This window comes from Streptomyces sp. NPDC093600 (assembly GCF_044764755.1).
GTDB lineage: Bacteria > Actinomycetota > Actinomycetes > Streptomycetales > Streptomycetaceae > Streptomyces.
This window is the reverse complement of record NZ_JBIWIU010000008.1, coordinates 1-110,443: the sequence shown is the minus strand read 5'-3', so window position 1 is coordinate 110,443 and position 110,443 is coordinate 1. Positions and strand designations below refer to the sequence as shown.

Genomic DNA, 110,443 nt, shown 5'->3' with positions numbered 1-110,443 from the left:
CGTCCGGCATCCCACGCATCGCCGTGTCCGGCTTGGCGCGGAAGTTCTGGATGATCAGCTCCTGGATGGAGTGGTAGGCGCGGGAGACCTTGCGCAGTGCGAAGAGGGACTCGGCGCGTTCCTCGTACGTCTCGCCGATGCCGATGAGCAGTCCGCTGGTGAAGGGCACGGAGGAGCGCCCGGCGTCCTCCAGGACCCGGAGCCGCACGGCCGGTTCCTTGTCGGGGGAGCCGTGGTGCGGGCCGCCGGGCTCGGACCACAGGCGGGTGGCGGTGGTCTCCAGCATCATCCCCATGGAGGGGGCGACGGGCTTGAGCCGCTGGAAGTCGGTCCAGGAGAGCACGCCCGGGTTGAGGTGGGGCAGCAGCCCGGTCTCCTCCAGAATGCGGATCGCCATGGCGCGTACGTAAGCGAGGGTGTCGTCGTAGCCGTGCGCGTCCAGCCACTCGCGCGCCTCGGGCCAGCGGTCCTCCGGCTTGTCCCCGAGGGTGATGAGGGCTTCCTTGCAGCCGAGTTCGGCGCCGCGGCGGGCGATGTCGAGGACCTCGTCGGGGGACATGAACATCCCGTGGCCGGCGGCGCGCAGCTTGCCGGGGACGGTGACGAAGGTGCAGTAGTGGCAACGGTCGCGGCAGAGCCGGGTGATCGGAATGAACACGCTCTTGGAGAAGGTGATGGTCCCCGGCCGCCCGGCGGCCGCGAGCCCGGCGTCCCGTACGCGCGCCGCGGAGGCGGCCAGGTCCTCCAGGTCGCCACCCCGGGCCTGGAGCAGCACGGCGGCCTCGGCGACGTCGAGCGCCACACCGTCCCGCGCCCGCCTGAGCGCGCGGCGCATGGCGTTCTCGGTGGGCCGCTCGGGCTGTTCCGCCTGGTGATCCGTCATGGACCGAGCATAAGAGTGGCCTCCGACGGCGGAACCCTCACCCGCGACCGGGGGCTCGGTGCTGGCCCGAGCATTCCGGGCGAGTCGATGTCAGAGGTACTGCGCGAAGTCGTCCAGGACCCCGAGAACCTTTCCCTCCTCCCCCGGCGGCAGCTGGAGCACCACCTCCTCGCAGCCCAGCTCCGCGTAGTGCGCCAGCTTCCCCGGGTTCGGCCGGACCGCGTACGGCACCACCTGGAGCGCCTCCGGGTCCCGGCCCGCCTTCTGCCAGGTTTCGCGCAGGAGCGGAACGGACTCCGACAGGCCGCGGCCGCCGATCGGCATCCAGCCGTCCGCGTACGCGGCGATCTGCGCGAAGAGCTTCGGTCCCGCCGCGCCGCCGAGGAGGGTGCGCGGGGCGCCGCCCGCCGGCTTGGGGTAGGCGTAGGAGGCGCGTACCGACAGCCCGAAGGCGCCCTCGTACGCCGTCGGCTCCGGCGCCCACAGCGCCCGCATCAGCCGCATGCGCTCCTGGGTGAGTTCGCGCCGCGTCGCCCACTCCACGCCGTGGTCGGCGGCCTCCTCCCGGTTCCAGCCGAAGCCGACGCCGAGGGTGAAGCGGCCGCCCGACAGATGGTCGAGCGTCGCGATCTGCTTGGCGAGTGCGATCGGGTCGTGCTGGGTGATCAACGTGATGCCCGTGCCCAGCCCGAGCCGCTCCGTGACGGCGGCGGCCTGGCCGAGGGCGACGAAGGGGTCGAGAGTACGGCCGTACTCCCGGGGCAGTTCGCCGCCCGCCGGGTACGGAGTCGTCCGCTCGACGGGGATGTGGGTGTGCTCGGGGAGGTAGAGCCCGGCGAAGCCGCGCCGCTCCAGCTCGCGCGCGAGCCGCACCGGGGAGATGGTCTCGTCGGTCAGGAAGATCGTGGTCGAGATCCGCATGCGGCCAAGGTAGGGCGCACGGAGCGGATTCACGAGAGCCGTTCCTCGCGGGGGACGCCTGCCGCCGCCGGGGAGTACGGAGGCCGCCGGGCTCAGCCCTGGTACTCGGTGAGGTCGATGGCGTACACGCGCAGCGGGACCCCGAAGACCGGGTGGTTGACGTCGCGCTCCGGGGTCATGCCGAGCTTGCGCATGATGTTCTCGGAGGCCGTGTTGCTGATGTGGGCGATGCCGACCACCCGGTCGAGGCCGCGGTCCTGGAGGGCGAACTCCAGCGCCGCGTGGGCGGCCTCGGAGGCGTACCCCTGCCCCCAGAACGGCCGTCCGAGCCGCCAGCCGATCTCGACGGCCGGGAGCACCTCGGGAAGGAACTCCGGCACGGACAGGCCCGCGAAGCCGATCAGCTCGCCGGAGGCGATGAGCTCGACGGCGAAGAGCCCGAAGCCCTCCTCGTCCCACTCCTCCTCCCACCGCTCGATGTCCTCGGCGGTCTCCTCCAGATCCCGGACGGAGCCGTCCCCGATCCAGCGCATGACCTCCGGATCCGCGTTGATCTCGGCCATCGGGACGAGGTCGTCGTCGGTCCAGCGGCGGAGGATGAGGCGGGGCGTACGGATCTCGGTCATGGGGCCCATCCTGCCGGAACCGGGCGGGCCGGGCCGCGTCAGGGGCGGCCTGGGTGTCCGGGGGCCGGTTCCCCGAGGGCAGGCGGCGGCGCTCCCGTGCCTGTGGAAATCCGCGGGCGCTCCGGCCCGGGCGGGTGTTTGGATGATCTCCATGCTGACGCGACTCGAGAGTTATTACGACGCCGTCCCGCGCTCCGCCGCCCGCGCCGAGGAGTTCGGGCCGCTGACCCTCTTCGTCCGGGAGGGGGAGGGCTGGCCGTACTACGCCCGGCCCGCGCTGGGGTACGGCGGGGAGGTGACGGTCGCCGACGTGGAACGGGTTCGGGCGCGGCAGCGGGAGCTGGGGGTGCCCGAGGCGTTCGAGTGGGTGGCGGAGACGACGCCGGGGCTGCGGGCCGCCGTCGAGGCGAGCGGGCTCCTGGTGCGCGAGCACCCGTTGATGGTGCTGGACGGCGAGGGTGCGGCGGCCGCGCCCGAAGGGGTCACCGTACGGATGGTCGGTGCCGACGATCCGGTGCTGCCGAGCGCGGCCGCCGCGCCGTACGCGGCCTTCGGCGTCGCGCCGCCGCCGGGCGCGGCCGCCCAGGTCGCCGCCCGGATCGCGGCGGGGCTCACGCACCTCGCCGCCGCTCTGGACGCGGACGGCACGGCGCTGTGCGCGGGTCAGCACCAGCCGGTCGGCGGGGTCTCGGAGGTCGTCGGCGTCGGCACGCTTCCGGCCGCGCGCCGCCGCGGTCTGGGCCTGGCGGTGACCGCCGCCCTGGTCGCGGACGCCCGGGCGCGGGGTGTGGAGACGGTCTTCCTGACGGCCACGGACGGTGACGTGGCCCGTCTGTACGGCCGGCTGGGCTTCCGTACGGCGGGGACGGCCCTGATCGCCGAACCCGCCTCCTGACCGGGCTGCCGAGAAGTCGGCGGAAATTTCCTCCGGACGTGTCACATCGGTGTGCCGCGCTCCGTCAATGCGGTGAGGCCGACGGAAACGGCCGCACCGACCGCTGAGGAGCGACCACCATGCAGCACGAACTCAAGGCACGGCTCACCAACCCCGCCGCTCTCCTGCCGGGGGCCCTGCCGGCCATCCAGGACCTGCTCAAGGTGACCCGTGAGGGAGGAGTCCCGGAGTCCACCCTGGAGCTGGTGCACCTGCGGGCCAGCCAGATCAACGGCTGCGGCTTCTGCGTCGACTTCGGGGTCAAGAGCGCGAGGAAGGCGGGCGTGAGCGACGCGCAGCTGTTCACGGTCGCCGCCTGGCGCGAGGCGCCGTACTTCTCCGCCGAGGAGCGGGCCGCCCTGGCGCTGGCGGAGGCGGCGACCCGGATCGCGGACACCTCGGACGCCGTGCCGGACCCGGTCTGGGACGAGGCCGCCGCGCACTACGACGAGAAGCAGCTCGCCGCGATCGTGCTGATGGTCGGGATCACCAACCTCTTCAACCGGGTCAACGTCACCACGCGCCAGCCCGCCGGCACCGTCACCTGGTAGCCCCGGCACCCCCTGGACGCACGAGAAGGTGGCGGGACCCCGTCCGGTCCCGCCACCTTCGTACAGGTGACTCAGATGTGATGGGTGCCGGTCAGTCGGCGACCACCAGCGAAGGCGTCTCCTTCGTCAGCACCTCGCCGCGGAAGAACGCCGGGCTCCTGCGCTGCATCACCAGCATGATCACCGCGCCGAGCAGCAGCAGTCCGACGCCGATGACGAAGACGGAGCCCATGCCGAGGACCGAGGAGCCGCTGCCGTAGGCCGGGTCCCACATGTCGTACAGCGTCTTGCCGAAGACGGCGGTCAGCATCAGGCCGCCGACGCCGGGGAAGACGCCCTTGACCATCAGGTTGGCGAACGAGCCGGTCAGCTCCTTGCGGAAGAACCAGACGCAGGCGAAGGCCGTGATCGAGTAGTAGAAGCAGATCATCAGGCCGAGGGCGTAGATCGTGTCGACCAGGACGTTCTCGCTGACCAGGCTCATCACCGCGTAGAAGACGCCCGTGGCGACACCCGCCCAGACGGTGGCGCGGCCCGGCGTCTTGAAGCGCGGGTTCACCCGGGCGAAGGCGGCGGGCAGCGCCTCGTACGTGCTCATGGCGAGCGCGGTACGGGCGACCGGGATGAAGGTGGTCTGGAGGCTGGCGGCTGCCGAGGCGAGGACGGCGACGAAGAGCAGGACGCCGAGGCCGGAGCCCATGATCGGGCCGGCGAGGACGGCGAAGACGTTGTCGGAGGTGTCCGGGTTGCCGAGTCCGGTGCCCTTCTCACCGATGCCCGCGTACATCTGCACGGCGATGGCGACCAGCAGGTAGGAGGCGACGATGACGACCATGGCGAGGAGCGCGGAGCGGCCGGGGGTGCGGGCGCTGCCGGTGCTCTCCTCGTTGATGGACAGGCAGGCGTCCCAGCCCCAGTAGATGAAGATCGACAGGGAGAGGCCGGCGGTGAAGGCCGAGAAGGACTCGACGCCGAAGGGGTTCAGCCAGGTGAGGGAGAAGTCGAGCGACCCGGCGACCTGGTCCGCCTTGCTGATCGCCATGAAGGCGAAGATCACGATGACGGTGAGCTGCAGGCCGACGAGGGCGTACTGGACCCACTTGGTGGCGGTGATGCCGCGGTAGCTGATCGCCGTGGCGATGCCGATGAAGACCAGCGTGGTGAGGATGTGGACGGCCTTGTTGCCGTCGAGGGCGGCGACGCTCTCGCTGCCGGTGACCTCGCCCGCGGTGAGCCAGAAGAAGGAGGTGGCGACGCCTGCGAGGTTGGACAGGACGACGATGGTGGCGACCAGCAGGCCCCAGCCGCACATCCAGCCGACCTTGGGACCGAAGGCCTTCACGGACCAGGTGAAGGAGGTGCCGCAGTCGGGGAGGGCCCGGTTCAGCTCGCGGTAGGCGAAGGCCACCAGGAGCATCGGGAGGAAGCCCGCGAGGAAGATCGCGGGCATCTGGAGTCCGACCTCGCCGACCGTGGGGCCGAGCGTGGAGGTCAGACAGTAGACGGGGGCGACGGTCGAGATGCCGATGACGGCGCCGCCCATCAGCCCGACGGAGTTCCCGCCGAGGCCCTTCGTGCGCACGCCGTGGGTGTCGCCGGGGGCGTCGACGCCCCTTACCGTGTCTCCGGCCATGGGCCGTGCATCCACCTGAGTCATGAACAGGACGTTAAGTGCTGCGGTTTCCACATCCGGAAGATCGAAATCCACTCAGCCCATCGATCTTTACCTTGCATTGCGTGGCACAAACCGGACAGCCACCAATGATTGAAAGATCGACCATTCGCCGCACCGACCGATTGGTTGGCGCTCCGGCGGATGTCCGATATGCGGGAACCGCAGCCGAGCCCGAAATGTCCGAATCCAAAATTTCCCGTGCTTGTTTTTCGGCCATCTCCCGGAGGACACCCGGAGGTCTCCCGAAGGGCCCGTCCGGTGATCAACCGGGCCAGACCACCGCCTGCGTCTCACTGTAGGCGTGCAGGGCGTACGAGCCGACGTCCCGCCCCACACCGCTCTTCTTGAACCCACCGAACGGCGCCTCCATGTTCCGCCCGACGGTGTTCACCCCGACCCCCCCGGCCCGCAGCCGCGCCGCGACCCGGAAGGCCCGGGCCACGTCCCCCGACCACACGTAGTCCAGGAGTCCGTAGTCGCTGTCGTTCGCCAGCGCGATCCCCTCCTCCTCGTCGTCGAAGGGGACGACCACGACGACCGGGCCGAAGATCTCCTCCCGTACGACCCGCATGTCGTTGGTGCACTCGGTGAGGAGCGTGGGGGCGACGTAGAAGCCCTTCGCGAGGTCCGGGCGCGCGCCGCCCGCCACCACCCGGGCGCCCTCCTTCCGCCCCAGCTCGACATACGCCTCCACCCGGTCGCGGTGGGCCGCCGAGATCACTGGGCCGACCACCGTGCCCGGCGCCGCCGGATCGCCGACCTTCATGTACGCGAGGTAGCCGGTGAGCTTCTCGATCAGCCGCCGGTGGATCCCGCGCTGCGCGAGCACCCGCGTGGGGGCCGTACAGATCTGACCGCTGTAGAAGGCGAAGGTGGTGCCGATCCCCGCCACCGCGGAGTCCAGGTCGGCGTCGTCGAAGACCAGCGCCGCGCCCTTCCCGCCCAGCTCCATCAGCTGCCGCTTCAGCTCGCGGCCGCAGACCGCGCCGATCGTCTGCCCGACGGCGGTCGAGCCGGTGAAGGAGACCATGTCGACGTCCGGCGAGTCGACGGCCGCCTCGCCGACGGCGGTGCTCGCGCCGGTGACGACGTTGACGACCCCGGCCGGGACCCCCGCCTCCGCCAGCGCCCGCGTCATCGCGTACACCGAGAGCGGGTCCTGCGGCGCGGGCTTCACCACGACCGTGTTCCCCATGGCGAGCGCCGGAGCGATCTTGCCCGCCGGATTGGCCCAGGGGTTGTTGTACGAGGTGATGCAGGTGACCACACCGACCGGGCGGCGCACGGCGACCGCGCCGAGGACGCCGGCCTTCCCCATCGGGCCCGCCTCGTTGATCTGCGGGGGCAGCGCCCGCTCGACCGGCTCCAGGGTGCCGCGCGCGTACCGCCGGAAGCGGGCGGCGCCGACGGCGACCTGCATCCCGCGCGCGGTGGCGGTCGTGGCCCCGGTCTCGGCCCGGGCGAGGGCCGCGTTCTCCTCGGCGTCGCGGGCCATCAGCTCCGCGGCCCGGTGGAGGATCGCCGCCCGCTCCTCCGGCCGCGTACGGGACCAGGTGGCGAAGGCGGCACGGGCCGCGGCGGCCGCCTCGTACACCTGGGCGCGGGAGGCCTCCGGCGCGAGGCCGACGACCTCCTCGGTGGCCGGGTTCACCACCTCGTAGTGCCCGCCGTCGGGCTCGACCCACTCCCCGCCGATGAACAGCCGCTCGGTCCTCACCGGGTGCTCACCGTCCTGGTGTCGCGCCCCGAGCGCAGCACCCGGCCCGGGATCGCGCCGGTCACCCGGTCGTCGCGGATCGTCTCCACGCCGTTGACGCGGACGGAGACGACGCCGATCGCGCGCGAGTCGAGCCGGGGGCTGTCCCCCGGCAGATCATGCACCAGGGTCGCCGGTCCCGCGTCGATCCGCCCGGGGTCGAAGAGGACCAGATCGGCGTGGAAGCCCTCCGCTATCCGCCCGCGCTCCCGGAGCCCGAAGAGCCGGGCCGGGTCGTCGGTGAGCATCCGCACCGCCTGTTCGAGGGGGACGAGCTTCCGGCCGCGCAGGCAGTCGCCGAGGAAGCGGGTGGTGTACGGCGCGCCGCACATGCGGTCCAGGTGCGCGCCGGCGTCGGAGCCGCCCAGCAGCACGTCCTCGTGCTCCCAGGTCTCGCGGCGCAGCGCCCAGGAGGCCGGGTCGTTGTCGGTGGGCATGGGCCACAGGACGGTCCGCAGATCGTCGTTGGCGCAGATCTCGACGAGGCACTGGAAGGGGTCCTGGCCGCGCTGGGCGGCGATGTCGCGGACGACCCGTCCGGTGAGCCCCCGGTTCTCCTCGGAGTACGTGTCGCCGATGACGTACCGGCCGAAGTCGGCCAGGCGCCGGAAGACGCCGGCCTCCTTGGAGTCGGCCCGGCGCAGCATCCCGGCCCGTACGTCCGGGTCGCGCAGCCGCGCGATCCGTTCGGGGACGGGCAGGGAGAGGACCTCTCCCCAGCCGGGGATGAGGTTGAGGGCGCAGAAGGTGCCGAGCGACATGTTCATCGGGGTCAGGATCGGCATGGTGAGGGCGACGATCCGGCCACCGGACTCGCGGGCGCGCGCGGAGGCGGCGAGCTGGCGCGGGACGCGTTCGGGGACGGTGGCGTCGATGGTGAGGACGTTCCAGTTGAGGGGCCGGCCGGCGGCGGCCGTCATCGCGACGAAGAGGTCGATCTCGGCGTCGGAGAACTGGTCGAGGCAGCCGGCGAGGATCGCCTCCAGCTGGGTGCCCTCGTGTGCGCCGACGGCCCGGGAGAGCGCGATCAGCTCGTGCGGGGTGGCGTGCCGGGAGGCGACGGGGGCGCCGTCGCCGTCGGAGTGGGTGGAGGACTGGGTGGTGGACAGGCCCCAGGCGCCGGCGTCCATCGCGTCGTGGAGCAGGCCGACCATCCGGCCCAGCTGCTCGGGGGTGGGCTGTCCGCCGACCGCCTCGGCCCCCATCACATGGCGGCGCAGGGCGCAGTGCCCCACCATGAAGCCGGCGTTGACGGCGATCCGCCCCTCCAGGGCGTCGAGGTACTCGCCGAAGGACGACCAGCTCCAGTCGACGCCCTCCTCCAGGGCCTTGAGGGACATGCCCTCCACCTTGGACATCATGCGGCGGGTGTAGTCGGCGTCCTCGGGCCGGCCGGGGTGGAGCGGCGCGAGGGTGAAGCCGCAGTTGCCGCCGGCGACGGTGGTGACGCCGTGGTTCATGGAGGGGGTGGCGAAGGGGTCCCAGAAGAGCTGGGCGTCGTAGTGGGTGTGGGGGTCGACGAATCCGGGGCTGAGGACGAGACCGGCGGCGTCCTCGCTCGTCCTGGCGGCCGCGCCGGGCTCGGGGAGGACGATCCGCCCGTCGCGTATCCCCACGTCGGCGGTGCGGGCGGGGGCGCCGGTGCCGTCCACGACGGTGGCGCCCTTGATCAGGTGATCCAGCATGACGGTCCTTTCTGCGCGCGGGCATGCCCCGGCCGGGGGCCGCGCGGGCATGCCCCGGCCGAGGGCGCGGTAGCCGGCCGCGGCTACGGCGTCCCCGGCCGGGGCCGGTGCGGGGCGGCGGTCCGGGAAGACGCCGCCCCTGTCAGGAGCCCGCCGCCTGGCGGAAGCGGGTGGTGCGGTGGACCGGGTCCGTGTCGATCTTCGGGATCACGTGCTCACCGATCAGCTTGATCGTGTTCATCGTGTCCTCGTACGAGACGCCGATCGGCAGCCCGAACGAGAGCTGGTCCGCCCCCGCCTGCTCCCAGCGCTTGCACTGCGCGAGGACCTCGGCCGGGTCGCCGCAGATCATCAGCTCCTCCTGGATGAGCAGCTCGATGATCTCGGCGCTGTACTCGGGGAGCAGCTCGGGCCACTCCGGGACGCCCTCGGGCCGGGGGAAGGTGTCGTGGTAGCGGAAGAGCAGCGACTGCAGGTAGTTGAGCCCGCCCCCGGCCGCGATCTCGACCGCCTTCTCGTGGGTCTCCGCGCAGATCGCGGTCGAGGTCACCATGACGTTGTCGTTGACGAAGTCCCCGACCGCCTTCGCCTCCTTGACCGCCGTCTTGTACGACTCGACGACCCACTCCATGTCGGAGACCTTCTGCACGCTGAAGCCGAGGACGCCCAGGCCCTTCCTGCCCGCCATGGCGTACGAGGACGGGGACCCGGCGGCGTACCACATCGCCGGGTGGGACTTGCCGTACGGCTTGGGCAGGACCTTGCGCGGCGGCAGCGACCAGTGCTTGCCCTGGAAGCCGGGGTACTCGTCCTGGAGCCACATCCTGGGGAACTCGGCGATCGTCTCCTCCCAGATCTCCTTGGTGTGGTTCATGTCGGTGATGCCCGGCATGAACCCGAGGATCTCGTGGGAGCCGGCCCCGCGCCCCGAGCCGAACTCGAAGCGTCCGCCGGAGAGGTGGTCGAGCATGGCGACCTTCTCGGCGACCTTGACCGGGTGGTTGACGGGGGCGAGCGGGTTGAAGATGCCGGAGCCGAGGTGGATGCGGTCGGTGGCGTGGGCGAGGTAGCCGAGGTAGACGTCGTTCGCCGAGAGGTGCGAGTACTCCTCCAGGAAGTGGTGCTCGGAGGCCCAGGCGTACTTGAACCCGGACCTGTCGGCCTGGATGACGTACTCGGTCTCCTCCATCAGCACCTTGTGCTCGGCCTCGGGATCGGTCTCGGCCCGCTTGCCGACGTATCCCTGTACGAAGATCCCGAATTCCAAGGGGGTTCACCGTCCTCGTCACTTCTGATGCTCCGTCAGATACTCGATGTGCCCGACTTTCGCACCGCCGCGCGGGGGCGTCAATAGCTGATGGAGCGTCAGAAGAGGCTGACTCCGGCCAGCCAGCCGCCGTCGATAACGAACGGCTGCCCGGTGATGTACGCGGAGTCGTCCCCGGTCAGGAAGAGCGCGAGCGCCGCCACCTCCTCGGGCCGCCCGATCCGGCCCAGCGGCACCAGCTTCCGGTACAGCTCGGCCGTGGCCGCCGGGTCGACGCCCTCCGGGTTGCTCATCGGGGTGTCGATCGCCCCCGGGCAGACCGCGTTGACGCGGATGCCCCTGGCCGCCAGCTCCAGGGCCGCGACCCGGGTGAGTCCGAGGACCGCGTGCTTGGTGGCGGCGTAGGCACCGACCCCCGCCATGCCCGTCAGGCCCGTGTACGAGGCCGTGTTGACGATCGTCCCGCCGCCCGCCGCCTCGATCTCCGGCGCGATCGTCCGTATGCCCAGGAAGCACCCGACCTGGTTGACCGAGACGATCGCCTGGAACTCGTCCAGCGGCGTGGAGACCAGCTCGTTGAAGCGGAGGATGCCGGCGTTGTTCACCAGCCCGTCGATCCGCCCGAACCGCTCCTGGGCGACGGCGACCGCGCCCGCCCAGTCCGCCTCCCTGGTCACGTCGAGGTGGACGTACGCCGCCCGCTCCTTCCCCAGCTCTGCGGCCAGCGCCTCGCCGGGATCGTCGCGTACGTCCCCGAGCACGACCCGGGCCCCCTCGGCGGCGAAGAGCCGCGCCTCCTGCTCGCCCTGACCGCGCGCCGCGCCCGTGATGACCACGACCCGCCCGTCCAGCTTGCCCATGTCCGTACTCCTCTCTAGAGGTGCGGAGCCACCTCGGCGGCGAAGGCCGCCATCTGGTCGGTGAGTTCGGTACGGCTCCGGGAGCGGAACCGGACCTGGATCTGGTGCACGCCCATCTCCTCGTAGGCACGCAGTGAGGCGGCGAGGGCCTGCGGCGCGCCGGTCAGCGTCCGCCGGCCGACCTCCCAGGCGGGGGTGCCGACGTAGAGCGGCTCGACGATCGCCCCGACGGTGAGCGGCTCCTCGATCCCCGCCCCGGCGCGCAGGTCCGTCAGCCGGGCGATCAAGGCGGGCAGCTTCTCGCGCGGATCACCCTGCGGCAGCCAGCCGTCGCCCCGCAGCGCCGCCCGGCGCACGGCGGCCGGCGAGGAGCCGCCGACCCACACCGGGACCCGCTCCTGGGCGGGCCGGGGCCGCTGCCCCAGCTCCTTGAACGCGAACCGCGCGCCGCTGAACTCGGGGTACTCCTCCGGTCCGAGCGCCGCCCGGAGCGCGTCGACCGTCTCGTCGAGGAGCGCACCGCGCCCGTCGAAGTCCGCACCGACCGCCTCGAACTCCTCCCGCACATGTCCGGCACCGACCCCGAGGACCAGCCGCCCGCCGGAGAGGTGGTCGAGGGTCGCGTACGCCTTGGCGCTCACCAGCGGGTGGCGCAGCCCGACCACGGCGACGTGGGAGAGCAGCCGGACCTGCTCGGTGGCGGCGGCGAGGAAGGAGAGGGTGGCGACCGGGTCGTACCAGACGGTGCTCATCGCCCCGGCGAGCCGGCGCGGGACGGCGACGTGGTCGCAGCAGGCGATGTAGTGGAACCCGGCGCGGTCGGCGGTGCGCGCGATCTCCAGCAGGTCGGCGGGCCCGGCGGCGGCCTCCCAGGGCTCGGCGTAGAGGGCGCTCTGCGACTGGACCGGGAGCTGTATGCCGTACACGACCATGGGAGACCTCACATCTGACGATCCATCAGGCAGCGTGAGGACCCATCGTCATCGCCGGCACCGCATCAGGCAAGGGCTTGGTCGACGTCGGCGGTCGCCCAGGAAATGTTGGTGGCGTATGATTCTTTGTACATAACCCACACGCAGGAGGCGCGGCATGGCTGTGACCCAGATCGACATAGACGATGACGCACTGCAGCGAGCCATGGCCCTGTCCAAGGCCCGGACCAAGAAGGAGGCGGTCAACCTGGCCCTCCGCTTCTATGCCGACCGGCAGGACCGGGCAGCGCGCATCAGCCGTCACTTCGAGCGTGCCCGCACGTGGGGAGCGATCGAGGACGCCGAGCGTCGGCATCAAGCCGAGAAGGACAGTCGGTGATCTATCTCCTCGACACGTCCGGTCTTGTCCGGCTGCTCAGTGACGCAAAGCTCCAGTCCGCGTGGTACGACGCCGTCGACGCCGAGGCGATCGCGTCCTGCTACCCCCAGCGCGCCGAGTTCCTCTACAGCGCTCGGAGCAGTCGCGAGTACGACGAGATCGCGGAGATGTTCAGCGATCTCTACCCCGACGTAGCGGTCCCGAAGAACGCGGGACGCTGGATCAGCTCCGTCCAGCACCGGATGGCGAGGGCCGGGGAACACAGGAGCGCCTCGGCCGTCGATCTGATCACCGCCGCCACAGCGGCCCATCACGGTCTGACCGTCCTTCACGACGACGTCGACTACCGCACCATCGCTCGGCACGCGGCCGACCTGAGCGAGCACAGCGTCCACGACGTCCGCTGATCGGTCAGGGCTGCCAGAGCCCCTCCGGCGTCAGGCCCAGCAGATCGATCGCGTTCCCCCGCACGATCCGCTCGACGACGTCCGGCGCCAGATGCCCCATCTGCGCCTCGCCGACCTCGCGGGACTTGGGCCAGGTGGAGTCCGAGTGCGGGTAGTCCGTCTCGTACAGGACGTTGCCCACCCCGATCGCGTCGAGGTTCCGCAGCCCGAAGGCGTCGTCGAAGAAGCAGCCGTACACATGCCCGGCGAACAGCTCCGACGGCGGGCGCAGCACCTTGTCGGCGACACCGCCCCAGCCGCGGTTCTCCTCCCACACCACGTCCGCGCGTTCCAGGATGTAGGGGATCCACCCGATCTGGCCCTCCGCGTACATCACCCTCAGGTTCGGGAAGCGCTCGAACTTGCCGCTCATCAGCCAGTCCACCATCGAGAAGCAGCAGTTGGCGAAGGTGATGGTGGAGCCGACGGCGGGCGGGGCGTCGGCGGAGGTCGACGGCATACGGCTGGAGGAGCCGATGTGCATGGCGATGACCGTGCCGGTCTCGTCACAGGCCCGCAGGAACGGGTCCCAGTGGTCGGTGTGCACCGACGGCAGGCCGAGGTGCGGCGGGATCTCGGAGAAGGCGACGGCGCGCACGCCCCGGGCGGCGTTGCGGCGGACCTCCGCGGCGGCGAGCTCGGCGTCCCAGAGGGGGATCAGCGTGAGGGGTATGAGCCGGCCGCGCGCCTCGGGGCCGCACCACTCCTCCACCATCCAGTCGTTGTAGGCCCGCACGCCGAGCAGACCGAGCTCGCGGTCGCCCGCCTCGGTGAAGGTCTGCCCGCAGAAGCGCGGGAAGGTGGGGAAGCAGAGCGCGGACTGGACGTGGTTCACGTCCATGTCGGCGAGCCGGTCGGGCACGGAGTAGGAGCCCGGGCGCATCTGCTCGTAGGTGATCACTTCGAGCCTGATCTCGTCGCGGTCGTAGCCGACGGCGGTGTCGAGCCGGGTCAGCGGACGGCGCAGATCCTCGTACACCCACCAGTCGCCGACCGGCCCGTCGTCGCCCCTGGCCCCCATGACCGGCGCGAATCTGCCACCGAGGAAGGTCATTTCCTTCAGCGGGGCGCGGACGATCCGCGGCCCGGTGTCGCGGTACCGGGACGGGAGCCGGTCCCGCCAGACGTGCGGGGGCTCCACGGTGTGGTCGTCCACCGAGATGATCTTCGGGAAGGTCTCCATGCGTTTCACGGTAGCGCTGAACTGACGGTCCGTCAGCTCTCGGGATACCCTGATCTGTGGCAGGACTTGTGCAGACAGTCACCCGATGCTGACGCGCCCCCTCCGGACAAGGCAGACTGTCTTGGGCGAAACCAGCGGTACGGCAGGGGGAGCTATGGACCGTGAGAACGGCCCGCGAGTTCCGGAGCAGCGGGCTCCGTCGACAGGTGGTCCCGACAGCGTCGGTCAGGACCTGCGCTTCGGCGTGCTCGGTCCGGTACGCGCCTGGCGGGCCGGAGAAGCCCTCCCCTCCGGCTCCCCGCAGCAGCGGGCGCTCCTCGCGGCGCTGCTGCTGCGCGACGGGCGCACGGCCACGGCCGCCGAGCTGATCGACGCCATCTGGGGCGACGAACCGCCCTCGCAGGCGCTGGCGGCGGTACGGACGTACGCCTCGCGGCTGCGCAAGATCCTGCCGCCCGGGGTCCTCGTCAGCGTGTCCGGCGGCTACGCCGTGCGCACCCACCACTCGGCCCTCGACCTGAACGTCGCCGCCGACCTGGCGGCCGAGGCGGAGAAGCTGCGGGCCGCCGGGGACCGCGGCGAGGCACGGGCCCGGATCAACAAGTCGCTCGGGCTGTGGGACGGCGAGGCGCTGGCCTCCGTACCGGGACCGTACGCCGAGACGCAGCGGGTCCGCCTGGAGGAGTGGCGCCTCCAACTGCTCGAAACCCGCCTGGACATGGACCTGGAGGCCGGCGCACACGCGGAGGCCGTCTCCGAGCTGACGGCGCTCACCGCCGCCCACCCGCTGCGGGAGCGGCTGCGCGAACTGCTGATGCTCGCCCTCTACCGCAGCGGGCGGCAGGCGGAGGCCCTGGCCGTGTACGCGGACACCCGCCGGCTCCTCGCCGACGAGCTGGGGGTCGACCCGTGCCCGGAGCTCGCCCGGCTCCAGCAGCGGATCCTCCGGGCGGACGCCGAACTGGCCCGCCCCGTCGAGGAACCCGCACCGGCCCTCGTCGTCTCCCGGCCCGCCCAGCTCCCCGCGACCGTCCCCGACTTCACCGGCCGCGCCGCCTTCGTACGGGAGCTGGGCGACCGGCTCGCGACCGCCGAGGGCTCCGTCATGGCGGTCTCGGCGCTCGCGGGCATCGGCGGTGTCGGCAAGACGACCCTGGCCGTGCACGTGGCGCACGAGGCCCGCCCGCACTTCCCGGACGGCCAGCTCTACGTCGACCTCCAGGGCGCGGGCGCGCGGGCCGCCGCCCCCGAGACGGTCCTCGGGTCGTTCCTGCGCGCCCTGGGCACCCCCGACTCCGCGATCCCCGACTCGCTGGACGACCGGGCGGCGCTGTACCGCTCGACGCTCGACGGCCGCAGGATCCTGGTGCTCCTCGACAACGCCCGGGACGCGGCCCAGATCCGTCCGCTGCTGCCGGGCACGGCGGGCTGCGCGGCACTGGTGACCAGCCGTATCCGGATGGTGGACCTGGCCGGGGCGCATCTGGTGGACCTGGACGTGATGTCCCCGGAGGAGGCGCTCCAGCTGTTCACCCGCATCGTCGGCGCGGAGCGGGTCTCGGCGGAGCGCGAGGCGGCCCTCGACGTGGTCGCCGCCTGCGGCTTCCTTCCCCTCGCGATCCGCATCGCGGCGTCCCGTCTGGCGGCCCGCCGCACCTGGACGGTCGCCGTCCTCGCGGCCAAGCTCGCCGACGAGCGCCGCCGTCTGGACGAGCTCCAGGCGGGCGACCTCGCGGTCAAGGCCACCTTCGAACTCGGCTACGGCCAGCTGGAACCGGCCCAGGCCCGCGCCTTCCGCCTCCTGGGCCTGGCCGACGGCCCCGACATCTCCCTCCCGGCGGCGGCGGCCGTCCTCGACCTTCCGGCCCAGGACACCGAGGACCTCCTGGAGGCCCTGGTGGACACCTCGCTCCTGGAGTCGGCCGCCCCCGGCCGCTACCGCTACCACGACCTGGTCCGGCTCTACGCGCGTGCGTGCGCGGAGCGGGACGAACAGCCCCCGGTCGAGCGGGAGCGGGCCCTGTCGCGCCTCCTCGACTTCTATCTGTCGACGGCCTCCCGGGTGTACGCCATCGAGCGGCCCGGCGACCGGCTGGTCGACCATCTGGAGCCGACGGAGTACGAGGGCCTGGCCTTCACCGACCGCCACGCGGCCCAGGACTGGCTGTACGCGGAGGCGAACTGCCTGCTGGGCTGCGTACGCCAGTCGGCGGGCGCGGGGACCCTGCGGCGGGCGGTCGACCTGCTGTGGGCGTCGCTGGACCTGGCGGAGTCGGGCGCGAACTCGAAGGAGTACGAGGCGGTGGCCGCGGGTCTGCGCGACGCGGCGGCCGCGGCGGGCGACACCCGGGCGGAGGGGCGGGCGGCCATCACGCTCGCGTACGTCCACCACGTCTCGGGCCGGTTCGACCAGGCCGACCAGGAGGCGCGGGAGGCGATGCGGCTCGCCGAGACCGTCGACGACCGGCTCCCGCAGTGCTGGGCGGCGAACACGCTGGGCGTGATGGCGGTCTACCGCAACCGCTACGCCGAGGGCGAGCAGTTCCTCAACCGCGCCATCGACGCCTTCCGCGAGTGCCAGGACGGGCCCGGCGAGGCGAGCGCCCTGTGCAACCTCTCCCGCATCCATCTCGTCACCGGACGGACGGCGAGCGCGGTCAGCCTGGCGCGGCAGGGCGCCGACATGTACGACCGGATGGGCCACGCCCTGAAGGGGGCGAACGGCCGCTACGCCATGGGCGTGGCCCTGACCCAGAGCGGTCAGCTCGGCGAGGCGTCCGAGAGCCTCGCCGCCGCCCTGGAGGTCTTCCGGGACAGCCGCCAGCGCCTCTGGGAGGGCATGACCCTCTTCCGGCTGGCGGAGGTCGAGGTGGCAGGCCGGCGGTTCGCCCAGGCGGCCTCGAACGCCGAGATGGCCCTGACCGTCCTGCGGGACGTGGGCGGCGACTGGCGACGCGGCAACGTGCTCACCGTCCTGGGCCGCGCGCTGCACGGCATAGGGCAGCTCGGCCGGGCCGAGGTCTGCTGGCGGGAGTCGTTGGCCATCCACGAGAGGCTGGGCTCCCCGGAGGCGGCGGAGGTCAGGTCGCTGCTGCAGCCGGCCGCCGCCGCCTGACCGTGTGCCCGACCGTGTGCCCGCGCCCCCGTACTGGGCGTTCATCGTTCGTTTATCGCGGCCCGGCATGCTCCTACTCATCGATCCGTCGCGTCGGGGGGCAGACGGGTCGCCGGTGAGGCCGTGGCCCCGACGCACTAGGGTGATCGGCCCTGCGCAGAGGCCCGTTCGGCAGTCCACGGGGGAGCAGCCGGACGGGTCTCGCCGACCCATCTGAATCGAAGCATCAACAGGAGTTGCGATGAGCGACGAGCAGATCGTCAAGCCGACGAACATCCACGTCACCGGCGGCGAGGCGACCGACATCGAGACGAAGAACATCCACGTCACGGGCGGTGAGGCCACCGACGCGATCGCCGACAAGATCGGCATCAAGAACATCCACGTGACGGGCGGCGGCGGCGAGGACGGCGGCACCGCGTCGACCGAGAACATCCACGTGACGACGGAGCCGGCCAAGTAGACCACTCCCCACGGGGCGCAGCCCCGGCGGCACCATCGGGGGAGTCGCCGGTGCTGTGGAAGTCCGGACCGCCGGAACGCGAACGCCCGGGGGACAGCCGACGGGTCTGGGGGGACCCGCCGGGCAGGGCGCGGCGCGAAAGCGACCGGACGCAAGAAGAAGGGGCCGGGCACCCGCCCGGCCCCTTCGCCGCGCGCGGGGCCTTGGTCCGCCTTACGAGGCGTCGAGGTCGATGACGAAGTCGACGACGGTCGTGTCACCCCGCCGCACGATGGGATGCGCGACCTCGACCACGCGCCCCGAATCCGCGATGTGCCGCCGTGTATAACGCAACACCGGCACACCGGAACCGATACGCAGCGCCGCCGCCTCGCCCTCGCTGGGCATGCCGCACGTGAACGACTCGGTGATGCGGGCGACCGTGATCCCGAGGCTGGCCAGCTGAGCCCGAGTTCCGCCCGGCCACGGCTCGTGGATGGGATCGGCGACCGGCGTTCCGGCGACGTCGCTCCACCGCACGTAACTGGTGCTCAGCTGCGTCGGCACGTCGTTGTCGTAGAAGACGAAGTGCCGCGCGAGGAGCCGTTCGCCCGCCTCACACTCGAACAACGCCGCCAGTTCCGTGTCCGCCTGGACCTTCTCGAAGCGCTTGTCGAGCCGGTACTCCGACCATCCGATGCCCTGATCCCGTGTGAACGGCGTGGACTTCGCTCCCGGAGCGGCTCGATAGCGATCCGCCGCCATCCGATGCACAGGCGGACGCGGGCGCACCCGGGTACCCGCTCGCGCGCGGCTTTCGATCACACCCTCGTTGCGCAGCAGCCCAAGCGCGTTGCGAACGGTGACCTCCGAGACGCCGTACTCCTCGCACAACGCGGGGAGGATCGGCAGCCGTTCACCAGGCCCGAACTCCCCAGAAGAGATACGACGCCGCAGGTCAGCGGCGATCCGCTGGTACTCGGGCTGTGCCACGCCACACCACCGTTCCGAACGAGCATCCCAATCTGCATACACATAATGTCCCGCCCGGCTTGACCGACGCCAACCGCGTCGGCATTCTGATTACAGATAACCGCTATCTGTAATCAGATAACGGCTGGGAGGTGCCATGCCCGCTTCGGGCTGTTCGTGGTCCAGATGCTTCGGGGCCGTGCCACAGGAGGCACGAAGCGTTCGGTGCTGGACGAGGAGCCACATACCGCAGGGCGACGCCCCGCTGGTGGCGCACGAGCTGTTCGTGGCGTGTCTCGGCACGCGACCGGCCTTCGTCGAGATGACGCTGTCGACGGCAGACCACCGCATCCGCATCACCGCCCGAGGCCCCGTCGAGCTTCCCGTCCGTTGCAGCCACGGCCCCGGGCTCGCCATCATCCGGGCCTTCAGCGCCACCAACGGCACGACCAGTGACGGCTGCGCGGTATGGGCGGAACTCGTCATCGGCAATTCGACTCCGGAAGAGGCCCGTTGAAATGCTTCCCACACTCGTCCGACTCGCGTCCCGAGTCCGCTCACTGGTGACGCCCACCGGTCGCCACCGTGCCGGCCTCACTCCCGTGCGCCCCGAACCGCCACCGCCACCGCCTCCCCCGACGCGCCCCGCCCCCAACGTCCGCGTCTGGCACGCCCCCATCGACGGCGCCGCCACCGCCCTCGTACGCCCCTATCTCCCCGCGTACGAGCGGGAGGAGGCTGTCCGGCAGCAGCGCCGGATCACTCTCCTCGCCGCCACGTACGGCATCGACCTCGACACCCGTGTCATCCACCCCTTGGAGACGGCATGAATCCGATCCGCTCCCCGCGTCTGCTCCCCTGGAGCGGTGCGGACGGCAAGCCCTGCTACCTGATCGGTGACGGCACGGGGCGTCTGTCCCGTCTGGCCGATCAGATCGAGACCGTTCAGCTCGGCCTCGCCCGCCAGATCCTGGAGCGGGCCCACGACACCCTGACCGGCGAGCGCCCGTCACCCGAGGAACTGCACGTCCTGGCCGGTCACCTCGTCGCCGCCCTGCGAGACGCCCTTCTCATCGCCGAGTGCCGCGACACCTCCGGCGTCGGCGAGACGCCATGAAGGCATGCGTCGGTGTACAGGGCCGCGCCCCGGGCCGCCACCTAAGCCGTCGCCCTCCTGCCCCCACCGGCCGGAGCCCCGCCCCTACCCGTCCCCCCTCGTCTGAGCCCGCAGGGCCCCCTTCACCACCTTGCCGCTCGCGTTCCTGGGCAGTTCCGGGACGAACTCGACCTCCCTCGGCACCTTGTAGTTCGCCATCTCACGCCGTGCCCAGGCGATCAGGTCGTCCGCCGTCACCCGCGCTCCCGGGCGGCGGACCGCGAACGCCTTGGCCACCTCGCCGAGGCGGGGGTCCGGGATGCCGATGACCGCCACGTCCGCGATGTCGGGGTGGAGGCCGAGGAGTCGCTCGATCTCCGCCGGGTAGGCGTTGAAGCCGCCGACGATGAACATGTCCTTGATCCGGTCGGTGATCCGCAGGTTGCCCGCCTCGTCCAGGACGCCCACGTCGCCGGTGTGGAGCCAGCCGTCCGGGTCGATGGCCCGGGCCGTCTCCTCGTCGTCCTCGAAGTAGCCGCGCATCACCTGGTGGCCGCGGACCAGGATCTCGCCCGACTCCGAGAGGCGGACCTCCGTGTCCGGGATCGGGCGGCCCGAGGTGGTCGCGATGACCTCGGCCGGGTCGCCGCGGCGGCACATGGTGACGATGCCGCTCGCCTCGGAGAGGCCGTACGCCGTCAGGACCGTGCCGACGCCCAGTTCGCCGCGGAGACGCTCGACCAGCCGGAGCGGGACCACCGCCGCGCCCGTCACCACGAGACGGAGCGCCGAGAGGTCGTACGAGCGGCGGGACGGGTGGTCCAGGAGCGACTGGAGCAGGGTGGGCGGGCCGGGGAGCACCGAGATCCGTTCGGCGGCGACGTTCGCGAGGACCGTGTCCACGTTGAAGACCGGCTGCGGGATCATGACCGCGCCCCGCATCAGGCAGGCGATGATCCCGGCCTTGTAGCCGAAGGTGTGGAAGAACGGGTTCACGATCAGATATCGGTCGCCCTCCCGCAGGCCGGCGAGGTCCGCCCAGACGCCGTAGCAGCGCAGGGTCTGCGCATGGGTGATCACCGCGCCCTTCGGGGCGCCCGTCGTCCCCGAGGTGAAGATGATGTCCGAGGCGGCCGAGGAGGCGATCGCGTCCGCCCGCCGCCGCACCTCGGACGACGGTACGCCGTCGCCCTCCGCCAGGAAGGACTTCCAGGTCAGATAGTCGTCCGGGGCGGTGTCGCCCAGGACCACCACCCTTTTCAGGTACGGGAGTTCCACGTCGGCCCGCCGCAGCGACGCGACGTAGGAGGTGCCCAGGAAGGTGCCGGTGACGAAGAGCAGCCTGGCCCGCGAGCGGGCGAGGACGTACGCCGCCTCGGTGCCCTTGAAGCGGGTGTTCAGCGGGACGAGCACAGCCCCCGCCGTCACCGCGCCGAGCGCCGAGACGATCCAGTCCAGGGTGTTCGGCGCCCAGACGGCGACCCGGTCGCCCGGCTCGACACCGGACGCCATGCAGGCCGCCGCCGCGCGTTCGACGCGGGCGCCCAACTCCTCGTACGAGACGCGGACACGGCCCTCGACGACCGCCTCCGCCGCGCCGTACCGATCGGCCGCCGAGCGCACCAGCCTCGGGATCGAGCCCCACTCCAGGTCGCCGCGCATCTCCCACCCTCCCGTGAGCTGACTATGCGTCAGATTAGCGGTAGCCTGACGCGCTGTCAGCAGCTCGGCAGTCGCTTGCGATCGGGGAGGTTGCAGTGCTCAAGGACGCCACCGCCATCGTCGGAATCGGGCAGACAGCGTTCGCCAGACAGCTCCCCGAGTCCGAGAAGACCCTCGCCTGCCGGGCGATCCTCGCCGCCCTCGACGACGCCGGCATCGCACCGGCCGAGGTCGACGCCTTCGCCTCGTACACCATGGAGGAGACCGACGAGGTAGAGATCGCCAAGTCCATCGGGGCCGGGGACGTCACCTTCTTCAGCAAGGTCGGCTTCGGCGGCGGCGGCTCGTGCGCCACCGTCGGCCACCTCGCCGCCGCCATAGCCACCGGTCAGGCCGGCGTCGGCGTCGCCTGGCGGTCGCGCAAGCGGGGCAGCGGACCGCGGCCGTGGAAGAACACCCGGGCGCAGCTCCCCACCCCCGGCCAGTGGACCCGGCCCTTCGGGCTGCTGCGCCCCGCCGACGAGATCGGCATGCTCGCCCGCCGCTACATGCACGAGTACGGCGCCACCCGTGACCACCTCTTCAACGTCGCCCTCGCCTGCCGCAACCGCGCCAACCAGAACCCCGCCGCGATCATGTACGAGCGGCCCCTCACCCGCGAGATGTACATGACCTCCCGCTGGATCAGCGAACCCCTCTGCCTCTTCGACAACTGCCTGGAGACCGACGGGGCCCTCGCCTGCGTCGTCGTCTCCGCCGAGCGGGCGCGCGACTGCCGGCGAAAGCCCGTCTACGTCCACTCCGTCGCCCAGGGCCTGCCCGCCCAGCACCACGGCATGGTCAACTACTGGAACGACGACCCGCTCTCCGGTCCCGCCTGGACCGCCGCCCGACACCTGTGGAAGCGGGCCGACTTCGGCCCCGAGGACATCGACGTCGCCCAGATCTACGACGCCTTCACCCCCCTCATCCCCCTCTCCCTGGAGGGTTACGGCTTCTGCGGGCGGGGCGAGGGAGCCGCGTTCACGGAGGGCGGGGCCCTGGAGACCGGCGGACGGCTGCCCCTCAACACGGGGGGCGGCGGCCTCTCCGAGGCGTACGTCCACGGCTTCAACCTCATCACCGAAGGCGTGAAGCAGCTCCGCGGCACCTCCACCGCCCAGGTCCCCGGCGCCGCCACCTGTCTGGTCACGGCCGGCGAAGGCGTCCCCACATCGGCTCTCCTGCTGAGGAGTTGATCCCCCGTGCTCACACCCGTCGTCGACGAGGACGGCGCCCCCTTCTGGGAGTACGCCGCCCGGGGCGAGCTCCGCGTCCAGGCCTGCGCGGCCCCGGACTGCGGCGAACCGCGCTTCCCGCCCCGGCCCTGCTGCCCGCACTGCCAGTCGTTCGACAGCGAGTGGCGCCGGATGTCGGGCCGCGGCCGGATCTGGTCGTACGTCCTGCCCCATCCGCCGCTGCTTCCCGACTACGCCGCCCAGGCCCCGTACAACGCCGTCGTCGTCGAGCTCGCCGAAGCGCCCCGCATCCGCCTCGTCGGCAATGTGGTCGCCGCCCCGGACGCCGCTCTCGACTCCGTCGACCCGGCGCGGCTGCGGATCGGGGCCCCGGTACGGGTCGCCTTCACCGACATCGACGGCATGGCCGTCCCGCGCTGGCTGCTTGAGCGCGGATGAGCGTCCGGGTCGAGACGGACGAGGAGTCCGGGGTCGCGGTCGTCACCCTCGACCGGCCCTCGAAGCACAACGCGCTGACGGTGGAGATGGCGGGCCGGCTCGGCGCCGTGTGGCGGGAGTTCCGGTACGCGGACGAGGTGCGGGCGATCGTCGTCACCGGCGCGGGCGGCAGGGCCTTCTGCACCGGCGTCGACCGTACGGCCGCCGCCGGGATCCCGCAGCCCTCCTCCCCGTACACGATCGACGACCCGCTGGTCGCCATCGGCCCGAAGGCCAACGACCTGTGGAAACCGGTGATCGCCGCCGTCGAGGGCATGGCCTGCGGCGGGGCGTTCTACCTCCTCGGCGAGGCGGAGTTCCTCATCGCCGGCGAAGGGGCGGTCTTCTTCGACCCGCACACGAGCTACGGCATGGTCAGCGCCTTCGAGACCGTCCACATGGCGCAGCGGATGCCGTACGGCGAGGTGGCGCGCATGGCGCTGATGGGCAGCGCCGAGCGGATCTCGGCCCGGCGGGCGTACGAGACGGGTCTGGTGTCCGAGGTGACGGAGCCCGGCGGCGCGCTGGACGCCGCCCGCCGGGCCGCCGCCGTCATCGCCTCGCATCCGACGGAGGCGGTGCAGGGCACGGTCCGCGCCCTGTGGTCGGCCAAGGAGGCCGCCCGCGCCCAGGCCCTCGCCCACGCGCCGCACCTCGTGGCGCTCGGGAACCTGCCCGCCGGGCGGCAGGCGGAGCTGTTCACCCGGAGGGCGGACGGTTTCCGGCTGCGGTGAGCATCAGGCCGCGCCCACGCGCCAGACCTCGCACTCCGGTCTCCGTGACCGTCGCGCGCGAGGTGAGCTCCAGCTCGCGGTGGTGTCCGCCTTGCGGGCGGGCCTGCCCTTGCGCTTCTTCCGGGCGGGCTCCACGCGGTGTCGACGACCACCACGTCGAACGCCGACGTGGTGCTGGACGTCGGCGTCACCGTCGGCTCCGAGGTGTACCCGCCGCCGGAGCCCGAGCCGCGTGGCGAGGCTCCCGCACTCGGCGTAGCGTCGAGACCGAGAGCCGGACCGAAGGAGGCCGAGCGATGGTCCGCAACGTCATCGGCTCCGTCCTGGCGCTCGCCGGAGCGACGGCCGCCGTCTGGAGCCCCTTCCGTGCCTGGTACGACGGCCGTCACGGCAGGCACTACCGCATCGAGGACCTCTTCGCCGGGATCACCGACGAGAGGGCCGAGGTCATCGGGTCGATCCTGCTGCCGTTCGCCTTCGCCGCCCTCCTCACGCTGATCGGCCTGGTGCTCCGCTCCCGTCTGCTGGTCGCGGTCGCCGGGGTGATCGTGCTCGGCTTCACCATCCTGTGGATGGTCCGGGTCGGGCAGGCCGAGAACGGCCTGACGGTCGGCGGCGAGCGGATGGGCCTCGACCACGGCGTCTTCTACGCCCTGGGAGGCGGGCTGCTGCTCCTGCTCGCCGCGGCGGTGATGTCGGGCCGCCACCGCGAGCACGCGGTGCGGGTCGACGGTCACGGACCCCCGCGCGAGGCCGGACCGGGTGACGCGCCCGTGTACCCCCATGACACGGGTGACAGGGGCGCACCGACCCGGACGATGGACGAGCCCCGCTGGGACGGGCGCGGCCAGGGCGAGAACCAGTGGGACCACGGCCGGGCCGGCGACCAGCCGTACCACCGGGACCACCCGGACCACCCGGACCGGTACGACGAACCACCGCCGCCGCAGCGCCCCTGAGCCCACACGGGCGGGTGTGCCTGCCGGTCACACGCGCGGTGCCGCCGCTCCCCGCCCCGTCGCCGTGCCCTTGACCGCGTCGAGCGCGTACACGCAGCGGTCCTTGCTGCACGCGTACACGACCCCGCCCCGCGCCACGGGCGAACCGGTGATCTCGCCGCCGGTGGCGAGCTTCCAGCGCAGCTGCCCGCCGGTCGCGTCCAGCGTGTACAGGACGTGGTCGGCCGAGCCGAAGTGCACCCGGCCGTCGGCGACGACCGGCGCGCCGATCAGCTCGCCGCCCGCCGCGAACCGCCACTTCGGCGTCCCCGTCACCGCGTCGAGCGTGTACAGCGCGCTGCCGCTGCCCACGTGCACGTTGCCGTCGGCGATCAGGACCGGCTCGATCGACTGGCGCGACTCGGTGGCGATCCGCCAGCGGTCCTGGCCGGTCGTGGCGTCGAGCGCGTACACCGTGCCGAGGTAGTCGGCGAGGTAGACACCGCCGCCGGTGACGGCGGGCCCCGGGGCGAAGGCGGGCGGCGAGAGGAAGACGGCGGGCGCCTCGAAGTGCCAGCGGACGTGCCCGCTGGTGACGTCGATCGACAGCACGCGCGTACCGGCCGAGACGTACACGCAGCCGTCCTCCGCCCGCGCCACCCGGACCGGCACGCTGCCGCAGGAGGCGGCGTCCCCGACCGGGTACGACCAGCGCTCCACGCCCGTCCGCGCGTCCAGGGCCTGGAGCCGCGCGTCCCGCCACACGTACACGGTGTCGCCGTGCACGGCGGGCCCCGCCTCCGGGGTCTCGAAGTCGGTCTGCGCGCCGGTGATCTCCCACAGCTTGGCGCCGTTGGACGCCTCCCAGCCCTGGACCCCGCCGCCCCGGGTGCCGGTGACGACCGTGCCCCGGTCGACCTTCAGGGAGTACACCCACGCGTCCGTCCGCACCCGCCAGCGCTCGGCGCCGTCGGACGCGTCCAGCGCGTACAGCGACGGCCCGTCCGAGGCGTGGATACGGCCCTGCGACACCGCCATGGACCAGGCGACGTCCCGGGTCTTGAACTGGCGGCGGCCGCTGGCCACGTCGAGCGCGTGCACCTCGAAGGAGGTGACGTAGAGCAGGTCGCCGGCGACGACCGGGGTGCCCCAGACGTCGTTCGACATCCGGAAGCGCCACGGCCGCCAGTGGCCGGGTTCGGGCGCGGGAGCCGGTGCGGGCGGGGCCTCGGGGGCCGCGGCCGCGGACGGCGAGGGCAGCGGACGCGAGCCGGGCCGCGGGCCGGGCTCGGCGCCGTTCGCACCGCCGCCGGGCGGACGGATCCAGCCGGTGGCCGGGCCGGCGTCGGCGCCGACGGCGGCCCGGGTGTCGGCCACCCGGGGGCCGGGGCCGATCGGGACGGTGCCGCCGGCGAGCCGTACGGGCCCGGCGGACTCGGCGGGAGCCGCGTGGCGCCCGCCGCCTGCCTGGCCACCGCGCGGGTCGCCGCTCCACTCCGGCGCCGGCCGGGGCGGACGCGGCGGTGCGGGCGGGGCCGGGGGCGGGGCGGCCGGCGCCGCGACGCTGGGGCGGCCACCGCGCCGGTGCTCGATCATGGCCGTGGCGCGCTCCGGCAGCCAGGCCGAGGCCGTACCGCTGTCGTCGCTGCCCGAGCCGAACAGATGGGGTGCGAGCTGCGCCTGCAGATCGGCCGGGCTGGGGCGGCGCGCGACATCCGTCTGCATGCAGGACTCGATGAGCGGCCGCAGCTCGTCCGGCAGCCCCTCCAGGTCGGGGCCCTCCCTGAGCAGCATGAACACCGTCTCGACGGGGTTGGCGCCGTGGTAGGGGGCGTGGCCGGTGGCGGCGAAGACCAGCATCGAGCCGAGCGAGAAGACATCGCTCGCGCCCGTGACGCTGCGCGAGTCGCGGGCCTGCTCGGGCGACATGTACGCGGGCGTGCCGACGGCGACGTTGGTCATGGTCAGCCGGGTGTTGGAGACGCCGGACGCGATGCCGAAGTCGATCACGCGCGGTCCGTCCTCGACGACGAGGACGTTGGAGGGCTTGAGGTCGCGGTGGACCAGGCCCGCGCCGTGGATGGACTGCAGGGCCTCGGCGACACCGGCGGCCAGCCAGCGCACGGCCTGCGCCGGGAGCGGCCCGCACTCGTTCACTATCTCTTCGAGGGAGGGCGCGGGGACGTACGCGGTGGCCAGCCAGGGCACGGCCGCCCGGGGGTCGGCGTCGACGACGGCCGCGGTGTAGAACCCGGAGACGGCCCGCGCGGCCTCGACCTCGCGGGTGAAACGGACACGGAACAGCTGGTCCTCGGCGAGTTCGGTCCGCACCGTCTTGATCGCCACGCGCCGCCCGGACGCCGAGCGTGCGAGATAGACCAGACCCATACCGCCCGCGCCGAGCCGGCCCAGCACCTCGAAGGGCCCGATCCGTCTCGGGTCGTGCTGCGTCAGCTGCTCCACTTGCCTGCCACCTCCCCGTACGGGCCATGAGAATACGGCCCCGTGGCCCTGATTCTTCCTGTCCGAGGCGGTGGTTGCGAACCCGGGGGCGGATCGGGGTGTCTCAGGTCATATCCCCGGCCTGGCCGGTTCTCCCGGCGGCGCGCTCGCCGCCGGGGCGGGAGGTGGCTCCGGGGGTGGCCCGGGGGATGGCTTCCGTCGCGGCGTCGGCCGTGGTTCGCGTGGTGGCTCCGGCGGTGGATTCCGCGGTGGTTCCGGCGGTGCGCTCCTCGGAGGGACCGGCCGGCTCCGCCGTTTCCGCCGGCTCGGCCAGGACCGCGAAGCGGGCGCCCTGGTTGTCGTGGAGGACGGCGATCCGGCCGTGCGGCGTGTCGAAGGGCGGGTTGGTGACGCGGCCGCCGAGGCGTACGGCCGTGTCGCAGGTCTCGTCGCAGTCGCGGACGGCGAAGTAGACGAGGATGTGGCCCGGCATCTCGGCCGGGAAGGCGTCGGTCAGCACGGCCCGGCCGCCGAAGGACGCGTCGTCGCCGGGGCGGGAGCCGGGCGGCGACCAGACGCGGTAGTCGAAGCCGCTCTCCCTGCCTTCCTCGGCCGCCTCCACCTGGCGGCCCAGGTAGCCGAAGACGGTGGCGTAGAAGGTGTCGACCCTGTCCGGCTCCCTCGTATAGACCTCCATCCAGCAGAAGGACCCGGGGAGCATCGTCTTCTCGAAGCCGTCGTCGTCACCCGCCTGCCGCAGTCCGAAGACGGCGCCTCCGGGGTCGGCGGCGAGCGCCATGACGCCGAAGGGTCCGACGGGGTACGGCTCCATCACCATCTGGCCGCCGGCCGCCTTGATCCGGGCCGCCAGCACACCGGCGTCGTCGGTGGCGAGGTAGACGGTCCAGGTGGTGGGCATCCGGCCGTCCCGCTTCGGTACGAGACCGGCGACGCGCTTTCCGTCGCTGAGGGCCTCGTCCCGGTCGGGGTCGAAGGTCCAGCCGAAGAGCTCGCCGTAGAACCGCTTCCCCGCTTCGAGATCGGGGAGCTGCGCGTCCACCCAGCAGGGGGTGCCCTCTGTGAATGCGGCCATGGCTCCACGCTAGGGCGGCGGGGTCCGCCCCGCACGCCTCAAAATAGAAGATATGCGCATGAATGACCCCGGTGACCCTTGATTTCCTTGGGTTGTCCACCGAAGTTGTCCACAGGCTGTTAATAAGCCTATTCGGGTGCGCCACTCCCCGCCCCCTCCCCCGGGAGACGCCCGGGAGGGTTTCAGGAGTGGCCGGGGAGAGCCCGGAGGAGGGGTGCACCCCATTTGCAGTCGGCCGAATCGCGCGCCGATCACCCGTCGGTAAGCTGACGGCATGACAGGACAAGTACGCACGGTCGACGGCCGCGTGGCCGGACGACGAGGCCAGGCGACGCGGCAGAAGCTGCTCGACTGCCTCAGCGAGATGCTCAGCTCCTCGCCGTACCGGGACGTCAAGGTCATCGACGTGGCCCGGAAGGCGGGCACTTCACCCGCGACGTTCTACCAGTACTTCCCCGACGTGGAGGGCGCCGTCCTCGAGATCGCCGAGGAAATGGCGAAGGAGGGCGCGGCGTTGACCGAATTGGTCTCCGGCCGGTCCTGGGTCGGCAAGGCCGGCTGGCAGACCTCCGAGGAACTCGTCGAAGGATTCCTGGACTTCTGGCGCAAGCACGACGCGATCCTGCGGGTGGTGGACCTGGGCGCCGCCGAAGGCGACAAACGGTTCTACAAGATCCGTATGAAGATCCTGAACTCGGTCACCAACTCCCTTACCGACACGGTGAAGGAGCTCCAGGCCAAGGGCAAGGTCGACAAGGACGTCAGCCCGGCCGCGATGGCGGGCTCGCTCGTGGCGATGCTGGCCGCGGTGGCCGGCCACCAGAAGGGTTTCCAGACCTGGGGTGTGAAGCAGAACGAACTGAAGCCCAACCTGGCGCTGTTGGTCCACCTCGGCATCACGGGCAAGAAGCCGACGAGGTAACCCGCGCCCTCCCTTCACCCGTCCTGTCGCGCCGGCGGCGGTCCCGTCCGAGAGACCGCCACCGGCGTTCCCCTGTCCGGACAGGACTCGCCCCAAGGCCCTGCGCGCGTTGTCAGGCGAAAGAGCCTGGTCTCCGATCCGCGCCCGGTACGTCACGTACGGCGTACAGCCCCGCCCCCTCCGCCGCCCGGGCCCGCAGCGCGCGCACCGGCCCGAAGAGCAGCTCGCCCCCCGTCGCCCGTTCGACGTACAGGTGGGCCTCGTGCTCCCCGGTGGAGCCTGTCCCGCCATGGGCCCCGTCATGGAGCCGGACCGCCTCCCCCGCCACCGCCCGCAGCGCCTCCAGACCGGCCGCGAGTGCGAGCCCGCCCGTCCCGCCCGCCGCCGGCTCGTGAGCCGCGTGGTACGTCAGCGAGCGCGCCGCCTCGACCTGGACGTACAGGTCGGGCAGCCGTTGCTCGACCGCCGGGAGGGAGCCGAGCGGGCGGCCGAACCGCTCCCGTGTCCCGACGCACTCGACGGTGCGGTCCAGGGCCGCCCGGGCCGCGCCGACCGCCTCGGCCGCCAGCATCACCGCCGCCGTCCGCCCCACCCCGGCGAGCGCCCCGGGCACGTCGGCGGGCTGCTCGCCCAGCAACTCACCCTCCGCGTCTCGCAGTTGTACGGTCGCCTGGGGTCGAGTGGCATCGAGCGCCGGCTGCCGCCCGCGCCGCAGCCCGGCCGCGTCCCCGCGCACCAGGAAGAGCAGGGTGCGGCCGCGTGTGAAGCCCCCGGTGTGCGCGGCGACCAGGAGCAGGCCGGCGCTGTGCCCGTCGAGGACCCGCGCCGCCTCCCCGTAGAGCCGCCACCGCCCTCCGGACAGCCGCGCCTGCACGCCACCGGCGCGGCCGCCGCCGGCCCAGGCGCCGTCCGTGTTGTCGCCGGTGAGCCCGAGAGCCAGAGCGAGCGAGCCTCCGGGCACGGCGAGAGCGCAGGTCAGGGAGGTGTCCACCAAGGAGGGCAGGAGCGCGGCGCGCTGCGCGGCGGTGCCGAGTGCGGTGATCAGCGGGGCGCCGAGGACGGTGGTGGCCAGGAGCGGCGAGGGGGCCAGGGCGCGACCGGTCTCCTCGCAGACGAGGGCCAGTTCGGCGGGGCCGCCGCCCGCGCCGCCGTACTCCTGCGGGAGGGTGAGGCCGGGCAGTCCGAGGGCGGTGGACATCCGGTGCCACAGGCCGGTGTCGTACCCCTCGGGGCTCGCGACGGCCGCCCGCCTCTCGCCGGGCCCGGCTTTCTCTGCCAGAAGGTCCCGCAGATCCCGCAGGGTGCGTCGGATCTCGTACTGCTCTCCGGTGACGGCGGCGTGCATGGGCTCCCCCTCCGTAACTGACGGGCCGTCATGTCAGGGCGGACCGACTCGGAAGCACAGAGCCGGGGACGGCGGATCTCACCCGGCAACCCGCCACCGCTTCGACTTATCTGATGTACCGTCAGATTCATGCCCACCACTTCACGGAACCGCTCCGGGCGCCGCGTCGCCGTCGTCGGCATATCCCTCTCCGACTGCGGCCGCGTCGACGCGGCCACGCCCTACGCCCTGCACGCCCAGGCCGCCCGCCGCGCCCTCGCGGACAGCGGGCTCGACCGCTCGCTGATCGACGGCCTGTGCTCGGCGGGCCTCGGCGCCCTCGCGCCGGTCGAGGTGGCGGAGTACCTCGGCCTGCGCCCCCGCTGGGTGGACTCGACCGCCGTCGGCGGCGCCACCTGGGAGGTGATGGCCGGCCACGCCGCCGACGCCATCGCCGCCGGTCACGCCGGAGCCGTCCTGCTCGTCTACGGCTCGACCGCCCGCGCCGACATCAAGGCCGGGCGCCGCACCTCGAACCTCTCCTTCGGCGCGCGCGGGCCGCTGCAGTTCGAGGCCCCCTACGGCCACACGCTCGTCGCCAAGTACGCGATGGCCGCCCGCCGTCATATGCACACCTACGGCACGACCCTGGAGCAGCTCGCCGAGGTCGCCGTCCAGGCGCGCGCGAACGCCGCCCCCAACCCGGAGGCGATGTTCCGCGAGCCGATCACGGTGGACGAGGTCCTGAGCGGCCCGATGATCGCGGACCCCTTCACCAAGCTGCACTGCTGCGTCCGCAGCGACGGCGGGTGCGCGGTGCTGCTGGCGGCCGAGGAGTACGTACCGGACACGGCGAAGCCACCCGTGTGGATCCTCGGCACGGGCGAGCACGTCTCCCACACCACGATGTCGGAGTGGGAGGACTTCACGGTCTCCCCGGCGCAGGTCAGCGGGCGGCTCGCATTCGAGCGGGCGGGGGTACGGCCGGAGGACATCGATCTCGCGGAGATCTACGACGCCTTCACCTATATGACGCTGGTGACGCTGGAGGACCTGGGCTTCTGCGCGAAGGGGGAGGGCGGGGCGTTCGTCGGGAAGGACCGGCTGACGGTGGGGGGCGGCGGGCTGCCGGTGAACACGGACGGGGGCGGCCTGTCCGCCTGCCACCCGGGGATGCGGGGCCTGTTCCTGCTGGTGGAGGCGGTACGGCAGCTACGCGGGGAGGCGCCGGGCGCGCAGGTGCGGCGAACCGACGGGAGCCTGCCGGAACTGGCCGTGGCGTCGGGGACGGGCGGCTGGTTCTGCTCGTCGGGGACGGTGGTCCTCGGCCGGGGCTGACTTGCGCAGGGACGGGGGTGACCCCGCCCGCCGCACCGGCGCGCCCGGCGCAGGCCACGGCGGGGCGCCGTCGCCTGCGCCGGTGGAGCGCCCTGTCAGCGGATCAGGCACTCTCCACGGCCGTCGGCCGCGACTGCTGGGGCTGCGCCGCTTGGGCGACGGTGGCTTCGACGACGGCCCTGCCCTGACGCATCAGGGTCTCCCGCAGGCTCACCGAACCCTCGCCTTCGGGGGCGAGCAGCGCGCGTTGCTGTTCGGCGACGTAGGGCCAGGTCGCGATGGCGATCAGGGTGAGGACCAGGTGCGCGGTCTCGGTGAGGCCGATCCGTCCCAGGGCTTCGTTCAAGGTGCCGCACTTGTCCCGGTAGTACGCGGCGCGGGCCTCCCGGTCGGGGAAGTCCTGGCCGCCGTAGTAAAGGCCCTCCCAGGCGATCAGGTGGGCGAGCGTGCGGTCCTTGGCGTGGTAGTCGAAGATGTCGCCGACGTAGCGACGGGCCGCTTCGAGGGTGTCCGGCACGGGGACCTGGCGGGTCAGGTCTTCGTAGGCGTCGCTGATGACGGCCGAGAACAGCCCCTCTTTGTTGGTGAAGTTCGCGTACAGGCGCTGCTTGTTGACGGACGAGGCGGCGGCGATCCGATCGACGCGCGCGCCGGCGATGCCGTGCCGGGCGAACTCCTTCCGCGCCGCGTCGAGCAGCTTGCGCCGGGTGATCTGGCTCTTCGCTGTCTGCATGGGTTCACCATACGAGACGCCCCAACCATCTGGTTAGTTTCAAAGAACCATCTGGTTGGTTTCAAGACACGGTAAAGAACCAACTAGATGGTTGCATCTGCCGTGTCGATCTTCGTAGCGTGTGGATCACCGCGGGGCGAGGCCACGACTGACACGGCCACTCCCGGAGGAACGGGGGGATACAGGCGCGCTGGGCGCCCCTCCGCGGTGGTCTGTCACTACACACAGGGGGTTTGGCATGAATGGAGCGCCTCGGACGCGCGTGGTCGTCGGGGACCGGTTCCCCGGCTTCGCCGCTCACGACAGCGTCGTCACGGTGTCCCAGTTCCTCACGCAGCTGCGTGCCGGGGGGTACGCGGAGGGCTCGACCGTGGTGCGAGCCGGCCAGGGGGTGGGCGACTTCGAGTGGCACCTGCTGCGCGAGCAGGTGCGCGTGCACGGCCTCGAGTTCCGGGTGCGGCTGGTACGGCCCGAGGGGGAGCTGGTCTCCCGGGCGGAGTGCCACAAGCGCAGCGAGCCGAACGCGCTCATCGCCGGCCTGCACCAGGTGGACGAGCAGCTGTTCCGCGCGTCCCTGCGCCTGCACAACGACAACGAGCTGCTGCTCGACCACCAGACCGGTCAGCATGTGCAGGGCATGGTCGCGGTGGAGGCGGCGCGGCAGATGTTCCTCGCGGTCACCGAGCGGTTCTTCGCCTCGGCCCATCCCGGGCGCCACTACTACTACGTCATCGAATCCCTGAACACCGACTTCGAGAACTTCCTCTTCCCTCTCGACGCGCGGATCGACTACCGCGTACAGGACGCGAAGGTGGATGATCCGGAGCGGCTGTGGTTCTCGGCGGAGATCGGGCTGCTGCAGGCCGGCAGGCGGGCGTCGGTCACCCGCGTCACCTTCAGCGCCTTCGACGAGCAGCTGCTCAAGCCGAAGGAGCACCGCCGCGCGGCGCGCGCCGTCGCCCACGCGGCCGCCGAACTGCTGGTGCCGGAGCCTGCCGGTGTCTGAGCGCGCGGCCGCCGCCGACCCGGCCGTGGCGTTCTTCGATGTCGACGAGACCCTGATCTCCCTCAAGAGCATGTTCCGGTTCCTGGCCTTCTACCTGGAGGACCGGGGCGAGGGGCCGGACACCTACCGGCGACTGGCCGGGGAGCTGTCGGGCATGGCGGCCATGGGGGCGGCGCGCGAGGACGTGAACCGCGCCTACTACCGGCTGTACGCCGGAGAGTCGGAGCGCCGCCTCGCCCGCCTGGGCGCGCGGTGGTTCGCCCACGAGAGCGCCGACAGCGCCTTCTGGCTGCACGCTTCCGTCGACGAGCACACCCGGTTGCGACGGGCGGGGACGCAGACGGTGCTCGTCTCGGGTTCGTTCTTCGCCTGTCTCGATCCGATCGCCGCGGAACTCGGCGCGAGCGATGTCCTGGGCGCCCCGGTGGTCATCCGCCAGGGGCACCTCACCGGGGAGATCGCCGAGCCCATGATCGGGAAAGGCAAGGCGCGCGCCGCGCGTGCCTGGCTGGAGCGCAGGGGGGTCCCGGCCGAGCGCACCGCCGCCTACGGGGACCACCTGAGCGACCTGCCGCTGCTCCGGGTGGCCGGCGTGCCGGTCGTGGTCGGCGAGGACCCGCAGATGACGCGCCTCGCCGAACAGAACGGCTGGCGGCGGCTACCCCACGCGCGGGCGGCGGCCTAGCCCCCGCGTCTTCTCCTTCCCTTCGTTCTCACTCCCTCTTCTTTCAACCGCTTCCTTGGAGGAACACCCATGTCCGCTTCCCTGATCGTGACGTCCGAGCTGTCCGTCAAGCCGGACCAGGCCGACCAGGCCGCCGCCGCCTGGCTCCGTCTGCACCAGGGCACCCCGGAGCGCGAGCGCGCCCTCTTCCGGAGCCTCGACGGCACCTCGCTGCTGGAGTTCACGCCGCTGTCCGCCGTCACCGAGGTCGAGTCCCTGCGTACCGACTGGCAGCGGCAGTTCGAGGAGCTCGCGCCGTTCGCGGAGGGGGACTTCTCCCGCGAGCTGCTCGAGTTCGTCGAGGCTCCCAAGCCGACGGACCTGCCGCTGCCCGCGACGCGGTACGTCCAGATGCGCCACGTCGAGGTCAGGCCGGCCCAGTACCAGGCCTACCGGGCCTGGCGCGAGGAGACCATCTACGACGTGGTGCGGGGCCACGACGACGCGGAGGTCTTCCTGGCGTACCACTCCGTGCTGAGCAGCGCGCCGGGCGTCATGTTCATCTCGGGCTTCGACTGCTCGCCGGAGCGGTACAACACCGCCTTCACCTCGCCCCGTTACCAGGAGATCGTCCAGCAGGCCGGCGACCGGTACATCACCGGCGGTGACCGTGGCCTGTACACCAAGTTCTACGAGCGGGTGGAGAAGTGACGGCCCCCGTCTCGCCGCCGGTCACGGCGACTGCGACGAGTCGCTCGTACGACCTGAGCGTCACCACGCAGGGCCCGGCGTACCCGCCGAGCGAAGTCATGGACAAGGACGGCAACTTCGTCGTCATCGGTCGGCTCAATACGCAGTCCGGGCCCCGCTGGGGCAGCGCGGTGGTCTCCGCCGACAGCCCGGTTCCGCCGCTCGGCGAGGACCTGCCGTACACGATCGTGCGTGAACTGCCGGAGGAGCTCGACGAGCGGGACGGGCTGATGGAGCTGTACACGCTGCCGCTGCCGCTGCCGTGCAACAACTACCCCATGCTCTTCGCACCCGAGCAGCGTCCGGACGCGCACGAGGTCCGGCGGCCGAGCTACCCCCTGCACCAGGCGCCCATCCCCGACATGCGGGAGGCCGACGGCCCGCGCCTGCGGGAGGCGATCACCCTGGAGCAGTGGGTCAGGGCCCGAGGCCAGCTCCAGGTGTCGGTAGCCCCCGACCGGCGCAGCGCCCACTTCTCCTTCTCCTTCACCGGGCTGATCCCCGACAGCGTGTACACGGTGATGTCGCTACGGGAACACGACCTGGACCCCGCCGGGCCCACCCGGCCCGGCCCGCTGGGTGTGCCCAACGCCTTCTACAGCGACCGGCACGGCATGGCCCACTACGAGGCCACCCTGCCCAATCCCTTCCCCGCACCGGGCACCCCCGGAGCGAACCGCGTGATCAACGTGGTGGTGCTGTGGATGAGCTATCAGCAGAACTACGGCGGAGCGATCGGACACTTCGGCCTCGGCGGCGACATCCACGCCCAGCTCAAGCTGCGCGGGCCGCACTTCGCCGAGTTCACCACCCACGACTGACGCCGCGGCAGCGGGCGCGGCTCGGGGCGGCGGCCCAAGCCCCACCCCGAGGCGCGCCCGCCGGCCCGCCAGTCCCCACCTCACCCCGACCTTCCCTCCCAACCCCTAGGAGTTCGTCATGCCCGCACTCACCGGCCGCACGGCCCTGATCACCGGAGCCGATCGGGGCATCGGCCTCGCCCTGGCCCGGCGCCTCGGCGCCGAGGGCGTCAACCTCGTCCTGCACTCCAACAGCGCCGACGGACTGCGCGAGACGCTGCGCCGGGAGCAGTGGCCGGCCGAACGCCTGCACACCAGCGTCCTCGACGTGGCGGACGCGGACGCCGTCGAGGGCGCGGTCACCGAGGCGGTCGACCGCTTCGGCGGCATCGACTACCTGCTCAACGTCGCCGGCATCGTCCACTTCGGCGGCATCGAGCAGTGCACGGTCGACGAGTGGCAGCAGACCCTGCGGACCAATCTGACCGGCTACTTCCTCATGGCCCGCAGCGTCCTGCCGCACATGCGCAAGGCCGGCGACGGCGTCATCGTCAACATGTCCTCGATCTGGGGGCGGCGCCCCGCCCCCGGCACCCTCGCCTACTCCGTGTCCAAGTACGGCGTCGAGGGGCTGACCAAGTGCCTGGCCGAAGAAGCCCGGCCCTGGGGCGTGAAGGTCTCCAGCCTCGTCCTGGACAAGGTGGACACCAACTTCCGTGACGGCATGGCCGCCCATGTCTCGTACGACGCCGAACAACGCGAACGCATGCTGTCCGCCGAGGACGTGGCCGACGCCACCTGGGCCATCCTGACCAGCTCGTCGCGCGCCCACCCGTCCTCCATCGAGCTGGACGCCTGGCGCTGGGCCTGACCCGACCCGCGCCACGCCTGCCAAGCGCCGCGCGTCTGCCACGCGGCAGGAACCCTCCCCCACTCCTCCCACCACGAGACGGAACAACAACAGTCATGTCCTCTTCCAAGACCCTGACCGGTGTCACCGGTGGCCTGGCCACCGCGCTGGCCTGGGGCGGCATGTTCGCCGTGGCCCAGTCCGCCTACCACCACCTCGATCCCTTCCACCTCACGGCCGCCCGCTTCACCCTCGGAGCCGCCATCTTCCTGGCGCTCCTCGCGCTCAAGGAGGGCTCCGCCGCCTTCCGTTACGAGGGCAACCTGGCCAAGCTCTGGGTGCTCGGCACGATCGGCTTCGCCGGATTCAACCTGCTCACCTACGTGGGCCTCGAATCCATGCCCTCGCAGAGCTCGTCCCTGGTCGTGGCCACCATGCCGCTGGTCACCGTGATCGTCCTCTGGATCAGGACCAGGAAGGCCCCCGCGCCCCTCGCCCTCGCCTTCGTCGTCCTCGCGCTGGTCGGCCTGACCATCGTGCTCGGCAACGGCAACCCACTCGCCGTGTTCTCCGGCGGCCTGGGCACCGGCGGCCTGCTCACCCTCATCGGCGTGATCTGCTGGGTCGTCTACACCACCAGCGCCGCCCAGTTCCCCACCTGGTCCCCGCTGCGCTTCACCGCCCTGAGCTGCCTGCCCGGCACCCTCAGCATCCTGGTCGTCACCGCCGTCAGCCAGGCGGCCGGCTGGATCGACGGCTTCGGCCCCGGAGACTACGCGGCCGCCTGGTGGCAGATCCTCTACGTCGCGATCCCCGCCACCGCCGTGGCCATCCTGACCTGGAACATCGCCAACCGGAACCTCGGCCCGACCAACGGGGTGCTCTTCATCAACCTCGTGCCCGTCACCGCGTTCGTCGTCTCCGCCTTCCAGGGACACACCCCCACCGGCGCCGAACTGACCGGCATCTGCCTGGTGATCGTCTCGCTCCTCGGCGCCAACATCGCCGGCCGCCGCCACGCCGCCCGCGCCACCGCGGAAGCGGCCGCCCGCCCGGTCGAGGCCACCGCCCCGAAGGCGCCGACCGCGGTCCGCTGACGCCGCACCACCAAGAGGGGAAACGACAAGAGGGGAAACGACCATGTCCTGCACCACCTCGCCCTGCCTCTCCGGCATCTGGTACACCCAGGGCGGCCCGCTCGAAGAACCCCCCGGCACGCCTCGCCGGCACGGCATCCTCGGCACCGGCTCGTACCTGCCCTCGCGCACCGTCGGCAACGGTGAGATCGCGGCCCGTACCGGCGTCACCGAGGATTGGATCCTGCGCAAGACCGGCATCCGCCTGCGCCACTACGCCGCCGACGACGAGGCCACCTCCGACCTGGCCGCGCACGCGGCCCGCGCCGCGCTCGCGGACGCCGGGATACGGCCCGGGCAGCTCTCCTACATCGTGGTGGCCACCTCCACCCCCGACCACCCCCAGCCCGCCACCGCCGCGATCGTGCAACACCTCATCGGCGCCGACAACGCCGCCGCGTTCGACGTCAACGCCGTCTGCACCGGCTTCCTCTTCGCCCTCGACGCGGCGTACGGCATCGTCCCCGAGGACGGCTACGGCCTCGTCATCGGCGCCGACATCTACTCCCGCATCATCAACCCCACGGACCGCCGCACCGCCGTCCTGTTCGGTGACGGCGCCGGTGCCGTGGTCCTCGGTCCCGTGCCCGAGCCCGCGGGGATCCTCGCCACCCGGCTGCGCACCTTCGGCGACCTGCACCGCACCATCGAAGTCCCGGCCGGCGGCAGCCGACTGCCCGCCCGCCACCACAGACCGGACGACCCGGCCCACTACTTCGCCATGAAGGGCCGCGACGTACGCGACTTCGTCACCGAACGACTCCCCCTGGCCATCAAGGAGATCCTGCGGGACACCGACACCGCCCCCGACGACGTCCACCACTTCATCCCGCACCAGGCCAACGGCCAGATGCTCCGGGAGATCACCCCCACCCTCGGCCTCGACAACGCCCACCACCACCTCGTCGTCGAGGACACCGCCAACACCGGCGCCGCGTCCGTCCCCCTCACCCTCGACCTCGTTCACCGGCGCGGCGCGCTGAAGAGCGGGGACAGCATCCTGCTGAGCGCGTTCGGCGGCGGCATGTCCATCGGCACGACCCTGCTGCGCTGGGCGCGGTGAGGCCGACCGGGATCCGCGACCACCTCCAGGAGGCGGTTTGAACGGGTTCGAAAGACCTTCCTGGGGGTGTGGGCACCGCTGTTACGATCGACGTCCCGGCGGGGGGCCGGAGGAGCGGCCGCACTGACGGCCGAGGGGACGGCCGTACGGGCCGGTCCTCACGAGTCCCCCCGCGCCGGTCCAGGTTTTTCATGGGGAGGGACCCACCCTTGCAGTCCTTGCATCGCCCTGCGCGCACGCGCAGAACACTGGCCGCCGCCACCGCGTTCGGCATCGCGGCCGGCCTGTGCGGAGTCGGCGGCGCCGCCACACCCGCCATCGCCGCCGACGAACCCGCGTCGAACGAGATCGTCGTTCCGGACCCGGGCCGCTACACCCCGCGCGAGGAGATCCTCAAGCACGCCGGCGCCACCGGTTACGCCCACCAGCAGGAGGGCGCCGGCACCGTCTGGACCGACTACGCCACCGGCACCGACACCCCGCTCACCGCCGAGCAGGCCGGGGGCCACTCCGGGCTCTTCGCCACGATCGGCACGGAGCCCTTCGACCAGCCGCGCACCGTCACCGTCTCGGACCTGGCGACCGGCGCCCAGAAGGCGATCACGATCCCGAGCGGCCAGGTATGGGCCAAGGTGTACAACGCCGACACCACGGTCTCGTACGCCCAGGACGGCACGGGACGGCTGGTCTCGCTGAGCCTGTGGCAGGCGGCGGCCGACGGCCTTTCCGTGGAGCGGCCGGTGCGGGACCTGCCGGACGCCAGCGGCCCCCTGGTCGTCATCAAGCAGGACGGCAAGGGCGCGGTGCTCCGGATCAGGACGGGCGAGACCACTCGCCTCTACCTGCTCGACCACGCCTCGGCCACCCTGACGCGGCTCCCGGACGTCATCTCTCCCACCAGCTACATCACCCTGGGGGAGCGTCACGTCGTGGCACACGCGTCCTTCGGGGAGGAGCTGCACTCCGTCCCTCGCGCGACCCCGGCCGCGAGCCCGGTGGCGACGCCGCTGCCCGCGGCGACCGGCGCCGAGGGACCCGGCACGAAGTTCAGCGTCGTCGGCGACACGCTGCTCTTCCAGCGCACCCTGACCTATCCCCAGAACGGCTTCGAGCGGGGCAACGCGGTCCGCGCGATCCCGGTCGGCGGCGGCACGGTCACCGACGTGCTGTGGCGCGCGGAGGAGGGCGGCTTCGCCATCGCCCCCGACGGCAGTGTCCTCGTCCCGGGCGGCACGAAGGCCCGTGACTGGGCCCTGCACCGGATCACCGCCGGCGCCGACGGCGTCCCGCACGCCACCGTCGTCCGCAAGATCCCGCAGGTTCCGGCGACGTACCAGGGGATCGCCCTCGGCGGCGGGCGGCTGAGCTACCTCGCCGACACCGAGTCCTATGGCATGACCGGTCTCTACGACGTCGACACCAACGCGGTGTGGGCCCCCGTCGCCAAGCTGCGGACCAAGCAGAACGTGCTGCGGCCGGGCCTCGCCTCCCTCGGTGACGGCGACACGGTCTACGCCCAGGGGAACGCCCTCCTCTCCCCCATCACCCCCGGGTCGACGCGGATCGCGGATCTGCCGGGCCCCGGCGACGTGGTCGAGGGTTCCGGCCGGTACGTCCTCGCGCGCGGCGGCGACACCACGTGGGTCGCCGACCTGGAGGACTACCGCGACGAGACGCCGGACGTGAAGCTGACGCTCACGGACTCCGCCGCGGCGCTGTGGGACACCAAGGTCTGGAAGCCCGCCGCCACCGCGGGCCAGGTCAACTCCTACGACCTGAAGACCAAGGCCACCTCCACCCCCCTCGACCTCGGCTCCGGCTGCAAGCCCACCGAGCTCCAGGCCGTCGGCCGCTGGCTGTACTGGGCCTGCGGCGCCGACAAGGCCGGCGTCTACGACCACACGTCGAAGAAGAGCGTCCCCGTCCCCACCGGTGAAGCCCTGCTCGGCGACGGCTTCGTCGTCCGCCACGACGGCGACAAGCTGAGGCTCACGAACGCCGGCACCGGCGTGACCACCGACTTCGCGGACCTTCCGGCGTCCGCGTCCGGCTCCGGCCGGCGCACCACGTGGACCGTCGACAAGTTCGGCGGCGGCGTGGCCTACGTCGACGCCGAGAGCGACATCCACGTCAAGCGGGTCGACATCGCCCCACAGCCGATGGCCTCCCTCGACTCCTCCGTCCCGCCGGTCCTCTCCTTCGACGGCCACGCCGGCGCCGAACCGCAGGTGACCTGGTCCCCCGTCTGGCGCTTCTCCCGGCCGGTCGGCAGCTGGAGCCTCGTCGTCACGGACCGCCACGGCCAGACCGTGCGCAGCACGGGCGGCGACCTGGGCGAGGGTGCCGCCGTCGCCGCGACCTGGAACGGCGAGGACACGCGGGGCCGCGGTCTGGCCGACGGCGACTACACCTGGTCGCTGCGGGTCCTCCCCGTCGGCGGCGTCGCACCCGCCGACGAGCGGACGCTGACCGGCACCGTACGGCTGGAGGGCAGCTCCCTCACGACGCTGCGGAGCACGTACCAGCCCCTCACGCCGACCCGGCTGATGGACACCCGCAGCGGTCTCGGGGTGCCTCAGGGCAAGCTCGGCGCCGGCGGATGGGCGCGGCTGAAGGTGACGGGCGTCGCCGGTGTTCCCTCGACGACCGTCACGGCCGTGGTCCTGAACGTGACGGCGACCAATGCGACGGCGGGCAGCTTCGTCTCGGTCTACCCCGACGGCACGGAGCGCACCAGCGCCTCGAACCTCAACTTCAAGGCGGGGCAGACCGTTCCGAACCTGGTGACGGTCCCGGTCGTCAACGGCCATGTCGACTTCTTCAACAAGAACGGCGACGTCGACCTGATCGCCGACATCGCCGGCTTCTACTCCGAGCGCAGCGGGGGCTCCACGTACCAGCCGGTCACCCCGAACCGTCTGATGGACACCCGCGCGGGCATCGGCGTGCCGAAGGCCAAGGTCGGCGCGGGCCGGACGGTGACCCTCCCGGTCACCGAGCCCGGCGCCACGGCCGTGGTCCTGAACGTGACCGCGACCAACCCGACCGCCGCGAGCTTCGTCTCCGTCTACCCGTACGGGACGGAGCGCACGGCCGCGTCGAACCTGAACTTCGTCGCGGGCCAGACCGTCCCCAACCTGGTGGTCGTCCCCGTCAAGGACGGCAAGGTCACCTTCTACAACCGGGCGGGCACGGTCGACCTGATCGCCGACGTCGCCGGGTACTTCAAGACGGGCTCCGGCTCGCTCTTCACCGGCATGCAGCCCAAGCGGCTGCTGGACACGCGTGACGGCACGGGCGTGGCGAAGGCGAAGATCGGCCCGGGCGGGACCGTGACGCTGCGCGTCGGTACGAAGTACACGGCCGTGGTCCTCAACGTGACCGCGACCAACCCGACGGCGGCGAGCTTCGTCTCCGTCTACCCGTACGGCACCCAGCGCACGGCGGCATCGAACCTCAACTTCGTCGCCGGCCAGACCGTCCCCAACCTGGTGGTCGTCCCCGTGAAGAACGGCGCGGTCACCTTCTACAACCGGGCGGGCACGGTCGATCTGATCGCCGACATCTCCGGCTACTACACCAGCTGACACCCGCTCCACCCACCCGCAGGGCCTCATGATGGACGCCATGAACGATGCGCGTTTCCATGAGGCCCTGCGGTCTTCCCGGGTCTGGGACACCGAGCTGCCCGCCTTCGACCCCGCCACCGCCCCGGCCGAGCCGGTCGACCTCTTCCGCGACTGGTTCGTCGAGGCGGCCGAGGCCGGGGCCGTCGAGCCGCAGACGATGTCCCTGGCCACCGTCGACGAGGAGGGCCGGCCGGACGTACGGACGATCATGCTGCACGGCGCCGACGAGCGCGGCTGGCACTTCGCCTCGCACTCCACCAGCGCCAAGGGCCGCCAGCTCGCCGCCCGCCCCGAGGCCGCGCTCGGCTTCTACTGGCCGAAGCGGGGCCGCCAGGTGCGGGTGCGCGGCCGGGTCACGACCGGGACGCCGGAGGAGGCGTACGCGGACCTCCACGCCCGCACCACCGGCGCCCTCGCCTCGGCGCTGGTCGGCAGGCAGAGCGAGGTCCTGCCGTCCCTGGAGACGCTGGCCGAGGCGAGCGCGGCGGCCTGGGAGCGGGCGCACGCCGAGCCGGAGGCGGAGTCGAAGACCTGGACGCTGTACGTCCTGGAGCCGTCCGCGGTCGAGTTCTTCCAGGGCGACGAGGAGCGGCGGCACGTGCGGCTGCGCTACCGCAGGCAGGGCGAGGTCTGGGCCCGCGAGCTGCTCTGGCCGTGACCGGGTGCGGGGCGCACCATGGAGGTGGAGGTGTGAGAACCATGGGAACGTACATGGATGTTCACCGGGGCATGGTGGGAATCACCGCGGAGCAGCTGAACGAGGCGCACGCGGCCGACCTGGCCATCGAGAAGGACGAGGGCGTGCACTTCCAGAAGGCGTGGGCGGACCCGGAGTCCGGCACGGTGTACTGCCTGTCCACTGGCCCGTCGGCCGAGGCCGTCCAGCGGATCCACTCCCGTACGGGACACGCGGCCGACGAGATCCACGAGGTGAAGCTGTCGGTGTGAGGCTGCTCGACCAGGCACCCCCCAGGGTCAACGAGGCGACCAGCGTTCGTTGTTCATGAGGTTGCCGAGCCCGGCCCAGCAGAAGTTCATCAGCGTCGCCGCCGCCTCCCGGGGCCCCATCCCCGGCGTCTCGTTGGCCCAGTCGGCCAGCGACTCCGCCGCACCCACCAGGGCCTGGGACAGACCGGCCACGTCCCGCTCGGCCAGCTCCGGGTCGCGGTGGGTGGCGCGGTGGGTCTTCTTCGCCGTGGCCCCGATCAGCGTCCCCACGTACGCCACGATCTCGTCCCGCATCTGCGCCGCCTCGCCGGCGAACGGCTCGCCCTGCGTGCGCGCCTGCCGGCTCAGCACCGCCCAGCCGTCGGGGTGTTCCGCCGTGTGCGTGAAGAAGGCCAGGAGGCCGGACCACAGCTGCTCGTCGGCCGGCAGCCGGGGGTCGACCGCGGCGGCCACGGCGGCGAGCAGCGCCTGCGCCTCCCGCCGGATGCAGGCGGTGAAGAGGTCTTCCTTGGAGTTCAGATACAGATAGACCAGCGGCTTGGAGACGCCCGCGAGTTCGGCTATCTCGTCCATGGACGCGGCCTGGTAGCCCCGTTGCCCGAAGGTCCGGACGGCGGCGTCCATCATCTGCCGCTCCCGCACCGCACGGGGCAGACGCTTCGCCTTCGTGGCACCCACGCCGGACATCCTTCCGCCCCGCCCCCGCACTCGGCCCCGCCCCGCACTCGACGGCCTCTCGCCCCAAGCCTACGTGCCCCCTGCCCGGACGGGGGCAGAGGGCACGTGGGGCCGGAACTCGCGGGAACCGGAGGGGAGTCGGGCCGAGGTCAGGCCGCGACGGCCAGCGGCTCGCGCTCGTCCACGGGGGACGAGGAGGCCGCGTTGTACTTCTCGACGTCCAGGATCTTCTCGCGGGCGGCGACGACGACCGGGACCAGCGCCTGGCCGGCCACGTTGGTGGCGGTCCGCATCATGTCGAGGATCGGGTCGATCGCCATCAGCAGACCCACGCCCTCCAGCGGGAGGCCCAGGGTGGAGAGGGTCAGCGTCAGCATGACCGTCGCGCCGGTCAGACCCGCGGTGGCCGCGGAGCCGACGACCGAGACGAAGGCGATCAGCAGGTAGTCCTGGATGCCCAGCTGGACGTCGAAGATCTGCGCGATGAAGATCGCGGCGAGCGCCGGGTAGATCGCGGCGCAGCCGTCCATCTTGGTGGTGGCGCCGAACGGGACGGCGAAGGAGGCGTACTCCTTCGGGACGCCGAGGCGCTCGGTGACCTTCTGGGTGACCGGCATGGTGCCGACCGAGGAGCGGGAGACGAAGGCCAGCTGGATGGCCGGCCAGGCGCCCTTGAAGAACTGGAGCGGGTTGACCTTGGCGACGGTCGCGAGGAGCAGCGGGTAGACGCCGAACATCACCAGCGCGCAGCCGATGTAGACGTCGGCGGTGAAGGTCGCGTACTTGCCGATCAGCTCCCAGCCGTAGTCGGCGATGGCGAAGCCGATGAGGCCGACGGTGCCGATCGGGGCGAGGCGGATGACCCACCACAGGGCCTTCTGCAGCAGCTCCAGGACGGACTCGGCGAAGGTGAGGATCGGCTGGGCCTTGTCACCGAGCTTCAGCGCGGCGACACCGGCGACGGCGGCCATGAAGACGATCTGCAGGACGTTCAGCTCGGTGAAGGGCGTGATGACGTCGCTGGGGATGATCCCGGTCAGGAAGTCGATCCAGGTGCCCTCGCGCTTCGGCAGCTTGCCGTCCTGCGGGGTGAGGCCGGTGCCGGCGCCGGGGTTGGTGAGCAGCCCGATCGCGAGGCCGATGCCGACCGCGATCAGCGAGGTGATCATGAACCAGACGAGCGTCTGGGCGGCCAGCCGGGCGGCGTTGTTGACCTTGCGCAGGTTGGTGATGGACACCAGGATCGCGAAGAAGACGAGCGGGGCGACGGCCAGCTTCAGAAGCTGGACGAAGATGTCGCCGACCTGGCCGAGGGTCTCCTTGAGCCAGCTGACGTCCTGGCTGCGGGCGAGCCAGCCGAGCAGGACGCCGAGGACGAGACCGGCGACGATCTGGGCCCAGAAGGGGACCTTGGGTATACGGGACGGGGACTTCGTCACGGGCGCGGACGCGGACGCGGACACAGACACACTCCACAGGTGCGTATCGGGAAATACGGGGACGGGGGGTGCGGCACACGCGCTCAGGCGTGCCGCTGCATGATGCCGGGGTCAGAGCTCGCGGCAACAGACCGCGGACATACAGCGGCACAGATCGACATGCAGGCGCGCCACGAGCGGGCTGCTCATGGCGCCGAGGAGTCGCACTGCCGTCTTCACGCCGAACACGTTAACACTTGAACTTTGAGAACCTCAAAGCCCTTCTTTGAGGTGAGGGAGCGCCTCCTCGCCTGCGAAACGCAGAACACCCCGGTCAGGAGCCTTCGAAGCTCCCGTCCGGGGTGGTCGGGTATGTCCTGCTGTGAGCAAACTTACGTCGGCATGACGTCGGTGTGACGACGGCTACGCGGCGTCCTCCCGCGACCGGTTCGCCTCCAGGCGACCCTTCGCGTGGTCGACCTTGGCCGCGATCCGCTCCGACATCGCGTCCCGCTGCTTGCGCAGCAGCACGAAGCTGAGCGGCGCGGAGATCACGACGGAGAGGACCAGCACCCACAGCAGGTTGGAGTCGCCCAGGCCACGGGGCAGCACGCCGACGTAGACCAGACCCCACAGGACGAAGAAGCACCCGGCGAAGACGCCGAGCCGCATGAGGGTGTACCGGAGGGTGGCTGCGCCCGTCCCGTTCTCGGACACGACGGCCCCTTTCTCTGCTCCACTGGTTTGCCCGACCAGTGAAGCATGTCCCTAAAGGGATCAATCCAGCGGGAGCAGCATCAGGATGTCGTCCCGGTCGTCCCCGTCCGCGACCCTGATGGCACCCGGAACCCGGCCGACCTCCTTGTAGCCGCAGGAGGCGTAGAAGCGGTCGACGCCCGTGCCGCCCCGGCAGCTGAGCCGGATCGCGTCGATCCCGCCGAAGCCGCGGACCTCGCGCTCGGTCGCGGCCATCAGGTCCCGGCCGTACCCCTTGCCCTGATGGGAGGGGTGGACCATGACGGTGTAGAGCCAGACCCAGTGGGTCATCAGCCGGTGCGCGTTGTACGCGACGAAGGCGGTGGCGGCGACGGTGCCGTCCTCCTCGTAGCCGACGATCAGCCGCATCCGCCCCTCCACCATGGCGACGAGGTGCTTGACCAGTTCGGGCCGGATCTCGTCGGGGGTCACGGGCGGGACGAAGCCGACGGCGCCGCCCGCGTTGGAGACGTCCGCCCACAGGCGCAGCACGCCGTCGCGCAGGGCGGGGGTGACGGGGGGGTCCAGCTCGAACGTAAGGGCCATAGCGAGAGAGTAGCCATTACCTCCACCCCGGCTCAAGAGGTGTCCGAAAGCCGGACGGCCGCGGTCCGCCCCCCGCAGGGGCCGACCGCGGCCGTCTCGGCACGTGCGGCAGGCGTCAGACCCGCATGGGCTGCGGCGACTCGCGCCGCGCCGGGTCCGGACCCTCGTACTCGCGGATGATCTCGTACCGCGTGTTCCGCTCCACCGGCCGGAAGCCCGCGTCCCGGATCAGCTCCAGCAGGTCGTCACGGGTGAGCTTGTTCGGCGTGCCGTAGTTGTCGGCGTCGTGCGTGATCTTGTACTCGACGACCGAACCGTCCATGTCGTCCGCGCCGTGCTGCAGCGCGAGCTGCGCGGTCTGGACGCCGTGCATGACCCAGAAGACCTTGACGTGCGGCACGTTGTCGAAGAGGAGGCGCGAGACCGCGAAGGTCTTCAGGGCCTCGGCGCCGGTCGCCATGGTCGTGCGCGCCTGGAGCTTGTTGCGGATCTTGCCGTCCCGCATGTCCACGAAGTCGTGCTGGTAGCGCAGCGGGATGAAGACCTGGAAGCCCCCGGTCTCGTCCTGCAGCTCACGCAGCCGCAGCACGTGGTCCACGCGGTGCCGGGGCTCCTCGATGTGCCCGTACAGCATTGTCGAGGGGGTCTTGAGCCCCTTCTCGTGCGCCAGGCGGTGGATGCGGGACCAGTCCTCCCAGTGCGTCCGGTGGTCCACGATGTGCTGGCGGACCTCCCAGTCGAAGATCTCCGCGCCACCGCCGGTCAGCGACTCCAGACCGGCCTCGATCAGCTCGTCGAGGATGTCGGACGCGGACATGCCCGAGATCGTCTCGAAGTGGTGGATCTCGGTGGCCGTGAACGCCTTCAGCGAGACGTTCGGCAGCGCCTTCTTCAGCTCGGAGAGCGAGCGCGGGTAGTAGCGCCAGGGCAGGTTGGGGTGGAGCCCGTTGACGATGTGCAGCTCGGTGAGGTTCTCGCCCTCCATCGCCTTGGCGAGGCGGACGGCCTCCTCGATGCGCATCGTGTACGCGTCCTTCTCGCCCGGCTTGCGCTGGAACGAGCAGTACGCGCAGGAGGCGGTGCACACGTTGGTCATGTTGAGGTGACGGTTGACGTTGAAGTGGACCACGTCACCGTTCTTGCGGGTCCGCACCTCGTGGGCGAGGCCGCCGAGCCAGGCCAGGTCGTCGGAGTCGTAGAGGGCGATGCCGTCCTCACGGCTCAGCCGCTCACCGGCGAGCACCTTCTGCTCCAGCTCGCGCTTGAGTCCCACATCTTGGATAGATGCAGTCATGTGCGGCCGCCTCCCATATCTCCGAAATCAGGCCCCACCCACGCTACCCTCAGCCCTCTTCCGGCAGATCCCCGACCCGGTTCTCCCACTTGGTGGAGAGCACGATCGTGGTACGGGTCCGGGAGACGCCCTTGGTGCCGGAGAGCCGGCGGATCGTCTTCTCCAAGCCGTCGACGTCGTTCGCCCGCACCTTGAGCATGAACGAGTCGTCGCCGGCGATGAACCAGCAGTCCTCGATCTCGGCGAGGTCCTTCAGCCGGCGGGCCACGTCCTCGTGGTCGGCCGCGTCGGACAGCGAGATGCCGATGAGGGCGGTGACGCCGAGACCGAGCGAGGCGGCGTCGACGGTGGCGCGGTAGCCGGTGATCACGCCGGCCGCCTCAAGACGGTTGATGCGGTCGGTGACGGAGGGGCCGGAGAGCCCGACGAGCCGGCCGAGTTCGGCGTACGAAGCCCTGCCGTTCTCGCGCAGAGCCTGGATGAGCTGCCTGTCCACGGCGTCCATAGGTATGAAGCCTTCCATTGTCCAGCGATACCGCGAGTTTAGGTATAGAATCTAAGGTACACAGGGGGCGACACCCTGTGAATCTTTCAGCAGATCAAAGACGATCTTTCAGGAGTGGTGTTCACCGTGTACACGATCGAGATGGCCTACGCCCGTATGCGCGAGCTGCAGGAGATGGCCAACCGCTCGCGTGCCCACCAGCCGGCCAAGCCGAAGCGCCGCGCCGAGAAGCGCGCGGCGAAGAAGCGCTAATTCCCCCGAGAGCCCGAACCTCCTCCGAGCTCTCCCTCCCAGCGGCGGTACAGCCCGTGCGGCACCCCCGCCGCGTCGAGCACGCGCCCGGCGACGAAGTCCACCAGATCCTGGATGTGCGTCGCCCCCGCGTAGAACGCCGGAGAGGCGGGCAGCACCACGGCGCCCGCCTCGTCCAGCGCCACCAGGGCCTTGAGCGTCTGACCGCTCAGCGGGGTCTCCCGCACCGCGACCACCAGCGGCCGCCGCTCCTTGAGCGTCACGCTCGCCGCCCGCTGCAGCAGGTCCTTCGAGAGCCCCAGCGCCACCCCCGCCACCGAGGCGGTCGACGCGGGCACGATCAGCATCCCCTTCGCCGGGTACGACCCCGACGACGGCCCGGCGGCCAGGTCCCCGGCCGCCCAGTACCGCACGCCGCTCACGTCCGGCGCGAACGTGTCCGGCTTCCCGTCCGCTCCCCGCGCCAGCCAGGCCGCCAGGTCCTCGCGCCAGTGCGCGTCCCGGAAGGCGATCCCCGTCTCGTCGAGCAGCGTCAGCCGCGACGCGCGCGACACGACCAGGTCGACGCTCTCCCCCGCTGCGAGCAGGCCCCTCAGCACGGCGGCGGCGTACGGGGTCCCCGACGCCCCGGACACCCCGACGACCCACGGACGACGCTGCTGTTCCTCTACCGGCTCCACACCGACGAGCCTATCCGGCCCGCTCCCCGCGGAACTGAGTAAGGTGTCCCGGACGTTTCCGGGGGGAAGCGCACGACCGCAGGGGGGTCGCGATGACCGAACCGCACACCCGCGTCTGGACCTCGGCCGACCGGGGCAAGGCCGCCGCCAAGATGATGCTCGTCTGGGTGGCCGCCCTCTGGGTGCTCGAAGCCGTCGACCACGCCACCGGCCACGCCCTCGACGCGTACGGCATCGTCGCCCGCGACCCGGACGGCCTCGGCGGGATCATCACCGCCCCGTTCCTGCACTTCGGCTTCGACCACGTCGCCTCCAACAGCGTGCCGCTGCTGATCTTCGGCTTCGTCGCCGCCCTCGGCGGCATCCGCCGCTTCCTCGCCGTCTGCGCCCTGATCGTCGTCGCCGACGGCCTGGGTGTCTGGCTGCTCTCCCCGACGAACTCCATCACCGCGGGCGCCTCGGGCCTCGTCTTCGGCCTCTTCGGCTATCTGGTGATCCGGGGCTTCGTGGAGCGCAGGCTCCTCGGCATCGCCGTGGGCGTGACGATCGCCGCGATCTGGGGCGGCACCATGCTGCTCGGCGCCCTCCCCACCGACAGCGCGGTCAGCTGGCAGGCCCACCTCGTCGGTCTGGTGGCCGGCGTGGGCGCGGCCTTCCTCTTCCGGCCCGCTGGCCGGCGCCCGGCCCTCACCCCGTGAGACGGGCCGGCCCTCACCCCGTGAGACGCACCGGCCCTCACCCCGTGAGACGCGCCGGGCGTCGGACCGTCAGAGCGTGAGACCGCGCACCAGCAGGTCGAGCAGGGCGCAGACGAAGAGCGAGATCCCGATGAAGCCGTTCGTCGTGAAGAACGCCCGGTTCAGCCGGGACAGGTCGTGCGGCTTGACGATCGTGTGCTCGTAGCAGAACGCCACCACCACGATCACAAGGCCCACCCAGAAGAAGAGCCCCGCCCCGGTCGCCAGCGCGTACCAGACGAGCAGCCCCGTCGTCACGACCGCCGAACCGCGCGCCCCCCACAGCGCCGCCGGGATGCCGAAACGGGCCGGGACGGACTTCACGCCGTGGGCGCGGTCCGCCTGGACGTCCTGGCAGGCGAAGATCAGGTCGAAGCCACCGATCCACACCCCGACGGCGAGCCCCAGGATCACGGCGTGCCAGGACCACTCCCCCGTCACCGCGATCCAGGCCCCGATCGGCCCCATGGCCTGCGCGATGCCGAGGATCGCGTGCGGGAAGTTCGTGAACCGCTTCCCGTACGGATAGATCACCATCGGGACCACCGCGAGCGGCGCGAGCGCCAGGCACAGCGGGTTGAGCAGCGCGGCCGCGCCGAGGAAGACGACGACCGCTATCCCCGCCCCGGTCCACGCCGACCGCACGGACACGGCCCCCGTCACCAGCTCGCGCCCCGCCGTCCGCGGATTGCGGGCGTCGATCTCGCGGTCGATGATCCGGTTGCAGGCCATCGCGAAGGTCCGCAGCCCCACCATGCAGACGGTGACGAGCAGCAGCGTGACCCAGTCGATGCTCCGGTCCCGCCCGAACATCGCGGTCAGCGAGGCGATGTAGGCGAACGGCAGCGCGAAGACCGAGTGCTCGATCATCACCAGGCGGAGGAAGGCCTTCGTCCGCCCGGGCGCCGGGGCGGCGGCAGCGGCGCCGGTCACAGGCCGTACTCCTTCCACCGGCGGTCCACGAGCGCGGCCGTCGCCGGGTCCGACTCGACCATGTCCGGCCAGCCGCCGTCCCGGGTGTAGCCCTCCTCGGGCAGCTTCTTCGTGGCGTCGATGCCCGCCTTGCCGCCCCAGAACTGCTGGTACGAGGCGTGGTCGAGGTGGTCGACCGGCCCCTCGACGACGGTCAGGTCGCGGGCGTAGTCCGTGTTGCCGAGCGCCCGCCAGGACACCTCGTGCAGATCGTGCACGTCGCAGTCCTTGTCCACCACGATGATCAGCTTCGTCAGCGACATCATGTGCGCGCCCCAGATGGCGTGCATGACCTTCTGCGCGTGCTTCGGGTACTTCTTGTCGATCGAGACGATCGCGCAGTTGTGGAAGCCGCCCGACTCCGGCAGGTGGTAGTCCACGATGTCCGGCACGATGATCTTCAGCAGGGGCAGGAAGAAACGCTCCGTCGCCCGCCCCAGCGGCCCGTCCTCCGTCGGCGGCCGCCCCACCACGATCGACTGCAGCAGCGGACGCTTCCGCATCGTCACGCAGTCGATCCGCAGCGCGGGGAACGGCTCCTGCGGCGTGTAGAAGCCCGTGTGGTCGCCGAAGGGGCCCTCCGGCAGCATCTCGCCCGGCTCCAGCCAGCCCTCGACGACCACTTCCGCGTTGGCCGGCACCTGGAGCGGCACGGTCTTGCAGTCGACCATCTCGATCCGCTTGCCCTGCACGAAGCCGGCGAAGAGGTACTCGTCGATGTCACCGGGCAGCGGCGCCGTCGACGCGTACGTGACCGCGGGCGGGCAGCCGAAGGCGATCGCGACCGGCAGCCGCTCGCCGCGCGCCGCGGCCACGGCGTAGTGGTTTCGGCTGTCCTTGTGGATCTGCCAGTGCATGCCGATCGTGCGCTTGTCGTGGCGCTGCAGCCGGTATAGCCCGAGGTTCCGGATGCCCGTCTCGGGGTGCTTGGTGTGCGTCAGACCGAGGTTGAAGAAGGACCCGCCGTCCTTGGGCCAGGTGAACAGCGCCGGAAGCGCGTCCAGGTCGACGTCGTCGCCGGTGAGCACGACCTCCTGCACCGGGGCGTCGGCGGACTTCACCTTCTTCGGCGGCACGTGCACCATCGAGCCCAGCTTGCCGAAGGCCTCCCGGACCCCGACGAAGCCGTGCGGCAGCTCCGGCTTGAGCAGGCCGCCGATCTTGTCGCTGATCTCGCCGTACGACTTCAGGCCCAGCGCCTTCAGCAGCCGGCGGTCCGTCCCGAAGACGTTCATCGCGAGCGGCATGGCGGAGCCCTTGACGTTCTCGAAGAGGAGCGCCGGGCCTCCCGCCTTGTTCACCCGGTCGACGATCTCCCCGACCTCCAGGTACGGGTCGACTTCGGCCTTGATGCGCTTGAGGTCGCCTTCGCGTTCCAGGGCCCTGAGCAGCGAGCGGAGATCGTCGTAAGCCATAGGGGCCAGTATCCGCCACCCGATAGGCTGGGCCTGTCACCGGGGCCGTCGAATCGGGTCCCGCCACCGCTTCCAGGGGGCTGTCCCACATGCTCAGGGCGCTGATGTTCATCCTGCCGTTGGCGCTGGCGATCTACGCCTGCATCGACTGTGTCACCACCCCCGACGACGAGGCCAGGTATCTGCCGAAGGTGGTCTGGGTCTTCCTCATCCTGCTCTTCCCCGTGGCGGGATCGGTCGTCTGGTTCGCCGTCGGCAAGCCGCGCCGCGCCAACGCCGGAGCCGGCGGCCGTACGCCCTCCGCATGGCACCGCAACCACCGCAGCGAGTGGGTCGCCCCCGACGACAACCCCGACTTCCTCAAGTCCCTCAAGGACGAGGCTGTGCCTGATGAGAAGCGGGCGAAGGACGAGGCCCTCCTCAAGGACTGGGAGGCGGACCTGCGCCGCCGCGAGGAGGAGCTGAAGAAGCGCGAGCAGGGCGACGACGACAAGGACCAGTGATGGAGCTCCGGCTCCTGGCCACCTTCGAGAAGGTCGCGACCGTCCTCTCCTTCACCCGCGCCGCCACCGAGCTGAGGTACGCGCAGTCCAGCGTGACCGGCCAGGTCCGCTCCCTGGAGTCCTCGCTCGGCGTGGAGCTGTTCGAACGGCTCGGCAGCCGCATCCGGCTCACCGAGGCCGGCGAGCGGCTCCTGCCGTACGCCCGCCGGATCATCGAGCTCTCCGACGAGGCACGGGCCGCGGTCGCGGCCACGGAGGAGCCGGCGGGCACGATCGCCGTCGGCACGATGGAGTCGCTCACCTCCTACCGGCTGCCGCCGCTCCTGGAGCTGTTCCACCACCGCTACCCCAAGGTGCGGCTGACGCTGCGGCCCACGCTCGGCGACGAGACCCGGCAGGCGCTGCGCCAGGGAACGTACGACATCGGTTTCCTGATGGAGCCCGACACCGAGCACGCCGGCCTGGAGAGCGAGGTCCTGGCGGCGGAACCGCTGGTGCTCGTGGCGGCGCCGAACCATCCGCTGACGGGCCGTACCGGTCTGACGAGCGCCGACCTGGCGGAGGCCCAGCTGGTCGGCACCGAACCCGGCTGCCCGTACCGCGACCTCTTCGAGGCGGAGCTACGGGAGTGGGCGCCGCCGTTCATGGAGTTCGGCACGATCGAGGCGACCAAGCGGGGCGCGGCCGCCGGTCTGGGGATCGCCCTGCTGCCCCGGGTCACCGTCTCCGAGGAGCTGGCGTCCGGGGCGCTGGTGGCGCTGGACTGGGAGCCGCCGTTCACCCTCTTCACGCAGATCGCGTGGCGGCGGGGGAAACGGCTTCCGGCGCACGTACGGCTGTTCGTGGAGCAGGCGCGGCGGCTGGTGCGAGAGTCACCTTGAGGCTCGCGAGCACGATCAGCGGGACGCCGAGCGCCTGGACGAGCCCGATGTGATGCCCGTACACCGCCCAGTCGGCGAGCATGGCGACCGCCGGGTAGGTGAAGGCGAGTACGGCGATCTTGGCGGTGGGCAGCTTCTGGTAGGCCGCGTACATCAGCACGTACATCAGCCCGGTGTGGACGAGCCCGAGCCCGGCCAGCCACGCCCACCCGGCTCCGACACCGGCCATGGCGCCGAAGTCGGCGAAGGGCAGCAGCAGCGGGAGGCCGACCAGCACCTGCACGAGGGCGATCAGGTGCGGCCGTACGCCGGTGATCCGCTTGGTGACGATCGTCGACAGCGCGTAGAGCACGGCGGCGGCGAGCGCGAGCCCCAGGCCCTTGAGCGATGCGGTGTCCCCGGGCCGTATCCCGGAGACGAGGACGAGTCCGACGAAGGCGACGGCGAGCCAGCCGAACTTGGCGGCGGTGATCCGCTCCCGGAACAGCGCGGCGCCGAAGAGCACCAGGAAGAACGGCTGCGTGTGGTAGACGACGGTGGCGAAGGAGATCGAGGTCGCCTCGTACGCCTCGAAGAGGAACACCCAGTTGAAGACGATGAACACGCCACCGAGGGCGGCCAGTCCGAGCTTCTTCGGCGTGAGGCCGTGGCCGGTGAAGTACCCGCGGGCCAGGCTGTACGCACCGAGGGCGGCGGCCCCGAAGAGGCACCGGAAGAACACCACCTCGAAGGGCGAGGCCCCGGACTCGACGACGAAGATGCCGAGGGTGCCGGACAGCACCATGGCCAGGGTCAGTTCGAGGGTCCCGCGGGTCTGCGTTCCGCTCGTCTCGTTTCTCATGCCGGTGACGCTACGGAGCGGGGGTGGGGCGGGTCCACGGACGAGTGGGGGGTCCTGCCGATGGGGTCATCGGCGGAGCCGATGGGCGGCCGGAATACCGCCGGAGAAGGCGGAGTTGGCACCGGGGCACCCCTGACACCGGAGGAAACATGACCCTCGACGCCGCACCTGGCACGGACCGCACGGACCGCTCGTTCCTCTTCGTCCTCGGCAGCTCCCGCGCCGACGGCAACTCCGAGACACTGGCCCGCGCGGCCGCCGCGCACCTGCCCGCCGACATCCCGCAGCGCTGGGTGGACCTGAACCGGCTGCCCCTGCCCGACTTCCAGGACGGACGGCACGAGAGCCCCGAGCGGCAGGCCGAGGAGAACGAGGAGACGCTGTGGCGGGCCACGGTGGAGGCCACGGACATCGTCATCGTCTCGCCCCTCTACTGGTACAGCCTCTCCGCACAGACCAAGCGCTACCTCGACTACTGGTCGGGCTGGCTGAACGTGCCCGGCTCCGACTTCAAGGAGCGCATGGCGGGCGGCACGCTGTGGGGAGTGACGGCCATGGCGCACGACGACCACGTCGTCGCGGACGGCCTGGTCACCAGCTTGAGCCACTCGGCGGCCTACCTGCGGATGCGCTTCGGCGGCGTCCTGACCGGCACGGGCTCCCGCCCCGGCCGCGTCCGCGCCGACGAACAGGCGATGGCCCGCGCCAAGACCTTCTTCCAGGGCGAGACCCCGCTCGCGCTCTTCCCCCACGAGACGAAGGCCGACGCCGCGGCGTGAGGACCCCGGCGCCGCCCGCCGCCTCGGGGGGCGGCCGCCGGGAGGGAGAGTGGCGATGGCCCGACGGCTCCGCATGCTCGGTACTACCAGCGACGAGGGCAAGTGCCCCACTCTGTACGAGGACCTCGACACCGGTGAGGTCCTCGTACAGGGCCTGCTCGCCGACCCCGATGACATCGCCCAGATGGTTCACCCGCTGTCCGGAGAGTCCATGGTCGTGATCCCCCGCGAGCTGCTCACCCGCTTCGCCCCCAAGGAGTAGAGCTCGTGCCTGAGTTCATCGACGACGCCACATTCGGCACGTACTTCGAGGAGTTCGAGAACACCGCTTGGCGCCTGGAAACCCGCCGTGGCTACGCCTCCGACCGCCGGAGCCCGAACTGGGCTCGTTGGGAGGCGGGCGACGATGTCAGCCACGGCCGGCCGACTGCGTGGGGGGAGAACGTCCAGGTTCAGACGACGGCGGGGAAGCGGTTCGAGCGCGTCCGACTCGTCGACAATCCTCCGACCGCCGGGCAGCGGTTCCTCCTCGCGCGGGCTCCCAACAATCTGGCCTCGGGCGAGGACATCCGCAACATGTGGCGTGCGGACGCCGAGCGCCTCGGCCTACCCGCGGTCGACTTCTGGCTCTTCGACCACCGGCGCGCCCTGGTGCTCCACTTCGATGACGATGACGAGTACCTCGGCTCCGAGCTCGTCGAAGATCCCGTCCAGATTGCGGAGTTCCGCCAGATCCGGGCGGCTGCTTGGCCGCAGGCGATCCCGCACTCGGACTTCGCGCCGGGAGTAGCTTCGACGGTGTGAGCACCGACTTCCAACAGGCACGGGAGGCTCTCGGTGCGCGGCTGCGTGAGCTGCGCACCGAGGCCGGCCTGAACGGCAAGGACATGGCCGCCCGCCTCGGCTGGCAACGGTCGAAGGTTTCCCGCTTGGAGAACGGCAAGCAGACCGCGACGGACGCCGACGTCACAGCGTGGGCCCGGGCAGCTGAACAGCTTAACGTGGCCGTGGAGTTGAAGCACTCTTTGCGGAACCTGGAGAAGTCTTACCGGAGCTGGAAGCGGCACCTCGCAGCTGGCCATCGCGCCACGCAGATCGCCCACGCGCACCAGGAAGCGCAGGCCGCGACGATCCACATTGCCCGCGCACACCGGCCGCATGACCTCCACGACGGCGATCACGGGCCGTCGCGCCCCACAGCGGCTCATCGGGCGGCCGTGGCATGGATGTTCCGGTGGTCGACATCCACCCCCACCGTCGCCAGCCACAACGCCCGCCGCCGCCTGCGCTGCGCTGCTCGCGCAGCCGCCACGTAGGGGCGCTCCAGGGGTGACCGGGCGCCGTCCAGGAGTGTCGTCTGCTCCTGGGCGTAGGGAGAGCGTCGGGTGGGAGCGCGGTGACGCGGCGCCTGGACGGGCGGGGCCGGGCGGCGGTGGGTGACGGGGCGGGGGCGGTGTCTGCCGGTGGGCGGCAGGGTCAGCGTGAGCAGCCAGAGAAGGGCGGGGATCAGGGCCAGACCCAGTACGCGCGCGATAGAGTTCCGCACGTCATCAACTCCTCAGTAGTTGGTGGCCATGCCCCGGGGCCGGTAGGACGGCCGCCGGGGTTTTCTGTGAGGACTACGCGGCTCCGTACGGGCAGGTCTGCCCTGCCTCGCGGGGGCAGGCGATGAGGGCCCGTGAGACGTACTGCTGCGCCTTCGAGTAGTACCCGTGGACCACGTCGTTTCCGGCAGCCTGCAGCAGCGTCTCGCGGTTACGTTGCAGCCGTTCCCACCACGGAAAGTGCTCCTGGTCCAACGGGGCGTTCTGCGTAAGCTCCCCCTCGATCCACGAGACCGCCTCTTCCACGTCGCGGTAGGTCGCCACCACCTGGTCGACGGGGCGCTTCAGCCAGTTCACGATCTCGATGGGCGGGTAGTTGGCCGGAACCTCCGCCCGCCGGATCGCCGTATCCGAGTAGGACCGGCCGGTGTACGCGTAGGCGTGCCAGTGGTGCGTCACGGGCGCAGCGTATGCACGCGGAGGGTCCTCACCACGCGACACGGGTGGCGGCCCTCCGAGCGAGTTCGGCCACGTGCTCGGCCTCCAGGAGCAGCAGCGCGCCGATCAGGTATTCACGGGTCCACTGGATCGCCGCGTCGGGGGATGCGAGCAGGCCGGCGGGCGGGATCTCGGCTCGAAGCGCGGGGTCGGCCAGAGCTTGAGACAGGATCTCGTGCGTCATCTCGGATGCGAGCCAGTGGAACGTCCGTTCCTTGAGTGCGAACGTCAGGTGCAGGGAAGGTTCGTCCCCCTCGGTGTACGGCGAGTGGACGTAGCCACGGGGCAGCCAGAAGACGTCACCCGGTTCCAGCGTGAACGACTGAGCCGGAGCCGTATTGGCGAGATAGTGCCGCTCCTCGCGGGTGAATCCCCGTCCCAGGAAGTTGCCGTGCTCCGTCATCGGGTTCTCGACGAACGGCGGGTGAAGCGGCCACGTCTTCCGCCCGGAGAGCTGGACGATCAGCGTCACGTACGGGTCGTAGTGGTACTTGAGCCCCTGCGCGCCAGGTGGGGTCATGTACGCGTTCACGTGCACGAGGCAACCTGTCTCGTCCTGGATCTCTCGCTGCAGGATCCTCAGCGACGGTTTGATCGTCTGAAGCTGCCGGACGGACATCGTGCCCCCGTTGTAGAGGTGCGCGCGGATCGCGCCGGGCCGGGGCATGTCACCGTCGATGTAGGTGTGCCGCTCCAGGACCTTGCCGTCCTTGATCAGGACGACGTTCCGGGCGGCGATGCACTCGGCATCCACCAGCGCGTTGACTTCCTCGGCGCACCACAGGGCGGCCAAGGCCCGGGGGTCACGACGGAAGAGCATCGGCTGAGCGGGCCACTTCTCCAGGATCTGTGGAACATGGTCCGCCAGGTCAGCGAGCGGCATTGCCGGCTCCTTCGGATGTGAGGGGGCGGGTCGGGGCCCACCGCGCCTATGTGGGCCCCGCTTGGTGTCAGTGGCTCGCGTCGGTCTTGCCGAGCCACTCTCGGGCGAACTCGGTGATCTCACGCGCGCTCATCCGCAGCTCGCGCCCCGCCCCCTCGGGCTTGCTGTCACCGAGCGCGTATCCACCGCCGTGCAGCTCGGCGAGCGTGATGCAGCTCTCCATGTTCCCGTCGTTGTCCGTGCCGCCACCGCAGAGCGCGGCGAACGGACCGGACACCTCCCGCTCGTACAGGTTGCTCATCACCTTGGTACTCCTGTCTCTGTCTTCTTCGGGGACTGCGCTGTGCGGTGCGGGCCGGTCACTTCGGCTGGTCGGGCGGCGGCGGGAACTCCGCGATCGTCATCTTCGGCGGGTCATGAGGGTGGTTGTGGATCTCCACCACGCAATCCACTGCCGCGGACTCGTCGCGCTGCGGCCCCACGCCCATGTAGTGGTCGAACCACTGCGCCAGGAAGGCGCACGCCGTGCAGTCCGGGGCCGGTTCGGGGCGGGGGCGCAGGCCGTGGTCCGCGGAGAGGACGAACGCGTGTGAGTGCTCCGTCGTCGCCACGGGGGTGGTGAGCACCCGGATCCGCGCCCACTCCTCCTCCGTGGGCGGACGCAGGTTCGCCGGCTCGGTGGTCCACTCGATGCCACCGCCTGGGGGACGCAGGTACAGGAGTCCGCCCTCGCGAGCGGTCACCCTTCCGAGGCGTTCCGTTCGCCTGCCGGTGTCCACCACGAACGAGCCGAGAACGGGGGAGTGCTCAGGCATCACCGCTCCTCTCTGTAGCGATTTCACTACCAGGGGTTGCCAGCGTGGCCTAGAGTCGAAGGGTCCTCAACGTGTCAGAACAGAAGGAGGAGTTGTGGTCAATCGCAAGGACCTGAATCCGGAGAGCAGCCCGGCAGCCGCCTTTGGGGCTCGTATCCGCACGTCACGAGAGGCCCGAAGCTGGAGTCAGCAAGGCTTAGGTGAGCACATGGGGTACTCCGGAACGCATGTCTCGGCTGTGGAAACTGCCCGCAAGATGCCGACTCTTCGTTTCGCGCGCAGTGCGGATCGCGTCTTCGGTACCAGTGGTACGGCCGACACGTTCGAGCGGCAGTGGCGCGAGATCCGGCACGGGGCGCTCTTGGAGGGCTTTCCGGAGTACGTCGCGTACGAGGGGCGCGCGGTGGAGATCCGGCTCTACGAGGTCGGCGTCATCCCCGGCCTGCTACAGACACCGGAGTACGCCTCCGCCCTCGCTGAAAGCCATGTCAGGCGCGGAGCGGCGACACCGGAGGAGGCGAGCGAGCGGGTGGCGTTCGTCGCGGAACGACAAGAGGCGCTGGCCCGGGCCTCCCCGCCGCTGATCATCGTGGTCCTGGACGAAAGCTGCATCCGCCGCCCCATCGGTGAACCCGGTGTCATGGACGCTCAGTTGGCGCGGCTCGTCGAGTTCGCCGAGCAGCCGAACACCGTGCTCCAGGTCGCCCCCTTCACCATGGGCGCGCGGCGCCCGTTCAACCTCCCCATCACGGTCCTGACGATGGCGGACCGCTCGCTCCTGTCGTACGCCGAGTCCGCTCAACGCGGCCACCTGGAGCGCGAAACCTCTGGGGTGCTTCCCATGCTGACGGCCTACCATCAGCTACAGGCCGAAGCGCCCTCACAGGCGGAATCCGTGGCCATGATCCATGAGGTACGAAAGGGCACCCTGTGACGACCGAATCCCCCCGTTGGTTCACGTCCTCCTACAGCGACAACGGCGGCCAGTGCGTCGAGGTCGCCACGAACCTCGCCGCCTCGCGCGGCGTCGTTCCCGTCCGCGACTCCAAGAACCCGAGCGGCCCGGTCCTGGACGTCCCCACCACCGCGTTCACCTCCTTCATCGCGGGCGTCAGGGCCGGAGACTTCGGCACCTTCTGACCACCCGGCCAACGCCCACGCATACCGGTTCAGGGCGGCCCCGCCGTGCGGTGCGCGGTGGGGCTTCGCCCTGCGACTGCGACCCGAGAAGGCCGTAGGCCGCGTGAGCCCGGCGGTCCGCCCGGGAAGGCTCCCCGCATGGACCAGGACCAAGCACGCCGGTGGCTCGCCACCGCGCTCGACGAGGCCCGCGCCGGGCGGGCGGAAGGCGGGATCCCGATCGGCGCCGCGCTCTACGCCGCCGACGGGACGCTCCTCGGGCGCGGGCGCAACCGGCGCGTGCAGGACGGGGACCCGTCGGCGCACGCGGAGACGGAGGCGTTCCGGGCGGCGGGGCGGCAGCGGTCGTACCGGGGGACGACGATGGTGACGACCCTCTCGCCCTGCTGGTACTGCTCCGGGCTCGTGCGGCAGTTCGGGATCTCGCGGGTGGTCGTCGGGGAGGCCGAGACCTTCCACGGCGGGCACGACTGGCTGGCCGAGCACGGGGTGGAGGTCGTCGTGCTCGACGATCCCGAGTGCGCCGCCGTCCTGCGGGAGTTCGTCGAGAAGCACCCGGCCCTGTGGAACGAGGACATCGGCGACGACTGACGGCGCCGGCCATCGCCGACACCGGTATCCCGACTCGAAAACCCCGACGTCTTCCCAACAGCCCGTCGATATCCTTGAATTGACGTGCGACGGGGGTGGCAGGGGTGGACAGAGAGCTGTACGGCCGCGAGGCGGTCCTGCACGCGTCCGGGCTTGCCGCGCGGTTGACCGGGCTGGCGCCCGAGACCTTCGACCGCGTGCCGTACGAGCACGGCGACGACCCGCCGGTCACCGTCTTCACCGGCGGCCGCGGCATGGGCAAGACCGCGCTGCTCAAGCAGGTGCGCAACGCCTACAAGGGGGCCACTCCGCTCGCGCTCCTGGACTGCGCGCGCATCGACCGGCCCGCCGATCACGGCCCCGGCTGGAACCCGCTCACCGGAGCGCTCGCCGAGATCGCCGTACAGCTGGCGCCGAGGGTGCACGCGGCGAAGCCGGTGCGGTTCCCCCGGCTCTCGCTCGGTCTTGTCGCCGTCGCGTCCATCAGCTGGTCGCAGGAGGACGACGAACGCGCCCGGCGCGATCTGCAGCGGCTCGGCCCCGTCCTCGCGACCGTCGACGCGGCCAAGGGCGCCGCCACCACCTGGGTCACCAAGGTCCTCGCCAAGCTCGCCGCCAACTTCGCCGAGGCCACCGCGCCGATGGCCGGACTCCTCGCCGAGGCGACCGTCGAGACGGTCCTCGAAGAGGTCTTCGGCCGCTTCCAGCAGAACTCCGAGCGCTGGTACGGGAGTTACCGCAACGCCGGCGGCCACGGCAAGGCCGGGCTCCAGCAGCTGGCCGTCGACTTCGAGCAGGGCGGCCGGCGCCGGCGCGAGGCCGAGGACTTCCTCGTCGGCGCGCTCGTCGAGGACCTGACCCGCGCCTACACCGGCCTCACCCGGATGGGGACCCGGCGCGGCCGGCCCGTGCTCCTCCTCGACAACGCCCACGAGCCGCTCGGCCGCCGCCTGGTCGAACCGATTCTGCGGGCCCGCGCCGACGGCCACCGCGACCGTGTCGTGGTGATCGCCGCCTCCCGGGTCCGCGACCACGAGGGCATCCGGCACGCGACCCGGGTCCGGCTTCCCGAGACCGCCCACCGCGCCCCCTGCCCGCGCGGTACGGACATCACCTCCGGCATCCTCGCCGTCGAACTGACCCCGCTGAGCCCCGCCCAGACCCAGAGCGCCTTCGACCGCTTCGACCCGGCCGGCCGCACGCCCGCCGAGCTGGCCCGGGCCGTCCACCGGCTGACCGGCGGCCGCCCCCTCGGAGTGGTCCTGCTGGGCAGGGCGGCGGGCGAGGCGCCGGCCCGCCTGGCCTCCTCGCTGACCCCGGGCGCCCTGCTCGATCTCACCGTGGAGCTGCGGGAGGACACCGCTCCGGTGCCGGTCGCGCCCACCCTCCTCGACGAGCTGCTGCCGGGCCGGGCCCTCGGGCCCTTCGCCGTCCTCGCCGCCGCCCACGACGAGGAGTCGGCCCGGCTGCTCGCCCGGACCCGGCTGCGCGGGGAGTCCCTCGACGGGGACATGGCCCTGCTCGTCCGCGACATGCTGCGCTCCGAGGACTGGCCCGAGAGCGCCGAGCACTTCGTCACCGACCCGCTGCTGCGCGCCCTGCTCCTGCACCGGCTGCGCTTCGGCGACGCCGACCACCCCGCGTACGCGGCCTGGCGGGCGGTCCACGAGACCCTGCACCGGCACTACGGCCCCGAGCCGGGCCCGTACCGGCTGCACCAGGAGCTCGCGCTCGGCCGCACCGAGGAAGCCGTGACCCATCTGCGGCTCACCTTCTCCGAGCCGGACGTCGTGGGCTGGCTCGGGCGGCTCAGGTTCATCGCCTCGGCGCCGTACCCGCGCGAGCAGCACCGCACCGGGCCCGATCCGCGCCGCGCGGTCGCCCTCGGCCAGGAGCCGCCCGAGCGGCTGCCCGCCGGACTCGACGACGAGAAGACCGAACTGCACCTCGGGTTAAGGCGGTTGCTGCACGCCGTCTGGCTGCTGACCGATCCGCTGGCGCTGCCCGACGGTGACGTGACCGAGAAGCTGGCCCACGAACTGCGCCAGCTCTCCGGCCGCCATCGCACCGGCAACAGACCGCTGTGGGACGCGGCCACCCACTGGCCGAGAGACATCCGCGCCTGGCGGGCGCTCTCGCTCCCGCCGGGCGAGGGGAACGGAGCCTGAGGACCATGGTCGACCGGCTGCGCTACCGCCTCTTCTACACCCCCCGCCAGAAGTTCATCACGACCGTGCTGGTCCTGGCCGTCCTCGGCACCCTGATCGGGTACGCCGTGGACCGCGCCACCACCCCGGAGGACCGTTCCTGCGCCCCGGGCGTCGAACGCCCCCTGGGCAGTGACGAATGCGTCGGGGTCAACGGCTCGGGGTACGACTTCGGGGTTCCGTCCCTGACCGAGGTCGCGCGGGCCGTGGGCCGGGAGAACGCGACCCTCAGGGACGGCGAGTACGCGACGGTCGCCCTCCTGCTGCCGCTGACCTCCACCGACGACGGGATGCGGGTCAAGGTCCTGCACGAGGTGCAGGGCGCCTTCGCCCGCCAGTACCGCGCCAACCACGCCTCCAACAACGAGACCCCGAAGATCCGGCTCGTCCTCGCCAACACCGGCAAGGGCAATGCCCACTGGCAGGCCACCGTCGAGCGGCTGAAGAAGATGACAGCCGCCCCCGACCGGCTGCGGGCGGTCTCCGGCGTCGCCACCAGCTCGACCGAGATACGGCGGGCGGTCGCGGCCCTGACCGGCGCCGGGATCGCCGTCGTCGGCACCACCATCACCGCCGACGACATCGCCAACGGCCCCGGCCCGGGCCACAACCGCTTCCCCGGCCTGGCCCGCGTCTCCCCCACCAACGGCGACGAGGCCAAGGCGCTCGCCCACTTCGGCCGGGTGGAGGCGGCCAAGGCGCTGCTCGTCCAGGACACCCGTACCGGCGACCACTACACGGATACGCTCAAGTCCGCGTTCACGGCCTCACTGAAGGGCGCCCCCTACGAGCCGCAGTTGTTCACCTCGCCCGCCGACCCGACGGAGGAGGGCACGACCGCGAACACCTTCCGCCAGATCACCCATCTGATCTGCGACACCCGGGCGGAGACGGTCTTCTTCGCGGGCCGCCACACACAGCTGCGGCAGTTCATCAACGCGCTGGGCGCACGCGGCTGCGCCGAGCGCGCCTTCACGATCCTGACCGGCGACGAGGGCTCGTACCTGGGCGCCGACGACAAGCTGAACAAGGCCGCGCTGAAGGCGAAGCTGACCGTCCGCTACGCCGCCCTGGCCCATCCGGACGCCTGGCGGCCCGCGCCCGGGCGGCCGGTCCCTGCGACGGGCGGTTCGACGGCGGCGTTCGAGACGTTCCTGACGGACATCGCCCGGGCGTCGAAGACCCCGGTGCCCCTCGCCGACGGGCAGGCGATCGTCGCGTACGACGCGATGGCGACGGCGGTCCACGCGATCCGGCAGGCCACCCCACAGGGCAGCCAGTACCCGGAACTGGCGGACGTGGCCACCCAGTGGCCGCAGGTGAAGGGCTCGCTCCGGGTCGAGGGCGCGAGCGGCTGGATCTGCCTGGACAACTTCGGCAACCCGTTCAACAAAGCGATCCCGATCGTGGAACTCGCCCCGGACGGCACCCAGAAGTTCGTCCAGATCGCCTGGCCGGAAGGCCGCGCCCCGACGGACGACTGCCTCCCGCCGAGGAGAGGCTGACCGGCACCGCCTCAGGCGCTACGGCACCCACTTCGGCCAGGGCGCCTCGTCCCGCGCGTACAGCTCCCGCAGGTGCTCCCGGCGCTCGGGCGACCAGGCGGCCCCGTCGACGGGCCGGCCCTCCAGCGCCTCCACCAGCCGTTCGAAGGAGTCGTGCCACGCCGCCAAGCGGTCCAGCTTGAGCTCCCACGTCCCGCGCACCTCGTTGGTGAACCGCAGCACCGTCCCCGCGCCGCCGTCCTCACCGTGCTCCAGATGGAACCGGATCCGCCCGTACGGCGGCTCGACGGTGTACTCCGCCACGAACTCCGGGTCCCACGCCGTCACCCGCCCCGAGACCGCCGTCCCGCCGTCCGGCCACCGCAGGCTCACCCGGCCGCCCAGCCTCGGCTCCAGCGGATCGGCCGCGCAGAGCCACCGCGGCAGGCCCTCCGGCGTGGCGACGGCCGCCCAGACCCGCACCATCGGGTGGGGCAGGGGCATCACGAACCGCAGGAGATGCGTGTCGCCGTCATGGGTCTCGCACCTGCCCCGAGGTATCTCGCTCATACCTCCAGCGTCGCGCCGGGGCCCGGCAGCCGCTAGCCGACGGGGCTCAGACGCCCGCGTAGGAGTGCTTGCTGCTCACGAAGATGTTGACTCCGTAGTAGTTGAAGAGGAAGCAGCCGAAGGCGATGAGCGCGATGTACGCGGCCTTGCGGCCCTTCCACCCGGCCGTCGCGCGCGCGTGCAGGTACGCCGCGTAACCGACCCAGGTGATGAAGGACCAGACCTCCTTGGCGTCCCAGCCCCAGTAGCGGCCCCACGCGTCGCCGGCCCAGATCGCGCCCGCGATGATCGTGAAGGTCCACAGCGGGAAGATCGCCGCGTTGACCCGGTACGAGAACTTGTCCAGGGAGGCCGCCGACGGCAGCCGCTCCATCACGGACCGGGCGAAGCCGCCGGGGTCGCCGCCGGTCGCGAGCTTGTTCTCGTAGGAGTCGCGGAAGAGATAGATCAGGGTGGCGACCGCGCCGAGGTAGAAGACGGCTCCGCAGAAGATCGCGGTGGAGACGTGGATCCACAGCCAGTAGGAGTCGAGCGCCGGAACGAGCTGGTCGCTCTCGGTGTACAGCCAGGTGGTGGCCAGGCCCAGGTCGAGCAGGACGGTCGTCACCAGCGGCAGACCGATCCAGCGGACGTTCTTCCTCGCGACCAGGAAGGCCAGGTACGCGCCGACCGCCACGGTGGAGAAGGTGGTGGAGAACTCGTACATGTTGCCCCAGGGGGCGCGCTGCACGGCGATCGCGCGGGTGACCACGCCCGCGGCCTCGATCAGGAACGCGAGCGTGGTGAGCGAGATGGCGATACGGCCGTAGAGGTCACCCTTCACCGTGCCGCCGGCCGCGCCCGGGCCGTCGGGTACGTCACGGGTCCCGGCGGCGGAGCGGGTGACGACCGTCGGGCGGTCGATGACGGCGGTACCTCCCGCCTGCTTCACCTGGACGGCCGGGGCGGAGGCGGTCGTGCCCGTGGTCCCTGTCAGCGCGGCGGCCGTGCGGCCGACCTTGCTGCGGCTGCCGAACACCCACTCGGCGATATGGGCCAGGAAGGCCAGGGTGTAGACGGCCATCGAGGAGTAGATGAGCGAGTTGCTCAACTGCGCCAGGCTCTCGTTGGTCTCGGCGGCGAGGATCACTTGGTCTCAGACCCTTCTGCTTCTGCTTCGGCAGGATCTTCTGCGGGAACGTCCGGGGTTTCCGGCGCGGACGGCGCGGGCGGCGGAGTCGGCGCGGTCGGCGCCTGTGTGTGCAGCGTGGCCGCGAGGTCGGCCAGCTCCTCGGGCAGCTTGGCGGACTCGCTGCGGCCGAGGCCCGCCATCTCGACGACGGTGACGCCGTCGTCCCCGCGTACGGCCCGGACCCAGACCCGGCGCCGCTGGATGAACAGCGAGCCGGTCAGACCCGCGATGGCCGCGATCGCACCGGCGAGGGCGAAGCCGTTGCCGGGCTGCTGCGAGATCTGGAAGCTCGCCCACTCCTTGATCTCCTTCTCGAAGGTGATCGAGCCGGCGCCGTCGGGCAGCGTCATGGTCTCGCCGGGCAGCAGCCGATTGGCGCTGCCGGTGCCTCCCTCGACCTTGAACTGGGTCATCTTGGAGGTGTTGAGCTGGTACACGTTCTGCGGCAGTCCGGAGTTCACGCGCAGATCGCCGTGGTAGCCGGTGAGCGCCATGACGGGGAAGTCGAGCGCGGGGAACTGCGAGAACATGTCGCCCTTGCCGGCGCCCGCGAAGGTCGGCACGAAGAAGGCCTGGAAGCCCAGCTGCTCCTTCTTGCCGTTCTTGTCGCGGTAGCCGTCCATCACCTTGATCGCGCCGGTGGAGGTGAGGTTGTTGTCGAAGGGCAGCAGCGGGACGGCGCCCCGGTGGACGACCTTGCCGCGGCCGTCCCTGACGGTGACGACGGGCGCGTACCCGTGGGCGATCAGATAGACCTTGGAGCCGCCGACGACCAGCGGCTCGTTGACGCGGATGACCGCCTTCTTGTCCGGGCCGGCGCCCTCCGCGTACGTGACGGCCGCCTCGAAGGTCCGGGGGGTGCCGCGCTGCGGGCCGCTCTGCTCGTACGTACCGGTGAAGCCGTCCAGCTTGAAGCTGAACGGCGCGAGGTCCTCGACGCTGTAGAGGGAGCCGGACCTGAAGTCGTCGTACTGGGTGAGGGTGTTGGAGAACCCGTCTCCCTCGATGATCAGCTTGCCGCCCTCGGACTTGAAGAGCTGGCCGGTCGCGAACGCCACCAGCATCACGATCAGCGCAATGTGGAAGAGGAGGTTTCCGGCCTCGCGCAGATAGCCCTTCTCGGCGGCGACGGCGTCCTTGACGGTGTGCGCACGGAACCGGCGCCCCTTCAGCAGGGCGAGCGCGGCCTCGCGGACCTGCTCGGGCTCGGCCTCGGTGCGCCAGGTCGCGTACGCGGGCAGCCGGTTCAGGCGCTTGGGGGCGCCCGGCGGACGGCCGCGGAGCTGGCCGACGAACTGCCAGGTGCGCGGGACGATGCAGCCGATGAGGGAGACGAACAGCAGGATGTAGATCGCGGAGAACCACACCGAGCCGTAGACATCGAAGAGCTGGAGCTTCTCGTAGATCGGCGTGAGGGTCTCGTGCGCCTCCTTGAAGGTCCGCACCTTCACCTCGTCCGCGCTGGTCTGCGGGATGAGGGAGCCGGGGACGGCGCCGAGGGAGAGCAGGAAGAGCAGGATCAGGGCGACCCGCATGGAGGTCAGCTGCCGCCAGAACCAGCGGATCCAGCCGACGACCGAGAGGGTCGGGCCGCCGATGGCGGACTCTTCCCTGGGGGCGGTGGAGAGCTGGGCCCCGGCCTCGCCGAGGCCGTCCTGCTGCTCTGGCTGCTCGGTCTGCTCGCTCTGCTCAGGCTGCGCGGTCTTCTCTGTCTGCACGGTCTGCTCTGTCGATTCGGTCTTGCTCATGGAACTGTCAGATCCCCACCGTGAAGCCGCTGGACCAGTCCTGCATTTCGGCCACCATGCTGTCCCACGCGCCGGTGAGGAGCAGCAGCCCGGTCACGATCATCATGCCGCCGCCGATCCGCATGACCCACGCGTAGTGCTTCTTGACCCACGCGAACGCGCCGAGGGCCTTGCGGAAGGCGACCGCGGCGAGGATGAAGGGGACGCCGAGCCCGAGACAGTACGCGACGGTCAGCAGGGCTCCGCGGCCGGCGCTGGCCTCCTGCGCGGCGAGCGCCTGGACGGAGGCGAGGGTCGGGCCGATGCACGGGGTCCAGCCGATGCCGAAGAGCGCGCCGAGTAGCGGCGCGCCGACGAGCCCGGCGACCGGCTTCCGGTGGAAGCGGAACTCGCGCTGGGTGAACCAGGGCATCAGGCCGAGGAAGAAGACGCCCATGGCGATCATCAGGATGCCGAGGACGGTGGTGAGCGTCTCGCGGTGCTCCTGGAGCGTCCAGCCGAAGTAGCCGAAGAGGGCGCCGCCGGAGACGAAGACGGCGGAGAAGCCGAGGACGAAGAGCGCGGCCCCGGCGGCCATCCGGCCGCGCCTGGCCTCGGCCAGGTCGGTGCCGGTGACGCCGGTCACGTAGCTGAGGTAGCCGGGGACGAGCGGCAGGACGCAGGGCGAGAAGAAGGAGACCAGGCCGCCGAGCACCGCGATGGGCAGAGCCAGCAGAAGGGCTCCGCTGAAGACCGTCTCGTTCACCGGATCACTTCTCCGCGAGAAGCGGCTCGATCATCGAGCGGAGCTTCTTGTCGTCGAGGGCCATCAGGGAGCGCGCGGCGATCTTTCCGTCCTTGTCGAGGACGATCGTGGTCGGAATGCCCTGCGGGACGAGGGAGCCCTTGGGGAATCCGCTGAGAATGATCTTTCCGGCCGGGTCGTAGAGGCTCGGATAGGGAATGCCGTAGTCGGCCTCGAAGGCGAGCGGCTTGTCCTTCTCGAAGTCCCGCGTGTTGAGCCCGACGAACTCCACGCCCTTGGGCTTGAGGTCCTTGGCGACCTTGGCGAAATGCGGCGCCTCGGCCCGGCACGGGCCGCACCAGGAGCCCCACAGGTTGAGGACGACGACCTTGCCCTTGAAGTCGGCGACGTCGAGCCGCTCGCCTTCCAGGGTCTCGCCGGCGATCTTGTTGGCCGCGACGCGATCGCCCTTGGCGACGGTGGAGATACCGCCCGTGTTGGTCACGAAGTTCGTCCCGCCGCCACCCCCGGACTTGCCGTTGGTGTCCGAGCCGCAGGCCGACAGAGCGAGGGCGGCCGACAGCGTTCCGACGGCGAGCAGGGTGCGTCGTGGGGCACGGCTAAGGCTCATGTGAAAAGTTTCGCATGGACGTTTGGGAGATCTTGGGCACCCCCCTACGTGCCCGTAAAGCCCCTTGTCAAGATCGGCTAAACACGCATTGCCACGCAAACGCGCACGGGGCACCCCTGGGCGCTCAGACGGTCTTGAGCGCTCAGGCGGTCTTGAGGAAATGGCTCCAGCCGCCCGTCGGGGCCTGTCCGACCTCCAGCGTACGGAGCTTGGCGAGGATCTTGGGGTCCTGCACGTCCAGCCAGTCGACGAACTGCCGGAAAGAGACCAGCCTGACGTCCTTCTTGCCCGCCATGCCCTTGAGCGCCTCCTCGACGGCGTCCATGTAGATGCCGCCGTTCCACTGCTCGAAGTGGTTGCCGATGAAGAAGGGCGCGCGATTGGACTCGTACGCGCGGCGGAATCCGGCGAGATAGGCCCCGGCGGCCTGTTCGCGCCAGCCCGGGTAGCGCGAGGGCATGCCCTTGGTGGTGTTCTTCGACTGGTTGGCCAGCATGTTGTAGTCCATGGACAGGACCTCGAAGGAGCGGCCGGGGAACGGCACGGCCTGCAGCGGCAGGTCCCAGACGCCGCCGCGCTTGACCGGCCACGTCTGGCGGCCGCCGGGTGAGCTGGCGTCGTAGCGCCAGCCGAGGCGCCGCGCCGTGGGCAGGAGGTTGTCCTGGCCGAGGAGGCAGGGGGTGCGGCCGCCGACGAGTTCCTTGGTGTAGTCGAAGGGCAGCGGGTCGAGGTCGGTCCAGCCGCTGTTGGTCTTCCACTCGGTGACGAACTTCACCGCCTGGTCGATCTCGCTCTGCCACTGGGCGGGGGTCCAGTTGCCGACGGAGCCGGAGCCGCCGCAGAAGTGGCCGTTGAAGTGGGTGCCGATCTCGTGTCCGTCGAGCCAGGCCTGACGGACGTTCTTGAGCGTGTCCTTGATGTGGTCGTCGGTGAGGTAGCCGATGTCGGAGGCGCCGACGCGGTTGTTCGGCGGGCGGTAGAGGTGCTTCTTCGACTCGGGCAGGAGGTAGATCCCGGAGAGGAAGAAGGTCATCGCGGCGTCGTGGTTCTTCGCGAGTTCGAGGAAGCGCGGGAAGAGTCCGTTGCCGACCTCGCCCGCCCCGTCCCAGGAGAAGATCACGAACTGCGGCGGGGTCTGGCCGGGTTCGAGGGGCACGGGGGCGTCGGGCTGGTGCGGCTGCTTGCCGGTGTCGGCGGTGGAGCCGTCCCCGATCGGCTTGACGTCGTCCGGGGTCGGGGCGGGGGTGCTCGGAGCGCCCGGAACGTCACCGCCCTTGCCGGGCCCGGAACCGCCCTTCGCGGCCTGTTCCTTGGTGCTGCATCCGGTGATCCCCATCACGGCCGCCGCGCCAACTCCCGCGCCCGCTCCCAGAAGTCCCCTTCGGCTGATCCGCCTCAGCTCGCGCATGACATCCCCATTCGCGCTGTTGTCTGACCGAAAGGTCATCCAATCCGACAATGAATGAGATGCCTGGAGGAACACGGAGGTTCCGGGAAATAGCACAAAAATTTCAGGGCGACCAGATGACATACCGTCATCCGATCGCCCTGAGGGTGTACCCATTGAACTGCCGTACGAACGCGCGGACGGGCGCGATTTCCGGGCGGCTGGGCGCCCAGGGGACAAGACGCCGCTAGGCGCCGAAAGCCTTCGACTTCCCCTTCACCGGCTTCGCCCCCGCGAGGAGATGCGGCGGTACGAGATCCCGGGCCGGCTCGCTGTACCCGACCGACACGATCTTGTCGCCGTGGTACGTGAACGAGGTCAGCGAGGCCAGCGTGCACTGCCGGCGCCGCGGGTCGTGCCACAGCTTCCGCTTCTCCACGAAGCTGCGCAGGATCCAGATCGGCAGCTGGTGGCTGACGCAGACCGCCTCGTGGCCGCGGGCCGCGTCCTTCGCCGCGTCCAGCGCGCCCATCATCCGTACGACCTGCTCGATGTACGGCTCGCCCCAGGACGGCTTGAACGGGTTGGTCAGATGCCGCCAGTTGCCGGGCCTGCGCAGCGCGCCGTCGCCGACGCCGAAGGTCTTGCCCTCGAAGACGTTGCCGGCCTCGACGAGCCGGTCGTCCGTGGCCAGATCCAGACCGTGGCTCTTGGCGACCGGCTGCGCCGTCTCCTGGGCCCGCTCCAGCGGCGAGGCGACGACGTACGTGATGTCACGGTCGGCCAGGTGCTCGGCGACCCGGTCGGCCATCCGGCGGCCCAGCTCGGAGAGGTGGTAGCCGGAACGGCGGCCGTAGAGGATCCCGTCGGGGTTGTGGACCTCGCCGTGCCGCACCAGGTGGACGACGGTGACGTCGTCGCTCTTCGCGGTGCTCATGCCGTGGCCTCCGCCGCGGCACGGGCGGCGGCGGGCAGCGCGGCGGCGATCCGCTCGACCGCGCGCTCGTCGTGGGCCGTGGAGACGAACCAGGACTCGAAGGCGGAGGGCGGCAGATAGACGCCGTCGGCCAGCATCGAGTGGAAGAAGGCGTTGAAGCGGAACGCCTCCTGCGTCTTCGCGTCGTCGTAGTTCCGCACCTCGTCCGCCGTGAAGAAGACGGAGAACATGTTGGACGCCGTCTGCAGCCGGTGGGCGACACCCTCCTTGGTGAGCGCGGCGGTCACCAGGCCCTGGATCTCCTTCGACACCGCGTCGACCTTGTCGTACGCCGCCTCGTCGAGCAGCCGCAGCTGCGCGAGCCCGGCGGCGGTCGCGATCGGGTTACCGGAGAGCGTGCCGGCCTGGTAGACCGGACCCGCCGGGGCGAGGTGGCCCATGACGTCGGCGCGGCCGCCGAAGGCCGCGGCCGGGAAGCCACCGCCCATGACCTTGCCGAAGGTCATCAGATCGGGCGCGACGCCGTCGACGCCGTACCAGCCGGCCCGGGAGGTACGGAAACCGGTCATCACCTCGTCGGAGATGTACAGCGCGCCGTTGTCGGAGCACAGCCGCTTCAGCCCGGCGTTGAACCCCTCGGCCGGCGGGACGACGCCCATGTTGCCCGGCGACGCCTCCGTGATCACACAGGCGATCTCGCCCGGGTGCGCGGCGAACGCGGCCCGGACCGCCTCCAGGTCGTTGTACGGCAGGACGATGGTGTCCCCCGCCTGCGCACCGGTCACGCCGGGCGTGTCGGGCAGGCCGAAGGTGGCCACGCCCGAGCCGGCGGCGGCGAGCAGCGCGTCCACGTGCCCGTGGTAGCAGCCGGCGAACTTCACGACCTTCGCCCGGCCGGTGAAGCCGCGGGCGAGCCGGATCGCCGACATCGTCGCCTCGGTGCCGGAGGAGACGAGGCGGACCTGCTCGACCGGCTCGATCCGGGCCACGATCTCCTCGGCGAGCGCGACCTCGCCCTCCCCCGGCGTACCGAAGGAGGTGCCGCGGGCGACGGCGGCCTGGACCGCGGCGATCACCTCGGGGTGGGAGTGGCCGAGGATCATCGGCCCCCACGAGCAGACGAGGTCGACATACTCGCGACCGTCCGCGTCGGTGAGGTACGGGCCGGTACCGGACACCATGAACCGGGGCGTACCGCCCACGGCCCGGAAGGCGCGCACCGGTGAGTTCACGCCGCCGGGCGTCACGAGGGACGCGCGGTCGAAAAGCGTCTGTGAGACTGGGGCTTCGTATGAATACGGCACTGTGGTCCTGACCTGCGAGTAAGACTGCGAGTACGGAGGAACGGCGTGGGCTCCCTGTGCATTACGCCGGGGCGTCGGTCCTCCGGGTCTGCGAAACTGGGGCGTCATAGGGATGGCTCACGGAATCCATGGTGTCAGAGCGTCGGACGTTCTTGCGGACAGGTGTTTCACCGCGAGAGCGTGGGGGAGGTCACTGACACGATGATCGGGTTGCGCGGCGGGGGTCGTGCTGCCTAAAAAAGCAGTCGGGTGGAGATATGCATCGCGGTGGCGGACTGGGCGAGGGGACGGACGACCTGGGTCCGGAGCCTGCCCGGCGGGGGAGGCACCGGCGACGGAGGACGGAAGAACCCACGGGATCCGTAGGCCCGAAGGGTGCCACGGGACCGACGGGGTCCACCGGGCCGACGGGATCCACGGGATCCACGGGCCCCATGTCAGGGAGCGGGAGTAGCCGGTTGGGGGTGACGTACAAGTACTTCGGCGCACCCGACGGCGCCACGGCGGCCCGCGTCCCGATCTCGATGCGCCCGGAGGAGCTGGGCGGCGACGAGCTCGGCATGGGCGGCATGTTCACCAAGATCAAGCCGGAGACCATAGCGGCGATGGTGCTCACCGGCATCCAGGGCATGCCCCTGCACAAGGTGCCCCCGCTGGAACTGGTCGTCCTCCACCCCGACTACGCCGTGGTGAAGCTCCCCATGACCGTGGTCGACCCGCTGCGCGGCATCGGCGAGGAATCGGTCGGCGCGGCGGCCTTCATCTGGTCCACCGTCCCCGACCGCGGCGGTCCCCGCGACGCCTTCAACGTCTACCAGCTGCTGCACGAGTGGCAGGACTTCTCGGTGCGTCTGCACGAGGCGGGGCACCAGCCCTACTGCCTGGTCTGGCCCTGATCACCCGGCCTCGACCGCAGGCGTTTCGCCACACTTCCCCTTCCCATAAGTGCTGAAGTGAGGACAAACGGCACGCGCTGCGCGGAATCGCGCCTCTCCGGCGCCGCCGCGCGAGGAAGGACGGACGACGTGAGCAGTGTGCGCACGGTGGGTGAGCCGATGCAGATCGGGGAGGTGGCCGCACGGACGGAACTGTCCCTGCGGTCCATCCGCCAGTACGAGGACAGCGGCCTGGTGGTCCCGTCCGCCTCCTCCCAGGGCGGATTCCCCCTCTACACCGACGCCGACGTGGACCGGCTCCTTGTCATCCGCCGGATGACACCCCTCGGCTTCACGCTCGACCAGACCCGCGAGCTGCTGACGGCCATGGACCGGCTCGGCGCGGACCGACCCGGCACGGACGGCGAACTCTCCCCCGAGGAGCGGTCCGCGCTGGTCGCACGAGTACGCCGGTACGAACAGGCCGCCACCGAACGGGTCGCCGAACTGCGCGCCCAGCTCGCCCGCGCCGAGGAGTTCGCCGCCTCCCTGCGCTCCCGCCTCGGCGCGGACGTCAGCGGGTGAGACCGTCCCCCGCTGACGCCCGCTCCGCCCGCAGGGCGTCGGCGAGGTCGCGGAAGAAGCGGGCGTACGCCGCCGGGCTGGGCGGGGTCTCCGGGTTCCACGACGCCACCCGCGCGTGGCCCACGGGCGGCAGGTCGGCGGGCCGGACGGCGTTGGCACGGCTGTCGAACAGCACGAGGTCCGGCCCGAGACGTGCCGCGTGCTCCCAGTCGGCCGTGAGCCAGTTCGCGCCCGGGCCGGGCCCGGGGTCGACCAGCCGCACCCCCAGCTCGGCCAGCCGCGCCAGCTCGGGCCACGCGGGCGGCCGGGCCAGATGCACCCGGTCGGAGGCCGCCCCGGAGAGCGCGAGGACGGCGACGCCCCCACCCCCGTCGGCCACGACCGCCCGCACCGCCTCCTCGGCGGACGCCAACTCGCGGGGCCCGGACAAGGGCTCCGGGAGGGCGGCCCCGTCAGCGGGCCGCAACGCCGCGCCCAGCTCACCGAAGCGCCCGATGATCGCCGCCAGATTCGACTCACCCCCCACGGACAGCGCGACCAGCGGCACCCCGATCCGCTCGGCCACGGCCTCCTCCAGCGCGTACGGGCTCTTCCCGGCGTACGTCACATCGACGACCAGATCCGGACGCAGCTCCCGGAGCGCCTCCTCGTCCAGACCCCGGCCGGGCCCGAGATACGGCACACCGGCCGCCTCCAGCCCACCCGCCTTCACCGGGTCGAGCACACCGCCGTCGTGCCCGGAGCCGTACACCGCCACCGGCGTCACCCCCAGATCCCGCAACGCCGCCCCGGCCCGCACATAGGCCACCACCCGCTCCGGCCTCCGCGCGGCCGCCACCGCCGCGCCCCTGTCGTCGACGAACCCCCACGCCCCTGCGTCCGGCATACGGCTGCTCCCTCCCCGGCCGAAAACCTCCCTCTCCTCCCGCAACCTTGAGGCGCTTCACCGACCCGCACAAGAGGGCCTGCCCCCGCCCGTGGCCAGGCCGGACGGTGGCGCGACGGCCCGGCGCGACAGCCCGGTGCGACGGCCCGGCGCCGGGGGACGCTCAGCCGTCCTGGCGCTCCAGCGACTTGGTGAAGTGGAAGGCGACGATGTCCAGGCGTTCGCGGAAGTAGAAACGGTGGGCGTCGGTCCGTTGGGTGCCGGAGTCGAGGTTGAACTCCAGGCAGCCGGCCTCGCGCGCCCGCTCCTCCAGGTACGCCAGGAGCCGGTGCCCGACACCGGTGGAGCGGGCGGTGACCGCGGTCACCAGGTCGTCGACGTAGAGCTTGCGTATGGAGCTGGTGTTATCGATGATCCGCCAGCCGGCGACCCCGACGCAGGTCCCGTCCTCGGCGTAGGCGGCGGTGAAGCGCAGCCCCTGGGCGTGGCCGCGCTCGTACACCTCGCGGAAGAGGCGCGGAGTCAGGTGCGGACGCAGTTCGGTCAGGACGGGCAGCAGTTCGGTCTCCAGGCGCGGGTCACCCGGATCCAGGTCGACGATCTTCATGCCGAGAACGTACCCCTGGGGCACCGGCGGCACCCTTGGGGTTTTCCCTGGGCGGACCCCGGTTCTCCCCGGGGGCCGGCTCGGGGTCGGCCGGGGACGACACCGGGGTCGGGTGGCCCGGATCAAACCCGGCCGGATCGAGGGTTTCCGGGGCTGGCCCGGCTCGGATCGAGGGTTTCCGGGGCTGGCCCGGCTCGGACCGAGGGTTCCGGGGCTGGCCCGGCTCGGCCGCGGCGATCGCACCCGAGGGTTCCCGGGGCTTCGACGGGGTCCTCCGGCATCGACCGCCGGCCCGGACCCGCCGAATTCCCTGGCCGCGCTGCGGGCCCCGATGACATCCTTGTCCCCGTGAACGGACCGGAGATCCAGATCAGCTTCGCCCCCGGCCTGCGGCTCTTCGTCCCGGCGGACCGCCGCTCGGGGCGTACCGCCGTGGTGACCGACGGCGCCTCGACCCTCGGCCATGTCGTGGAGTCGCTGGGCGTTCCGCTCACCGAGGCGGGGCGGCTGCTGGTGGACGGGCGCCCGGTGGACGTCTCCCACATCCCCGCGGCGGGCGAGACGGTCGAGGTGGAGGGCGTCGAGCGCCCCCAGCCTGTTCCGGGCGCCCCGCTCCGGTTCCTGCTGGACGTCCACCTCGGCACACTGGCCCGGCGTCTGCGGCTGCTCGGGGTCGACGCGGCGTACGAGAGCGAGGACATCGGCGACCCGGCCCTGGCCGCGCTGTCCGCGCGGGAACAACGGGTGATGCTCTCCCGGGACCGCGGGCTGCTGCGCCGCCGCGAGCTGTGGGCCGGCGCCTATGTGTACAGCGATCGGCCGGAGGACCAGCTCCGTGACGTGCTCGAGCGGTTCGCGCCCGTCCTGACGCCGTGGACCCGCTGCACCGCGTGCAACGGCGAGCTCACCGACGCCGACAAGGACTCGGTGCGCGAGCGGCTGGAGCATGGCACGGAGAGGACGTACGACGTCTTCGCGCGGTGCACGGCGTGCGAGCGGGTGTACTGGCGGGGCGCCCACCACGCCCGCCTGGAGGCGATCGTCACCGACGCGCTGCGCGAATTCGGCGGCGCGGCGGCCCGCTGAACCGGGGAGCCCCGCGGGGACGCCCCGCGCCCGCCTCCACCTCCGCAAGCCCTACGGCCGCTCGGCCGTGAGGTAGCGCTGCACGGTCGGCGCGAGCCAGGCGATGACGTCCTCGCGCGACATCTCGACCGCCGGCGGCAGCCGCAGCACATAGCGGGCCAGCGCCATGCCGAGGATCTGGGAGGCGGCGAGCGCGGCGCGCCGGGGCGCCTCGGCGGGATGGGGACAGACGCCTCTCGCCACGGGGCCGATCTGCTCGGCGAAGATCGCGTGCATCCGCTCGGCACCGGCGGCGTTGGTGACGCCCACCCGCAGCAGCGCGGTGAGGACGTCGTCGCGGTCCCACCGGTCGAGGAAGTGCGTGACCAGGACGGCCCCGATGTGCCGGTCGGGCAGGGCGCCGAGGTCGGGGAGGCGTAGATCGATCTCGGACGCGGCCGCGAACAGCCCCTCCTTGTTGCCGTAGTAGCGCATCACCATCGACGGATCGATTCCGGCGTCGCGGGCGATGGCCCGGATGGTGGCGCGCTCGTAACCGTCGGCGGCGAAGCGCTCCCGGGCGGCTTCGAGGATGGCGGCACGCGTGGAGTCGGAGCGGCGGACTGTCGTCATGCCCACAAGTGTAGGCCAACAGGCGTTGACACCCGAGGGAGCGGGATCTAGAGTTGCCAACAAGCGTTGACCAACAGTCGTTGGCCAACGACCGTGGGCACCATCGAGCACGGGAGGCAGCCATGAACCACCCCCTCGACACGGACGTTCTCGTCGTCGGCGCGGGCCCCACCGGACTCCTGCTCGCCGGCGACCTCGCCGCCGCGGGTCAGCGCGTCACCCTGGTGGAGCGCCGCCCGCACGGCATCAGCAACATGACCCGCGCCTTCGGCGTGCACGCCCGCACCCTGGAGCAGCTGGACGCCCGCGGCCTCGCCGACGAACTGATCGCCACGGGCAACCCGATCACGAGCCTGCGGCTCTTCCGCCGCCTCTCCCTCGACCTCGGCCGGCTCCCCTCCCGCTTCCCGTACCTCCTCATCACCCCGCAGTACGAGGTCGAGAAGCTCCTGGAGCGCCGCGCGAGGTCCATAGGTGTGGAGTTCCGTCACAGCACCGAGCTGCGGGCGCTCGACCAGGACACCGACACGGTGACCGCCCACCTCACCGGACCCGACGGAACCCCGCTCACCCTCCGCGCCCGCTACCTCGTCGGCACCGACGGCATACGGAGCGCGGTGCGGACAGCCCTCGGACTGCCCTTCCCCGGCGTCTCGGTGATCCGCTCGATGGTCCTCGCCGACGTCCGCCTCGCCAAGGAACCCGACGAGCTCCTCACCGTCAACGGCGTCGGGGACGCCTTCGCCTTCATCGCCCCCTTCGGCGACGGCTGGTACCGCGTGATGGGCTGGAACCGCACCCGCCACGTCGCCGACGACGAGCCCGTCGACCTCGACGAGGTACGCGACATCGCCCGCCGCGCCCTCGGCAGCGACTACGGCATGCACGACGCCCGCTGGATCTCCCGCTTCCACAGCGACGAACGACAGGCACCCGCCTACCGCTCCGGTCGCGTCTTCCTCGCCGGCGACGCCGCCCACGTCCACTCCCCCGCCGGAGGACAAGGCATGAACACCGGCCTCCAGGACGCCGCCAACCTCTCCTGGAAGCTCGCGGCCGTCCTGCGCGGCGACGCCCCCGACCCCGAGGCGCTCCTCGACAGCTACCAGTCGGAACGACACCCGGTCGGCGCGGCGGTGCTCCGCAGCAGCGGAGCCCTCATCCGCCTCGCCATGGCCCGCCGCCCCCTTCCGCGAGCCGCCCGCGCCCTCGCCGCCCACCTCCTGAACACCCTCCGCCCCGCCTCCAGCAAGGCCACGGGAATGATCAGCGGAATCGGCATCGCCTACGGCCGGGACGGCAGGCGCGTCCCCGACCTGCGGCTGCGCGAGGGCAGGCTCTACGAACTGCTCCGCGACGGCGAGTTCGTCCTGATCGCCCCCGAGGGCAGCCGGCCGGCCCTCCCGCCGACCGCCCCCGCCTCCGCGGCGCGCCTCATACGCGCGACCTGGACCGACCCGGCCCGCCGCACGGCACTGCTGGTCCGCCCCGACGGCTACGCCGCGTGGACCGGCAGCGCCGCCCGCTGAGAGCCGCCCTCAGAAGACGTACGGATCACCCGTGGCCAGGACCAGCACGGAGTGCCGGTCGTTCTTCGGGTTCCGGTCGGTGGAGCCGTCCCTCCAGACGGTGTCGACCGTGACGGTCATCTCGTCCGGGGAGCCCACCGTCCGCAGATCGAGCGCCAGCTCACCGGGCGCCCCCGCGGCCCGCAGCTCACCCGTCCGGCACACGACGACCCGGTCGCCGCCCCACAGACACGAGGTCGGCAGCTCCTGACCGGCGGCCAGCGGCTCGGAGAAGGCGAGCCGCACGGTCGCCTGGGACACATGCGAAGGCCCGTGATTCTCACTCACCACCCGGACATCGAGCCGCCCCTCCCACAGAGAGACATGACCATGGTGGGCCAGATCCGCCTCGGGCAGGACCTCCCGACCCACCGCACGGGCGGTCCCGCCCGCCTCGATCACCACCGCGGCCACCAGGGCCGCACCGAGCAGAGCCTTGCGCATCGCACTCATGCCCTGAAGATACCCATTGCTCCCCATATCTTCTGACTACCCATCAGTCAGCGTGTCCCCGTGGCAGTCTGATCGCATGCTGATCGCCCGCTCCGCCGCCCTGTTCGCCCTCGCCGCCCTCTTCGAGATCGGCGGCGCCTGGCTCGTCTGGCAAGGCGTCCGCGAACACCGCGGCTGGATCTGGATCGGCGCCGGCGTCCTCGCCCTCGGCGCCTACGGCTTCGTGGCAACCCTCCAGCCCGACGCCGAGTTCGGCCGGATCCTCGCCGCCTACGGCGGAGTCTTCGTCGCCGGCTCGATCGCCTGGGGCATGATCGCCGACGGCTACCGCCCCGACCGCTGGGACGTGACCGGAGCACTCATCTGCCTCGCCGGCATGGCGGTGATCATGTACGCCCCCCGCGCCCGCTGACAGCACCGACACCTATCCTGACCACGCGATCCACGTCATCGAACCCACGCGCGAGGAGCACGCCATGACTGCCGCCGGTACCCCCATCGCCGTCGTCACCGGAGCGAGCAGCGGAATCGGCGCGGCCACGGCCAGACAACTCGCCGCCGCCGGATACCGCGTGGTCCTCACCGCCCGCCGCAAGGACCGGATCGAAGCCCTCGCCGCCGAGATCAATGACGCGGGCCACCAGGCGACCGCCTACGCCCTCGACGTCACCGACCGCGAGGCCGTCCGCACCTTCGCGACCGCCTTCCGCACGATCGCCGTCCTGGTCAACAATGCGGGCGGCGCGCTCGGCGCCGACCCCGTCGCCACCGGCGACCCCGACGACTGGCGCCAGATGTACGAGGTCAACGTCATCGGCACCCTCAACGTCACCCAGGCCCTGCTCCCCGCCCTCACCGCGAGCGGCGACGGCACGGTCGTCATCGTCTCCTCCACCGCCGGCCACTCCACCTACGAGGGCGGCGCCGGCTACGTCGCCGCCAAGAACGGCGCCCGCGTCCTCGCCGAGACCCTCCGCCTGGAGATCGTCGGCACCCCGGTCCGCGTCATCGAGATCGCCCCCGGCATGGTGAAGACCGACGAGTTCGCGACCACCCGCTTCCGCGGCGACACCGACAAGGCCGCCAAGGTCTACGAAGGCGTCGCCGAACCCCTCACCGCCGACGACGTCGCCGACACCATCACCTGGGCCTGCACCCGCCCCCCGCACGTCAACATCGACCTCCTGGTCGTCCGCCCCCGCGCCCAGGCCTCCAACACCAAGGTCCACCGCGAGCTGTGACGGCGATCGCCGAGAAGGGGCCGGCGCACCGCACCGGCCCCTTCTCGGCGAATCCCGCGTGCCGTCAGCCCTTCACGCAGATGACCTGCTTGAGCTTGGCGACGACCTCGACCAGATCCCGCTGCTGCTCGATGACCTTCTCGATCGGCTTGTAGGCCCCCGGGATCTCATCCACGACACCGGAGTCCTTACGGCACTCCACACCCCGCGTCTGCTCCTCCAGGTCCCGCGTCGAGAAACGTCGCTTCGCCGCACTCCGGCTCATCTTCCGCCCCGCGCCGTGCGACGCCGAGTTGAAGGACGCCTCGTTGCCGAGCCCCTTCACGATGTACGAACCGGTGCCCATGGAGCCCGGGATGATCCCGAACTCCCCTGAGCCGGCCCGGATCGCGCCCTTACGGGTGACCAGCAGGTCCATCCCCTCGTACCGCTCCTCCGCCACGTAGTTGTGGTGGCAGGAGATGACCGGATCGAAGGACACCTTCGCCTTGCGGAACTCCCTGCGGACGACCTCCTGGAAGAGCGCCATCATGATCGCGCGGTTGTACTTCGCGTACTCCTGCGCCCAGAAGAGATCGTTCCGGTAGGCCGCCATCTGCGGCGTGTCCGAGACGAAGACGGCGAGGTCACGGTCGATCAGGCCCTGATTGTGGGGCAGCTTCTGCGCCTCGCCGATGTGGTACTCGGCGAGCTCCTTGCCGATGTTCCGCGACCCGGAGTGCAGCATCAGCCACACCGAATCGGACGTATCTACACAAACTTCCGCAAAGTGGTTTCCGGATCCGAGGGTGCCCATCTGCAGAACGGCCCGCTCACGCCGGAACTTCACCGCGTCCGCGATCCCGTCGAACCGCGCCCAGAAGTCGTCCCACCCCGCCGTCGGGAACTGAAACAGCCGCTTCGGATCCACCTCGTCCCTGTGCATCCCCCGCCCCACCGGAATCGCCTGCTCGATCTTCGACCGCAGCCGCGACAGATCACCCGGCAGGTCGTTCGCCGTCAGCGACGTCTTCACCGCCGACATCCCGCAGCCGATGTCCACACCGACCGCCGCCGGACAGACCGCCCCGTGCATCGCGATCACGGAGCCGACCGTCGCGCCCTTGCCGTAGTGCACGTCCGGCATCACGGCGAGGCCCTTGATCCACGGCAGCGTGGCCACGTTCTGGAGCTGCTGCATGGCGCCGCCCTCCACCGTGGAAGGGTCGGCCCACATCCGGATCGGCACCTTGGCGCCCGGTACCTCTACGTACGACATACTTCCTCGATTCCCCCGAAAAGCCTGATAACGCAAAAACCGGCACCAAGGCCCGTATAGGTGACGACGGACCGGCATCGACGGCAGCGCGTGCGATACACATTGTGTCCATCGGCCGACATCCGGCGGCAAACAGTTTTCGGGGGAGGTCCCCGGAGAAGGGAGCCTGGGAGCGTGCAGCGACAGGCGTACGGAGCCGGCCGCGCCGGCCGCACACGGTCCGCGGCGCTCACCGCCGCCGCCCTTGTCCTCGGGGTCGGGGCGGGACTCACCGGCTGCTCCGCGACCACCGGCGGCGACGGCGAGGCCACGGTCGACTCGAAGGCGGGCCCCGTCACCGCCGTCGCACCCCCCGGCCGCTACCGCACCCTCTTCGAGCCCTGCCGCGCCGTCCCGCCGGCCACGCTCAAGGAGCTGCTGCCCGGCGCCGCGGCGCTGCCCGACCCGGAGCGCGACAGGGCGTACCGCGGCACGGCGACCGTCACGTACGACACCGACCGCCGTGTGGGCTGCACCTGGAAGGCCGACACCCCCGAGGCCTCGCACCGGCTGGTCATCGACATCGAGCGCGTGGTGTCGTACGACCCCGCGACGAGTGACGACGCCCGCGCGAAGGAGGTGTTCGACCGCAAGCAGGCCGCGGCGGACCTTCCCCAGCCCCCGCAGACCGCGCCGGGGACGGCGAGCCCGACCACCGGTACCGGCACCCCAGGCACGGAGACCAGCCCCCCGAGCACGGGCACCGGCACCCCCACCCCCGCCACCGGAACGGCGAACCCTTCCGCGCCCACCGCCCCCAGCCCCGGATCGACCACCGGTCTGGAGCCCCGCCTCCTGGAGGGTCTCGGCGAGGTCGCCTTCCTCGACGACGCCCTCACGACGGCCGGATCCAGCGGCGGCCACCGCACCGTGAGCGTGGTGTTCCGCACATCCAACGTCATCGTGACGGTCGAATACCTGGAGCAGACGACCGGTTCCGCCGGGGCCCCCGACAGCCGGGAGCTGCAGGAAAAGGCCCGGAATCTGGCCGGTCTGCTCGCCGAGCGGCTGGAGGAGTAGCCGCCCGGACCCGCTCCGTGAGCGGACGTCGACCACGTAACGTGTCGGCGTACCGTGGCCGCCGGGCCGGACCGTACGACACGCGGCCGGCCGCACGACAAGCGACTGAAGGAACCATGCACCGATCAGCCCCGCGACTCACCCGCATTCTCGCCTGCGCAGCCGTCCCGGTGATGCTCGTCGTCGCCGGGTGCTCCTCGGACTCCGACGGCGGTTCCGGTTCGGCCAAGGGCAAGGGCTCGGCGTCCTCCGCCACCCCGCAGCCCACGCAGTCGACGAAGACGGTCGAGCCGGCGAAGTACGCGAAGCTGCCCGACTTCTGCAAGTCGATCTCGTCGAAGACGACCGCCGACCTGGTGCCCAAGGCGAAGACGAAGAACGGTACGGCCGCCACCTCCACCGATCTCACCAGCCGCGGCGGCTGCTCGTGGAACGGCCTGGACGACAAGGGTGTGAAGGGCTCGCAGTACCGCTGGCTCGACATCTCCCTCTACCGCTATGACTCCGATGTCGCGCTCGGCAGCGGCCAGGAGCGCGCGCGGCAGAGCCTCGGCAAGGAGCTGGCCAAGCTGCAGGCCACCGAGGGCGCGAAGAAGCTGAGCACGACCGACGCCGAGGGGATCGGCGACGAGGCGAAGGCCGTCGCCTACGAGCTGCGCAAGACGGGCGAGGACTTCCGGTACGCGTCGATCGTGGCGCGTACGGGCAACGTCGTCGTGCTGCTCTCGTACAACGGCGCCGGGTACCACGGGGCGTCCACCCCGAGCGCCAAGACGATCATGGATGGTGCGGTGAAGGCCACGAAGGAGGCCGTGGCGGCGGTCGCGGCGGCCAACAAGTAGTCGTCGACTCACCCTGAACACCCGCAAATACGCAGGTTTTCGCGGAGCCCGGCCCTCCCCCGAGGGCCGGGCTCCGTACGCGTGTGCCACGCTGTGCCCGCGAGATGTCGAATGACGGGAGGGGATCGCGGGTGGCCGCGGTGCAGCTGACACGTACGCACAAGATTCTGATCGGTGTGGTGGTCGCCGGTGCGGTGATCATCGCCGGTATCGGTTTCGCGGGTTCGTACGCCGCCGTGCGGGAGCTCGCCGTCGAGAAGGGTTTCGGCGACTTCTCGTACTTCTTCCCCATCGGCATCGACGCCGGTATCTGTGTGCTGCTGGCCCTGGATCTGCTGCTGACGTGGATCCGGATCCCGTTTCCGCTGTTGCGCCAGACGGCGTGGGTGCTGACGGCGGCGACGATCGCGTTCAACGGCGCGGCGGCCTGGCCGGACCCGCTGGGTGTGGGGATGCACGCCGTGATCCCGGTGCTGTTCGTGGTCGCGGTGGAGGCGGCGCGGCACGCGGTGGGCCGGATCGCGGACATCACGGCCGACAAACACATGGAGGGCGTGCGGCTCACCCGCTGGCTGCTGTCGCCGATCCCGACGTTCCGGCTGTGGCGCCGGATGAAGCTGTGGGAGCTGCGCTCGTACGAGCAGGTCATCAAGCTGGAGCAGGACCGGCTGATCTACCAGGCCCGGCTGCAGGCTCGTTTCGGGCGGGCGTGGCGGCGGAAGGCGCCGGTGGAGGCGCTGATGCCGCTGCGGCTGGCGAAGTACGGTGTGCCGCTGGCGGAGACGGCGGCGGCGGGGCTCGCGGCGGCGGGCGTGGAGCCGGCGCTGATCCCGCCGCAGCCGAGCGCGGCCCAGCAGATCGAGCCGACGCAGCACGGCCAGCAGGTGCAGCAGGCCCAGCATCTCCCGCAGGTTCCGCCCGCCCAGTCGGCGCCCCAACTCCCGCAGGCCGCACAGCCGCAGCAGCCCGGTCAGCAGCCGCACCAGCAGGGACAGCAGCAGGAGCAACAGGGGCTTCCCCCCACCCATGACAGCCCCTGGTTCGCGGCGCAGCAGCTGCCGCCCGAGGCGTACGAGGGTGCCTACGCCCCGACGTACGTGGAGGGTCTGGAGCCGACGCCGGTGGCGGTGCCCCAGGGTCCGGAGGATCTGCCGGTCCCGGACCCGCGCCAGGAGCAGGGTCCGGAGCGGTTCGAGGTGTATCCGGAGTACGTCGAGCCGGAGCCGTCGGTGGACGAGTTCGCGGACGCCGCGTACAAGGCGATGTGGGACTACGTCGACGAGCAGCAGGAGTTCCCGACGGTGGAGCAGCTCGACATACAGCTGAGCGACCGGTACCGGATCCACCACCCGCGCAGCGCCTCGCTGCTGCGTGAGCTGCACCCGCGGCTGCGCGAGCGCCTTGAGCAGGAGATGGCGGAGAACCACATCCCGTAGGGGTGTGGCGAGAAGGCCGCCGCCCGGAGTCCGGGCGGCGGCCTTCTCGCGTACGGTGTCCGGCTACGCGCCGAGCAGCTTGCGCACCCGGTCGGCGCCCACGGCGAGGAGCAGCGTGGGCAGCCGCGGGCCGGTCTCGCGGCTCACCAGGAGCTTGTAGAGCAGGGCGAAGAAGGCGCGCTGGGCGACCTTCAGCTCCGGGGTCGGCTTGGCCTCGGGGTCGAGACCGGCCATGACCTTGGGGACGCCGTAGACGAGGGTGGTCAGTCCGTCGAGGGACCAGTGCGTGTCCAGGCCCTCCAGGAGCAGGCGCAGCGACTCGCGGCCCTGGTCGTCGAGTGAGCCGAGGAGTTCGGTGTCGGGCTCGTCGCGGACGATGGTGCGCTGGTCGGCCGGGACCTGGGTGGTGATCCAGTTCTCGGCGCGGTCCAGGCGGGGCCGGACCTCGTCCAGGGAGGTGACCGGGTTCTCCGGGTCCAGTTCGGTCAGGATCCGCAGGGTCTGCTCGTCGTGGCCGGCGGTGATGTCCATGACGGAGGCGAGCGTCCGGTACGGCAGCGGGCGCGGGGTGCGCGGCAGCTCGCCGGCGGCCGTGCGCGCGGCCCGGGCGTACGCGGCGGCGTCGGCCGGCAGCACCGTCCCGTCCTTGACCTTGGACTCCAGCTTGTCCCACTCGTCGTAGAGCCGCTGGATCTCCTGGTCGAAGGCGATCTTGAAGGACTGGTTGGGCTTGCGCCGCGCGTACAGCCAGCGCAGCAGCGGGGCCTCCATGATCTTCAGCGCGTCCGCCGGGGTGGGCACGCCGCCGCGCGACGAGGACATCTTGGCCATGCCGCTGATGCCGACGAAGGCGTACATGGGGCCGATCGGCTGGACGCCGTCGAAGATCTGCCGGACGATCTGGCCGCCGACGACGAAGGAGGAGCCCGGCGAGGAGTGGTCGACACCGGACGGCTCGAAGATCACGCCTTCGTACGCCCAGCGCATCGGCCAGTCGACCTTCCAGACCAGCTTGCCGCGGTTGAACTCGCTCAGCTTGACGGTCTCGGCGAAGCCGCAGGCCGTGCAGGTGTACGCCAGCTCGGTCGTCTCGTCGTCGTACGAGGTGACGGTCGTCAGGTCCTTCTCGCACTGCCCGCAGTAGGGCTTGTACGGGAAGTACCCGCCGGCGCCGCCCGAGCCGTCGTCCTCGCTCGCCGCGCCGGAGCCCTCCTCGGCCTCCAGCTCGGCCTCGTCGACGGGCTTCTGCGACTTCTTCGCCGGGGCCTTCTTGGTCCGGTACTGGTCGAGGATCGCGTCGATGTCACCGCGGTGCTTCATGGCGTGCAGGATCTGCTCGCGGTAGGTGCCCGCGGTGTACTGCTCGGTCTGGCTGATGGGGTCGTACTCGACGCCCAGCTCGGCCAGGGACTCGACCATCGCGGCCTTGAAGTGCTCGGCCCAGTTCGGGTACGGCGAGCCGGGCGGGGCCGGGACGGAGGTCAGCGGCTTGCCGATGTGCTGCTCGTACCCCTCCTTGTCCACGCCGGGGATGCCGTTGGGCACCTTGCGGTACCGGTCGTAGTCGTCCCAGGAGATGAGGTGCCGGACCTCGTGGCCGCGGCGCCGGATCTCGTCGGCGACGAGGTGCGGGGTCATGACCTCGCGGAGGTTGCCCAGGTGGATGGGGCCGGAGGGGGAGAGTCCGGAGGCGACGACGACCGGTTTGCCAGGCGCACGTCGCTCCGACTCGGCGATGACCTCGTCCGCGAAACGGGAGACCCAGTCGGTCTCGGTGCTGCTCTGAGCCACGGTCGGTACGTCCTTCTTCCTTGATTCCCTCGAAAGCTGCTGCCCTACGTCAGCCATTCTCCCAGACGGAACGGAGCACTCCGAGGTTGTCCACAGGGGAGAAAACACGTTGCCCGCCCATGGGACACTTGACAAGCGAAATAGCCCACCCGCCCCACATACAGGAACGGAAGCTCATGGCCTCGGTCCCTTCCCTCGCTTCGACCGTGCAGCAGCGCCTCGCGGAAGGTCTCTCGGCAGCCCTGCCGGAGGCCGGTTCCGCCGATCCGCTGCTGCGACGAAGCGACCGGGCCGACTTCCAGGCCAACGGCATCCTGGCGCTGGCCAAGCAGCTCAAGGGCAATCCGCGTGAGCTGGCGGCGAAGGTCGTCGGGGCGATCCCGGCCAACGACGTGCTGAAGGAGATCGAGGTCTCCGGCCCCGGCTTCCTCAACATCACGGTCACCGACGAGGCGATCGTCCGGACGCTGGCCGCGCGCGCCGCCGACGACCGCCTCGGCGTGCCGTACGCGGAGAACGCCGGCACGACGGTGATCGACTACGCGCAGCCGAACGTGGCCAAGGAGATGCACGTCGGCCACCTCCGGTCGGCGGTGATCGGTGCCGCGATGGTCGAGATCCTGGAGTTCACGGGCGAGACGGTGGTCCGTCGCCACCACATCGGCGACTGGGGCACCCAGTTCGGCATGCTCATCCAGTATCTGATCGAGCACCCGCACGAGCTGGACCACTCCTCCGGCGAAGAGGTCTCCGGCGAAGAGGCGATGTCGAACCTCAACCGGCTCTACAAGGCGTCGCGCGCGCTCTTCGACTCCGACGAGGAGTTCAAGACGCGGGCGCGGGCGCGGGTCGTGGACCTCCAGGCCGGTGACGAGCGGACCCTCGCGCTGTGGCAGCGGTTCGTCGACGAGTCGAAGATCTACTTCTACTCCGTCTTCGACAAGCTGGACATGGACATCCGGGACGCGGACGTCGTCGGCGAGTCCGGGTACAACGACATGCTGGTGGAGACCTGCCGCATCCTCGAGGAGTCGGGCGTCGCGGTGCGCTCCGACGGCGCGCTGTGCGTCTTCTTCGACGACGTCAAGGGCCCGGACGGCAACCCGACCCCGCTGATCGTGCAGAAGTCGGACGGCGGCTTCGGCTACGCGGCGACGGACCTGTCGGCGATCCGGGACCGGGTGCGGAACCTGAAGGCGACGACCCTGCTGTACGTGGTCGACGCCCGCCAGTCGCTGCACTTCAAGATGGTCTTCGAGACGGCCCGCCGGGCCGGCTGGCTGAACGAGGACGTGAAGGCCGTCCAGTTGGCGTTCGGCACGGTCCTCGGCAAGGACGGCAAGCCGTTCAAGACCCGTGAGGGCGAGACGGTCAGGCTGGTGGACCTGCTGGACGAGGCCGTGGAGCGGGCGACGTCGGTCGTGCGCGAGAAGGCCGAGAAGGTGGGCCTGACCGAGTCGGAGATCGTGGAGAACGGCCGGTACGTCGGCATCGGCGCGGTCAAGTACGCCGACCTGTCGACGTCCGCCGCGCGCGACTACAAGTTCGACCTGGACCAGATGGTGTCGCTCAACGGCGACACGTCGGTGTATCTCCAGTACGCGTACGCCCGTATCCGTTCGATCTTCGGCAAGGCCGGCGACCGTACGCCCGTGGCGCACCCGGAGCTGGAGCTGGCCCCGGCGGAGCGGGCGCTCGCCCTGCACCTGGACCAGTTCGGGGAGCAGCTGGCGGAGGTCGCCGCGGAGTACGCCCCGCACAAGCTGGCCGCGTATCTGTACCAGCTGGCGTCGCTCTACACGACGTTCTACGACCAGTGCCCCGTCATCAAGCCGGCGCCCGCGCAAGAGGTCGCGGAGAACCGTCTCTTCCTGTGCGACCTGACCGCCCGGACGCTCCACCAGGGCATGGCGCTGCTGGGCATCCGGACCCCCGAGCGCCTCTGACCCCCGGCAGGCATACGGACAGGCGCACCACCGGCGTACGGCGAAGGCCCCGACACCTCGTGTCGGGGCCTTTCCCGTGCTCCGCTCCGCTCCTCGCTACTGCTGCGCCGCCCAGTCGCCCTTGTCGGGCCGGTAGCCGTAGACCGTCTTCCCCTCGATGGCGCTGGTACGGAACGGCTTCCCGCCGTCGTCGACGCGCACCGTGCCGTGCCGGTCGCCGCTGCTCCAGTCCAGCTCCAGGTACCAGCCGATGACATGCGCGTCGGTGTGGACGTCCAGGTTGAGGACCTGGGGGTCGCTGGTGGAGACCTTGTACGGGAAGTCCTTGGCCGGCACGACGGAGTCGCCGTCGTGGCCGGCGACCGGCTTCACGAAGGGGCGGGGAGCGTCGAGGTCGATGTCGAAGGACTGCGGGGTGACGATCCCGCCGCAGCCGTCGCCCATGGCGTACGCCGCCCGGTTCAGGGGTGCTCCGCGCTCCACCACGCGTACGTGCAGGGCGTTGAGGACCACGGACTCGTCGGTCCTGCCGGTGGCGGTGAGCTGGAGCAGCATGTGGCCGCCGTCGACCGCGCCGAGCGCGCGCGCCCAGCCGCGGGTGTCCTGCGGCGCGGGCGGGGGCGGGACACGGTCCGGCTTCCGGTCGAGGACGTAGTACTGGCCGCAGGGCGCGTCCCAGTTGTACGAGCTGATGCCCACGCTGATGGGCGCTCCGGCCGCCTGGCCGCCGGCCTCGGCCGACTCGGGCGTCTTCGCTCCGGTCCCGTCGGCGGGGCCGGCCGTCCGCCCGCCGGCGGCCGTCTCTCCGGCGCCGCCGCCACCGGCGCGGCCGACGGCGTACGCGACGGGCACGGCGACCAGGACGACGGCCGCCGCCGCGAGCGCCACGCGCAGGCGCTTGCGGGACCGCCGCGCGGGAACGGCCTCCGGCGGGAAGACGGTGACCGGCGCGGGCGGCGCGGTCTCCGGATCAGGCACTGCCTCCGGCTCCTGCGCGGGCACAGCCTCCAAGGGCACAGCCACCGCCTCCGGCACGGCCGCCGCCGTGCCCGGACGTCCGCGGCGGCGGGCGTCGTCCGCGAGGATCCAGCCGCGGTGCAGCGCGACCAACTCGTCCCGGGTGGCCCCGCACAGCCGCCCGAGCCGTTCCACGGGCGCGAACTCCGTCGGCACGGCGTCGCCGTTGCAGTACCGGTGCAGTGTCGACGTACTGACATGCAGCTTCTTCGCCAACGCCCCGTAGCTGAGCCCGGATCGCTCCTTCAGCCCGCGTACCAGCTCCGCGAAACCGTCCGTCTCCGTTGCCACCCGTTCCCGCCCCCCCCTCGTCCCGCCCGTCCGGCCTCCCTCATTGTCGGGGATGGACGGAGGCGGGCCGGACGGGGGACGAGCGGAGGGGGTGGGGATCAGCGAATGGCGTGGGACGTCCTGCCCGACACCTCGTCGATCTCCGCGTGCGCCTTCTGCAGCAGCTGCGAGGCGAGATCCATGAGCGCGCGTGCCCCCGCGATCTCCTCGCCGACCCGCAGCTGCTCCGGGTCCGAGGGGTGCCGGTGGGCCTTGCCCTGGGCGCGGAACTCGGTGCCGTCACCGAGGCGGACCATGGCGGCCGCTCTGGTCCGGTCACCGTCTTCCTGGAACTCCATCTCGATGTGCCATCCGACGAGTGTGTGCATGGGGACCACCTCCAGCGGTACTACCAGGGTGCGCCGCCCGGCCCATCCTTACCAATCGGTGCGTACCTGACCAATAAGTCGGTACTTGTGGGGCGAAGCGCCGCGGAGAAGGATCGACGACGAGCCGCCCGACGGCCCGAACCTCCCTCTCCCAGCCCTGGAGCACCCCCATGTCCGAAACCACCCACGCCATGTCCACCTCGCCCTCCGCCCAGGTCTCCGTCCTCGGCCTCGGCATGATGGGCAGCGCCCTCGCCGGCGCCTTCCTGGACGCGGGCCACCGGGTCACCGTCTGGAACCGTTCGCCCGCCAAGGCCGGCCCGCTGGTGGCGCGGGGCGCCGTTCCCGCCGGCTCGGCGGCGGAAGCGGTGGCGGCGAGCCCGCTCGTCGTGCTGTGCCTGCTGTCCAACGACAACGTCGACGAGTTGCTCGCCGCGCTTCCCGAGGAGCTCGCGGGCAAGACCCTGGTCAACCTCACCAACGGCACCCCGACGCAGGCCCGAACGCTCTCCGCCTGGGCGGTCAAGCAGGGCGCCCAGTACGTCGACGGCGGCATCATGGCCGTCCCGCAGATGATCGCCGGCCCGGACGCGTACGTGTTCTACAGCGGTGACGAGGCGGCGTACGAGACGCACCGCGCCACGCTCGCCGCCCTCGGCGGCACCAAGTGGACCGGGAGCGACCCCGGCCTCGCCGCGCTCCACGACCTCGGTCTGCTGACCGGCATGTACGGGATGTTCGTCGGCGTCATCCAGGCGCTGGCCCTGGTCCGTACGGAGAACATCAGCGCCGAGGCGTACTCCGAGCTGCTGGTTCCGTGGGTCACGGCCATGCTCGGTATCGTTCCGGGGATCGCCCGGGACCTGGACAGCGGACAGCATGTGACCGACGTGTCGAGCCTGGCGGTGAACCAGGCCGCGTTCCCCAACTTCCTGACGACGTTCCGGGATCAGGGCGTCAGCACCGAGCTCTTCGAGCCGTTCCAGGTGATCCTGGACCGCGCGATCGCCGCCGGTCACGCGGGGGACGGTCTCTCGCGGCTCGCGGATCTGCTCACCGTCCGTTAATGCGCTTGCACGGTCGGCTTCCGAACGCGAAACTGTTAGACATGACTAACGTTTTAGTGGAGTCGCACGCGTTCCCCGAGTTCGGCCGTCCCGACGCCGGTCTCATCCTGATCTCACAGTGGCAGACGCCGGACCCGGAGCGTCGGCAGGCCGTCATGGAGGGTGTCATCGACGCCTGGGCCGAGGCCCGGCTGCCGGAGGCGTTCCTCGGCCGCTACTGCCTGGCGGGCTCCGACGGCCGGACGATCCTCAACTACGCCCAGTGGACGGACGCCGCCGCCCACCACGCCTTCGCCGCCGACCCGGCCAACCAGCGGGCCATCGCCGACTCGGTCCAGGCCCTGATCTCGGTCGGCCCGCCCGGCCGGTACCGGTACGAACGCTCGGTCGTCCTCCGGGACGGGCCGGTGCGCACCCTCAGCACCACCCGGTCCGACGACGGTGTCGCCCAGTACTTCCATCGCGGCGAGGACGGAAGGCACGGGCACGTCCTGACCGCCCACGACGACGAAGGGGACGGAACCGTCCTGCGGTTCCGTCCCTTCCGAGGAGTCGTCAGACCGCGCGGCTGAGCTTCCGCGCGGCTTCGGTGGCCCAGTACGACAGGATCATCCGCGCGCCCGCGCGCCTGATCCCGGTGAGCGTCTCCAGGATGGCCTTGTCCCGGTCTATCCAGCCCTTCTCGGCCGCGGCCTCCACCATCGCGTACTCACCGCTGATCTGGTAGGCGGCGACCGGCACGTCCACGGCCTCGGCGACCTTCGCCAGCACATCGAGGTAGGGGCCGGCCGGCTTCACCATCACCATGTCGGCGCCCTCTTCGAGGTCGAGCGCCAGCTCACGCATCGACTCGCGCAGGTTCGCGGGGTCCTGCTGGTACGTCTTGCGGTCACCGGTGAGCGACGAGCCGACCGCCTCGCGGAAGGGCCCGTAGAAGGCGGAGGAGTACTTCGCGGTGTACGCGAGGATCGACACGTCCTCCTTGCCGATGGTGTCCAGCGCGTCACGGACCACCCCGACCTGACCGTCCATCATCCCGGACGGCCCCACGACATGGACACCGGCGTCCGCCTGCACCTGGGCCATCTCGGCGTAACGTTCCAGCGTGGCGTCGTTGTCGACCCGCCCGCTCGCGTCCAGGACCCCGCAGTGCCCGTGGTCGGTGTACTCGTCCAGGCAGAGATCGGACATGATCACGAGATCGTCCCCGACCTCGGCCTTCACGTCCCTGATCGCGACCTGCAGGATCCCGTCCGGGTCCGTGCCCGCCGTTCCGGCCGCGTCCTTCTTCTCGTCCGCCGGGACACCGAACAGCATGATCCCGGAGACCCCGGCCTCCAGCGCCTCCACGGCCGCCTTCCGCAGGGTGTCCCGCGTGTGCTGCACGACCCCGGGCATCGCGGCGATCGGCACGGGCTCGCCGATCCCCTCCCGCACGAACGCGGGAAGAATCAGATCGGCCGGACTCAGCCGCGTCTCGGCCACCATCCGCCGCATGGCAGGAGTCGTCCGCAGCCGCCTCGGCCGCGCCCCGGGAAAGGATCCGTACGAGTTCATAGGCCCGAGGCTACGCCCGTACGAACCATCCGTTTACCGACAGCCTGCCGGACCGGCGTCGCGGACCTCCCCTCCGCACGCACGAGGGTGCGGGACCCCGACAAGGCCCCGCACCCTCAGAGAAGACGATTACGGAAGACGATCACGTCGTCCGGCGCCGTCTCGCGCCCGGCCTGCGCTCGCTCGGCCGCGTCACCGGATCGCCCGCCTCCAGCGCCGCCGCCCGTCGCCGCAGCCCGAAGTCCGCGAGCGCCTCCGCCAGCTTGTGCACCGACGGCTCCGGCGACAGCACGTCGACCCGCAGCCCGTGCTCCTCCGCCGTCTTCGCGGTCGCCGGCCCGATACAGGCGATGACCGTCACGTTGTGCGGCTTCCCGGCGATACCCACCAGGTTCCGCACCGTCGACGAGGAGGTGAAGAGCACCGCGTCGAAGCCGCCGCCCTTGATCGCCTCCCGCGTGTCGGCCGGCGGCGGCGACGCGCGCACCGTCCGGTACGCCGTCACGTCGTCGACCTCCCACCCGAGCTCGATCAGACCCGCGACCAGCGTCTCCGTCGCGATGTCCGCCCGCGGCAGGAAGACGCGGTCGATCGGGTCGAAGACCGGGTCGTACGGCGGCCAGTCCTCCAGGAGTCCCGCCGCCGACTGCTCGCCGCTCGGCACGAGGTCCGGCTTCACACCGAAGTCCACCAGCGCCGCCGCGGTCTGCTCGCCCACGGCCGCGACCTTGATCCCGGCGAAGGCCCGGGCGTCGAGCCCGTACTCCTCGAACTTCTCCCGGACCGCCTTCACCGCGTTGACCGACGTGAACGCGATCCACTCGTAGCGACCGGTCACCAGGCCCTTGACCGCCCGCTCCATCTGCTGCGGCGTCCGCGGCGGCTCGACGGCGATCGTCGGCACCTCGTGCGGCACGGCGCCATAGCTGCGCAGCTGGTCGGAGAGCGACGCGGCCTGCTCCTTCGTACGCGGCACCAGCACCCGCCACCCGAACAGCGGCTTCGACTCGAACCACGCCAGCTGGTCCCGCTGCGCCGGAGCGCTGCGCTCGCCGACCACGGCTATGACCGGCCGGTGGCCCTCGGGCGACGGGAGCACCTTGCCCTGCTTGAAGACCTGGGCGATCGTGCCCAGCGTCGCGGTCCACGTCCGCTGCCGTGTCGTCGTACCGGCGATGGTGACCGTGAGAGGGGTGTCCGGCTTACGGCCAGCCGCCACCAGCTCCCCGGCCGCCGCCGCCACCGAGTCCAGCGAGGTGGACACGACGACGGTGCCGTCCGAGGCGCCGACCTCGCTCCAGCACCGCTCGTCGGCGGTACGGGCGTCCACGAAACGCACATCGGTGCCCTGGGCGTCACGCAGCGGAACACCGGCGTACGCGGGTACGCCCACCGCCGTCGCGACACCGGGCACGACCTCGAAGGGGATGCCCTCGGCGGCGCAGGCGAGCATCTCGGCGCCCGCGTTCCCGTCGAGGCCGGGGTCGCCGGTCACCGCACGGACGACCCGCTTGCCGCCCCTGGCGGCCTCCATGACAAGATTGGCCGCATCCCTCAACACGGGGACACCGGCGGTTGTTGACGCCTCGTCAACAACCGTCAGCTCAGGCGTGCTCACGCCTGTGCGCGCATGACCGCGGACGACCTCGAGCACCTCCGGCTCGGCGATCAAGACGTCCGCCCCCGCCAGGGCCTCCACGGCCCGGAGGGTCAGTAGTCCGGGGTCGCCGGGTCCGGCACCCAGGAAGGTGACGTTCCCATGGCCGGTGAAGGCCGAGGTCACGGGGCTGGTGGTCGGACTGGTGGGGTTCAAAGTGCTCGCTCCCCCATAAGACCGGCCGCACCCTTGGCGAGCATCTCGTCCGCGAGTTCGCGTCCGAGTGCCATCGCCGCGTCGTGCGACGTGGGTACGGGACCGGTGGTGGACAGCTGCACCAGCGTCGAGCCGTCGGTGGTGCCGACGACGCCGCGCAGGCGCATTTCGGTGACAATCTGCCCGCGGCCGGAATCCTCGGCCAGCAGGTCGGCCAGTGCTCCCACGGGCGCGGAGCAGCCGGCCTCCAGGGCGGCGAGCAGGGATCGCTCGGCGGTCACGGCGGCCCGGGTGTACGGGTCGTCGAGCTCGGCGAGCATGGCGGCGAGGTCGGTGGCGGAAGCCGCGCACTCGATCGCCAGCGCCCCCTGGCCGGGGGCGGGCAGGACGGCGTCGACCGACAGGAAGTCGGTCACCTCGTCGCTCCTGCCGATGCGGTTGAGGCCGGCCGCGGCGAGAACCACCGCGTCCAGCTCGCCCTTGTGCACGTATCCGACGCGGGTGTCGATGTTCCCGCGGATCGGCACGGTCTCGATGGTCAGCCCGTGGCTGCGCGCGTAGGCGTTCAGCTGGGCCTGGCGGCGCGGGGAGCCGGTGCCGATCCGGGCGCCCTCGGGCAGCCGGTCGAGCGTCAGCCCGTCGCGGGCGACGAGCACGTCGCGCGGGTCCTCGCGCTGCGGGATCGCGGCCAGCACCAGTTCTGGGTGCTGGGTGGTCGGCAGGTCCTTCAGCGAGTGGACGGCGAAGTCCACCTCGCCGGCCAGGACCGCGTCGCGCAGGGCGGCGACGAACACGCCGGTGCCACCGATCTGCGCGAGGTGCTCGCGGGAGACGTCCCCGTACGTCGTGATCTCCACGAGCTCGACGGGCCGGCCGGACAGCTGCCGGACGGCGTCGGCCACATGCCCGGACTGGGCCATGGCGAGCTTGCTGCGCCTGGTCCCGAGCCTCAGTGCCCTCTCGGTCATACTCGCCCTCGGTTCTTGACGTCGGCGTCATTCAGGTCGGCCCGGGAGACGGAGGCGACCGTCTCCGGGTCGAGGTCGAAGAGTGTCCGCAGCGCGTCGGCGTACCCGGCGCCGCCGGGTTCGCTGGCCAGCTGCTTGACCCGTACGGTCGGCGCGTGCAGGAGCTTGTCCACCACGCGTCGCACGGTCTGGGTGATCTCGGCACGCTGCCGGTCGTCGAGGTCGGGCAGCCGGCCCTCGAGCCGGGCCACCTCGCCCGCGACCACGTCGGCGGCCATGGTGCGCAGGGCTACCACGGTCGGGGTGATGTGCGCGGCGCGCTGGGCGGCGCCGAAGGCGGCCACCTCGTCGGCGACGATGGAGCGCACCTGGTCGACGTCGGCGGCCATCGGGGCGTCGGCCGACGCGTCGGCCAGCGACTCGATGTCGACGAGGCGCACACCCGGCATGCGGTGGGCGGCCGCGTCGATGTCACGGGGCATGGCGAGGTCGAGCAGCGCGAGCGGAGCCGTACGGACCGCCAGCGCGCGCTCGACGGCCTCGCCGGTCAGGACGAGTCCGGTGGCTCCGGTGCAGGAGACGACGATGTCGGCACGGGTCAGTTCGTCGCCGACGGCAACCATCTCGACCGCGCGCGCGGCCACACCCGTACCACCGGGCTCGGTGAGGATCTCTACGAGCCGCTCGGCGCGGGCCGCCGTGCGGTTGGCGATCACGATCTCGGAGACACCGGCGCGCGCGAGCGTGGCGGCGGCCAGCGAGGACATGGAGCCGGCGCCGATGACCAGCGCGCGCTTGCCCGCCGCCCAGACACCGACGTCCCTACCGTCGGCGAGCTGCTCGAGACCGAAGGTGACGAGCGACTGACCGGCCCGGTCGATCCCGGTCTCGCTGTGCGCGCGCTTGCCGACCCGCAGGGCCTGCTGGAACAGGTCGTTGAGGAGCCGGCCCGCGGTGTGCAGGTCCTGGCCGAGGGCGAGGGCGTCCTTGATCTGGCCGAGGATCTGGCCCTCGCCGACGACCATCGAGTCGAGCCCGCACGCCACCGAGAAGAGGTGGTGGACGGCCCGGTCCTCGTAGTGCACGTAGAGATAGGGGGTGAGCTCCTCGAGTCCGACGCCGCTGTGCTGGGCGAGCAGCGTGGACAGCTCGGCGACACCCGCGTGGAACTTGTCCACGTCGGCGTAGAGCTCGATGCGGTTGCAGGTGGCCAGGACCGCGCCCTCGGCGGCCGGTTCGGCGGCGAGGGTGTCCTGCAGCAGCTTGGCCTGGGTGTCCGCGGCGAGCGAGGCCCGCTCCAGGACGCTGACCGGGGCGCTGCGGTGGCTCAGCCCGACGACGAGGAGGCTCATGCCGGCATCACGGCGGGGACGTCCCCGTCGGGTCCCTTCCGGGCCGGGCCCGCGGAGCCGCCGCGGACCGCGGGCGGCGCGGCGGCGGCGCCCTCGGCGTCCGCCTCCTCGCCGGCCTTGCGCTGCTCGTGGAAGGCGAGGATCTGCAGCTCGATGGAGAGGTCGACCTTGCGCACGTCCACGCCGTCGGGCACGGAGAGCACGGTCGGGGCGAAGTTCAGGATGGAGGTCACCCCGGCGGCCACGAGCCGGTCGCAGACCTGCTGGGCGGCGCCGGCCGGGGTCGAGATGACACCGATGGAGACGTCGTTGTCCTCGATGATCTTCTCGAGCTCGTCGGTGTGCTGGACGGGGATCCCGGCCACGGGCGTACCGGCCATGGCGGGGTCGGCGTCGATCAGCGCGGCGACCCGGAAGCCACGGGAGGCGAACCCGCCGTAGTTGGCCAGGGCGGCGCCGAGGTTACCGATACCGACGATGACGACGGGCCAGTCCTGCGTCAGACCCAGCTCGCGGGAGATCTGGTACACGAGGTACTCGACGTCGTAGCCCACTCCGCGCGTGCCGTAAGAGCCGAGGTAGCTGAAGTCCTTCCGCAGCTTCGCGGAGTTGACCCCCGCGGCGGCTGCGAGTTCCTCGGAGGAGACCGTGGGTACGGAGCGCTCCGACAGTGCGGTGAGCGCACGCAGATACAGCGGAAGGCGGGCGACGGTGGCCTCGGGAATTCCTCGGCTGCGGGTCGCCGGTCGGTGAGTTCGGCCAGTTGCCACGGTGCTCCTGCGGGATGAGCGGGGCTGCAGGCGGCCATATGTCCCAGGACCGCCCCGTCGAATGCAGGCTATGTCTTTGTGAACGCGTGCACAAAGATGGTGTCCGTTTTGTCCGGCCAAAGTGACCGGGGTCACGCGTCCGGTTCGCCTGAGGACGGAACCGCGGAGCGCGTCAACCCGTTGAGCATCCGAAGGGGGCAAAACCGCACACTCTCCTCACGATCACGCCCCCGGGACCCATACAAAACGTCCATGATGGTAACCGTCTTCCGGTCAGCCACCCAGTTCACGCCGCAGCCGCCCGGCGTCCACGCGCCAGAAGGTGTGCTGTTCACCGTCGACCAGGACCACGGGAATCTGCTCCCAGTACTCCCGGTACAGCTCCTCGTCCTGGGTGATGTCCTTCTCCTCCCAGCTCGCCCCGGTCTCGGCGCAGACCGCCTCGATCACGGCACGGGCGTCGTCGCAGAGGTGACATCCCGGCTTGCCGATCAGCGTCACGGTCCGCGCGGCGGAGGCGGCGGGGGGCGCGGAGATGTCCTTCTTCTTCGTCCGTCCGAACATGCCCTCCATTCTGCGCCGTACGGGGCGCGTCCGCGCCGACCCGGAAAAGAGCGCGGGCCCTCTCCCTCCAGCTTGCTCCTCACCGCCCGCCCGGCAGGGAGTCACGGAGTGTTCACGCCGCGGCCCCGCCACACGTCGGGAAGTACCGAACAGACTGGCTATGCTCACGCCATGGCCGCACTGGGATGGCTCACCCCTCGTAGGCGCTCCGCCACCGCGCGCAGCGTTCTGGCGGGCGAGGCCGCTGCCGAGGCAGCGCGCAAGACTTCGCAGCAGCTCGAACTGGAGCGGGAGGAAGAGGCGGCGGCCGCGCCCGCCCGGACCCCGTTCCCCGTGGTCGGCGACGTCCGGGCAGCCGCCTTCTTCGATCTCGACAACACCGTCATGCAGGGCGCCGCGATCTTCCACTTCGGCCGCGGCCTGTACAAGCGGAAGTTCTTCCAGCGCCGGGAACTGGCCCGCTTCGCCTGGCAGCAGGCGTGGTTCCGGCTGGCCGGCGTCGAGGACCCGGAGCACATGCAGGACGCCCGCGAGAGCGCCCTGTCCATCGTCCAGGGCCACCGCGTCTCCGAGCTCATGTCGATCGGCGAGGAGATCTACGACGAGTACATGGCCGACCGGATCTGGCCCGGCACCCGGGCGCTGGCCCAGGCGCACCTGGACGCCGGACAGAAGGTCTGGCTGGTCACGGCCGCGCCCGTCGAGACGGCCACGATCATCGCCCGCCGGCTCGGCCTGACCGGCGCGCTCGGCACGGTCGCCGAGTCCGTCGACGGCATCTACACCGGCAAGCTGGTCGGCGAACCCCTCCACGGACCGGCCAAGGCCGAGGCGGTGCGCGCACTGGCCGCGGCCGAGGGCCTGGACCTGGACCGCTGCGCCGCCTACAGCGACTCCCACAACGACATCCCGATGCTGTCCCTGGTCGGGCACCCCTACGCCATCAACCCGGACAGCAAGCTGCGCAAGTACGCCAAGGCGCGCGAATGGCGGCTGCGCGACTACCGCACGGGCCGCAAGGCGGCCAAGGTCGGCATCCCCGCCGCCGCGGGTGTCGGCGCGCTGGCGGGCGGCACGGCCGCCGCGGTCGCCCTGCACCGCCGCCGCCGCTGAGCCAAGCCGTTCACGGTCGGCTCCGTCACACCCCGTGAGCCTTCTGCCCGCCGATACGTTCCGGCTGAGATCACCTGCGACAACCCCGGACCGGCGCGGCTCACCCGTACGTGGTCGAACACCTCCGCACACGTCGACCCGTAGGCATTCGCGGCTCCCTACCCAGCAGCGGGCCAGATCACTCCCCGGTCCCGTACTCGACCACAACAGAGCCTGGTCGCAGTCACACTCGGAAGCAAACCGATCAACAGTCGGTCACGAACTGCGCCCCGATCCGACTCCAAGCGGTAACAGATACGACGGAATCGATGATTTGAGCAACTGGGTGTAGCGCTGCCTGTACGAAGCGTTATTCTCCTCAGACGCACAACGGAACCCACACGTCGCCACGACGAGTGAACGGTCCCGCACTGCACGTGATGGAAGCTCTGCCTCTGGGAGTCCCGTGTACCCACACGTCGGGGTTGACGCCTCGGGCCTGGCTACGCTGCGCGCAACGGTCCTCGACCACTTGCGCGGCTTCGTCCCCACCGCGTACGCCGTCCCTGTCCCCGCCTTTGCCCTTGCCGCGCCGGCACCCGCCGGTCCCTGCTATGCCCTCGCCGAGACCGGTGCCGCTGTCGGCAGACGGGGCAGCCGCGGCGGCACCGGAACCTCGACCGCCGCCCGCCGCCCCACCGCCGACAGCGACAGCGCTCGCATGATGGACCTGGTCGAGCGCGCCCAGGCCGGTGAGGCCGAGGCCTTCGGCCGCCTGTACGACCAGTACAGCGACACTGTCTACCGCTACATCTACTACCGCGTCGGCGGAAAGGCGACGGCGGAAGACCTCACCAGTGAGACGTTCCTGCGCGCCCTGCGCCGGATCTCCACGTTCACCTGGCAGGGCCGTGACTTCGGCGCCTGGCTGGTCACCATCGCCCGCAACCTGGTCGCCGACCACTTCAAGTCGAGCCGGTTCCGGCTGGAAGTGACCACGGGCGAGATGCTCGACGCCAACGAGGTCGAGCGCAGCCCCGAGGACTCCGTCCTGGAGTCCCTCTCCAACGCGGCCCTCCTCGACGCGGTCCGCCGGCTCAACCCCCAGCAGCAGGAGTGCGTGACCCTGCGCTTCCTGCAGGGCCTCTCGGTCGCCGAGACGGCCCGGGTCATGGGCAAGAACGAGGGTGCGATCAAGACCCTCCAGTACCGGGCGGTGCGTACCCTGGCACGGCTCCTCCCGGACGACGCCCGCTGACCGCATCGGCCCCCCACAGACGCTCCCGCCCCTTCCGCACCCCCCGCTCCGCACCTCTCCCCCCACGTCCCCACTATCCCTGCCAACTCACAGTCGGTGACGCCTCGATGACGCACTGGTCCGATCATCTTTCGCGCGTAACCCAAGTGCCGCGCCGCTCGTTGTGCGGAATGCAGGCTCCCTGCGGTCACACCTCGGACCCAGCCACTCACTCGTTCGTGTGGATGTGCTCAAGGTGTGCAACCTTCCGGACACCCCGGGGAGTCGACCGTCATGACGAGAGGAGGTGCCGCCAGTGATCGCGAACGTATCGGCGCACCGGCGGGCGAACGCCTTCGCCCAGGCCCTGGAGGATCGGGCGTCCGAGGGCGCGGCGGCCGAGCAGCCCGAGACGTCGGCCGAACCGGCCGAGCAGGGGCGGCTGTTGGCGCTGACGAACGGTCTCGGCGAACTGCCGAAACCGCAGCTGGACCCCGAGGTCAAAGTGGTGCAGCGAGCCCAGCTCGTCGCTGCCATGGAAGCGATGCTCGCGGAGGGCAGCGCGGCCGCGGGCCCTACCGTGCCGGAGCAGCGGACATCGAGCGGACGGGGAGCCCACCGGGCCTCCCCGCTCCGGAAATTGCGTCCCCGCTCCCGCTGGTCGAAGGGCATCGCCGCGGGCGGCCTCACGGTCGGTGTGGCCGCGGGCGCTTTCAGCGGTGTGGCCGCTGCCAGCTCCGACGCACTCCCCGGTGACTCGCTCTACGGCCTGAAGCGCGGGATGGAGGACATCAAGCTCGGGATGGCGGACGACGACGCCGACCGGGGCGGCATCTATCTGGACCAGGCGTCCACCCGGCTCAGCGAGGCCCGCCGGCTGATGGAACGCGGGCGCGCCGGCGCCCTCGACCACGAGTCCCTCGGCGAGATCCGCCGCGTCCTCGGAGTCATGAAGCACGACGCCTCCGAAGGCCATCGACTGCTGCGCCAGGCGTACGAGAAGGACGGCGCCATCGCCCCGATGGCCCGGCTCAACTCCTTCGCCCAGGCCCACCGCGACACCTGGAACGGCCTGCGCGACCGCCTGCCGATCCAGCTCGCGGACGTCGGCGACGCGGTGAACGACGTCTTCGTCGCCATAGACCAAGAGGTCGAGCCGCTCCAGGGGATGCTTCCCCGCACCCCCCAGACGGGCGCCGTCAACACCGGCACCCCCGGCTCCACACACGACACCTCGGGCAGGCACACCCAGCGCCCGCCGTCCTCCTCCGTCGCTCCCACCGCGGGCGGTGGCAGCACCCTGCCCCAGCCCTCCCGCTCGGGCAGCGGCTCACCGGACAGCGACGGCCTCCTGGGAGGGGACACGGGCGGCCTGCTCGACCAGCCTTCACCAGGCATGCCCTCGGTCCCGTCGGGCGACCAGTCGGCACCCCCGATGCCCGGCGTGACGATCCCACCCCTGCTGCCGGGCCTCCTCCCCGACCTCGACGTCAAGGACGAGGACGCCCGCTGACACGAGTGTGGGGCGCCCCCTCGCGGAGGGGGCGCCCCACACTCGTACCGTCAGAAGAACACGGACCGCCGCTGCACCAACAGCTTGTACAGCGTGTGCTGGATCTGCTCCCGCACCTGGTCCGTCAGGTTGAACATCAGCATCGGGTCCTCCGCCGCCTCCGGCGCATAGCCGTCCGTCGCGATCGGCTCACCGAACTGGATCGTCCACTTCGTCGGCAGCGGCACCATCCCCAACGGCCCCAGCCAGGGGAAGGTCGGCGTGATCGGGAAGTACGGGATCCCCAGCACCCGCGCCAGCGTCTTCGCGTTGCCGATCATCGGGTAGATCTCCTCCGCGCCCACGATCGAGCACGGCACGATCGGCACCCCGGCCCGCAGCGCCGTCGACACGAACCCGCCCCGCCCGAAGCGCTGAAGCTTGTACCGCTCGCCGAACGGCTTCCCGATGCCCTTGAACCCCTCCGGCATCACGCCCACGATCTCCCCGGACTGCAGCAGCCGCTCCGCGTCCTCCGCGCACGCCAGCGTGGACCCGGCCTTGCGGGCCAGCTCGTTCACGACAGGCAGCATGAAGACCAGGTCGGCGGCGAGCAGCCGCAGATGACGGCCCGCCGGATGGTTGTCGTGCACGGCGACCTGCATCATCAGCCCGTCCAGCGGCAGCGTCCCGGAGTGGTTGGCGACCACCAGGGCGCCGCCCTCGGCCGGGATGTTCTCGATGCCCTTCACCTCCACCCGGAAGTACTTCGCGTACAGCGGCCGCAGCAGCGACATCAGGACCTGGTCGGTGAGCTCCTTGTCGTAGCCGAACTCGTCGACCTCGTATTCACCCGTCACCCGGCGCCGCAGAAAGGCGAGCCCGCCCGCGAGCCGCCGCTCCCACCCTCCGCCGCCGCTCTCCGGCGCGGGCGCGCCGCTCTCAGCCTCCTGCGGCTCAGGAGAGGGCTCCACGCCCTTGGCGGCCGCGGCGGCCGACAGGGGCCCCTCGGGGCCGTGCTGCCCCGGCAGGGCGCGCACGGCGGCTTCCTGGCCGGCCCTGGCGGGCCGTCGCCGGGCGCGTGAGCGGTCGTCGTCGAACGGAATGACCTTGGCGTCCGCCATCGTTACGTGGGCTCCTTAGTCGCCGCTCTCAACAGGGGTGTGTGCCAGCCGGTCCGCAACCCGGTCCACCGCCCCGGCCAGGCGCTCCGGCGGCAGCAGCCCCGGCCCCCGGCTGCCCGCGAAGTCCGCGAAGGTCTCCGCGGTGGTGAACCGTGGTGCGAAGCCGAGTGTCTCGCGCATCTCGACCGTGGAGACGACCCGGCCGTGCGTGAGGAGACGGATCTGCTCGGGCGAGAAGTCGGTGACCCCGACCGTGCGCAGCGCGGAACCGACCCAGGTCACCGCGGGCAGCGGCACCGGCACGGTCGGCCGCCCGAGCCGCCGCGCGCACTGCGACAGGAGCAGCACACCGTCGCCCGCCACATTAAACGTGCCGCTGTTCAGCGTCGCGCGCCGCGGCTCCCGCGACGCCAGGTGCAGCACGTCGATCACATCGTCCTCGTGGACGAACTGCAGCCGGGGGTCGTAGCCGAAGACGGTCGGCATGACGGGCAGCGACAGATACTCCGCGAGCGGCGACTCCGCCCGCGGCCCCAGGATGTTCGCGAACCGCAGCACGCACACGGCCACGTCCGGACGGCGCCTCGCGAAACCCCGTACGTATCCCTCGACCTCGACCGCGTCCTTCGCGAAGCCCCCGCTGGGAAGGGACTTGGGCGGTGTCGTCTCCATGAAGACGGCCGGATCGCGGGCCGCGGAGCCGTACACGCTCGTACTGGACTTGATCACCAGCCGGTTGATCCGCGGCGACTTCTGGCAGGCACCCAGGAGTTGCATGGTGCCGATGACGTTGGTCTCCTTGACCGACGTGCGGCCGCCGGCTCCGAGCGCCGTACCGGTGACGTCCAGATGGACGACCGTGTCCACCTCGTGCTCGGCGAGCACCTTGGCGATGGCCGACTGGCGGATGTCCGCCCGGACGAAATCGGCTCCGCCGAGGTCGTGCGCCGGCGCCACCGCGTCCACGGCGACCACCCGGTCCACGTCCGGGTCCCGCTGGACCCGCCGTACGAAACGGCCTCCCAGATACCGGGCCGCACCGGTGACGAGCACGACCTTGCCCAAGATCCGCGCCTTCCGTCGGTTCCGTCCCACGGGTTCTCCCCAGGGCCTGTCCGCCACCGTAGCGCCTCCCTGTCGCCCAGCGGCGGCCGCCGTGGGCAACTGGACCAAAAAAGGCGTGGCCCCCCACCGAACCGGTGGGGGGCCACGCCCGACGCACAAACAGCCGTCGTTACAACCGTCGCCTACTTCTTGTTGCGACGCTGAACGCGGGTGCGCTTGAGCAGCTTGCGGTGCTTCTTCTTGGCCATCCGCTTGCGCCGCTTCTTGATAACAGAGCCCACGACTACCCTCGCTCACTTCTCTTCACTGGTGCGGGGCGTCTGGGCCCACACGACCTACGTCGGCCTAGCCTACCGGCACGAGCGCCGACGTCGTAATCCGAGGGGTACGAGAGCTCCCGGCCGCGCGCTCGCTACGCGGTGCCCACCCCCACGAAGGACTCCCTGAGGTACTCGTGAACCGCCTGTTCGGGAACCCGGAAGGACCTGCCCACCCGGATCGCCGGCAGATGACCGCTGTGCACCAAGCGGTACACGGTCATCTTCGACACTCGCATCACCGAGGCGACTTCCGCCACGGTCAGAAACTTGACCTCGTTGAGAGGCCGATCGCCAGCAGCCATGACCCACCTGTACCTTCCGCACACGACGCCCACCGGCTTCCCCTCCGGTGACCCTGCGTCGCTGTGCGCTCACGCTCCAGACTAGGGGCGGGTGGTACGAGTGGGGAAGAGGAGCAGCCATCGGCCGTTTACCGTGACAGACACGCTCGATTGAGTACATAGCGAGTAAGTGGGCGGTAGTAATCCGCCCGTACGCCGTCATCGAGCGGCACGGCCACGGACACCTGCCCCTCCGCCTCGCCGACGAACAGCGCGGGATCGTCCGTGTCGGCCAGCCCGATGGCCTCGATACCCAGCTGACCTGCCCCGCAGACCCAGCCGTGGTCCCCGACCACGAGTTCCGGAAGCGGCCACCCGCCCTCCACCGCCCCCTCCAGAACGGCCCTGACCGGCAGCGGGGAATGCGTGTGCGCCCCCGTCTCGCGCCCGGCGGCCGACAGACCGGGCTCTCGCACCATCGCGACCCCCCGTACGTAGTCGAGGAGGTACGTGCGTAGACCGAACCGGGTCGTTATGTCGACACATCGCCCCTGCGCGGGGGTGAGGACAAGACATCCCACCGCCGACAGAGCGTCTGCGAGCGCTGCGTAGAACCCCAGCAGCCGATGCGGATGCCCGGTCCCGAACAGCACCGGGGACCTTCGCCGCGCCGCCTCGCCCAGCCGCGCCGCGAACGCGTCGAGCGCGCTCAACGTCCGCTCCGGATCGATGACATCGGGCCCGGCGCGGTGCGCCGGATCCCGGGAGACCCCGCACTTGTCGGCCATGAGCTGCAGCAACTCCGGCTCGCCCCACACCCACTCGGGATCGAGACCCAGCATCACGCGTGGATCCCGCGCGGCGAAGAGGCGGTAACTCCGCAGGCTCTCCTCCCTCGAGGTCGCCACGGTCCCGGCCAACCCCGCCGCCAACAGATGCGCCCGCAGCGCCCCGGTACTCAGCACCTCTCGATGCTGCCCGAGCCCAACTGCCGAGGGGTCAGAATCCGCGTGACGACCCACCGTTGGCGTAACCGCAGCCGAAGGGACTTGAGGGACGGTCTAGGCCAGCAGCCCGCGCAGCGGGAACGCCGCCCGCCTCGTCGCGAGCACCGCCTGGTCCAGCCGGTCCGCCGGGTCGTACCCGTCCGCCCAGTCCCGCCACTCCACCGGCCACCGGCCGTCCGTCATCCGCGCGGGCCCCGGCTGCCGCGTCCGCGCGTACACCTCGTCCCGCCACGACGACGGGATCACCGACTCCGGCGCGACCGGAGCGTGCGCCGCGATCCCCACCAGGTGCGTCCACGACCGGGGTACGACATCGACCACCGCGTAGCCGCCCCCGCCGAGCGCGACCCACTTCCCGCCCTCGACGTGCGCGTGCGCCAGGTCGTGACAGGCCGACTGCACCGCCCGCTGCGCGTCCAGCGACACCGCCAGATGGGCCAGCGGATCCTCGAAATGGGTGTCCGCCCCGTGCTGCGTCACCAGCACCTGCGGCCGGAAGTCCGCGATCAGCTCGGGCACCACCGCGTGGAACGCCCGCAGCCACCCCGCGTCGCCCGTCCCCGCCGGCAGGGCCACGTTCACCGCGGAGCCCTCGCCCGGACCCGCCGCGCCCGTCTCCTCGGGCCACCCCGTCTGAGGGAAGAGGGTGCGCGGATGCTCGTGCAGCGAGACCGTCAGAACCCGCGGGTCCTCCCAGAACGCGGCCTGCACCCCGTCCCCGTGGTGCACGTCCACGTCCACGTACGCGACCCGCTCCACGCCCAGCTCCAGCAGCCGGGCGATAGCCAGCGACGCGTCGTTGTAGATACAGAAGCCGGACGCGCTCCCGGGCATCGCGTGATGCAGCCCGCCCGCGAAGTTCACCGCGTGCGCGGCCTCCCCCCGCCACACCGCCTCGGCCGCCGCCACCGACTGACCGGCGATCAGCGCCGAGACCTCGTGCATCCCGGCGAACGCCGGGTCGTCGACGGTCCCCAGACCGTACGACTGGTCCGCGGCCCCCGGGTTCGCCGAGGCCGCCCGGACCGCGGCCACATAGTCCTCGCGGTGTACGAGCCGCAGCGTCGAGTCCCCGACCGGCTTCGCCGTCACCACGTCCACGGCCCGATCGAGCCCGTACGCCCGCACCAACCCCATGGTCAGCGCGAGCCGAACGGGGTCCATCGGGTGCTCGGACCCGAAGTCGTACCCCAGGACAGCTTCATCCCACATCAACAGTGCGCGGCCGCTCATGCCCGTCACCGTATCGGGCTCGTCGAGAACCGAACGACGTGGCGTACGCCACCGTCACCAGGACCAGCACCATCGGCACGAGCATCGCGCCCCGATAGCTCCACGCGTCCCCGAGCGCCCCCACGAGCGGGGACCCGATCAGGAACCCCACGTAGTTGAAGACGTTGAGCCGCGCCACGGCCGTGTCACTGGCCCCCGGGAACAGCCGTCCGGCGGCGGCGAACGTCTGCGGCACGATGACGCTCAGCCCGAATCCGAGCATCGTGAACCCCGCCACGCCCACCCACGCCGCCGGCGCCACCGCCACCACCGCGAACCCGAGCGCCGCGAGCACCGCCCCGGCGCGCACGACCGTCTCCGCCCCCAGCCGCCGCGCCCCGAAGTCCCCCAGGGTCCGCCCGAGCAGCGTGGTGACCATGTACGCGTTGTACGGCACGGTCGCGAGCTCCTCCGAGCCGCCGAGCACGTCCTGCAGATACTTCGCGGACCAGTTCGACACCGTCGAGTCCCCGATGTACGCGAAGGTCATCACAAGGCAGAGCGGCAGCAGAAGCCTGAACCGGACCCCCGTCCCGCCCGCCTCGTCCGCCTCGTTCGCGGGCGGCTGTGTGCCGGCGAAATACCACCGGCTGCCGAGGAGCGCGACGGGCAGGAGCACGGCCACCACCGGCAGATACGAGACGAACAGCGGAAGGTCCCCGCGCGCTCCCACCCAGGCGAGCGAGGCACCCGCGATGCCGCCCAGGCTGTACGCGGCGTGGAAGCCGAGCATGATGCTCCGCCCGTACGCCCGCTGGAGGCTCACCCCGAGCATGTTCATCGCCGCGTCCAGCGCGCCGACCGCGAGCCCGAACACCCCCAGCGCGACGGCGACCTGCCACATCCGGCTTCCGGCCCCGACCCCGAGCAGCGCCAGGAGGACGACCGGCTGCGCCCAGCGCAGCACCCTGGCGGGCCCCACGCGCGCGACGAGCTTCTCCGTGGCGACACTGCCCACACCGGCGAGGATCGGCACGGCGGCCAGGAACAACGGCAGGAGCGCGTCGGAGATCCCGTACCGGTCCTGGATGGCGGGGATGCGGGTCACCAGGAGCGCGAACGTCACTCCTTGCACGAAGAAGCCGACCGCCAGAGATCCCCGCCCACGCCGCAACCGCGCATCCGTCATGGCGGCACAGCGTAGGACCCGGCCTTACCCATGGGTAGGCGGATCACGGCATCAATCTCGCGGGGTCATCCCAGCAGGGGGAGGAGGTCTCGCATGTCGCCGAAGAACCCGTTGGCTCCCACGAGCCTCTCCTCGGGGGTCATCGCGGTGAATCCGTAGACGTCCATCCCGGCGGCGAGCGCCGCCTCGACGCCGAGCCGGCTGTCCTCGACGACCACGCATCGCTCGGGTGCGACCCCCATCCGGGCGGCTGCATGGAGAAAGAGGTCGGGGGCGGGCTTGCCCCGGCCGACGTCCTCGGCGCTGAAGATGATCTCGTCCCGGAACCATCCGTCGAGTCCGGTCGTGCGGTGTCCGACCCGGATCCGCTCATGGCTCCCGGAGGAGGCCACGCAGTAGGGGACGCCGTCGACGACCAGCTGCTTGAGCAGCTCGGTCACCCCGGCGACGGCCTCCAACTCCCGTTCGAACGCGGCGAAGACACGCGCGTGCAGGACCTCGTCGAAGTCGGCCGGCAGCCGCTGGCCGGTCCGCTCCCCGATCACGTCGTGTACGCGGTGGATCGCGGCGCCCATGTAATCGCGCAGCGAGTCCTCGTACGAGGTGGGGTGCCCGAGTTCGGTGAGGTAGAGGGACAGGATGGTGTTGGAGATCGGCTCGCTGTCGACGAGCACACCATCGTTGTCAAAGATGACCAGGTCATAGCGCATGGTCGTACCTTAAACGCAGAAAAGCCCCGCACCATAAGGTGCGGGGCTTTCCCACAATGATTGTTCGGCGGCGTCCTACTCTCCCACAGGGTCCCCCCTGCAGTACCATCGGCGCTGAAAGGCTTAGCTTCCGGGTTCGGAATGTAACCGGGCGTTTCCCTAACGCTATGACCACCGAAACACTATGAAGATATCGAACCGGAATCGGCACAGTTCGTTACTTCAGAACTAACACAGTGGACGCGAGCAACTGAGGACAAGCCCTCGGCCTATTAGTACCGGTCAGCTCCACCCATTACTGGGCTTCCACATCCGGCCTATCAACCCAGTCGTCTACTGGG

At 71.2% G+C, this 110,443-nt stretch carries 113 protein-coding genes and 2 rRNA genes (1 of these 115 cut by a window edge); 53 read left to right on the top strand and 62 right to left on the bottom strand.

All coding sequences use genetic code 11. From position 1 onward, the window contains the following. From ACIRB4_RS20655 to ACIRB4_RS20645, 3 genes are all read right to left on the bottom strand, one after another. Positions 1 to 883, bottom strand: the 5' end (the start) of a protein-coding gene (locus tag ACIRB4_RS20655) for a bifunctional FO biosynthesis protein CofGH (RefSeq protein WP_403293161.1). Its footprint begins 1,709 nt before the window's first position; the window shows 883 of its 2,592 coding nt (coding positions 1–883); its start codon is at positions 881 to 883; its stop codon lies beyond the left edge, outside the window. Between the two features lie 90 nt (positions 884 to 973). Further along, a complete protein-coding gene (locus ACIRB4_RS20650; RefSeq protein WP_403293160.1) occupies positions 974 to 1,804 on the bottom strand; it encodes an LLM class F420-dependent oxidoreductase in 831 nt (276 codons plus the stop codon). A 92-nt stretch (positions 1,805 to 1,896) separates the two neighbouring features. After that, positions 1,897 to 2,430: a GNAT family N-acetyltransferase gene (locus tag ACIRB4_RS20645; RefSeq protein WP_403293158.1), complete on the bottom strand. Its 534-nt coding sequence runs from the start codon at positions 2,428 to 2,430 to the stop codon at positions 1,897 to 1,899. Between the two features lie 142 nt (positions 2,431 to 2,572). Here ACIRB4_RS20645 and ACIRB4_RS20640 point away from each other — a divergent pair, with 142 nt between their 5' ends. Both ACIRB4_RS20640 and ACIRB4_RS20635 read left to right on the top strand, forming a co-directional pair. After that, entirely contained in the window at positions 2,573 to 3,325 is a 753-nt protein-coding gene (locus tag ACIRB4_RS20640; protein ID WP_403293156.1) for a GNAT family N-acetyltransferase, read from the top strand. A 119-nt stretch (positions 3,326 to 3,444) separates the two neighbouring features. Then, positions 3,445 to 3,915 (top strand): carboxymuconolactone decarboxylase family protein, encoded by a 471-nt coding sequence (locus tag ACIRB4_RS20635; RefSeq protein WP_403293155.1) that lies wholly within the window; start codon positions 3,445 to 3,447, stop codon positions 3,913 to 3,915. A 91-nt stretch (positions 3,916 to 4,006) separates the two neighbouring features. On the opposite strand, the gene ACIRB4_RS20630 is transcribed toward ACIRB4_RS20635, so the two are convergent. The 6 genes from ACIRB4_RS20630 to ACIRB4_RS20605 form a co-directional block, all read right to left on the bottom strand. Further along, the gene (locus ACIRB4_RS20630; RefSeq protein WP_403293153.1) at positions 4,007 to 5,572 is read right to left on the bottom strand and encodes an APC family permease; all 1,566 of its coding nucleotides are present in this window, start codon (positions 5,570 to 5,572) and stop codon (positions 4,007 to 4,009) included. Positions 5,573 to 5,852: 280 nt separating this feature from the next. Beyond that, positions 5,853 to 7,307, bottom strand: coding sequence for an aldehyde dehydrogenase family protein (locus tag ACIRB4_RS20625; protein ID WP_403293152.1), 1,455 nt, complete (start codon positions 7,305 to 7,307; stop codon positions 5,853 to 5,855). Then, entirely contained in the window at positions 7,304 to 9,031 is a 1,728-nt protein-coding gene (locus ACIRB4_RS20620) for an amidohydrolase family protein (protein WP_403293150.1), read from the bottom strand. Before ACIRB4_RS20620 ends, ACIRB4_RS20625 begins: the two co-directional genes overlap by 4 nt. A 142-nt stretch (positions 9,032 to 9,173) precedes the next feature. Then, a complete protein-coding gene (locus tag ACIRB4_RS20615; RefSeq protein ID WP_403293148.1) occupies positions 9,174 to 10,298 on the bottom strand; it encodes an LLM class flavin-dependent oxidoreductase in 1,125 nt (374 codons plus the stop codon). A 98-nt stretch (positions 10,299 to 10,396) separates the two neighbouring features. Next, positions 10,397 to 11,158 (bottom strand): SDR family NAD(P)-dependent oxidoreductase, encoded by a 762-nt coding sequence (locus ACIRB4_RS20610; protein ID WP_403293146.1) that lies wholly within the window; start codon positions 11,156 to 11,158, stop codon positions 10,397 to 10,399. A gap of 14 nt (positions 11,159 to 11,172) precedes the next feature. Beyond that, on the bottom strand, positions 11,173 to 12,090 hold the full coding sequence (locus tag ACIRB4_RS20605; protein WP_403293500.1) for a TIGR03619 family F420-dependent LLM class oxidoreductase: 918 nt from the start codon (positions 12,088 to 12,090) through the stop codon (positions 11,173 to 11,175). Positions 12,091 to 12,247: 157 nt separating this feature from the next. Between ACIRB4_RS20605 and ACIRB4_RS20600 the strand changes: the two genes are divergently transcribed. Together ACIRB4_RS20600 and ACIRB4_RS20595 are read left to right on the top strand one after the other, a co-directional pair. Continuing rightward, positions 12,248 to 12,469 (top strand): type II toxin-antitoxin system VapB family antitoxin, encoded by a 222-nt coding sequence (locus ACIRB4_RS20600; RefSeq protein ID WP_403293144.1) that lies wholly within the window; start codon positions 12,248 to 12,250, stop codon positions 12,467 to 12,469. Further along, positions 12,466 to 12,876 (top strand): PIN domain-containing protein, encoded by a 411-nt coding sequence (locus ACIRB4_RS20595; protein ID WP_403293142.1) that lies wholly within the window; start codon positions 12,466 to 12,468, stop codon positions 12,874 to 12,876. The genes ACIRB4_RS20600 and ACIRB4_RS20595 overlap by 4 nt, the downstream gene beginning before the upstream one ends. Positions 12,877 to 12,880: 4 nt before the next feature. On the opposite strand, the gene ACIRB4_RS20590 is transcribed toward ACIRB4_RS20595, so the two are convergent. Continuing rightward, positions 12,881 to 14,098, bottom strand: a complete 1,218-nt coding sequence (locus ACIRB4_RS20590; RefSeq protein ID WP_403293140.1) for an amidohydrolase family protein — start codon at positions 14,096 to 14,098, stop codon at positions 12,881 to 12,883. 154 nt (positions 14,099 to 14,252) lie between these two features. Here ACIRB4_RS20590 and ACIRB4_RS20585 point away from each other — a divergent pair, with 154 nt between their 5' ends. Together ACIRB4_RS20585 and ACIRB4_RS20580 are read left to right on the top strand one after the other, a co-directional pair. Further along, complete coding sequence (locus ACIRB4_RS20585; protein ID WP_403293138.1) at positions 14,253 to 17,213, top strand: BTAD domain-containing putative transcriptional regulator; 2,961 nt, start codon at positions 14,253 to 14,255, stop codon at positions 17,211 to 17,213. 241 nt (positions 17,214 to 17,454) lie between these two features. Continuing rightward, entirely contained in the window at positions 17,455 to 17,676 is a 222-nt protein-coding gene (locus ACIRB4_RS20580; protein WP_403293136.1) for a hypothetical protein, read from the top strand. A 213-nt stretch (positions 17,677 to 17,889) separates the two neighbouring features. Here ACIRB4_RS20580 and ACIRB4_RS20575 read toward each other — a convergent pair whose 3' ends face one another. Beyond that, positions 17,890 to 18,648, bottom strand: a complete 759-nt coding sequence (locus tag ACIRB4_RS20575) for a GntR family transcriptional regulator (protein WP_403293135.1) — start codon at positions 18,646 to 18,648, stop codon at positions 17,890 to 17,892. A 247-nt stretch (positions 18,649 to 18,895) separates the two neighbouring features. Between ACIRB4_RS20575 and ACIRB4_RS20570 the strand changes: the two genes are divergently transcribed. From ACIRB4_RS20570 to ACIRB4_RS20560, 3 genes are read left to right on the top strand one after another with little or no spacing between them, the layout of a single operon-like run. Then, positions 18,896 to 19,144, top strand: coding sequence for a hypothetical protein (locus ACIRB4_RS20570; protein WP_403293133.1), 249 nt, complete (start codon positions 18,896 to 18,898; stop codon positions 19,142 to 19,144). A gap of 1 nt (position 19,145) precedes the next feature. Then, positions 19,146 to 19,457, top strand: a complete 312-nt coding sequence (locus tag ACIRB4_RS20565) for a hypothetical protein (protein WP_403293132.1) — start codon at positions 19,146 to 19,148, stop codon at positions 19,455 to 19,457. After that, positions 19,454 to 19,744: a hypothetical protein gene (locus ACIRB4_RS20560; protein ID WP_403293130.1), complete on the top strand. Its 291-nt coding sequence runs from the start codon at positions 19,454 to 19,456 to the stop codon at positions 19,742 to 19,744. The genes ACIRB4_RS20565 and ACIRB4_RS20560 overlap by 4 nt, the downstream gene beginning before the upstream one ends. A gap of 84 nt (positions 19,745 to 19,828) precedes the next feature. On the opposite strand, the gene ACIRB4_RS20555 is transcribed toward ACIRB4_RS20560, so the two are convergent. After that, positions 19,829 to 21,385, bottom strand: coding sequence for a FadD3 family acyl-CoA ligase (locus ACIRB4_RS20555; protein WP_403293129.1), 1,557 nt, complete (start codon positions 21,383 to 21,385; stop codon positions 19,829 to 19,831). A gap of 95 nt (positions 21,386 to 21,480) precedes the next feature. Here ACIRB4_RS20555 and ACIRB4_RS20550 point away from each other — a divergent pair, with 95 nt between their 5' ends. The 4 genes from ACIRB4_RS20550 (at position 21,481) to ACIRB4_RS20535 (ending at position 24,793) form a co-directional block, all read left to right on the top strand. After that, positions 21,481 to 22,623, top strand: coding sequence for a lipid-transfer protein (locus ACIRB4_RS20550; protein WP_403293127.1), 1,143 nt, complete (start codon positions 21,481 to 21,483; stop codon positions 22,621 to 22,623). 6 nt (positions 22,624 to 22,629) lie between these two features. Continuing rightward, positions 22,630 to 23,061, top strand: coding sequence for a Zn-ribbon domain-containing OB-fold protein (locus tag ACIRB4_RS20545; RefSeq protein ID WP_403293126.1), 432 nt, complete (start codon positions 22,630 to 22,632; stop codon positions 23,059 to 23,061). After that, positions 23,058 to 23,834, top strand: a complete 777-nt coding sequence (locus ACIRB4_RS20540; RefSeq protein ID WP_403293124.1) for an enoyl-CoA hydratase/isomerase family protein — start codon at positions 23,058 to 23,060, stop codon at positions 23,832 to 23,834. Before ACIRB4_RS20545 ends, ACIRB4_RS20540 begins: the two co-directional genes overlap by 4 nt. Before the next feature lie 296 nt (positions 23,835 to 24,130). Beyond that, the gene (locus tag ACIRB4_RS20535; protein WP_403293123.1) at positions 24,131 to 24,793 is read left to right on the top strand and encodes a hypothetical protein; all 663 of its coding nucleotides are present in this window, start codon (positions 24,131 to 24,133) and stop codon (positions 24,791 to 24,793) included. Positions 24,794 to 24,820: 27 nt separating this feature from the next. Here ACIRB4_RS20535 and ACIRB4_RS20530 read toward each other — a convergent pair whose 3' ends face one another. Both ACIRB4_RS20530 and ACIRB4_RS20525 read right to left on the bottom strand, forming a co-directional pair. Continuing rightward, entirely contained in the window at positions 24,821 to 27,235 is a 2,415-nt protein-coding gene (locus ACIRB4_RS20530) for a PQQ-binding-like beta-propeller repeat protein (protein ID WP_403293122.1), read from the bottom strand. A 103-nt stretch (positions 27,236 to 27,338) separates the two neighbouring features. After that, positions 27,339 to 28,307, bottom strand: a complete 969-nt coding sequence (locus ACIRB4_RS20525; RefSeq protein WP_403293120.1) for a VOC family protein — start codon at positions 28,305 to 28,307, stop codon at positions 27,339 to 27,341. Positions 28,308 to 28,581: 274 nt separating this feature from the next. On the opposite strand from ACIRB4_RS20525, the gene ACIRB4_RS20520 reads away from it, so the two are divergent. Beyond that, positions 28,582 to 29,229 carry a TetR family transcriptional regulator gene (locus ACIRB4_RS20520; protein WP_403293119.1) on the top strand — a complete coding sequence of 216 codons (648 nt, stop codon included), beginning with the start codon at positions 28,582 to 28,584 and terminating at the stop codon, positions 29,227 to 29,229. Between the two features lie 112 nt (positions 29,230 to 29,341). Here the strand turns inward: ACIRB4_RS20520 and ACIRB4_RS20515 are convergent, their stop codons facing one another. Next, positions 29,342 to 30,574 carry an acyl-CoA dehydrogenase family protein gene (locus ACIRB4_RS20515; protein WP_403293117.1) on the bottom strand — a complete coding sequence of 411 codons (1,233 nt, stop codon included), beginning with the start codon at positions 30,572 to 30,574 and terminating at the stop codon, positions 29,342 to 29,344. 129 nt (positions 30,575 to 30,703) lie between these two features. On the opposite strand from ACIRB4_RS20515, the gene ACIRB4_RS20510 reads away from it, so the two are divergent. After that, positions 30,704 to 31,891 carry a thiolase C-terminal domain-containing protein gene (locus ACIRB4_RS20510; RefSeq protein WP_403293115.1) on the top strand — a complete coding sequence of 396 codons (1,188 nt, stop codon included), beginning with the start codon at positions 30,704 to 30,706 and terminating at the stop codon, positions 31,889 to 31,891. Positions 31,892 to 31,994: 103 nt separating this feature from the next. Here the strand turns inward: ACIRB4_RS20510 and ACIRB4_RS20505 are convergent, their stop codons facing one another. Beyond that, positions 31,995 to 32,624 (bottom strand): TetR/AcrR family transcriptional regulator, encoded by a 630-nt coding sequence (locus ACIRB4_RS20505; RefSeq protein WP_403293113.1) that lies wholly within the window; start codon positions 32,622 to 32,624, stop codon positions 31,995 to 31,997. Between the two features lie 238 nt (positions 32,625 to 32,862). Here ACIRB4_RS20505 and ACIRB4_RS20500 point away from each other — a divergent pair, with 238 nt between their 5' ends. The 10 genes from ACIRB4_RS20500 to ACIRB4_RS20455 all read left to right on the top strand — a co-directional run bounded on the left by ACIRB4_RS20500 (position 32,863) and on the right by ACIRB4_RS20455 (position 43,470). Further along, positions 32,863 to 33,630: an AfsA-related hotdog domain-containing protein gene (locus ACIRB4_RS20500; RefSeq protein ID WP_403293111.1), complete on the top strand. Its 768-nt coding sequence runs from the start codon at positions 32,863 to 32,865 to the stop codon at positions 33,628 to 33,630. Beyond that, positions 33,623 to 34,315, top strand: coding sequence for an HAD family hydrolase (locus ACIRB4_RS20495; RefSeq protein ID WP_403293110.1), 693 nt, complete (start codon positions 33,623 to 33,625; stop codon positions 34,313 to 34,315). Before ACIRB4_RS20500 ends, ACIRB4_RS20495 begins: the two co-directional genes overlap by 8 nt. Positions 34,316 to 34,384: 69 nt before the next feature. Further along, a complete protein-coding gene (locus tag ACIRB4_RS20490) occupies positions 34,385 to 35,005 on the top strand; it encodes a hypothetical protein (protein WP_403293108.1) in 621 nt (206 codons plus the stop codon). Beyond that, entirely contained in the window at positions 35,002 to 35,865 is an 864-nt protein-coding gene (locus ACIRB4_RS20485) for a hypothetical protein (RefSeq protein WP_403293105.1), read from the top strand. Before ACIRB4_RS20490 ends, ACIRB4_RS20485 begins: the two co-directional genes overlap by 4 nt. A 118-nt stretch (positions 35,866 to 35,983) precedes the next feature. Then, positions 35,984 to 36,715 carry an SDR family NAD(P)-dependent oxidoreductase gene (locus ACIRB4_RS20480; protein ID WP_403293104.1) on the top strand — a complete coding sequence of 244 codons (732 nt, stop codon included), beginning with the start codon at positions 35,984 to 35,986 and terminating at the stop codon, positions 36,713 to 36,715. Positions 36,716 to 36,810: 95 nt separating this feature from the next. Further along, complete coding sequence (locus ACIRB4_RS20475) at positions 36,811 to 37,791, top strand: DMT family transporter (RefSeq protein ID WP_403293102.1); 981 nt, start codon at positions 36,811 to 36,813, stop codon at positions 37,789 to 37,791. Positions 37,792 to 37,834: 43 nt separating this feature from the next. Continuing rightward, a complete protein-coding gene (locus tag ACIRB4_RS20470) occupies positions 37,835 to 38,893 on the top strand; it encodes a 3-oxoacyl-ACP synthase III family protein (RefSeq protein WP_403293100.1) in 1,059 nt (352 codons plus the stop codon). Positions 38,894 to 39,111: 218 nt separating this feature from the next. After that, a complete protein-coding gene (locus ACIRB4_RS20465; protein ID WP_403293098.1) occupies positions 39,112 to 42,480 on the top strand; it encodes a FlgD immunoglobulin-like domain containing protein in 3,369 nt (1,122 codons plus the stop codon). Between the two features lie 31 nt (positions 42,481 to 42,511). After that, positions 42,512 to 43,180 (top strand): pyridoxal 5'-phosphate synthase, encoded by a 669-nt coding sequence (locus ACIRB4_RS20460; protein ID WP_403293096.1) that lies wholly within the window; start codon positions 42,512 to 42,514, stop codon positions 43,178 to 43,180. A 41-nt stretch (positions 43,181 to 43,221) separates the two neighbouring features. Continuing rightward, positions 43,222 to 43,470, top strand: coding sequence for an SCO4226 family nickel-binding protein (locus tag ACIRB4_RS20455; protein WP_403293095.1), 249 nt, complete (start codon positions 43,222 to 43,224; stop codon positions 43,468 to 43,470). Between the two features lie 27 nt (positions 43,471 to 43,497). Here ACIRB4_RS20455 and ACIRB4_RS20450 read toward each other — a convergent pair whose 3' ends face one another. The 6 genes from ACIRB4_RS20450 to ACIRB4_RS20425 all read right to left on the bottom strand — a co-directional run bounded on the left by ACIRB4_RS20450 (position 43,498) and on the right by ACIRB4_RS20425 (position 48,667). Beyond that, on the bottom strand, positions 43,498 to 44,148 hold the full coding sequence (locus tag ACIRB4_RS20450; RefSeq protein WP_403293093.1) for a TetR/AcrR family transcriptional regulator: 651 nt from the start codon (positions 44,146 to 44,148) through the stop codon (positions 43,498 to 43,500). Between the two features lie 149 nt (positions 44,149 to 44,297). Beyond that, on the bottom strand, positions 44,298 to 45,617 hold the full coding sequence (locus tag ACIRB4_RS20445) for a dicarboxylate/amino acid:cation symporter (RefSeq protein ID WP_403293091.1): 1,320 nt from the start codon (positions 45,615 to 45,617) through the stop codon (positions 44,298 to 44,300). 372 nt (positions 45,618 to 45,989) lie between these two features. Beyond that, positions 45,990 to 46,283, bottom strand: a complete 294-nt coding sequence (locus ACIRB4_RS20440; protein WP_403293090.1) for a DUF4229 domain-containing protein — start codon at positions 46,281 to 46,283, stop codon at positions 45,990 to 45,992. Between the two features lie 60 nt (positions 46,284 to 46,343). After that, the gene (locus tag ACIRB4_RS20435; RefSeq protein WP_403293088.1) at positions 46,344 to 46,868 is read right to left on the bottom strand and encodes a GNAT family N-acetyltransferase; all 525 of its coding nucleotides are present in this window, start codon (positions 46,866 to 46,868) and stop codon (positions 46,344 to 46,346) included. 115 nt (positions 46,869 to 46,983) lie between these two features. Further along, positions 46,984 to 48,162, bottom strand: coding sequence for an aminofutalosine synthase MqnE (mqnE, locus tag ACIRB4_RS20430; protein ID WP_403293086.1), 1,179 nt, complete (start codon positions 48,160 to 48,162; stop codon positions 46,984 to 46,986). Positions 48,163 to 48,211: 49 nt separating this feature from the next. After that, entirely contained in the window at positions 48,212 to 48,667 is a 456-nt protein-coding gene (locus ACIRB4_RS20425; RefSeq protein ID WP_031013392.1) for an Lrp/AsnC family transcriptional regulator, read from the bottom strand. A gap of 114 nt (positions 48,668 to 48,781) precedes the next feature. Here ACIRB4_RS20425 and ACIRB4_RS20420 point away from each other — a divergent pair, with 114 nt between their 5' ends. Further along, positions 48,782 to 48,919, top strand: coding sequence for a hypothetical protein (locus ACIRB4_RS20420; RefSeq protein WP_403293084.1), 138 nt, complete (start codon positions 48,782 to 48,784; stop codon positions 48,917 to 48,919). Here the strand turns inward: ACIRB4_RS20420 and ACIRB4_RS20415 are convergent. Next, the gene (locus ACIRB4_RS20415) at positions 48,916 to 49,599 is read right to left on the bottom strand and encodes a UbiX family flavin prenyltransferase (RefSeq protein ID WP_403293082.1); all 684 of its coding nucleotides are present in this window, start codon (positions 49,597 to 49,599) and stop codon (positions 48,916 to 48,918) included. The two genes, ACIRB4_RS20420 and ACIRB4_RS20415, sit on opposite strands and share 4 nt — an antisense overlap. Positions 49,600 to 49,691: 92 nt before the next feature. Here ACIRB4_RS20415 and ACIRB4_RS20410 point away from each other — a divergent pair, with 92 nt between their 5' ends. Beyond that, a complete protein-coding gene (locus ACIRB4_RS20410) occupies positions 49,692 to 50,297 on the top strand; it encodes a rhomboid family intramembrane serine protease (RefSeq protein WP_403293080.1) in 606 nt (201 codons plus the stop codon). Positions 50,298 to 50,366: 69 nt separating this feature from the next. Here ACIRB4_RS20410 and mqnP read toward each other — a convergent pair whose 3' ends face one another. Both mqnP and ACIRB4_RS20400 read right to left on the bottom strand, forming a co-directional pair. Further along, positions 50,367 to 51,269, bottom strand: a complete 903-nt coding sequence (mqnP, locus tag ACIRB4_RS20405; RefSeq protein ID WP_403293078.1) for a menaquinone biosynthesis prenyltransferase MqnP — start codon at positions 51,267 to 51,269, stop codon at positions 50,367 to 50,369. Continuing rightward, entirely contained in the window at positions 51,266 to 52,723 is a 1,458-nt protein-coding gene (locus ACIRB4_RS20400) for a menaquinone biosynthesis decarboxylase (protein ID WP_403293076.1), read from the bottom strand. Before ACIRB4_RS20400 ends, mqnP begins: the two co-directional genes overlap by 4 nt. Positions 52,724 to 52,812: 89 nt before the next feature. On the opposite strand from ACIRB4_RS20400, the gene ACIRB4_RS20395 reads away from it, so the two are divergent. Together ACIRB4_RS20395 and ACIRB4_RS20390 are read left to right on the top strand one after the other, a co-directional pair. Then, positions 52,813 to 53,226, top strand: a complete 414-nt coding sequence (locus ACIRB4_RS20395; RefSeq protein ID WP_403293074.1) for a PLD nuclease N-terminal domain-containing protein — start codon at positions 52,813 to 52,815, stop codon at positions 53,224 to 53,226. Beyond that, on the top strand, positions 53,226 to 54,107 hold the full coding sequence (locus tag ACIRB4_RS20390) for a LysR family transcriptional regulator (RefSeq protein ID WP_403293072.1): 882 nt from the start codon (positions 53,226 to 53,228) through the stop codon (positions 54,105 to 54,107). Before ACIRB4_RS20395 ends, ACIRB4_RS20390 begins: the two co-directional genes overlap by 1 nt. On the opposite strand, the gene ACIRB4_RS20385 is transcribed toward ACIRB4_RS20390, so the two are convergent. Then, positions 54,013 to 54,948: a DMT family transporter gene (locus ACIRB4_RS20385; protein WP_403293070.1), complete on the bottom strand. Its 936-nt coding sequence runs from the start codon at positions 54,946 to 54,948 to the stop codon at positions 54,013 to 54,015. The two genes, ACIRB4_RS20390 and ACIRB4_RS20385, sit on opposite strands and share 95 nt — an antisense overlap. A gap of 149 nt (positions 54,949 to 55,097) precedes the next feature. On the opposite strand from ACIRB4_RS20385, the gene ACIRB4_RS20380 reads away from it, so the two are divergent. From ACIRB4_RS20380 to ACIRB4_RS20365, 4 genes are read left to right on the top strand one after another with little or no spacing between them, the layout of a single operon-like run. After that, positions 55,098 to 55,727, top strand: coding sequence for a flavodoxin family protein (locus ACIRB4_RS20380; protein WP_403293069.1), 630 nt, complete (start codon positions 55,098 to 55,100; stop codon positions 55,725 to 55,727). Between the two features lie 55 nt (positions 55,728 to 55,782). After that, entirely contained in the window at positions 55,783 to 55,989 is a 207-nt protein-coding gene (locus tag ACIRB4_RS20375; protein ID WP_403293067.1) for a hypothetical protein, read from the top strand. A 5-nt stretch (positions 55,990 to 55,994) separates the two neighbouring features. Next, positions 55,995 to 56,531: a DUF6879 family protein gene (locus tag ACIRB4_RS20370; RefSeq protein ID WP_403293066.1), complete on the top strand. Its 537-nt coding sequence runs from the start codon at positions 55,995 to 55,997 to the stop codon at positions 56,529 to 56,531. Next, the gene (locus ACIRB4_RS20365) at positions 56,528 to 57,043 is read left to right on the top strand and encodes a helix-turn-helix domain-containing protein (RefSeq protein WP_403293065.1); all 516 of its coding nucleotides are present in this window, start codon (positions 56,528 to 56,530) and stop codon (positions 57,041 to 57,043) included. Before ACIRB4_RS20370 ends, ACIRB4_RS20365 begins: the two co-directional genes overlap by 4 nt. 303 nt (positions 57,044 to 57,346) lie before the next feature. Here the strand turns inward: ACIRB4_RS20365 and ACIRB4_RS20360 are convergent, their stop codons facing one another. From ACIRB4_RS20360 to ACIRB4_RS20345, 4 genes are all read right to left on the bottom strand, one after another. Continuing rightward, entirely contained in the window at positions 57,347 to 57,730 is a 384-nt protein-coding gene (locus tag ACIRB4_RS20360) for a hypothetical protein (RefSeq protein ID WP_403293063.1), read from the bottom strand. A gap of 28 nt (positions 57,731 to 57,758) precedes the next feature. Then, on the bottom strand, positions 57,759 to 58,652 hold the full coding sequence (locus tag ACIRB4_RS20355; protein ID WP_403293061.1) for a JmjC domain-containing protein: 894 nt from the start codon (positions 58,650 to 58,652) through the stop codon (positions 57,759 to 57,761). A gap of 67 nt (positions 58,653 to 58,719) precedes the next feature. Continuing rightward, the gene (locus ACIRB4_RS20350) at positions 58,720 to 58,953 is read right to left on the bottom strand and encodes a DUF397 domain-containing protein (protein ID WP_403293059.1); all 234 of its coding nucleotides are present in this window, start codon (positions 58,951 to 58,953) and stop codon (positions 58,720 to 58,722) included. Between the two features lie 58 nt (positions 58,954 to 59,011). Beyond that, a complete protein-coding gene (locus ACIRB4_RS20345) occupies positions 59,012 to 59,467 on the bottom strand; it encodes a hypothetical protein (RefSeq protein ID WP_403293056.1) in 456 nt (151 codons plus the stop codon). Between the two features lie 94 nt (positions 59,468 to 59,561). On the opposite strand from ACIRB4_RS20345, the gene ACIRB4_RS20340 reads away from it, so the two are divergent. The 5 genes from ACIRB4_RS20340 (at position 59,562) to ACIRB4_RS20320 (ending at position 64,910) form a co-directional block, all read left to right on the top strand. Continuing rightward, entirely contained in the window at positions 59,562 to 60,401 is an 840-nt protein-coding gene (locus ACIRB4_RS20340; protein WP_403293055.1) for a Scr1 family TA system antitoxin-like transcriptional regulator, read from the top strand. Beyond that, on the top strand, positions 60,398 to 60,607 hold the full coding sequence (locus ACIRB4_RS20335) for a DUF397 domain-containing protein (RefSeq protein ID WP_403293053.1): 210 nt from the start codon (positions 60,398 to 60,400) through the stop codon (positions 60,605 to 60,607). Before ACIRB4_RS20340 ends, ACIRB4_RS20335 begins: the two co-directional genes overlap by 4 nt. Positions 60,608 to 60,745: 138 nt before the next feature. After that, on the top strand, positions 60,746 to 61,198 hold the full coding sequence (locus tag ACIRB4_RS20330; RefSeq protein ID WP_403293051.1) for a nucleoside deaminase: 453 nt from the start codon (positions 60,746 to 60,748) through the stop codon (positions 61,196 to 61,198). A 104-nt stretch (positions 61,199 to 61,302) separates the two neighbouring features. Then, positions 61,303 to 63,366: a hypothetical protein gene (locus ACIRB4_RS20325; RefSeq protein ID WP_403293048.1), complete on the top strand. Its 2,064-nt coding sequence runs from the start codon at positions 61,303 to 61,305 to the stop codon at positions 63,364 to 63,366. Positions 63,367 to 63,371: 5 nt separating this feature from the next. After that, positions 63,372 to 64,910 carry a hypothetical protein gene (locus tag ACIRB4_RS20320; protein WP_403293046.1) on the top strand — a complete coding sequence of 513 codons (1,539 nt, stop codon included), beginning with the start codon at positions 63,372 to 63,374 and terminating at the stop codon, positions 64,908 to 64,910. Between the two features lie 18 nt (positions 64,911 to 64,928). Here ACIRB4_RS20320 and ACIRB4_RS20315 read toward each other — a convergent pair whose 3' ends face one another. The 8 genes from ACIRB4_RS20315 to hemL form a co-directional block, all read right to left on the bottom strand. Continuing rightward, on the bottom strand, positions 64,929 to 65,459 hold the full coding sequence (locus tag ACIRB4_RS20315; protein WP_403293044.1) for an SRPBCC domain-containing protein: 531 nt from the start codon (positions 65,457 to 65,459) through the stop codon (positions 64,929 to 64,931). Between the two features lie 46 nt (positions 65,460 to 65,505). Beyond that, positions 65,506 to 66,588, bottom strand: coding sequence for a c-type cytochrome biogenesis protein CcsB (gene ccsB / locus ACIRB4_RS20310; RefSeq protein WP_403293042.1), 1,083 nt, complete (start codon positions 66,586 to 66,588; stop codon positions 65,506 to 65,508). Then, complete coding sequence (locus ACIRB4_RS20305) at positions 66,585 to 68,378, bottom strand: cytochrome c biogenesis protein ResB (protein ID WP_403293041.1); 1,794 nt, start codon at positions 68,376 to 68,378, stop codon at positions 66,585 to 66,587. The genes ccsB and ACIRB4_RS20305 overlap by 4 nt, the downstream gene beginning before the upstream one ends. 7 nt (positions 68,379 to 68,385) lie before the next feature. Further along, positions 68,386 to 69,123: a cytochrome c biogenesis CcdA family protein gene (locus ACIRB4_RS20300; RefSeq protein ID WP_403293040.1), complete on the bottom strand. Its 738-nt coding sequence runs from the start codon at positions 69,121 to 69,123 to the stop codon at positions 68,386 to 68,388. A gap of 4 nt (positions 69,124 to 69,127) precedes the next feature. Next, a complete protein-coding gene (locus ACIRB4_RS20295) occupies positions 69,128 to 69,733 on the bottom strand; it encodes a TlpA family protein disulfide reductase (protein ID WP_403293038.1) in 606 nt (201 codons plus the stop codon). Between the two features lie 142 nt (positions 69,734 to 69,875). Beyond that, on the bottom strand, positions 69,876 to 71,132 hold the full coding sequence (locus ACIRB4_RS20290) for a hypothetical protein (RefSeq protein WP_403293498.1): 1,257 nt from the start codon (positions 71,130 to 71,132) through the stop codon (positions 69,876 to 69,878). A 235-nt stretch (positions 71,133 to 71,367) separates the two neighbouring features. Further along, positions 71,368 to 72,057, bottom strand: coding sequence for a histidine phosphatase family protein (locus ACIRB4_RS20285; RefSeq protein ID WP_403293035.1), 690 nt, complete (start codon positions 72,055 to 72,057; stop codon positions 71,368 to 71,370). Further along, entirely contained in the window at positions 72,054 to 73,361 is a 1,308-nt protein-coding gene (gene hemL, locus ACIRB4_RS20280; protein WP_403293033.1) for a glutamate-1-semialdehyde 2,1-aminomutase, read from the bottom strand. Before hemL ends, ACIRB4_RS20285 begins: the two co-directional genes overlap by 4 nt. Positions 73,362 to 73,618: 257 nt before the next feature. Between hemL and ACIRB4_RS20275 the strand changes: the two genes are divergently transcribed. Together ACIRB4_RS20275 and ACIRB4_RS20270 are read left to right on the top strand one after the other, a co-directional pair. Then, positions 73,619 to 74,257, top strand: coding sequence for a hypothetical protein (locus ACIRB4_RS20275; protein ID WP_403293030.1), 639 nt, complete (start codon positions 73,619 to 73,621; stop codon positions 74,255 to 74,257). Between the two features lie 159 nt (positions 74,258 to 74,416). Then, positions 74,417 to 74,821 carry a MerR family transcriptional regulator gene (locus ACIRB4_RS20270; RefSeq protein WP_403293497.1) on the top strand — a complete coding sequence of 135 codons (405 nt, stop codon included), beginning with the start codon at positions 74,417 to 74,419 and terminating at the stop codon, positions 74,819 to 74,821. On the opposite strand, the gene ACIRB4_RS20265 is transcribed toward ACIRB4_RS20270, so the two are convergent. Next, positions 74,811 to 75,707, bottom strand: a complete 897-nt coding sequence (locus tag ACIRB4_RS20265; protein WP_403293028.1) for an ABC transporter substrate-binding protein — start codon at positions 75,705 to 75,707, stop codon at positions 74,811 to 74,813. The two genes, ACIRB4_RS20270 and ACIRB4_RS20265, sit on opposite strands and share 11 nt — an antisense overlap. A gap of 163 nt (positions 75,708 to 75,870) precedes the next feature. Further along, positions 75,871 to 76,314 carry a GNAT family N-acetyltransferase gene (locus tag ACIRB4_RS20260; RefSeq protein WP_403293026.1) on the bottom strand — a complete coding sequence of 148 codons (444 nt, stop codon included), beginning with the start codon at positions 76,312 to 76,314 and terminating at the stop codon, positions 75,871 to 75,873. A 348-nt stretch (positions 76,315 to 76,662) separates the two neighbouring features. Here ACIRB4_RS20260 and ACIRB4_RS20255 point away from each other — a divergent pair, with 348 nt between their 5' ends. After that, complete coding sequence (locus ACIRB4_RS20255) at positions 76,663 to 77,400, top strand: Mut7-C RNAse domain-containing protein (protein WP_403293024.1); 738 nt, start codon at positions 76,663 to 76,665, stop codon at positions 77,398 to 77,400. Between the two features lie 51 nt (positions 77,401 to 77,451). Here ACIRB4_RS20255 and ACIRB4_RS20250 read toward each other — a convergent pair whose 3' ends face one another. Further along, complete coding sequence (locus ACIRB4_RS20250) at positions 77,452 to 78,012, bottom strand: TetR family transcriptional regulator (RefSeq protein ID WP_403293021.1); 561 nt, start codon at positions 78,010 to 78,012, stop codon at positions 77,452 to 77,454. Between the two features lie 122 nt (positions 78,013 to 78,134). On the opposite strand from ACIRB4_RS20250, the gene ACIRB4_RS20245 reads away from it, so the two are divergent. Beyond that, positions 78,135 to 79,541: an FAD-dependent monooxygenase gene (locus ACIRB4_RS20245; RefSeq protein ID WP_403293018.1), complete on the top strand. Its 1,407-nt coding sequence runs from the start codon at positions 78,135 to 78,137 to the stop codon at positions 79,539 to 79,541. A gap of 9 nt (positions 79,542 to 79,550) precedes the next feature. Here the strand turns inward: ACIRB4_RS20245 and ACIRB4_RS20240 are convergent, their stop codons facing one another. Then, complete coding sequence (locus ACIRB4_RS20240; RefSeq protein ID WP_403293016.1) at positions 79,551 to 80,033, bottom strand: hypothetical protein; 483 nt, start codon at positions 80,031 to 80,033, stop codon at positions 79,551 to 79,553. Between the two features lie 76 nt (positions 80,034 to 80,109). On the opposite strand from ACIRB4_RS20240, the gene ACIRB4_RS20235 reads away from it, so the two are divergent. Together ACIRB4_RS20235 and ACIRB4_RS20230 are read left to right on the top strand one after the other, a co-directional pair. After that, complete coding sequence (locus tag ACIRB4_RS20235) at positions 80,110 to 80,445, top strand: YnfA family protein (RefSeq protein ID WP_403293014.1); 336 nt, start codon at positions 80,110 to 80,112, stop codon at positions 80,443 to 80,445. A gap of 64 nt (positions 80,446 to 80,509) precedes the next feature. Next, the gene (locus tag ACIRB4_RS20230; protein WP_403293013.1) at positions 80,510 to 81,274 is read left to right on the top strand and encodes an SDR family NAD(P)-dependent oxidoreductase; all 765 of its coding nucleotides are present in this window, start codon (positions 80,510 to 80,512) and stop codon (positions 81,272 to 81,274) included. A 64-nt stretch (positions 81,275 to 81,338) separates the two neighbouring features. Here the strand turns inward: ACIRB4_RS20230 and ACIRB4_RS20225 are convergent, their stop codons facing one another. Beyond that, positions 81,339 to 82,532, bottom strand: coding sequence for an RtcB family protein (locus ACIRB4_RS20225; protein ID WP_403293011.1), 1,194 nt, complete (start codon positions 82,530 to 82,532; stop codon positions 81,339 to 81,341). 174 nt (positions 82,533 to 82,706) lie between these two features. Here ACIRB4_RS20225 and ACIRB4_RS20220 point away from each other — a divergent pair, with 174 nt between their 5' ends. From ACIRB4_RS20220 to ACIRB4_RS20210, 3 genes are all read left to right on the top strand, one after another. Continuing rightward, entirely contained in the window at positions 82,707 to 83,591 is an 885-nt protein-coding gene (locus tag ACIRB4_RS20220) for a DUF3558 domain-containing protein (protein ID WP_403293009.1), read from the top strand. A gap of 116 nt (positions 83,592 to 83,707) precedes the next feature. Next, entirely contained in the window at positions 83,708 to 84,433 is a 726-nt protein-coding gene (locus ACIRB4_RS20215; protein ID WP_403293007.1) for a DUF3558 domain-containing protein, read from the top strand. 131 nt (positions 84,434 to 84,564) lie between these two features. Then, positions 84,565 to 85,869 (top strand): DUF2637 domain-containing protein, encoded by a 1,305-nt coding sequence (locus ACIRB4_RS20210; protein ID WP_403293006.1) that lies wholly within the window; start codon positions 84,565 to 84,567, stop codon positions 85,867 to 85,869. Positions 85,870 to 85,932: 63 nt separating this feature from the next. Here the strand turns inward: ACIRB4_RS20210 and lysS are convergent, their stop codons facing one another. Continuing rightward, on the bottom strand, positions 85,933 to 87,717 hold the full coding sequence (gene lysS, locus ACIRB4_RS20205; RefSeq protein ID WP_403293005.1) for a lysine--tRNA ligase: 1,785 nt from the start codon (positions 87,715 to 87,717) through the stop codon (positions 85,933 to 85,935). 119 nt (positions 87,718 to 87,836) lie between these two features. Here lysS and argS point away from each other — a divergent pair, with 119 nt between their 5' ends. Continuing rightward, positions 87,837 to 89,606: an arginine--tRNA ligase gene (gene argS / locus ACIRB4_RS20200; protein WP_403293003.1), complete on the top strand. Its 1,770-nt coding sequence runs from the start codon at positions 87,837 to 87,839 to the stop codon at positions 89,604 to 89,606. Between the two features lie 96 nt (positions 89,607 to 89,702). On the opposite strand, the gene ACIRB4_RS20195 is transcribed toward argS, so the two are convergent. Both ACIRB4_RS20195 and ACIRB4_RS20190 read right to left on the bottom strand, forming a co-directional pair. Continuing rightward, the gene (locus tag ACIRB4_RS20195; RefSeq protein ID WP_403293002.1) at positions 89,703 to 90,914 is read right to left on the bottom strand and encodes a helix-turn-helix domain-containing protein; all 1,212 of its coding nucleotides are present in this window, start codon (positions 90,912 to 90,914) and stop codon (positions 89,703 to 89,705) included. Between the two features lie 98 nt (positions 90,915 to 91,012). Next, positions 91,013 to 91,282: a DUF1876 domain-containing protein gene (locus ACIRB4_RS20190; RefSeq protein WP_403293000.1), complete on the bottom strand. Its 270-nt coding sequence runs from the start codon at positions 91,280 to 91,282 to the stop codon at positions 91,013 to 91,015. Between the two features lie 170 nt (positions 91,283 to 91,452). On the opposite strand from ACIRB4_RS20190, the gene ACIRB4_RS20185 reads away from it, so the two are divergent. Continuing rightward, positions 91,453 to 92,349 carry an NAD(P)-dependent oxidoreductase gene (locus ACIRB4_RS20185; RefSeq protein ID WP_403292998.1) on the top strand — a complete coding sequence of 299 codons (897 nt, stop codon included), beginning with the start codon at positions 91,453 to 91,455 and terminating at the stop codon, positions 92,347 to 92,349. Between the two features lie 41 nt (positions 92,350 to 92,390). After that, on the top strand, positions 92,391 to 92,921 hold the full coding sequence (locus tag ACIRB4_RS20180; RefSeq protein WP_403292996.1) for a hypothetical protein: 531 nt from the start codon (positions 92,391 to 92,393) through the stop codon (positions 92,919 to 92,921). Here ACIRB4_RS20180 and hemB read toward each other — a convergent pair. The 6 genes from hemB to ACIRB4_RS20150 all read right to left on the bottom strand — a co-directional run bounded on the left by hemB (position 92,905) and on the right by ACIRB4_RS20150 (position 99,382). Continuing rightward, complete coding sequence (hemB, locus tag ACIRB4_RS20175) at positions 92,905 to 93,906, bottom strand: porphobilinogen synthase (protein WP_403292995.1); 1,002 nt, start codon at positions 93,904 to 93,906, stop codon at positions 92,905 to 92,907. The genes ACIRB4_RS20180 and hemB overlap by 17 nt on opposite strands. Positions 93,907 to 94,048: 142 nt before the next feature. Next, on the bottom strand, positions 94,049 to 95,719 hold the full coding sequence (locus ACIRB4_RS20170; protein WP_403292993.1) for a uroporphyrinogen-III synthase: 1,671 nt from the start codon (positions 95,717 to 95,719) through the stop codon (positions 94,049 to 94,051). Next, positions 95,716 to 96,687 (bottom strand): hydroxymethylbilane synthase, encoded by a 972-nt coding sequence (gene hemC, locus ACIRB4_RS20165; protein ID WP_403292991.1) that lies wholly within the window; start codon positions 96,685 to 96,687, stop codon positions 95,716 to 95,718. The genes ACIRB4_RS20170 and hemC overlap by 4 nt, the downstream gene beginning before the upstream one ends. Continuing rightward, a complete protein-coding gene (locus tag ACIRB4_RS20160; protein WP_403292988.1) occupies positions 96,684 to 98,039 on the bottom strand; it encodes a glutamyl-tRNA reductase in 1,356 nt (451 codons plus the stop codon). Before ACIRB4_RS20160 ends, hemC begins: the two co-directional genes overlap by 4 nt. Beyond that, complete coding sequence (locus ACIRB4_RS20155; RefSeq protein WP_403292986.1) at positions 98,036 to 98,809, bottom strand: redox-sensing transcriptional repressor Rex; 774 nt, start codon at positions 98,807 to 98,809, stop codon at positions 98,036 to 98,038. The genes ACIRB4_RS20160 and ACIRB4_RS20155 overlap by 4 nt, the downstream gene beginning before the upstream one ends. Positions 98,810 to 99,082: 273 nt before the next feature. Next, positions 99,083 to 99,382 (bottom strand): glutaredoxin family protein, encoded by a 300-nt coding sequence (locus ACIRB4_RS20150; RefSeq protein ID WP_403292984.1) that lies wholly within the window; start codon positions 99,380 to 99,382, stop codon positions 99,083 to 99,085. A 162-nt stretch (positions 99,383 to 99,544) separates the two neighbouring features. Here ACIRB4_RS20150 and ACIRB4_RS20145 point away from each other — a divergent pair, with 162 nt between their 5' ends. The 3 genes from ACIRB4_RS20145 (at position 99,545) to ACIRB4_RS20135 (ending at position 103,215) form a co-directional block, all read left to right on the top strand. Next, positions 99,545 to 100,486, top strand: coding sequence for an HAD family hydrolase (locus ACIRB4_RS20145; protein WP_403292982.1), 942 nt, complete (start codon positions 99,545 to 99,547; stop codon positions 100,484 to 100,486). A gap of 445 nt (positions 100,487 to 100,931) precedes the next feature. Continuing rightward, a complete protein-coding gene (locus ACIRB4_RS20140; protein ID WP_403292980.1) occupies positions 100,932 to 101,723 on the top strand; it encodes an ECF subfamily RNA polymerase sigma factor, BldN family in 792 nt (263 codons plus the stop codon). A 295-nt stretch (positions 101,724 to 102,018) separates the two neighbouring features. After that, positions 102,019 to 103,215 (top strand): DUF5667 domain-containing protein, encoded by a 1,197-nt coding sequence (locus tag ACIRB4_RS20135; protein WP_403292978.1) that lies wholly within the window; start codon positions 102,019 to 102,021, stop codon positions 103,213 to 103,215. A 50-nt stretch (positions 103,216 to 103,265) separates the two neighbouring features. On the opposite strand, the gene ACIRB4_RS20130 is transcribed toward ACIRB4_RS20135, so the two are convergent. The 10 genes from ACIRB4_RS20130 to ACIRB4_RS20085 form a co-directional block, all read right to left on the bottom strand. After that, positions 103,266 to 104,318 (bottom strand): lysophospholipid acyltransferase family protein, encoded by a 1,053-nt coding sequence (locus ACIRB4_RS20130; protein ID WP_403292977.1) that lies wholly within the window; start codon positions 104,316 to 104,318, stop codon positions 103,266 to 103,268. Positions 104,319 to 104,333: 15 nt separating this feature from the next. Continuing rightward, complete coding sequence (locus ACIRB4_RS20125) at positions 104,334 to 105,383, bottom strand: NAD-dependent epimerase/dehydratase family protein (protein WP_403293496.1); 1,050 nt, start codon at positions 105,381 to 105,383, stop codon at positions 104,334 to 104,336. A 182-nt stretch (positions 105,384 to 105,565) separates the two neighbouring features. Continuing rightward, entirely contained in the window at positions 105,566 to 105,664 is a 99-nt protein-coding gene (locus tag ACIRB4_RS20120) for a 30S ribosomal protein bS22 (protein WP_003948845.1), read from the bottom strand. A gap of 131 nt (positions 105,665 to 105,795) precedes the next feature. Continuing rightward, the gene (locus tag ACIRB4_RS20115) at positions 105,796 to 106,005 is read right to left on the bottom strand and encodes a helix-turn-helix domain-containing protein (RefSeq protein ID WP_030223786.1); all 210 of its coding nucleotides are present in this window, start codon (positions 106,003 to 106,005) and stop codon (positions 105,796 to 105,798) included. Between the two features lie 128 nt (positions 106,006 to 106,133). Beyond that, positions 106,134 to 106,949, bottom strand: a complete 816-nt coding sequence (locus tag ACIRB4_RS20110; RefSeq protein ID WP_403292974.1) for a phosphatase — start codon at positions 106,947 to 106,949, stop codon at positions 106,134 to 106,136. A gap of 96 nt (positions 106,950 to 107,045) precedes the next feature. Further along, positions 107,046 to 108,224: an acetoin utilization protein AcuC gene (locus ACIRB4_RS20105; protein ID WP_403292972.1), complete on the bottom strand. Its 1,179-nt coding sequence runs from the start codon at positions 108,222 to 108,224 to the stop codon at positions 107,046 to 107,048. Then, the gene (locus ACIRB4_RS20100) at positions 108,193 to 109,392 is read right to left on the bottom strand and encodes an MFS transporter (protein WP_403292970.1); all 1,200 of its coding nucleotides are present in this window, start codon (positions 109,390 to 109,392) and stop codon (positions 108,193 to 108,195) included. Before ACIRB4_RS20100 ends, ACIRB4_RS20105 begins: the two co-directional genes overlap by 32 nt. Before the next feature lie 65 nt (positions 109,393 to 109,457). Further along, positions 109,458 to 110,102 (bottom strand): HAD family hydrolase, encoded by a 645-nt coding sequence (locus ACIRB4_RS20095; protein ID WP_403292968.1) that lies wholly within the window; start codon positions 110,100 to 110,102, stop codon positions 109,458 to 109,460. Between the two features lie 62 nt (positions 110,103 to 110,164). After that, positions 110,165 to 110,281 (bottom strand): 5S ribosomal RNA (gene rrf, locus ACIRB4_RS20090). Between the two features lie 73 nt (positions 110,282 to 110,354). Next, positions 110,355 to 110,443, bottom strand: a 23S ribosomal RNA gene (locus tag ACIRB4_RS20085); the annotation flags it as partial.

What these genes read in the sequence shown, in the direction of transcription:
- ACIRB4_RS20650 (WP_403293160.1), bottom strand. Translation starts at nt 1,804, where the DNA reads ATGCGGATCTCGACCACGATCTTCCTGACCGACGAGACCATCTCCCCG.
- ACIRB4_RS20645 (WP_403293158.1), bottom strand. Translation starts at nt 2,430, where the DNA reads ATGACCGAGATCCGTACGCCCCGCCTCATCCTCCGCCGCTGGACCGAC.
- ACIRB4_RS20640 (WP_403293156.1), top strand. Translation starts at nt 2,573, where the DNA reads ATGATCTCCATGCTGACGCGACTCGAGAGTTATTACGACGCCGTCCCG.
- ACIRB4_RS20635 (WP_403293155.1), top strand. Translation starts at nt 3,445, where the DNA reads ATGCAGCACGAACTCAAGGCACGGCTCACCAACCCCGCCGCTCTCCTG.
- ACIRB4_RS20630 (WP_403293153.1), bottom strand. Translation starts at nt 5,572, where the DNA reads ATGACTCAGGTGGATGCACGGCCCATGGCCGGAGACACGGTAAGGGGC.
- ACIRB4_RS20620 (WP_403293150.1), bottom strand. Translation starts at nt 9,031, where the DNA reads ATGCTGGATCACCTGATCAAGGGCGCCACCGTCGTGGACGGCACCGGC.
- ACIRB4_RS20610 (WP_403293146.1), bottom strand. Translation starts at nt 11,158, where the DNA reads ATGGGCAAGCTGGACGGGCGGGTCGTGGTCATCACGGGCGCGGCGCGC.
- ACIRB4_RS20605 (WP_403293500.1), bottom strand. Translation starts at nt 12,090, where the DNA reads ATGGTCGTGTACGGCATACAGCTCCCGGTCCAGTCGCAGAGCGCCCTC.
- ACIRB4_RS20600 (WP_403293144.1), top strand. Translation starts at nt 12,248, where the DNA reads ATGGCTGTGACCCAGATCGACATAGACGATGACGCACTGCAGCGAGCC.
- ACIRB4_RS20590 (WP_403293140.1), bottom strand. Translation starts at nt 14,098, where the DNA reads ATGGAGACCTTCCCGAAGATCATCTCGGTGGACGACCACACCGTGGAG.
- ACIRB4_RS20585 (WP_403293138.1), top strand. Translation starts at nt 14,253, where the DNA reads ATGGACCGTGAGAACGGCCCGCGAGTTCCGGAGCAGCGGGCTCCGTCG.
- ACIRB4_RS20580 (WP_403293136.1), top strand. Translation starts at nt 17,455, where the DNA reads ATGAGCGACGAGCAGATCGTCAAGCCGACGAACATCCACGTCACCGGC.
- ACIRB4_RS20565 (WP_403293132.1), top strand. Translation starts at nt 19,146, where the DNA reads ATGCTTCCCACACTCGTCCGACTCGCGTCCCGAGTCCGCTCACTGGTG.
- ACIRB4_RS20560 (WP_403293130.1), top strand. Translation starts at nt 19,454, where the DNA reads ATGAATCCGATCCGCTCCCCGCGTCTGCTCCCCTGGAGCGGTGCGGAC.
- ACIRB4_RS20555 (WP_403293129.1), bottom strand. Translation starts at nt 21,385, where the DNA reads ATGCGCGGCGACCTGGAGTGGGGCTCGATCCCGAGGCTGGTGCGCTCG.
- ACIRB4_RS20540 (WP_403293124.1), top strand. Translation starts at nt 23,058, where the DNA reads ATGAGCGTCCGGGTCGAGACGGACGAGGAGTCCGGGGTCGCGGTCGTC.
- ACIRB4_RS20535 (WP_403293123.1), top strand. Translation starts at nt 24,131, where the DNA reads ATGGTCCGCAACGTCATCGGCTCCGTCCTGGCGCTCGCCGGAGCGACG.
- ACIRB4_RS20525 (WP_403293120.1), bottom strand. Translation starts at nt 28,307, where the DNA reads ATGGCCGCATTCACAGAGGGCACCCCCTGCTGGGTGGACGCGCAGCTC.
- ACIRB4_RS20520 (WP_403293119.1), top strand. Translation starts at nt 28,582, where the DNA reads ATGACAGGACAAGTACGCACGGTCGACGGCCGCGTGGCCGGACGACGA.
- ACIRB4_RS20515 (WP_403293117.1), bottom strand. Translation starts at nt 30,574, where the DNA reads ATGCACGCCGCCGTCACCGGAGAGCAGTACGAGATCCGACGCACCCTG.
- ACIRB4_RS20510 (WP_403293115.1), top strand. Translation starts at nt 30,704, where the DNA reads ATGCCCACCACTTCACGGAACCGCTCCGGGCGCCGCGTCGCCGTCGTC.
- ACIRB4_RS20505 (WP_403293113.1), bottom strand. Translation starts at nt 32,624, where the DNA reads ATGCAGACAGCGAAGAGCCAGATCACCCGGCGCAAGCTGCTCGACGCG.
- ACIRB4_RS20500 (WP_403293111.1), top strand. Translation starts at nt 32,863, where the DNA reads ATGAATGGAGCGCCTCGGACGCGCGTGGTCGTCGGGGACCGGTTCCCC.
- ACIRB4_RS20490 (WP_403293108.1), top strand. Translation starts at nt 34,385, where the DNA reads ATGTCCGCTTCCCTGATCGTGACGTCCGAGCTGTCCGTCAAGCCGGAC.
- ACIRB4_RS20480 (WP_403293104.1), top strand. Translation starts at nt 35,984, where the DNA reads ATGCCCGCACTCACCGGCCGCACGGCCCTGATCACCGGAGCCGATCGG.
- ACIRB4_RS20475 (WP_403293102.1), top strand. Translation starts at nt 36,811, where the DNA reads ATGTCCTCTTCCAAGACCCTGACCGGTGTCACCGGTGGCCTGGCCACC.
- ACIRB4_RS20470 (WP_403293100.1), top strand. Translation starts at nt 37,835, where the DNA reads ATGTCCTGCACCACCTCGCCCTGCCTCTCCGGCATCTGGTACACCCAG.
- ACIRB4_RS20460 (WP_403293096.1), top strand. Translation starts at nt 42,512, where the DNA reads ATGGACGCCATGAACGATGCGCGTTTCCATGAGGCCCTGCGGTCTTCC.
- ACIRB4_RS20455 (WP_403293095.1), top strand. Translation starts at nt 43,222, where the DNA reads ATGGGAACGTACATGGATGTTCACCGGGGCATGGTGGGAATCACCGCG.
- ACIRB4_RS20435 (WP_403293088.1), bottom strand. Translation starts at nt 46,868, where the DNA reads ATGGCCCTTACGTTCGAGCTGGACCCCCCCGTCACCCCCGCCCTGCGC.
- mqnE (WP_403293086.1), bottom strand. Translation starts at nt 48,162, where the DNA reads ATGACTGCATCTATCCAAGATGTGGGACTCAAGCGCGAGCTGGAGCAG.
- ACIRB4_RS20425 (WP_031013392.1), bottom strand. Translation starts at nt 48,667, where the DNA reads ATGGACGCCGTGGACAGGCAGCTCATCCAGGCTCTGCGCGAGAACGGC.
- ACIRB4_RS20410 (WP_403293080.1), top strand. Translation starts at nt 49,692, where the DNA reads ATGACCGAACCGCACACCCGCGTCTGGACCTCGGCCGACCGGGGCAAG.
- ACIRB4_RS20400 (WP_403293076.1), bottom strand. Translation starts at nt 52,723, where the DNA reads ATGGCTTACGACGATCTCCGCTCGCTGCTCAGGGCCCTGGAACGCGAA.
- ACIRB4_RS20395 (WP_403293074.1), top strand. Translation starts at nt 52,813, where the DNA reads ATGCTCAGGGCGCTGATGTTCATCCTGCCGTTGGCGCTGGCGATCTAC.
- ACIRB4_RS20390 (WP_403293072.1), top strand. Translation starts at nt 53,226, where the DNA reads ATGGAGCTCCGGCTCCTGGCCACCTTCGAGAAGGTCGCGACCGTCCTC.
- ACIRB4_RS20385 (WP_403293070.1), bottom strand. Translation starts at nt 54,948, where the DNA reads ATGAGAAACGAGACGAGCGGAACGCAGACCCGCGGGACCCTCGAACTG.
- ACIRB4_RS20380 (WP_403293069.1), top strand. Translation starts at nt 55,098, where the DNA reads ATGACCCTCGACGCCGCACCTGGCACGGACCGCACGGACCGCTCGTTC.
- ACIRB4_RS20375 (WP_403293067.1), top strand. Translation starts at nt 55,783, where the DNA reads ATGGCCCGACGGCTCCGCATGCTCGGTACTACCAGCGACGAGGGCAAG.
- ACIRB4_RS20355 (WP_403293061.1), bottom strand. Translation starts at nt 58,652, where the DNA reads ATGCCGCTCGCTGACCTGGCGGACCATGTTCCACAGATCCTGGAGAAG.
- ACIRB4_RS20350 (WP_403293059.1), bottom strand. Translation starts at nt 58,953, where the DNA reads ATGAGCAACCTGTACGAGCGGGAGGTGTCCGGTCCGTTCGCCGCGCTC.
- ACIRB4_RS20345 (WP_403293056.1), bottom strand. Translation starts at nt 59,467, where the DNA reads ATGCCTGAGCACTCCCCCGTTCTCGGCTCGTTCGTGGTGGACACCGGC.
- ACIRB4_RS20330 (WP_403293051.1), top strand. Translation starts at nt 60,746, where the DNA reads ATGGACCAGGACCAAGCACGCCGGTGGCTCGCCACCGCGCTCGACGAG.
- ACIRB4_RS20320 (WP_403293046.1), top strand. Translation starts at nt 63,372, where the DNA reads ATGGTCGACCGGCTGCGCTACCGCCTCTTCTACACCCCCCGCCAGAAG.
- ACIRB4_RS20315 (WP_403293044.1), bottom strand. Translation starts at nt 65,459, where the DNA reads ATGAGCGAGATACCTCGGGGCAGGTGCGAGACCCATGACGGCGACACG.
- ACIRB4_RS20305 (WP_403293041.1), bottom strand. Translation starts at nt 68,378, where the DNA reads ATGAGCAAGACCGAATCGACAGAGCAGACCGTGCAGACAGAGAAGACC.
- ACIRB4_RS20295 (WP_403293038.1), bottom strand. Translation starts at nt 69,733, where the DNA reads ATGAGCCTTAGCCGTGCCCCACGACGCACCCTGCTCGCCGTCGGAACG.
- ACIRB4_RS20285 (WP_403293035.1), bottom strand. Translation starts at nt 72,057, where the DNA reads ATGAGCACCGCGAAGAGCGACGACGTCACCGTCGTCCACCTGGTGCGG.
- ACIRB4_RS20275 (WP_403293030.1), top strand. Translation starts at nt 73,619, where the DNA reads ATGCATCGCGGTGGCGGACTGGGCGAGGGGACGGACGACCTGGGTCCG.
- ACIRB4_RS20270 (WP_403293497.1), top strand. Translation starts at nt 74,417, where the DNA reads ATGCAGATCGGGGAGGTGGCCGCACGGACGGAACTGTCCCTGCGGTCC.
- ACIRB4_RS20265 (WP_403293028.1), bottom strand. Translation starts at nt 75,707, where the DNA reads ATGCCGGACGCAGGGGCGTGGGGGTTCGTCGACGACAGGGGCGCGGCG.
- ACIRB4_RS20260 (WP_403293026.1), bottom strand. Translation starts at nt 76,314, where the DNA reads ATGAAGATCGTCGACCTGGATCCGGGTGACCCGCGCCTGGAGACCGAA.
- ACIRB4_RS20250 (WP_403293021.1), bottom strand. Translation starts at nt 78,012, where the DNA reads ATGACGACAGTCCGCCGCTCCGACTCCACGCGTGCCGCCATCCTCGAA.
- ACIRB4_RS20245 (WP_403293018.1), top strand. Translation starts at nt 78,135, where the DNA reads ATGAACCACCCCCTCGACACGGACGTTCTCGTCGTCGGCGCGGGCCCC.
- ACIRB4_RS20240 (WP_403293016.1), bottom strand. Translation starts at nt 80,033, where the DNA reads ATGAGTGCGATGCGCAAGGCTCTGCTCGGTGCGGCCCTGGTGGCCGCG.
- ACIRB4_RS20235 (WP_403293014.1), top strand. Translation starts at nt 80,110, where the DNA reads ATGCTGATCGCCCGCTCCGCCGCCCTGTTCGCCCTCGCCGCCCTCTTC.
- ACIRB4_RS20230 (WP_403293013.1), top strand. Translation starts at nt 80,510, where the DNA reads ATGACTGCCGCCGGTACCCCCATCGCCGTCGTCACCGGAGCGAGCAGC.
- ACIRB4_RS20225 (WP_403293011.1), bottom strand. Translation starts at nt 82,532, where the DNA reads ATGTCGTACGTAGAGGTACCGGGCGCCAAGGTGCCGATCCGGATGTGG.
- ACIRB4_RS20215 (WP_403293007.1), top strand. Translation starts at nt 83,708, where the DNA reads ATGCACCGATCAGCCCCGCGACTCACCCGCATTCTCGCCTGCGCAGCC.
- lysS (WP_403293005.1), bottom strand. Translation starts at nt 87,717, where the DNA reads ATGGCTGACGTAGGGCAGCAGCTTTCGAGGGAATCAAGGAAGAAGGAC.
- argS (WP_403293003.1), top strand. Translation starts at nt 87,837, where the DNA reads ATGGCCTCGGTCCCTTCCCTCGCTTCGACCGTGCAGCAGCGCCTCGCG.
- ACIRB4_RS20190 (WP_403293000.1), bottom strand. Translation starts at nt 91,282, where the DNA reads ATGCACACACTCGTCGGATGGCACATCGAGATGGAGTTCCAGGAAGAC.
- ACIRB4_RS20185 (WP_403292998.1), top strand. Translation starts at nt 91,453, where the DNA reads ATGTCCGAAACCACCCACGCCATGTCCACCTCGCCCTCCGCCCAGGTC.
- ACIRB4_RS20180 (WP_403292996.1), top strand. Translation starts at nt 92,391, where the DNA reads ATGACTAACGTTTTAGTGGAGTCGCACGCGTTCCCCGAGTTCGGCCGT.
- hemB (WP_403292995.1), bottom strand. Translation starts at nt 93,906, where the DNA reads ATGAACTCGTACGGATCCTTTCCCGGGGCGCGGCCGAGGCGGCTGCGG.
- hemC (WP_403292991.1), bottom strand. Translation starts at nt 96,687, where the DNA reads ATGACCGAGAGGGCACTGAGGCTCGGGACCAGGCGCAGCAAGCTCGCC.
- ACIRB4_RS20160 (WP_403292988.1), bottom strand. Translation starts at nt 98,039, where the DNA reads ATGAGCCTCCTCGTCGTCGGGCTGAGCCACCGCAGCGCCCCGGTCAGC.
- ACIRB4_RS20150 (WP_403292984.1), bottom strand. Translation starts at nt 99,382, where the DNA reads ATGGAGGGCATGTTCGGACGGACGAAGAAGAAGGACATCTCCGCGCCC.
- ACIRB4_RS20145 (WP_403292982.1), top strand. Translation starts at nt 99,545, where the DNA reads ATGGCCGCACTGGGATGGCTCACCCCTCGTAGGCGCTCCGCCACCGCG.
- ACIRB4_RS20130 (WP_403292977.1), bottom strand. Translation starts at nt 104,318, where the DNA reads ATGGCGGACGCCAAGGTCATTCCGTTCGACGACGACCGCTCACGCGCC.
- ACIRB4_RS20115 (WP_030223786.1), bottom strand. Translation starts at nt 106,005, where the DNA reads ATGGCTGCTGGCGATCGGCCTCTCAACGAGGTCAAGTTTCTGACCGTG.
- ACIRB4_RS20105 (WP_403292972.1), bottom strand. Translation starts at nt 108,224, where the DNA reads ATGAGCGGCCGCGCACTGTTGATGTGGGATGAAGCTGTCCTGGGGTAC.
- ACIRB4_RS20100 (WP_403292970.1), bottom strand. Translation starts at nt 109,392, where the DNA reads ATGACGGATGCGCGGTTGCGGCGTGGGCGGGGATCTCTGGCGGTCGGC.
- ACIRB4_RS20095 (WP_403292968.1), bottom strand. Translation starts at nt 110,102, where the DNA reads ATGCGCTATGACCTGGTCATCTTTGACAACGATGGTGTGCTCGTCGAC.